This window comes from Aminiphilus circumscriptus DSM 16581 (genome assembly GCF_000526375.1).
Taxonomy (GTDB): Bacteria; Synergistota; Synergistia; order Synergistales; family Aminiphilaceae; genus Aminiphilus; species Aminiphilus circumscriptus.
Genome location: NZ_JAFY01000002.1, coordinates 230,687 through 346,029 on the forward strand (window position 1 = coordinate 230,687; position 115,343 = coordinate 346,029).

Annotated in this window: 91 protein-coding genes, 9 pseudogenes and 1 riboswitch (2 of these 101 running past the window's edge); of the genes and pseudogenes, 41 read left to right on the top strand and 59 right to left on the bottom strand. The window is 62.3% G+C overall.

Going from position 1 to position 115,343, the window contains the following annotated elements; all coding sequences use genetic code 11:
* Positions 1–1,050: the 3' portion of an IS256 family transposase gene (locus tag K349_RS0101650; protein ID WP_420834450.1), read on the top strand. It extends 111 nt beyond the left edge of the window; the window shows 1,050 of its 1,161 coding nt (coding positions 112–1,161); its start codon lies off the left edge, out of view; its stop codon occupies positions 1,048–1,050.
* A gap of 212 nt (positions 1,051–1,262) precedes the next feature.
* Here the strand turns inward: K349_RS0101650 and K349_RS0101660 are convergent, their stop codons facing one another.
* The 7 genes and pseudogenes from K349_RS0101660 to K349_RS20025 all read right to left on the bottom strand — a co-directional run.
* The gene (locus K349_RS0101660) at positions 1,263–1,853 is read right to left on the bottom strand and encodes an indolepyruvate oxidoreductase subunit beta (protein ID WP_026368162.1); all 591 of its coding nucleotides are present in this window, start codon (positions 1,851–1,853) and stop codon (positions 1,263–1,265) included.
* The gene (gene iorA, locus K349_RS0101665) at positions 1,850–3,640 is read right to left on the bottom strand and encodes an indolepyruvate ferredoxin oxidoreductase subunit alpha (RefSeq protein WP_026368163.1); all 1,791 of its coding nucleotides are present in this window, start codon (positions 3,638–3,640) and stop codon (positions 1,850–1,852) included. The genes K349_RS0101660 and iorA overlap by 4 nt, the downstream gene beginning before the upstream one ends.
* A 172-nt stretch (positions 3,641–3,812) precedes the next feature.
* Positions 3,813–4,643 carry an arsenite methyltransferase gene (gene arsM, locus K349_RS0101670; protein WP_026368164.1) on the bottom strand — a complete coding sequence of 277 codons (831 nt, stop codon included), beginning with the start codon at positions 4,641–4,643 and terminating at the stop codon, positions 3,813–3,815.
* 191 nt (positions 4,644–4,834) lie between these two features.
* Positions 4,835–5,284, bottom strand: coding sequence for a MarR family winged helix-turn-helix transcriptional regulator (locus K349_RS0101675; protein ID WP_026368165.1), 450 nt, complete (start codon positions 5,282–5,284; stop codon positions 4,835–4,837).
* A gap of 787 nt (positions 5,285–6,071) precedes the next feature.
* The gene (locus K349_RS0101685; RefSeq protein WP_026368166.1) at positions 6,072–6,794 is read right to left on the bottom strand and encodes a ParA family protein; all 723 of its coding nucleotides are present in this window, start codon (positions 6,792–6,794) and stop codon (positions 6,072–6,074) included.
* A 126-nt stretch (positions 6,795–6,920) separates the two neighbouring features.
* On the bottom strand, positions 6,921–7,280 hold the full coding sequence (locus K349_RS0101690; protein WP_026368167.1) for a t-RNA-binding domain-containing protein: 360 nt from the start codon (positions 7,278–7,280) through the stop codon (positions 6,921–6,923).
* Between the two features lie 148 nt (positions 7,281–7,428).
* Positions 7,429–7,745, bottom strand: a pseudogene (locus K349_RS20025) (zinc ribbon domain-containing protein); the annotation flags it as partial.
* A gap of 344 nt (positions 7,746–8,089) precedes the next feature.
* Here K349_RS20025 and K349_RS0101695 point away from each other — a divergent pair.
* Positions 8,090–9,097: a threonine ammonia-lyase gene (locus K349_RS0101695; RefSeq protein ID WP_051464225.1), complete on the top strand. Its 1,008-nt coding sequence runs from the start codon at positions 8,090–8,092 to the stop codon at positions 9,095–9,097.
* A gap of 245 nt (positions 9,098–9,342) precedes the next feature.
* A complete protein-coding gene (locus K349_RS0101700) occupies positions 9,343–10,461 on the top strand; it encodes an aminotransferase class I/II-fold pyridoxal phosphate-dependent enzyme (RefSeq protein ID WP_026368169.1) in 1,119 nt (372 codons plus the stop codon).
* Between the two features lie 258 nt (positions 10,462–10,719).
* Here the strand turns inward: K349_RS0101700 and K349_RS0101705 are convergent, their stop codons facing one another.
* From K349_RS0101705 to K349_RS0101745, 9 genes are all read right to left on the bottom strand, one after another.
* Entirely contained in the window at positions 10,720–11,952 is a 1,233-nt protein-coding gene (locus K349_RS0101705) for an NADP-dependent isocitrate dehydrogenase (protein ID WP_026368170.1), read from the bottom strand.
* On the bottom strand, positions 11,949–13,892 hold the full coding sequence (locus tag K349_RS0101710; protein WP_026368171.1) for an aconitate hydratase: 1,944 nt from the start codon (positions 13,890–13,892) through the stop codon (positions 11,949–11,951). The genes K349_RS0101705 and K349_RS0101710 overlap by 4 nt, the downstream gene beginning before the upstream one ends.
* Before the next feature lie 15 nt (positions 13,893–13,907).
* Positions 13,908–15,059 carry a PrpF domain-containing protein gene (locus K349_RS0101715; protein WP_026368172.1) on the bottom strand — a complete coding sequence of 384 codons (1,152 nt, stop codon included), beginning with the start codon at positions 15,057–15,059 and terminating at the stop codon, positions 13,908–13,910.
* On the bottom strand, positions 15,047–16,204 hold the full coding sequence (locus K349_RS0101720; protein WP_026368173.1) for a 2-methylaconitate cis-trans isomerase PrpF family protein: 1,158 nt from the start codon (positions 16,202–16,204) through the stop codon (positions 15,047–15,049). The genes K349_RS0101715 and K349_RS0101720 overlap by 13 nt, the downstream gene beginning before the upstream one ends.
* Before the next feature lie 9 nt (positions 16,205–16,213).
* A complete protein-coding gene (locus K349_RS0101725; RefSeq protein ID WP_026368174.1) occupies positions 16,214–17,491 on the bottom strand; it encodes a nickel-dependent lactate racemase family protein in 1,278 nt (425 codons plus the stop codon).
* A gap of 37 nt (positions 17,492–17,528) precedes the next feature.
* Positions 17,529–18,881 carry an MmgE/PrpD family protein gene (locus K349_RS0101730; protein WP_026368175.1) on the bottom strand — a complete coding sequence of 451 codons (1,353 nt, stop codon included), beginning with the start codon at positions 18,879–18,881 and terminating at the stop codon, positions 17,529–17,531.
* 37 nt (positions 18,882–18,918) lie between these two features.
* Positions 18,919–20,424 carry a tripartite tricarboxylate transporter permease gene (locus K349_RS0101735; protein WP_026368176.1) on the bottom strand — a complete coding sequence of 502 codons (1,506 nt, stop codon included), beginning with the start codon at positions 20,422–20,424 and terminating at the stop codon, positions 18,919–18,921.
* Between the two features lie 21 nt (positions 20,425–20,445).
* On the bottom strand, positions 20,446–20,943 hold the full coding sequence (locus K349_RS0101740) for a tripartite tricarboxylate transporter TctB family protein (protein ID WP_211240310.1): 498 nt from the start codon (positions 20,941–20,943) through the stop codon (positions 20,446–20,448).
* A gap of 131 nt (positions 20,944–21,074) precedes the next feature.
* Complete coding sequence (locus K349_RS0101745) at positions 21,075–22,043, bottom strand: tripartite tricarboxylate transporter substrate binding protein (protein WP_026368178.1); 969 nt, start codon at positions 22,041–22,043, stop codon at positions 21,075–21,077.
* 538 nt (positions 22,044–22,581) lie between these two features.
* Here K349_RS0101745 and K349_RS0101750 point away from each other — a divergent pair.
* Positions 22,582–23,298 (top strand): GntR family transcriptional regulator, encoded by a 717-nt coding sequence (locus K349_RS0101750; protein WP_026368179.1) that lies wholly within the window; start codon positions 22,582–22,584, stop codon positions 23,296–23,298.
* A gap of 94 nt (positions 23,299–23,392) precedes the next feature.
* Here K349_RS0101750 and K349_RS0101755 read toward each other — a convergent pair whose 3' ends face one another.
* From K349_RS0101755 to K349_RS16040, 7 genes are all read right to left on the bottom strand, one after another.
* Positions 23,393–24,838 (bottom strand): purple acid phosphatase family protein, encoded by a 1,446-nt coding sequence (locus K349_RS0101755; protein WP_026368180.1) that lies wholly within the window; start codon positions 24,836–24,838, stop codon positions 23,393–23,395.
* Between the two features lie 224 nt (positions 24,839–25,062).
* Positions 25,063–28,293 (bottom strand): carbamoyl-phosphate synthase large subunit, encoded by a 3,231-nt coding sequence (gene carB, locus K349_RS0101760; RefSeq protein ID WP_026368181.1) that lies wholly within the window; start codon positions 28,291–28,293, stop codon positions 25,063–25,065.
* Positions 28,283–29,344, bottom strand: a complete 1,062-nt coding sequence (locus K349_RS0101765; protein ID WP_026368182.1) for a carbamoyl phosphate synthase small subunit — start codon at positions 29,342–29,344, stop codon at positions 28,283–28,285. Before K349_RS0101765 ends, carB begins: the two co-directional genes overlap by 11 nt.
* Before the next feature lie 397 nt (positions 29,345–29,741).
* Positions 29,742–30,617, bottom strand: a complete 876-nt coding sequence (locus tag K349_RS0101775; protein ID WP_245588010.1) for a metal ABC transporter permease — start codon at positions 30,615–30,617, stop codon at positions 29,742–29,744.
* Complete coding sequence (locus tag K349_RS0101780; RefSeq protein WP_026368184.1) at positions 30,562–31,410, bottom strand: metal ABC transporter ATP-binding protein; 849 nt, start codon at positions 31,408–31,410, stop codon at positions 30,562–30,564. The genes K349_RS0101775 and K349_RS0101780 overlap by 56 nt, the downstream gene beginning before the upstream one ends.
* The gene (locus K349_RS0101785; RefSeq protein ID WP_026368185.1) at positions 31,401–32,477 is read right to left on the bottom strand and encodes a metal ABC transporter solute-binding protein, Zn/Mn family; all 1,077 of its coding nucleotides are present in this window, start codon (positions 32,475–32,477) and stop codon (positions 31,401–31,403) included. Before K349_RS0101785 ends, K349_RS0101780 begins: the two co-directional genes overlap by 10 nt.
* A 235-nt stretch (positions 32,478–32,712) precedes the next feature.
* On the bottom strand, positions 32,713–33,261 hold the full coding sequence (locus tag K349_RS16040) for a Fur family transcriptional regulator (protein ID WP_026368186.1): 549 nt from the start codon (positions 33,259–33,261) through the stop codon (positions 32,713–32,715).
* Between the two features lie 202 nt (positions 33,262–33,463).
* Here K349_RS16040 and K349_RS16045 point away from each other — a divergent pair, with 202 nt between their 5' ends.
* The 4 genes from K349_RS16045 (at position 33,464) to K349_RS0101810 (ending at position 39,396) form a co-directional block, all read left to right on the top strand.
* Positions 33,464–34,294 carry a GntR family transcriptional regulator gene (locus tag K349_RS16045; RefSeq protein WP_026368187.1) on the top strand — a complete coding sequence of 277 codons (831 nt, stop codon included), beginning with the start codon at positions 33,464–33,466 and terminating at the stop codon, positions 34,292–34,294.
* Positions 34,287–35,732, top strand: a complete 1,446-nt coding sequence (locus tag K349_RS0101800; RefSeq protein WP_026368188.1) for an FAD-binding oxidoreductase — start codon at positions 34,287–34,289, stop codon at positions 35,730–35,732. The genes K349_RS16045 and K349_RS0101800 overlap by 8 nt, the downstream gene beginning before the upstream one ends.
* A 507-nt stretch (positions 35,733–36,239) precedes the next feature.
* Entirely contained in the window at positions 36,240–37,463 is a 1,224-nt protein-coding gene (locus tag K349_RS0101805; RefSeq protein WP_169731286.1) for an aminotransferase-like domain-containing protein, read from the top strand.
* A gap of 178 nt (positions 37,464–37,641) precedes the next feature.
* The gene (locus K349_RS0101810) at positions 37,642–39,396 is read left to right on the top strand and encodes a glutamine--tRNA ligase/YqeY domain fusion protein (RefSeq protein ID WP_245587988.1); all 1,755 of its coding nucleotides are present in this window, start codon (positions 37,642–37,644) and stop codon (positions 39,394–39,396) included.
* Positions 39,397–39,593: 197 nt separating this feature from the next.
* Here K349_RS0101810 and feoB read toward each other — a convergent pair whose 3' ends face one another.
* The 11 genes from feoB to larA form a co-directional block, all read right to left on the bottom strand.
* Entirely contained in the window at positions 39,594–41,642 is a 2,049-nt protein-coding gene (gene feoB / locus K349_RS0101815) for a ferrous iron transport protein B (protein WP_026368191.1), read from the bottom strand.
* A gap of 5 nt (positions 41,643–41,647) precedes the next feature.
* Positions 41,648–41,935, bottom strand: a complete 288-nt coding sequence (locus tag K349_RS0101820; protein WP_026368192.1) for a FeoA family protein — start codon at positions 41,933–41,935, stop codon at positions 41,648–41,650.
* A gap of 317 nt (positions 41,936–42,252) precedes the next feature.
* Positions 42,253–42,492, bottom strand: coding sequence for a FeoA family protein (locus tag K349_RS0101825; protein ID WP_026368193.1), 240 nt, complete (start codon positions 42,490–42,492; stop codon positions 42,253–42,255).
* The gene (locus tag K349_RS0101830) at positions 42,480–43,190 is read right to left on the bottom strand and encodes a metal-dependent transcriptional regulator (protein ID WP_026368194.1); all 711 of its coding nucleotides are present in this window, start codon (positions 43,188–43,190) and stop codon (positions 42,480–42,482) included. The genes K349_RS0101825 and K349_RS0101830 overlap by 13 nt, the downstream gene beginning before the upstream one ends.
* Before the next feature lie 89 nt (positions 43,191–43,279).
* The gene (locus K349_RS0101835; protein WP_026368195.1) at positions 43,280–43,885 is read right to left on the bottom strand and encodes a tRNA-specific adenosine deaminase; all 606 of its coding nucleotides are present in this window, start codon (positions 43,883–43,885) and stop codon (positions 43,280–43,282) included.
* A gap of 224 nt (positions 43,886–44,109) precedes the next feature.
* The gene (locus K349_RS0101840; RefSeq protein WP_026368196.1) at positions 44,110–44,475 is read right to left on the bottom strand and encodes an SHOCT domain-containing protein; all 366 of its coding nucleotides are present in this window, start codon (positions 44,473–44,475) and stop codon (positions 44,110–44,112) included.
* 195 nt (positions 44,476–44,670) lie between these two features.
* A complete protein-coding gene (locus tag K349_RS0101845) occupies positions 44,671–46,581 on the bottom strand; it encodes a hypothetical protein (RefSeq protein WP_026368197.1) in 1,911 nt (636 codons plus the stop codon).
* A 132-nt stretch (positions 46,582–46,713) separates the two neighbouring features.
* Positions 46,714–48,156, bottom strand: coding sequence for a hypothetical protein (locus K349_RS0101850; RefSeq protein ID WP_026368198.1), 1,443 nt, complete (start codon positions 48,154–48,156; stop codon positions 46,714–46,716).
* Between the two features lie 70 nt (positions 48,157–48,226).
* Positions 48,227–51,418, bottom strand: coding sequence for a CHAT domain-containing protein (locus K349_RS0101855; RefSeq protein ID WP_026368199.1), 3,192 nt, complete (start codon positions 51,416–51,418; stop codon positions 48,227–48,229).
* Between the two features lie 225 nt (positions 51,419–51,643).
* Positions 51,644–52,075: an SYNERG-CTERM sorting domain-containing protein gene (locus tag K349_RS0101865; protein WP_026368200.1), complete on the bottom strand. Its 432-nt coding sequence runs from the start codon at positions 52,073–52,075 to the stop codon at positions 51,644–51,646.
* A gap of 238 nt (positions 52,076–52,313) precedes the next feature.
* The gene (larA, locus tag K349_RS0101875; protein WP_051464228.1) at positions 52,314–53,657 is read right to left on the bottom strand and encodes a nickel-dependent lactate racemase; all 1,344 of its coding nucleotides are present in this window, start codon (positions 53,655–53,657) and stop codon (positions 52,314–52,316) included.
* Positions 53,658–53,911: 254 nt separating this feature from the next.
* On the opposite strand from larA, the pseudogene K349_RS20030 reads away from it, so the two are divergent.
* Positions 53,912–54,142: pseudogene (locus K349_RS20030) on the top strand (IS3 family transposase); the annotation flags it as partial.
* A 163-nt stretch (positions 54,143–54,305) separates the two neighbouring features.
* On the opposite strand, the gene K349_RS0101885 reads toward K349_RS20030, so the two are convergent.
* The 3 genes from K349_RS0101885 to K349_RS0101895 form a co-directional block, all read right to left on the bottom strand.
* Positions 54,306–55,088 carry an HTH domain-containing protein gene (locus tag K349_RS0101885; RefSeq protein ID WP_084460126.1) on the bottom strand — a complete coding sequence of 261 codons (783 nt, stop codon included), beginning with the start codon at positions 55,086–55,088 and terminating at the stop codon, positions 54,306–54,308.
* A 351-nt stretch (positions 55,089–55,439) separates the two neighbouring features.
* The gene (locus K349_RS0101890) at positions 55,440–56,342 is read right to left on the bottom strand and encodes a DMT family transporter (protein WP_026368203.1); all 903 of its coding nucleotides are present in this window, start codon (positions 56,340–56,342) and stop codon (positions 55,440–55,442) included.
* 79 nt (positions 56,343–56,421) lie between these two features.
* On the bottom strand, positions 56,422–56,958 hold the full coding sequence (locus K349_RS0101895) for a GNAT family N-acetyltransferase (protein ID WP_026368204.1): 537 nt from the start codon (positions 56,956–56,958) through the stop codon (positions 56,422–56,424).
* Between the two features lie 158 nt (positions 56,959–57,116).
* On the opposite strand from K349_RS0101895, the gene K349_RS0101900 reads away from it, so the two are divergent.
* The 5 genes and pseudogenes from K349_RS0101900 (at position 57,117) to K349_RS20205 (ending at position 62,307) form a co-directional block, all read left to right on the top strand.
* Positions 57,117–57,977, top strand: coding sequence for an isocitrate lyase/PEP mutase family protein (locus K349_RS0101900; protein WP_026368205.1), 861 nt, complete (start codon positions 57,117–57,119; stop codon positions 57,975–57,977).
* Between the two features lie 206 nt (positions 57,978–58,183).
* Entirely contained in the window at positions 58,184–59,170 is a 987-nt protein-coding gene (locus K349_RS0101905; protein ID WP_157367243.1) for a TRAP transporter substrate-binding protein, read from the top strand.
* Between the two features lie 56 nt (positions 59,171–59,226).
* Positions 59,227–59,802, top strand: a complete 576-nt coding sequence (locus tag K349_RS17645; protein WP_169731287.1) for a TRAP transporter small permease — start codon at positions 59,227–59,229, stop codon at positions 59,800–59,802.
* Positions 59,799–61,085 (top strand): annotated as a pseudogene (locus K349_RS18420) (TRAP transporter large permease); the annotation flags it as partial. The gene K349_RS17645 and the pseudogene K349_RS18420, both read left to right, overlap by 4 nt.
* 280 nt (positions 61,086–61,365) lie before the next feature.
* A complete protein-coding gene (locus K349_RS20205; RefSeq protein WP_034264481.1) occupies positions 61,366–62,307 on the top strand; it encodes a DMT family transporter in 942 nt (313 codons plus the stop codon).
* 221 nt (positions 62,308–62,528) lie between these two features.
* Here K349_RS20205 and K349_RS0101925 read toward each other — a convergent pair whose 3' ends face one another.
* Positions 62,529–63,668 (bottom strand): hypothetical protein, encoded by a 1,140-nt coding sequence (locus K349_RS0101925; RefSeq protein WP_157367245.1) that lies wholly within the window; start codon positions 63,666–63,668, stop codon positions 62,529–62,531.
* A 330-nt stretch (positions 63,669–63,998) separates the two neighbouring features.
* On the opposite strand from K349_RS0101925, the gene K349_RS0101930 reads away from it, so the two are divergent.
* The 4 genes from K349_RS0101930 to K349_RS0101945 are packed head-to-tail and all read left to right on the top strand — an operon-like array spanning position 63,999 to position 67,949.
* Positions 63,999–64,628: a precorrin-8X methylmutase gene (locus K349_RS0101930; protein ID WP_026368211.1), complete on the top strand. Its 630-nt coding sequence runs from the start codon at positions 63,999–64,001 to the stop codon at positions 64,626–64,628.
* A gap of 25 nt (positions 64,629–64,653) precedes the next feature.
* Positions 64,654–65,943, top strand: a complete 1,290-nt coding sequence (cbiD, locus tag K349_RS16070; protein ID WP_026368212.1) for a cobalt-precorrin-5B (C(1))-methyltransferase CbiD — start codon at positions 64,654–64,656, stop codon at positions 65,941–65,943.
* 7 nt (positions 65,944–65,950) lie between these two features.
* Complete coding sequence (locus K349_RS0101940; RefSeq protein WP_026368213.1) at positions 65,951–67,444, top strand: SH3 domain-containing protein; 1,494 nt, start codon at positions 65,951–65,953, stop codon at positions 67,442–67,444.
* 1 nt (position 67,445) lies between these two features.
* Positions 67,446–67,949: a DNA-deoxyinosine glycosylase gene (locus tag K349_RS0101945; RefSeq protein WP_026368214.1), complete on the top strand. Its 504-nt coding sequence runs from the start codon at positions 67,446–67,448 to the stop codon at positions 67,947–67,949.
* Positions 67,950–68,010: 61 nt separating this feature from the next.
* Here the strand turns inward: K349_RS0101945 and K349_RS0101950 are convergent, their stop codons facing one another.
* A complete protein-coding gene (locus K349_RS0101950) occupies positions 68,011–68,277 on the bottom strand; it encodes a hypothetical protein (RefSeq protein WP_026368215.1) in 267 nt (88 codons plus the stop codon).
* A 215-nt stretch (positions 68,278–68,492) separates the two neighbouring features.
* Here K349_RS0101950 and K349_RS0101955 point away from each other — a divergent pair, with 215 nt between their 5' ends.
* The 4 genes and pseudogenes from K349_RS0101955 (at position 68,493) to K349_RS0101970 (ending at position 70,609) form a co-directional block, all read left to right on the top strand.
* Positions 68,493–68,678: a helix-turn-helix domain-containing protein gene (locus tag K349_RS0101955; RefSeq protein WP_026368216.1), complete on the top strand. Its 186-nt coding sequence runs from the start codon at positions 68,493–68,495 to the stop codon at positions 68,676–68,678.
* Positions 68,678–69,400, top strand: a pseudogene (locus K349_RS16075) (integron integrase); the annotation flags it as partial. The gene K349_RS0101955 and the pseudogene K349_RS16075, both read left to right, overlap by 1 nt.
* A 31-nt stretch (positions 69,401–69,431) precedes the next feature.
* Positions 69,432–69,731 carry a tyrosine-type recombinase/integrase gene (locus tag K349_RS20210; protein ID WP_476726743.1) on the top strand — a complete coding sequence of 100 codons (300 nt, stop codon included), beginning with the start codon at positions 69,432–69,434 and terminating at the stop codon, positions 69,729–69,731.
* Between the two features lie 188 nt (positions 69,732–69,919).
* The gene (locus K349_RS0101970; RefSeq protein WP_026368219.1) at positions 69,920–70,609 is read left to right on the top strand and encodes an HNH endonuclease; all 690 of its coding nucleotides are present in this window, start codon (positions 69,920–69,922) and stop codon (positions 70,607–70,609) included.
* A 303-nt stretch (positions 70,610–70,912) separates the two neighbouring features.
* Here the strand turns inward: K349_RS0101970 and K349_RS17660 are convergent, their stop codons facing one another.
* On the bottom strand, positions 70,913–71,437 hold the full coding sequence (locus K349_RS17660; protein ID WP_051464168.1) for an IS5/IS1182 family transposase: 525 nt from the start codon (positions 71,435–71,437) through the stop codon (positions 70,913–70,915).
* Positions 71,438–71,901: 464 nt separating this feature from the next.
* Between K349_RS17660 and K349_RS0101985 the strand changes: the two genes are divergently transcribed.
* On the top strand, positions 71,902–73,005 hold the full coding sequence (locus K349_RS0101985; RefSeq protein WP_026368220.1) for an EVE domain-containing protein: 1,104 nt from the start codon (positions 71,902–71,904) through the stop codon (positions 73,003–73,005).
* Between the two features lie 246 nt (positions 73,006–73,251).
* Positions 73,252–74,420 (top strand): IS3 family transposase gene (locus K349_RS18430; protein WP_476726740.1). Its coding sequence is split into 2 segments (ribosomal slippage): positions 73,252–73,525 and positions 73,525–74,420, totalling 1,170 coding nucleotides; the frame shifts between segments, so codons are not numbered across the junction.
* A 5-nt stretch (positions 74,421–74,425) separates the two neighbouring features.
* Here K349_RS18430 and K349_RS19425 read toward each other — a convergent pair.
* The 9 genes and pseudogenes from K349_RS19425 to K349_RS0102035 all read right to left on the bottom strand — a co-directional run.
* A pseudogene (locus K349_RS19425) lies at positions 74,426–75,271 on the bottom strand (phage minor head protein); the annotation flags it as partial.
* A 30-nt stretch (positions 75,272–75,301) separates the two neighbouring features.
* Entirely contained in the window at positions 75,302–75,868 is a 567-nt protein-coding gene (locus K349_RS19430; RefSeq protein ID WP_211240313.1) for a hypothetical protein, read from the bottom strand.
* Between the two features lie 83 nt (positions 75,869–75,951).
* A pseudogene (locus tag K349_RS19565) lies at positions 75,952–76,125 on the bottom strand (transposase); the annotation flags it as partial.
* Between the two features lie 396 nt (positions 76,126–76,521).
* The gene (locus K349_RS19000; RefSeq protein ID WP_157367247.1) at positions 76,522–76,674 is read right to left on the bottom strand and encodes a hypothetical protein; all 153 of its coding nucleotides are present in this window, start codon (positions 76,672–76,674) and stop codon (positions 76,522–76,524) included.
* 68 nt (positions 76,675–76,742) lie between these two features.
* The gene (locus K349_RS0102015) at positions 76,743–77,735 is read right to left on the bottom strand and encodes an NrpR regulatory domain-containing protein (RefSeq protein ID WP_026368221.1); all 993 of its coding nucleotides are present in this window, start codon (positions 77,733–77,735) and stop codon (positions 76,743–76,745) included.
* Between the two features lie 99 nt (positions 77,736–77,834).
* Positions 77,835–79,232 (bottom strand): YfcC family protein, encoded by a 1,398-nt coding sequence (locus K349_RS0102020; protein ID WP_026368222.1) that lies wholly within the window; start codon positions 79,230–79,232, stop codon positions 77,835–77,837.
* Positions 79,233–79,350: 118 nt separating this feature from the next.
* The gene (locus K349_RS0102025) at positions 79,351–79,683 is read right to left on the bottom strand and encodes a DUF4387 domain-containing protein (RefSeq protein ID WP_026368223.1); all 333 of its coding nucleotides are present in this window, start codon (positions 79,681–79,683) and stop codon (positions 79,351–79,353) included.
* Positions 79,680–81,095: an acyclic terpene utilization AtuA family protein gene (locus K349_RS0102030; RefSeq protein WP_026368224.1), complete on the bottom strand. Its 1,416-nt coding sequence runs from the start codon at positions 81,093–81,095 to the stop codon at positions 79,680–79,682. Before K349_RS0102030 ends, K349_RS0102025 begins: the two co-directional genes overlap by 4 nt.
* An 84-nt stretch (positions 81,096–81,179) precedes the next feature.
* Positions 81,180–81,851: pseudogene (locus K349_RS0102035) on the bottom strand (gamma-glutamyl-gamma-aminobutyrate hydrolase family protein); the annotation flags it as partial.
* Between the two features lie 484 nt (positions 81,852–82,335).
* A riboswitch (cobalamin riboswitch) is annotated at positions 82,336–82,501 on the top strand.
* Between the two features lie 189 nt (positions 82,502–82,690).
* Between K349_RS0102035 and cbiE the strand changes: the two are divergent.
* From cbiE to K349_RS20035, 17 genes and pseudogenes are all read left to right on the top strand, one after another.
* Positions 82,691–84,292 carry a precorrin-6y C5,15-methyltransferase (decarboxylating) subunit CbiE gene (gene cbiE, locus K349_RS17670; RefSeq protein ID WP_157367248.1) on the top strand — a complete coding sequence of 534 codons (1,602 nt, stop codon included), beginning with the start codon at positions 82,691–82,693 and terminating at the stop codon, positions 84,290–84,292.
* Complete coding sequence (cobM, locus tag K349_RS0102045) at positions 84,289–85,104, top strand: precorrin-4 C(11)-methyltransferase (protein WP_026368227.1); 816 nt, start codon at positions 84,289–84,291, stop codon at positions 85,102–85,104. The genes cbiE and cobM overlap by 4 nt, the downstream gene beginning before the upstream one ends.
* Positions 85,101–86,942: a cobalamin biosynthesis protein gene (locus K349_RS0102050; RefSeq protein WP_026368228.1), complete on the top strand. Its 1,842-nt coding sequence runs from the start codon at positions 85,101–85,103 to the stop codon at positions 86,940–86,942. The genes cobM and K349_RS0102050 overlap by 4 nt, the downstream gene beginning before the upstream one ends.
* The gene (locus K349_RS0102055) at positions 86,939–87,811 is read left to right on the top strand and encodes a precorrin-6A/cobalt-precorrin-6A reductase (RefSeq protein ID WP_026368229.1); all 873 of its coding nucleotides are present in this window, start codon (positions 86,939–86,941) and stop codon (positions 87,809–87,811) included. The genes K349_RS0102050 and K349_RS0102055 overlap by 4 nt, the downstream gene beginning before the upstream one ends.
* Entirely contained in the window at positions 87,808–88,527 is a 720-nt protein-coding gene (locus tag K349_RS0102060; RefSeq protein ID WP_026368230.1) for a precorrin-2 C(20)-methyltransferase, read from the top strand. Before K349_RS0102055 ends, K349_RS0102060 begins: the two co-directional genes overlap by 4 nt.
* Complete coding sequence (locus K349_RS0102065; protein WP_026368231.1) at positions 88,524–89,516, top strand: hypothetical protein; 993 nt, start codon at positions 88,524–88,526, stop codon at positions 89,514–89,516. The genes K349_RS0102060 and K349_RS0102065 overlap by 4 nt, the downstream gene beginning before the upstream one ends.
* Before the next feature lie 6 nt (positions 89,517–89,522).
* Positions 89,523–90,851: a glutamyl-tRNA reductase gene (locus K349_RS19005; RefSeq protein ID WP_026368232.1), complete on the top strand. Its 1,329-nt coding sequence runs from the start codon at positions 89,523–89,525 to the stop codon at positions 90,849–90,851.
* Positions 90,848–92,491, top strand: coding sequence for a hydroxymethylbilane synthase (gene hemC / locus K349_RS18450; RefSeq protein WP_026368233.1), 1,644 nt, complete (start codon positions 90,848–90,850; stop codon positions 92,489–92,491). The genes K349_RS19005 and hemC overlap by 4 nt, the downstream gene beginning before the upstream one ends.
* A gap of 43 nt (positions 92,492–92,534) precedes the next feature.
* Positions 92,535–94,190: a uroporphyrinogen-III C-methyltransferase gene (cobA, locus tag K349_RS0102080; RefSeq protein ID WP_026368234.1), complete on the top strand. Its 1,656-nt coding sequence runs from the start codon at positions 92,535–92,537 to the stop codon at positions 94,188–94,190.
* On the top strand, positions 94,187–95,755 hold the full coding sequence (locus K349_RS0102085) for a cobyric acid synthase (RefSeq protein WP_026368235.1): 1,569 nt from the start codon (positions 94,187–94,189) through the stop codon (positions 95,753–95,755). The genes cobA and K349_RS0102085 overlap by 4 nt, the downstream gene beginning before the upstream one ends.
* 159 nt (positions 95,756–95,914) lie before the next feature.
* On the top strand, positions 95,915–97,216 hold the full coding sequence (gene hemL, locus K349_RS0102090; protein ID WP_026368236.1) for a glutamate-1-semialdehyde 2,1-aminomutase: 1,302 nt from the start codon (positions 95,915–95,917) through the stop codon (positions 97,214–97,216).
* A 116-nt stretch (positions 97,217–97,332) separates the two neighbouring features.
* Entirely contained in the window at positions 97,333–97,479 is a 147-nt protein-coding gene (locus K349_RS18455; RefSeq protein ID WP_084460131.1) for a helix-turn-helix domain-containing protein, read from the top strand.
* Positions 97,480–97,836: 357 nt separating this feature from the next.
* Entirely contained in the window at positions 97,837–98,814 is a 978-nt protein-coding gene (gene hemB / locus K349_RS0102100) for a porphobilinogen synthase (protein ID WP_026368237.1), read from the top strand.
* A 220-nt stretch (positions 98,815–99,034) separates the two neighbouring features.
* Positions 99,035–99,637 carry a PocR ligand-binding domain-containing protein gene (locus K349_RS17680; protein ID WP_157367249.1) on the top strand — a complete coding sequence of 201 codons (603 nt, stop codon included), beginning with the start codon at positions 99,035–99,037 and terminating at the stop codon, positions 99,635–99,637.
* Positions 99,638–99,651: 14 nt separating this feature from the next.
* A complete protein-coding gene (locus K349_RS0102110) occupies positions 99,652–100,569 on the top strand; it encodes a sensor domain-containing diguanylate cyclase (protein WP_026368239.1) in 918 nt (305 codons plus the stop codon).
* A gap of 32 nt (positions 100,570–100,601) precedes the next feature.
* The gene (locus K349_RS0102115; protein ID WP_026368240.1) at positions 100,602–101,090 is read left to right on the top strand and encodes a NanQ anomerase/TabA/YiaL family protein; all 489 of its coding nucleotides are present in this window, start codon (positions 100,602–100,604) and stop codon (positions 101,088–101,090) included.
* Between the two features lie 222 nt (positions 101,091–101,312).
* A pseudogene (locus K349_RS20035) lies at positions 101,313–101,436 on the top strand (IS256 family transposase); the annotation flags it as partial.
* Here the strand turns inward: K349_RS20035 and K349_RS0102120 are convergent.
* The 10 genes and pseudogenes from K349_RS0102120 to K349_RS0102180 all read right to left on the bottom strand — a co-directional run.
* Complete coding sequence (locus tag K349_RS0102120; protein ID WP_084460133.1) at positions 101,437–102,573, bottom strand: pyridoxal phosphate-dependent aminotransferase; 1,137 nt, start codon at positions 102,571–102,573, stop codon at positions 101,437–101,439.
* Entirely contained in the window at positions 102,570–103,502 is a 933-nt protein-coding gene (cbiB, locus tag K349_RS0102125) for an adenosylcobinamide-phosphate synthase CbiB (protein ID WP_026368242.1), read from the bottom strand. Before cbiB ends, K349_RS0102120 begins: the two co-directional genes overlap by 4 nt.
* Complete coding sequence (locus tag K349_RS19570; protein ID WP_026368243.1) at positions 103,492–104,913, bottom strand: cobyrinic acid a,c-diamide synthase CobB; 1,422 nt, start codon at positions 104,911–104,913, stop codon at positions 103,492–103,494. The genes cbiB and K349_RS19570 overlap by 11 nt, the downstream gene beginning before the upstream one ends.
* A 2,725-nt stretch (positions 104,914–107,638) precedes the next feature.
* Positions 107,639–108,331: pseudogene (locus K349_RS19575) on the bottom strand (AAA family ATPase); the annotation flags it as partial.
* On the bottom strand, positions 108,214–109,590 hold the full coding sequence (locus K349_RS16110; RefSeq protein WP_026368245.1) for a metallophosphoesterase family protein: 1,377 nt from the start codon (positions 109,588–109,590) through the stop codon (positions 108,214–108,216). The gene K349_RS16110 and the pseudogene K349_RS19575, both read right to left, overlap by 118 nt.
* Before the next feature lie 256 nt (positions 109,591–109,846).
* A complete protein-coding gene (locus K349_RS0102150; RefSeq protein ID WP_026368246.1) occupies positions 109,847–110,434 on the bottom strand; it encodes a hypothetical protein in 588 nt (195 codons plus the stop codon).
* Positions 110,435–111,016: 582 nt separating this feature from the next.
* Entirely contained in the window at positions 111,017–112,879 is a 1,863-nt protein-coding gene (locus K349_RS0102165; RefSeq protein WP_026368247.1) for a choline/carnitine O-acyltransferase, read from the bottom strand.
* Positions 112,880–112,897: 18 nt separating this feature from the next.
* Positions 112,898–113,749, bottom strand: a complete 852-nt coding sequence (locus K349_RS0102170; RefSeq protein ID WP_026368248.1) for an ABC transporter permease — start codon at positions 113,747–113,749, stop codon at positions 112,898–112,900.
* A 9-nt stretch (positions 113,750–113,758) separates the two neighbouring features.
* Complete coding sequence (locus K349_RS0102175; RefSeq protein WP_026368249.1) at positions 113,759–114,694, bottom strand: ATP-binding cassette domain-containing protein; 936 nt, start codon at positions 114,692–114,694, stop codon at positions 113,759–113,761.
* Positions 114,694–115,343 carry the 3' portion of an ABC transporter substrate-binding protein gene (locus K349_RS0102180; protein ID WP_245587989.1) on the bottom strand. It continues 343 nt past the right edge of the window, so only the last 650 of its 993 coding nucleotides appear in the window; the start codon falls outside the window, past its right edge; the stop codon is at positions 114,694–114,696. The genes K349_RS0102175 and K349_RS0102180 overlap by 1 nt, the downstream gene beginning before the upstream one ends.

Consider the following 115,343-nt stretch of genomic DNA (forward strand, 5'->3'; position numbering starts at 1 on the left):
GAGCGCAACACAGAACGTACGGGTTATCGGTCAGGCTACTATACCCGAAGTCTGGTCACGCGAATCGGCAAGCTGGAACTGCGGATTCCCAGAGACCGCAACGGAGAATTCTCCACGGCACTGTTCGAGCGTTATCAGCGCAGTGAGAAGGCATTGGTGGCGGCTCTGGCGGAAATGTATGTGCAGGGCGTGTCCACGCGCAAAGTGACGGCGATCACCGAGGAATTGTGCGGACATCGTTTTTCCGCGAGCAGCATCAGCGCCATCAACAAAGGTCTCGATGAAGCCCTGTCTCGTTTTGCGAACCGTCCCCTTGACGAAGAGTACCCGTATTTGATTCTGGATGCTCGCTACGAGAAAGTTCGCGAGAACGGAGTTATCCGTTCCCAGGCGGTACAGATCGCCATCGGAATCAACCGGGAGGGGCAGCGGCAGATCTTGGCGGTGGAATTGGCTCCCCGTGAAACGGCAAGCAGTTGGAAAGAGTTTCTTCTCGGGCTCAAGCTACGGGGTTTGCGCGGTGTCGAATTCGTGGTATCCGACGACCACGCAGGACTTCGTTCGGCCATCGGAGAGACCCTGCTCGAAGCATCTTGGCAGCGTTGCTACGTCCATTTTCTGCGGAATGCTCTGGATCATCTGCCCCGTAAGGCCGATGACGATTGTCTCCAGGAACTCCGCTGGATCTACGACCGCCGGGACATTATGGAGGCCCACCGGGATCTGACGTCCTGGATCACCAAATGGCAGAGGAAATATCCGAAGCTTGTTGACTGGGTGGAGGAGAACATAGAGGAGACGCTGACCTTCTACCGGCTTCCCAGAGCACATCACAAGCATCTGAAGTCAACCAACATGCTGGAACGGCTCAACGAAGAGATCAAGAGAAGGACCCGGGTCGTCCGTATCTTCCCAAACACCGATGCATGTCAGCGCCTGATACGGGCACTTTGCGTCGAAACCCACGAGGCGTGGCTGGAGTCCAGTCGCTACCTCAACATGGACCTGTTGATCGAACACAAAAAGGCACTCTTGGAAAAGTGTGGCTAATCGCCGCAGACGGCCGCCAAACACCATGAAAACCTTTTTGCACAACTTGACGCACACAACTGAAAAATGTCTCCGAAGGAGCCGGAAAAGAGCGGAGACACCATCCTTTTCCCGCTTCGGAACGTTATCGTGGCGTATATCCCCAAAACCGCACGGGCGGAGGCACCGCTTCTCTCTTCCTCCCGCTCCGGAACTCCTCTCCGGGAAAAACGCTAGCGCATCGCCAGGGCTGCGCCGCGCTCGAAGGCCAGCAGGTTTACGTCCCTGGCCTTCGGCGGCACGAAGCGCGCCACCAGGTCCTTCCATGCCGCGCCTTCAAGACCGAGAAGGCTCACGAGCGCCCCGAGGAGAACCATGTTCTGCGATCTCGGGCTTCCCAGCTCGTTCGCCACCTTCGCCGCCTCGATGACCCGAAGGTTCTCCACCACGGCGGACAGGCTCTCCACGACGTTTTCCGGATAGGTGGCTTCTCCGGTGAGGACCGGGACGGGATAGATCTCCCTCGGGTCCAGCACGAGAATGCCGCCCTTCCGAAGCCAGGGAAACCACCGGAGCGCCTCCGCCTTTTCGAAGGCAACAAGGAGATCCGCCTCGCCGGGGCCGATGTTGGGAGCGTAGATCTTGCGTCCGTACTTGATCTGGGTGGAGACGCTGCCGCCGCGCTGGGCCATGCCGTGGATCTCGGACATTTTCACGTCGTATCCCAGGTCCACGAGCCCCTGGCTGAGGATCTTCGACGTGAGAATCGTTCCCTGACCGCCCACACCCACGAGAAGAATGTTCCGCTCTTCCCTGCCGCTCATCGCGCGCTCCCTCCCTTCCGGATCGCCCCGAAGGGGCACACCTGCATGCAGAGGCCGCATCCCGTGCAGAGCACGGGATCGTCGATGACGATCCGCCCCTCCTTGGAGGCGATGGCGGGGCAACCGATCTTGAGACATTGCCGGCACTGGCGGCACAATTCCTGATCGACCTCGCACCACTGCCCCTCGAAGGATTTGGCCACGTCCTTGAGAAGCACGCAGGGACGGCGCGACACGATGACGAAGGGTCCCTGGGCGGCGATGGCCTCGTCCATGGCCGCTCCCGTCGCCGCAAGATCCAGGGGATCCACCACGCGGATCCGCTCTTCCGGAAGTCCCGTGGCCTTGACGAGCGCCACCACATCCACGGGAACCACCTCGTTGCCCATGAGGTCCCGGGCCGTCCCCGGCGTTTCCTGGTGCCCCGTCATGGCGGTGATGCGGTTGTCGAGGATGCAACAGCAGACGTTGGCCCCCAGGTGCACCGCGTCCACAAGGCCCGGAATACCCGAGTGAAAGAAGGTGGAATCCCCCAGGATGGCAAAGACTTTTCTCGCGTCGCCGCGTTGGGCGAGGGCTCTCGAAAAGCCGATGGCGGAGGAGAAGGAGGACCCCATGCAGATGGAATAGTCGAACCCCTCCAGGGGCGGATTGACCCCAAGGCCGTAACAACCGATGTCCCCGACGCCCACCACGGATTTTTTCCGTCTGCCCAGGGCCGCATAGAAGCCGCGATGGGGACAGCCCGCGCAGAGCACGGGCGGGCGGGGCGGGGCGACGGGAAGCGCGGGGGCATCTTCTTTTTGCCCGGCCGGAGACGGCTGGGGCAGAAAGGCGGCGCGGAGAATGCCCGCGTCGAGTTCGCCGCAGAGGGGGACCAGTTCCTTGCCGATGCAGTCGAATCCGAGGAGTCGGACCTTCGTCTCCAGGTAGGGTTCTCCCTCCTCGATGACGTAAAGCCGCGACACCGAGCGGGCGAAGGTGCGGATCAGCTTCGACGGCAGGGGGAAGGTGAGCCCCAGCTTGAGATAGCTCGCTCCGTCACCGAAAACCTCCCGGGCATGCTGGTAGGCGATGCCGCTGGTGATGATCCCCACTTCCCGGGAGGCGCCCCATTCGATGCGGTTGAGAGGCGACGTGTTCGCGTATTCCTCCAGGGCGAGGAGTTTTTCCTCCACAAGGCGATGCCGCACCCGGGCCACGGTGGGCAGCAGGGCGAACTTGCCCGTATTGCGCACGTAGGGCTTCATCGCCGGATCCCGGGGAACTCCGGGCACGACGAGGCTCTTGGAATGGCACACCCGGGTGGTCATGCGGAAGAGCACCGGCGTGTCGAAGGCCTCGCTCAGGTCGAAGGCGGCACGGATGTACGTGCGGCACTCTTCGCTGTCCGAGGGTTCCACCATGGCCACCTTGGCCAGGGGCGCGTAGAGGCGATTGTCCTGTTCGTTCTGGGAGCTGTGGCATCCGGGATCGTCGGCGCTCACCACCACGAGCCCTCCGTTCACCCCCGCGTATCCCATGGAGAGCAGCGGGTCCGCCGCCACGTTGAGCCCCACGTGCTTCATGGCCGCCAGCGCCCGGGCGCCGCCGATGCTCGCCCCCAGGGCGATCTCCAGAGCCACCTTTTCGTTGCTTCCCCACTGGCACCACACGTTTTCGTACCGGGCCAGGTTCTCCAGAATCTCCGTGCTCGGCGTCCCCGGATAGGCCGCCGCAACGGCGCATCCCGCTTCAAAGGCGCCTCTCGCCACCGCCTCGTCGCCGCTCAACAGAACAGGCTTCATGATGCCCTCCTCTCCTCCCTTCCGAACAGGCACGCCGCGGCACCGTTTCGCTCCTGCCCCGCGGCTCCATACGCACGTGCAAAGGGATGCACCACCGGCACAAAAAAGCCGGCCCTGCGCAACTGGTCTTACCAGTTAGACAGGACCAGCCTACAAAAAACCGCGAGGCGTGTCAAGACGGCGCTCCACCCGTTCCTTTTCGCGCCGTCACGAGAGCGCTTCCGGCAGCGCCGTCCACCATGGGGAGTTCCTCCGGGGAGAGGTCCGGAAACAGCTCCCGGGCCTCCTCGGGCGAGAAGGAATAGACCTTCGTGACCCGCACGTCCCCGTCGTCGAATCCGGCGCGGCGAATTTTGCGCTCGAACTCCTCCGCGGAAAGCGCCCCGGCGATGCACCCCGTCCAGGCGGCGACACTCCGGTGCACCGCCGGAGGAAGAGCGCGGAGAAGCACCACGTCGGAGATGGCGACGCGCCCGCCTCTCCGGAGCACCCGGAACACTTCGGCCAGCACGCGGTCCTTGTCCGGGGAAAGGTTCACCACGCAGTTGGAAATCACCAGATCGACGCTCTCGTCGGGGAGCGGAATCTCCTCCATATGCCCCTTCAGAAAGGTGACGTTCTCCAGCCCGGCTCTGCGTCGGTTCCGCTCCGCCTCGGAGAGCATCTCCTCCGTCATGTCCAGGCCGTACACCCGCCCCGTCGGTCCCACCTTGACCGCCGCGAGCAGCACATCCAGCCCCGCCCCGCTCCCCAGATCGAGCACGGTCTCCCCGGGCCGCAGCGACGCAATGGCCGTGGGATTGCCGCATCCGAAGGTGGGAATCTCCATGTTCTGCAACAGGTCGGGCAGATCCTCCGGAAAATAGTTTCCTCCGGTGATGGCGTCGCACCCGCCTCCGGAACCGGTGCCGCAGCCGCTCCTTCCGCCGCAGCACGCATGCCCGCTTCTGGCCGAAATGGCCGCCGCATATTTCTTTCGCACGTCCTCCCGGATGTCGCTCATCGTCGCACGTCGCCTCCTCGAATGGTCTTCCCTATTTCAGCGTTCCGGCATTCCGGCGCTCCCGCATGCGCACAGATTGCCGCAATGCCGACGCCCTCCGTTCCTCTGGCCGTTCTTTGTGCGCAGGACGAAACGTTTTTCCCGAGAGGGTAACAGGGAGACGGAGGTGTCCGCCACGCACGAAGGAAGAGCTACCTGCATTCTCGGGAAGCGGCGTTTTCCAGCGACGCCGCCAGCAGCTCCAATCCGGAGAAGACCTTTTGCCGCTCCGCCTCCGCGAGGGTGCGGAGAGCCGAACCGAGCCACTCGTCCATGTTCCGCTCCACGCCACCCACCAGCGCCTCGCCTTGCCGGGAGAGCGAAAGCGTCACATACCGGCGATCCTCCGGCGACGCCTCCCGCACAAGCAATCCATCGTTCACCAGCCCATCCACCAGGCGGCTCACGGTGCTGCGATCCAGCAACAGCCGTTCCGCCAGCTCGGACAGGGATAACCCCGGAGAACCCGCAACTTCCAGCAGTGCATGACACTGGGCGAGGCTCACGCCACAACACCGGGCCTCCTCGCGATCCAGCACGCCCAGAAGACGCAGGAGCTGCCGCAGATCCCTCCGAAGTCGTCGCACATCCTCTCCGCTCATGTCGTCCCCCCTTTTCGCCACATGGACGATACTCCCTGCGCTCCCGCAAGCTGTGCACCACACTCTTTTCGTGTTTCATCTATTGTAAAATGCAACTATTGTTTTTGCAATATGACTCATTCCAAAAACCGAGGACGCTCGTTTGAGCCGAGGGCGTTTTTGCCGCACCGAAAGGAACTGTCGAAAGAGGACACCCAAAGAACATTTACGGAAGAGGCGAGGCAAGAGGAGGAGGGAGGGAAGGGGAACAGAGAGGAAAGCAAAGACGAAACAAAGCCCCGCAAAGAAAAAAGGAATCTCTGAATAAGGCTGCGTCAGCCCCGCAGGGCGCCTCGCAGAGCCTGACGCGACCCGAGTCAAGGAAAAGCGAAAGGTCTTTCTTCAGAGCTTCCAAAAAAAAAGAAGAGCATGAGGCGAAACGGAAAAGGGCCGCAAAGGACGTCACCCTCTGTAAAATGGAGTGAATTTCCGCGTCAAACGCAACAAAGACCGCGAACCAATGGAGAGCACACCCCGAGAAAAAACAGAGAGGGCCATGGCGAGTCTTTCGCGGCGATAGCGTCACTCCAACCGCCCGCTCGCGGCGAGGATCCTTCGGCGTCCGCTTGTTACGGCATTCCTGCCGCGACGACCCAGGGCATCCCGCAACAACCGGTTGCAACAGGTCGCCTTTCAGGTCGTCCGTCCGGTTTTGAGGACGCGGCCTGACCGTTTCTTTTGCAACTGTTTTTTCGTTTGGTCGAGGAGGCGCAGGGACGACACGCTCCCTGCAGCCGTTTGCCCGAAATCACTTCCCGAGGATCCGGGCCGCCACGGCGCGGTATTCCTCCCGGCGGTCCCTGTGCACTCCCGTCCACCAGGGGCGCCGCTGCTCCACGTTCTCCACGACGCGGTTCGCCCGGGGCAGCACGCCCAAAACGCCGTACCGCTCCTGCACGGTCTCGGTGAGTTCCCGGTGGGTGGTGATGCGTCGGTCGTACAGGGTCACCACCACGTCAAAGCGGTTTTCAAGCTCCGGCTTCGTGGCGGCGACGAAGGAGGCCACCGCTTCGATGCCCGAGAGGGCGAAGGAGCTGGGATTCACGGGAACGAGAACCCGGTCTGCGGCGAGAAGTGCCGCCTGAGCCCAGCGCGAGAGGGAGGGAGGCGTGTCCACGAGGATCAGGTCGTGCTCCTTCCGCACAAGGGCGACGGCCTCGCTCAGGGCTTTGAGGCGGAACTCCCGCTCGTAGAGTTTGCCCGTGGAGACGATGAGAGCAAGGCGCCCGTCACCGTCCCACCAGGAGGGCACGACGGCGCGTTCCACGGTTCCGGCGGGAAACTGGAGCACATCCGCCACCGTGGCGGACACCTTTTCCACGGCGCCGAGCGCGGCGGACATGTTTCCCTGGGGATCCATGTCCACGCAGAGCACCCGCTTTCCCGAGCGAGCCGCTTCCTCGGCCAAAATGGCCGCCAGCACGGTTTTTCCCACCCCACCCTTGTTGTTGACGACGACCAGAACGCTCACGTCGCTTCTCCCCTCCTTCTGTCACTCCGACGAGCACCGTTCCCGTCTCGGGGATTTCTGTCGGCATGCCGCTTCACATTCGCTCCATTGTATCGCACAAGAGCCTGGGACACGCTCGCCCGAGCGTCAGAAAAGCTTGCCGCCGATCTTCGCCTCCACCGCGGGAGTGATGAAGGTGGCCTCGCCGCTCTCCGCCTTGGGGTACTGCACTCCCAGGATGAGCACCTCCGACAGGGTCTCCCCCACTCTGCGGGGCTCGAAGTTGAGCACCCCCAGAACAAGTTTCCCCTTCAGCTCCTCCGGCGCATGCTGGGTGAAACGTCCCACGCTGGTGCGCACCCCGAACTTGCCGAAATCGACGGTGAGTTTGTAAGCCCTCTTCGGCGACGAGGGCTCCTCCTCCACGGTCACCACTCGTCCGAGGCGTATTTCCAGAAGGTCGAAGGTGGATTCCTTGTCCACCCGGGGTTTCGTCTGCTCCGGCATGTGGCACGCTCCTTTCCGGTGGTCCCGACAGTTTCGACAGTTCCGACAGTTCCGGCGCTTTTTTCGCCCTGTTCGACCAGTCGCTCTTTTTCCAGCGCTTCAGCTCGGGCATGACCTGCGTCATGAGGGAACGGGGCTGCACCTCGGGCACGATGCCATGCCCGTTCATGATGGTCACGCATTTGTCGATCATCTGCTCCATCGAAATGTCCGGTTCGGTGAAAACCCCACCCGCATAGCACCAACAACAGTAGTCGTCGATGCGGAACCCGACGCGGCGGTACCGAAATCCTCAGGCTTCTCCAGCGGCATGCCACAACGCTGGCAGAACGGCCCGTTGGACATTGCCTCGCTCATGACAGATCCCTCCTTCGGAATGACCGGATGCAACAGGCGCTGCATTTTCTGCATTGTAGCAGAGGAAGGAGTCCCGTCCAGAGCCACGCTCTTCACTCGTAAAGGCATGCCTTCGCGTTTCTCCGAAAAATGGAGGTACGAAACGATGTTTTTTCGCTACAATAAAACCATTCGAAGAAAAGCGTTCATTTTTGAGTTCTGCACCGGTTTGTTCAAGAGAGCTCGTCCGGACTTTTCGTCCCTGGAGCTACCAAAGCGGGCACCAGAGGACGACAACGGTTTCTGCAGCACGGAATGCACACTTCCGGAACAAGAAGAGACACCCGAACCTTCTCCTGGTTTCCAAAGGAACTTGCGCGGAAGACGGGCGGAGGAAGAGCGAGAACAGACGCAAGAGGACGGAAAAAGACCGGAACCGCGGAACGCGAGTTGGAAAGGAGCGCGAACAGAGAATGGAGAACGGAAACGGATCGAGAGGAATCGCCGCGAAAGTCGTTCCCGACATGACGGAGGTGCTGCGGGCATGGCGCAGCCTTCAAGGAAAGGTGCACACCACTCCCTTTGAGCACTCTCCTTTTCTGAGCGATCGCTCCGGGGCAGAGGTCTTCGTCAAATGGGAAAATCTCCAGCGCTGCCGCTCTTTCAAGATACGGGGCGCGCTGAACCGGATGATGAACCTCACGGCTTCGGAGCGCGCCGCGGGAGTCGTCACCGCGTCGAGCGGCAACCATGCCCAGGGCGTGGCCACGGCGGCCCGGATGCTTGGGGTGCAGGCCCTGATCTACGTACCCGAGACCTGCCCGGAGGTGAAACAGGAGGCCATCCGCCGCATCGGCGGCGACTTCGTGACGCTCCGGCGTTTCGGCCGCCTTTACGACGACACCGAGGCGGAGGCGCTGCGGGTCTGTCGGGAGGAAGAGCGGATCTTCGTCTCCGCCTACGAGGACCGCTACGTGGTGGCCGGGCAGGGAACGGTGGGCGTGGAGATGTTCCTCGCCGAACCGGACCTGGAGGACATCGTCTGTCCTCTCAGCGGCGGCGGGCTTCTCGGCGGCATCACCGTCGCGGCGGGAGCGCTCGCACCGAAAGCCCGCCTCTGGGGTGCCCATGCAGCGGCCAATCCCTCGTGGGCCGAGGCGTTCCGTGCGGGCAAGGTGGTTCCCGTGGAGGAGCTGGACTCTCTGGCGGACGCCCTCGGCGGCGCGGCGTCGAAGCATCTCTTTCCCTTTCTGCGGGAACGCCTGGCAGGTCTCGATGCTGTTTCGGAGCGGGAGATCGGGGAGGCCATCGCCTTTGTCCACCGAACGCACCACCAGGTGATCGAGGGCGGCGCCGCCACGTCGGTGGCGGCACTCCTCTCGGGGCGCCTTCCTCTCGAAGGACGCAAGGTGGGAGTGGTCGTCTCCGGTGGCAACATCGACGAAGGACGTCTGCTCCGTCTTCTCTGCCCGGGCGCGTAGACTCCCTCGCCCGGAACACACAACACAAAAACTGAAAAAATCGCTTGACGCTCCCGGAGAGAACCCACCGAAACAAGAGGGTGTTTTCTCCATGCACCATTCGGAAACTGGAGAAAGCCTGTTTCGGATTCGGCTTTCAGGCAGAAGACACGCATCGCACCAAAAGGGCCAAAACGCGGAACGGCTCGGGGAAATGCCGCCGCGCCCGCGGCGGAAAATGGTTTCTTTCAAGGGAGGAATGCCCCATGTACATCGCCGAGTTCGGTGTGGAAGAGTGGATGAACACTTACGAGACCAGGGCGCGCCACAATGTGGCGGAAACCTGCGTGGAATCGCTCACGGTGAAGGAACTGCTGACGCTGGTGGGAAATCGGGAGGAGCACCTTGCCGCGCTGGAGCGGACCCATCTCACCTACGGGGATATTCCGGGATCGGAGCGGCTTCGGGGAGCCATCTCCTCCCTCTATCGGAGCAGGACCGCCGAGGACGTGCTCGTCACCGGCGGCGGCATCGCCGCGAACTTCCTCGCCCTCTGGAGCCTCACGGAGCCGGGGGACCACGTGGTGGCCCTGCTCCCCACCTATCAGCAGCTCTACTCGCTTCCCGAGTCCTTCGGCGCACAGGTTACCCGCCTCTTTGCCCGGGCGGAGAACTCCTTTCTGCCCGACCTCGACGCCCTGCGGAAGGCCGTCTCGGACAAAACGAAACTGATCGTGCTGAACTACCCCAACAACCCCACGGGCGCGAAGCTCGACGAAGCCCTGATGAAGGAGATCGTTGCCATCGCGGACCGTTGCGGCGCATGGATTCTCTGCGATGAAATCTACCGGGGACTCGAACACGACGCCCCCTACGGCACCCCTTCCTTCGTCGATCTCTACGACCGGGCCATCAGCACGGGAAGCGTCTCCAAGGTCTATTCTCTCGCGGGGCTCCGCACGGGGTGGCTCACGGGTCCCAGGGACTTTCTCCGAACCTGTTTCCAGCACAGGGATTACACCACCATTTCCTGCGGCCGTCTCGACGACTACCTCGCGACGCTGGCGCTGGAGCACCGTGCGGTCATCCTGGAGCGCAACCTTCCCCTGGTGCGCACCAACGCGGCACTCCTCGCCGACTGGGTCGCCGCGGAACCCCGCGTCTCCTGCCTGCCGCCGAAGGCGGGAACCACCGCCCTGCTCCGGCTGGACATCCCCGTGTCCTCCGAGGAATTCTGCCGTCGTCTCCTGGAGGAGGCGGGGGCGCTCCTCGTTCCCGGAGAGTGCTTCGAGATCCCGTACACCGCGCGCATCGGCTTCGCCCCGAAGACGGAGACGCTCCGGGACGGCGTGGGCGCCCTCTCGGGCTTCCTGAAGCGGCTCTGAGCGGCATTGGACGCTCAGACGATCCGGTCGAAGGGGCGCAGGCGCCACACGGCGGACGGATACCGTGCGGAGCGCGGCAGACAACCCCGGCGTCTCTCGGCCGAAGCCGGAACAACAGCCGGGCTTCCTCCGTAAAAAGCGACGTACCTACAGACGACAAGGGGATGCCCGAAAGCACCCCCTTGTCCGGCACAGGGAAGGATGGTTTCAACGTCGTCCTGCGTACCCTTCCTTATCGATACAGCGGCATCCGATGCGTCAGCGACAGCTTCGACCCGCTTCCCCGCTTTTCTCGAGCCGGAGCCGGATTTCACGGAGGAACTCCTCGGATCCGACGATTTTCTTGGAGGGATGCGTGCTCAGAATCCCCAGATCCCTGGTCATCACACCTTCCTCTATGGTCCGGAGGGAACTCCTCTCCAGGCGATCCGCGAACGCCGCGAGATCGGCCAGTCCATCCAGTTCACCCCGCTTGCGAAGGGCTCCCGTCCAGGCAAACAGCGTCGCCATGGGATTGGTTGAGGTGGGATTGCCCTTCAGGTGCTCGTAGTAGTGGCGCGTCACGGTTCCGTGCGCCGCTTCGTATTCGTATTTCCCGTCGGGGGAGACGAGCACCGAGCTCATCATGGCAAGACTCCCGAAAGCGGAGGCAACCATGTCGGACATGACATCGCCGTCGTAGTTCTTGCATGCCCAGATGAACCCGCCCTCGGAGCGGACGGCCCGCGCGACAGCGTCATCGATGAGCGTGTAGAAATATTCGATCCGGCTCGCCTCGAACTTTTCCCTGTACTCACTCTCGAAAATCTCCGCGAAGATGTCCTTGAAACGGTGATCGTATTTCTTGGAGATCGTGTCCTTCGTGGAAAACCAGAGATCCTGCCTCATGTCCAGGGCAAAACGGAAGCAGGCCCTGGCGAAATTGGCGATGGATTCGTCCAGGTTGTGCATGCCGAGAAGCACGCCCGAGCCTTCGAAATCATGGACGACGAGCCGTGTCTCTCCACCTTTCCCGTCGGTGAAGACCAGCTCGGCCCGCCCCTTGCCGGGGATATACATCTCCACGTCCCTGTAGATGTCGCCGTAGGCGTGCCGGGCGAGAGTGATCGGCTTCTTCCAGGTTCTCACGAAGGGTTCGATGCAGTCGACCAGGATGGGAACGCGGAAGACCGTGCCGTCCAGGATCGCACGGATCGTGCCGTTGGGGCTCTTCCACATCTCCTTCAACTTGTATTCCTCGACGCGCTGCGCGTTGGGCGTAACGGTGGCACACTTCACCGCAACCCCGAGTCTCCGCGTGGCATGCGCGGCGGCAACAGTCACCTCGTCGTTCGTCTCGTTCCGATGTTCCAGCCCGAGGTCATAGTATTCAGTCCTGAGGTCCACGTATGGTTCGATCAGCGTCTGTTTAAGCATTTTCCAGATGATCCGGGTCATTTCGTCCCCGTCCATCTCCACCAGCGGTGTCGTCATTCGGATCTTCGTCGTCATTTGAATCGCTCCCGTTCCCTCAGACAGATTCTTGCGTGGTTCAGCGCACCACCCGCCTGCAGCAGCTCTTTTTCCAGCGGCAAGAGCGGGAGACGAATCCTGTACATCTCGTTCCGCGTTTCGTTCCGGACCAAAAGAACCCCCGCCTCCACGGCGGCGTACAATCCCTCCGCGGAGAGGAAATCTCCCTGTTTGATCCGGTCGTAGTCACCCTCTTCGTCGAAGACCAGAGGGGCGATGCCCATGTTGATCAGGTTCTTGCGGTGGATTCTCGCGTAGGACTTAGCGAGAACCGCCTTGACCCCCAGATGCCGGGGCGCGAGAGCCGCGTGCTCCCGGCTCGATCCCTGACCGTAGTTACATCCCCCCACGATGAGCCCGCCCCCGGCAGCCACGGCCCGGTCGTAAAAGGTCTCGTCCACCGTGGCGAAGCAGAACCTGGAAATGGCGGGAACATTGGAGCGGTAGGGCATGACCTTCGCTCCGGCGGGCATGATGTGATCCGTGGTGATGTTGTCTCCCACCTTCAGGAGAACCTCTCCCCTCACGGTCTCCGCAAGGGGAGGGAAGGGAGGCAGCGACCTGATGTTCGGGCCGCGGCGGATCTCGATCCCCGATCCGTCCACTGGCGGCACCAGAATCATCCGGTCGTCGATGTGGAACCGGGACGGAACCGGGACGGAGATGGGGTTCCCGAGCGTCCTCGGATCGGTGAGCCTGCCCGTGAGCGCCGAGGCGGCGGCGGTCTCCACGCTCGCGAGAAACACCTTCGCGTCCTTCGTTCCGCTCCGGCCCTCGAAATTACGGTTGCTCGTGCGGAGCGACGTACCCCCCGAGCAGGGGGACTGGCCGATGCCGATGCACGGACCGCAGGCACTCTCCAGAATGCGCGCCCCCGCCGCGATGAGATCCGCCAGTGCGCCGCTCTGGGCGATCATGTGCAGAACCTGACGACTTCCGGGGGCCACCACGAGGCTGGTGTTCTCCGCCACGAGCTTTCCCTTCAGGATCGCCGCGGCACGGGACAGGTCCACGTAAGACGAGTTGGTGCAGCTGCCAATGAAAACCTGGTTCAGAGACAGTCCCGCCGCTTCGCGCACGGGAACAACGTTGTCGGGAAAATGAGGGAGCGCCACGAGAGGTTCGAGCGTCGAAAGATCGATTTCCAGGACCTCGTCGTACATCGCATCATCGTCCGCCTGGAGGGGAACGAAGGCATCGCCGCGCCCCTGGGCCTCCAAAAATTCCCTCGTGCGCCCGTCGCTGGGAAAGACGGAGCTGGTCGCCCCAAGTTCCGCCCCCATGTTCGTGATGGTCCCCCGTTCCGGAACGGAAAGACACGCCACGCCGGGACCGCCGTATTCGATGATTTTCCCCACGCCGCCGCTGCAGGTGAGACGACGCAGGACTTCGAGAATCACATCCTTCGCCGCCACCCAGGGAGGGAGCGATCCCTTCAGTTCAACCCTGGTGACCCGCGGCATGGAGAACGTGAAGGGACGCCCCGCCATGGCAAGGGCGAGATCCACACCACCCACAGCGATGGCGAGCATGCCCATGCCTCCCGCAGTGGGTGTGTGGCTGTCCGTTCCCAGAAGAAACTTCCCCGGGGCGGCGAAGCGCTCCAAATGCACCTGGTGGCAGATACCGTTCCCCGCCCGGGAGAAGTGCACGCCAAACCTGGCCGCCACATCCTGCAGGTAGAGATGGTCGTCCGCGTTCTCGAATCCCACCTGCAGCGTCTGGTGATCCGCATAGCTCACGGCAAGGCCCACCTGAACCCTGGGTATTCCGATGGCCTCGAACTGAATGAAAGCCATGGTACCGGCGGAATCGGGGTTGAGTGTCTGGTCCACCTTCAGGGAAAGTTCCTCTCCCGGCGCCAAGGAACCTTCGACAAAATGAGACCGAACGAGTTTTTCAACAATGCTGTAGCCCATCGGCAGCAACTCCCCTCATGCGACCGTTTTTTCCGGGATGCAGAGATCTCCCGCAAGGATGCGCCTCGCGGTTCTGTCCATACCCACAAAGGCTACGTTTTTTCCGTCCGCGGTCAGTCCCACTCGGATTTCGGCGATGCCCCCGGGATGCCCCAGACGGAAGAGTCTTTCCTCCGCGCCGCAGTTTCCGCGGGCTGTCCGGAAGGGGACCGTTCCCTCAAGGAGACACGCGGCGGCAAGACAATAGAGGGCGCTGGCGGCAAAGGTCCGGTGAACGCGCCCCAGTGACAGCATTCTCGCCAGGACATCGATATCCTCTGCGCGGATGCGCTCGCCCGATTCGGCCACATAGTCCCGAGGGGGTGCCACCAACGCAATCTTCGGCACGGCAGGGGTCGTTTTCCGGGCTTCCTCGGGAGATTTCGCCCACCCGAGCGACACCGCCGCCTGATCCCTGATGCTGTTGAGCGTCTCCAGAAGTTCCTCCCTCGAAGAGAGGAGCGCGTTTGCTTCGGTCCCGTCGAGACCGAACGCATCGGCCTCGACGAAGACGATGGGGTTGACGATGTCCGCCAGGGTGATCTCAAAGACGTCTTCCCCGACCCGAAGGTGTGTGCGCGTTCCCAAGGGAAAGGAAGAGCCCGTCTTTCCTCCTCCGGGGTTCAGGATACTGATGCGGATCCTTGCGCCGGGACGGACGAGTCCGGACATCAGGAACGAGCCGTCCGCCCTTGCTTTTCCGTTCTCCAGGGGCACATGGATGCGGAGCGTCCTGTCGATGTTCGTGTCGTACACGACGACCTCCACGCTCTCCTGTCCTGGCGAGACGGGAACGAGTCCTTCGTCCACGGCAAAGGCTCCTGCGGCGCTCATGAGATTGCCACAGGTCCCTGCCGTGTCGGCAACGGGCACTCCGATACCCACCTGGACGAAGGTGTAGTTCGCGTGCACGCCCTCCTTCGCGGAGGGAGCCATGACGACACACTTGCTGGTATGTGAGGTCCCCGCGCCGAGACCGTCCACCTGGGAGGGATTCCAGCAATCCACCGCGTGAAGAAAGATCCGTCGCCGCTCCTCCGGATCCGTCGGAAGATCCTTCCCGTGAAAGAAGACGCCCCGGCTCGTGCCGCCCCGGTACACGACACAGGGAACGGTCATCTGAGGCATGGTTCTCCGCCTCCTTTTCCGTCCTCCGGAACATAGACGTGACCGTCCATCAGCCTTCGAGCGCTCCGCTCCACGCCGATCTTCGCGATGCGTCCGTTTTCCTCGGTGATATGAAGATTCATGGCACCGTAGGGCTGCCCAAGGCGCAGAACCTTTTGGGATCCCTCGGGAAAAGTTCCCAAAAGCTCGTTCACCACCGTCCCCGGGATCACCGCCGCCGCTGCGGTGCAGACGGCTCCGGAAACCATATAGGCCCTGTGCATCTTCTGCATCGAGGCGGCGCGGCCCAGAAAATCGACCTCGTCGGCCTCCACGATCTTTCCCTCCGCCGTCCGGTAGGCGGCGGAGCGGGCGAAGAAACCGATCTTCGGCACGTCCGGCGCGGTCAGCATGGACGTCATCCCCGTGTGCTCGGCGATTCGCCCGCAAAGGACCTTCCGCACTGTTTCGAGGGTCTCCAGAATCTCCGGCCTCGCCTCGATCTCCCCGGGCAGCTCGTCACCCCGCAGGCCGAGATTTTCCGCGAGGAGAAACACCATGGGCAGTCCCGCATCGACTACGGACACATCGAAGACCCGCCCGTCGGGGAGAATCACCCTCTCGCGAACCTGTCCAGTGGGCAGCATCGATCCTGTGATCCCCCCCACGGGGTCGCAGAACTCCACCACGATGCGCGACCCCGGAAAGGGAACTCCGGGAATGCGAAAATCCCCCTCGCAGACGGGACGCCCCTCCGTCACCGGAACGGTCACGTGGATGCACTGCCGCACGTTCAGCGAGTAGAGGCGCACGGTCGTCGCCGGAGCACGGCTTCTCACCAGCCCCTCTTCGAGGGCGAACAGCCCCGCCGCGGAGGCCAGGTTGCCGCAGGTTCCGTTCCAGGCGACCTCGGGCCGATCCAGCAGGACTTGCCCCAGATCGTAGTCGAGATCCGCGTCCTCCCTCTCCGAGCGGGAGAGAACCGCCACCTTGCTCGTCAGCGAGTTCGCACCGCCGAGCCCGTCTATCTGCCTCAGGTCGGGACTGCCCATGAGACGCAGGAGAACGCGGTCCCGTTCATCTCCCGCTGGAGGAAGGTCCTCCGCGCGAAAGACAACGCCCTTGCTCGTTCCGCCCCGAAACAGGGCGCAGGGAATCTTTCTCATGGCTGCTCCTCACTCCTCGTGAATGACCGGGATGATGTCCGACGCGTAGGGAATCACGAGAAACATCGCATCCTCTCCGTAATGCGCCAGGGCATCTTGGATTCCTTCCTCTAGCGACGCATAGGAGAGCATGAACATGCGCTCCGCCTCGTCCTTCGGCACCTTGCTGCACGCCAGCCCGAGACGGTGCTTGAGAAGAGCCCTGGCGTACATGTAGGCCTTCGCGGTGGACTCCGCAGTGAACCCCTCCCGGGTGTACTTCTCCACGAGCTCCTCCGGGTGGTTCGCCTCCTGGAGAAGTTTGCCGAACTTGCCCGCCCCGTCCGGCGCCTCCGCACAGAGAATGATCTGTCCTCCGGGACGGCAGGCGAGCTCGGCGCAGGAACAGGCTTTCTGCGACTGGTGCAGGTCGAAGTCCCTCGGATACCCTCCAGGGCTCACGATGACCACGTCAGCCCTGGAGGGAAGGTCCACCTCCCAGATGGAACGGCAGATCTCCACGCCCACTTTGTGGGCCTCGGCGAGATCCCCCGCCACGGTGGCGACCATCTCCCTCTCCACGTTGTCCACCGTGTTGACGATGAAATCGATACCCACCATCCGTGCTGCGTCGAGAGCATGTTCGTGGAAGGGATTCCCCGAGATCCACCCCATGGAGGGATCCTTCGGCCGAATGGGAAACGAATGGTGTGTCCGCAGACACGCGAGCCCGGAAATGCCGGGAACGACGCTCTTCCGTCCGCCGGAGAACCCCGCGGAATGATGCGGCGTAATGAGCCCTGTGGTGATCTTCACCTCTGCGGCAGCAAATTCCCTGTTGATCTGCACGGTCACACCGCCGGGTGTCTTACCGAGCGTGACGAGCGTCTCCTCGTCCCCGGCGCGATGGTGCACGATGCGGAAACGTTCCACCACTGCGTCGCCGAACATGGAACGCAGTTCTTCGTCGGTATTCACCCGGTGAATGCCGTAGGCCACGACGAGGAAGATATTCCCGTCCTCCAGGCCCACCTCGTTCAGCTCCCGGGCGATTTCCTCCACCAGGAGACCTCCGGGATAGGGGCGGGTGATATCGTTGACGACGATTCCGGCAGTTCTTTTTCCCCGGGCGATTTCCCGAAGCGTCCCGGAGCCTATGGGATTCCGCAGGGCACGCCGCACTTCCTCCCGTTCGTCCGGCACGCCGGGAACACTTTTCGGTTTTGCGACGGCAACGAGGTTGGGAACGAGAGCCTTCACATGCCCCTTTCCCACAGGAACGACGACTTCGGTGCACTCTCTTCTCACGGACGACACCTCCTGTTCCGGCGATCCTTCGTAGCCGTTAGATGGTCGGAACGCTTTTCAGCGCCTCCAGTTTTCTCAGATCCTGAAGCAGCGCTTCCGCCCTGATGTCGCCGAGGACGGGACCGACGAGACCGCGGAATTTCGCGTCGATCTGCGAGGGCGTCATGGGGTTCGCAACGCTCCCCGAGGCGTCCAGCACGACTTTCTCGAAGCGGGTTCCGTCGTCGAGATTCACTTCGAGAGAACAACCCCACTTCTCGGGATACCGCGAGGTAAACTCCGGACTCTCCGCATAATCCACCCTTTCGGAAAGTGCCCGGACCTTCGGGTCTCGAATGCGATCCATGGAAAACTGTTTCTGCCCCGCCGAGCCGTCCAGGTAAGCAACGGCCACGCCGAAACGCATGCAGAACTTGGCCTCGCTCACGTTCTTCGGATATAAAATGGTGCCGCACTGCTTGACACCCACTTCGTAGGATTTGATCCGGATTCTCTCGATCCGGTCGGCCATCTCCGGACACTCCGCCCGGACCTGCAGGATCGCGTCGAGGGCGGGATGCATGCTGCGACAGCAGGAATAGGGTTTCCTGTCCACCTTCAGGATCTCGAAGAGTTCCCCGAGATTCCGGGACACTTCATCGAGGGAATAGGAGCCGGAAGTGGCGGGAAACAATCCTCCGTCCTCCGCGTCGAGGATGTGTTCCGGGCCGGTCATGCCCGCCTTTGCGAGAAAGGCCGCCACGACGCCGTTCTCCGCCGCACGTCCCGTGTGCATCTTCTTCGACGTGGAGCCGTCGGCGAGAAAGGCCCAGAGTCCCGAAGACTGTGTTCCCGCCATGCCGAAGGCATAAAGAGTCCTCTCCACGTCCAGCCCGAGCAGTTTCGCCGCCGCCGCCGCGGCACCGAACGTCCCCGCCGTGCCAGACACGTGCCATCCCCGAAGGCGATGGTCCGCTACCCCAAATCCCTTTCCTATCCGTGCCATGGTCTCGTATCCGGCAACCACAGCTTCGAGCACCCGCGCTCCCGATGCTCCGGTCACCTCGGCGACGGACCAAACCGCGGGAAGCACCACGGCACCAATGTGGGTTTTCGATTTCGTGTGTACGTCGTCCAGCTCCAGAGCGTGTCCCATGAGCCCGTTGAGAAACGCCGCCTGAAAGAGCGACGTGACCTTTCCGCTTCCCCAAACGGAGGCGTTCGCGTCGGCGCGTCCCGAAAGAGTCAAAAACGTTTCGAGAACGGACGGGACTTCCTCATAAGTCACTCCGCCCACGGCGGCGCCGATGGAATCGATGGCACAGACTTTCGCGGCATCGACGACTTCGACGGGGAGATCCTCGATGCGAAGAGCACTGACATACGTTGCAAGTTCGGCCAACTGATGCATGGACACGGTTCTTCCCTCCTCGCTTTTTGTGCGGTTCTTATGCAGCGGCCTGTCGGTTGCCGCGCAGAATTCTTCTGATGACCGGCAGGGCCAGGAACACCGCACAGGCCAAGAGAAGCCCCGCCGTGATGGGACGCGAGAGCATGGCCCAGTAGTCTCCTCCGGCGATCATGACACCCCGGCGCAGATTGTTCTCGCAGATGTCGCCCAGGACGAGCCCGAGGGTGAGAGCCGCCGGCGAATAGTGGAATTCCGCCATCAGGTATCCTCCGAGTCCCGCGACGACCATGGTCAGCACGTCCGTGAGATTGTTCTGGGTGGCGAAACTGCCCACGGAGGCGAAGAGGATGATCAGGGGGCCGAGAAAGTGGTAGGGGATATCCATGAGCTTGGCGAAGGCAAGGGCGACGCCGAATGCGACGAAGATCATGAGGATGTTCGTGACGACCATGGAGACGAACACGCCGGAAAGGTAAACGGGTTGCGTCTTCAGAAGCATGGGCCCCACCTGCACGCCCTGGAGCATCAGGGCGGCCACCATCACCGCCGCCGCGTTGCCTCCAGGAATTCCGAGGGACAGGAGGGGCACCATGGACCCCCCCGTTGCGGCGTTGTTAGAGGTCTCGCTGGCGGAAAGGCCGTGAAGCGATCCCTTGCCGAATTCCTCCGGATGTTTGGTAAACTTCATCTCCATGCTGTAGCCGAGGAAAGAGGAAATCGTGGCCCCCGCTCCCGGAAGGATACCGACAATGGTTCCCAGGATGGAGCAGCGAAGCATGGTCATCTTGAGATCCCACCATTCCCGGAGAGACAGCCATTTTCTCGATCTCTTGAAATCGATGATTTTGTCGGACTTGATTCGCGTCGGGCGGATTACCTGCTTGAGCACTTCCGACACGGCGAACATACCGATCATGACGGGAATCATGGGAATACCGCCAAGCAGGTAGGAGAATCCGAAGGTCAGACGAGGGACGCCTTCCACGGGATCCATGGCCATGGTAGCGATGAAGAGTCCCAGCAGCCCGGAGATGAGCGTCTTGACCATGCGATCCTCGTCCATGCTGGTGAGAACACTCAGGCCGAGGCACGCCACGGCGAAGAGCTCGGAGGGGCCGAAACGGAGCCCCAGCTCGGAAAGCTGGCGGGATACCAAAAGCATTGCCAGCGCCGACACAATGCCCCCCACTGCGGAGGAGACCAGTACAACGAGCATGGCCCGCCCGCTTTCACCCCTGACCGCCAGGGGGTAGCCGTCAAAGGTTGTCACTGCGCTGGCGGGTGTGCCAGGAATCTTGAAGAGAATGGCCGGAATGCCACCCCCCGTGATGGCCGCGCAGTAGACTGCGGAGAGGAAGGCGATGGAACCCACCGGATCGAGCTTGAACGTGAAGGGAACCATGAGGGCGACGGCCATGCTGGCGCTGACCCCGGGAAGGGCCCCGAAGATCACGCCGAGGAGGTTGCCGATGAGGATGAAGAACAGTGTCAACGGCGTGAAGACGACATCGATGCCGAGACGGAGAAGATCGAACGTATCCATATCTCTTGCCCCTTTCGTGCTCTAGAACAGGCCTTCCAGAAAGATGCTGAACTCCCGGAACACGCCCGTGCCCCGGGGCAGCAGCACCTGAAGGAGGATCTGGAAGATGACGTAGATGGCGACGGAGCTGCAGAGGGCACCCAGAACGAGGTGGGAGATCTTTCTCAGTCCGATCAGTGCGGAAAAGGCCATGACGAAAAGAAAGGTGCTCGGAAGAAAGCCGAGATACTCCAGAATGATCGAGTAGGCCACGAGAATCACGAATGCGACGATGAACCTGGGAGGAAACAGTTCTCTCCATCTCTTTGCTTCGGCGCCGGCGCTCTTCTTCGATTCCCGCAACAACTTGACGATATTGATCGACAACGCGATCACGAGACCGATCAGAATCAGGCGAGGCCAGTCCGCGGCACTCATGATGCCCGGCATGGACGACGGAGGTGTCGTCGCCCCGACGAACCAGTAACAGAAGATGGAGAACGCCAGGATTGCAACGTTCAGGATCAGCTCCACACTCACAAGACCGCCCCCTCCGAAAAACTCTCCCTGCCTCCATGCGGCAGGGAGAGTCCGTTTCATTTCCAGAAAAATCCTCGAATTCTCCCAGGCCCGGTAATTGCTTCCGAAGACCGGTCGTTTCAGTGTCTCACCTACAGTCCCAACTCCTTGAAGGCGTTGCTGAAGAAAGCGATGTCCTCTTCCCATTTCTTCTGGAGCTCCGCAGACCCCATCCAGCCGGGGCGCTGGTCGAGCATCCGGTCCTTCATCCATTTCTGGAAGCTTTCGCTCTCGTAGGCCTTCTTAACAGCCTCCTCGAGTTTCGCGACGATCTCAGGGGGCGTTCCCTTTATCGTGGCAAGACCGCGCCAGGGGCCGATCGTGATATTGATACCTTTCTCGTAGGACGTGGGCGTGTCGGGGAATGCCGCGAGCCTCTGGTCCGTGGCGACGAGCAGAGCGTTCATCTCGCCGGCCTTCACGAGCTCGATGCTGTTCGCCGGATCATCGTTGGCGAGATCCACATGACCTCCCAGCAGGGCGGATTTCGCCTCGGCGCCGCCGCCGAAGGGAACGAAATTCAGCTCGATCCCCGCAGCCTTGGCGATCATCTTCATGGACACCGCATCGATACCCTTGGGGCTCAATCCCGCTACCGTGACCTTGCCGGGGTTCGCCTTCGCGAATTCCACCATTTCATCCCACGTCTTGAACCGCCCCTTGGCACCTGCCGTGACGAGCACCGAATCCTGAACGAGACGTGCTACGGGAACAAAATTCTTTGTCAGGGAAATCGAAGAAAGATTCTGGATTTCCGCAAGAATGTGGGTCGGCGTGTGACAGAACAGGGTGTACCCATCCGCAGGCTGCTTGGCCGCAAATTCCATTCCCTTGAGACCGCCGCTCCCCTCGGCGTTGATGACCACCACGGGAACACCCAGGACTTTCTCTAGCTCCGGAGCGAGGGCTCTCATGGTCGTGTCCGTCCCACTACCCGGACCAAAGGGCACGACAATATCGATCCCTCTCGCTGGAAATTCCTTCGCTTCTCCCACCAAAGGAAGAAACACCAACATGAACAATGCCAACAGAACCGCAACTCCCCCGAACAACCGCTTCATAAATGCACTCCTCCTTCGCCTTGGCGTTTGTGTCGAGCCAATCTCGACACATACACGCTTTCCGAAAAAAAACAGCATTCGCTTCGCCACCACCCTTACCCCTTGTGCCAAAATCGAACATCATGTATCTTAGATCTAAGATACCGGACATTATAGACAACTCCTTCTCTCGTGTAAAGAGGCAGCGGATAGGGATACATTTCACTATTGATTCGTCCTTCTTCTTTTGTTATTCTGAAAATCTATTCTCCAAAAGCACAACAGGGGCCACCGCCTGCCCGCGACACATGCCAACTTGACATTGGAGACAAATTTCCTGAAAAATCATTTCTTGTTTTATAAAAACCTAAACGCAACTATCTGTATTAACTAAAATTATTAATATTAAAAATTTCCGCTGATTGTACTTTGCACCAACCAACTTTCACGGGAACAGCGCATCATAACGACCTGTCAACAACTTCTTTCTACAATGAACAAGAAATACCAGCGCTTAACCGAACTGCCTGTTATGCATAAAAGAGCGGGAGTGAAGCCGATGGAGGCCTTTCTGAAGAACACCGTTCCGGTCATGGAATTCAAACCTTTTCGGGAAACTATTTACGAGTACCTGCGTCAACAGATCTTGAGTGGGAACCTTCGGGCGGGAATTCTCTTCTCCGACGGAGAAATCGCGGAACTGTTCAAGACAAGCCGAACACCGGTCCGGGAGGCGGTTCAGAAACTCGAGGCGGAGGGACTCGTGGAGCGCCTTCCCATGAAGGGGAACATCGTCAAGGGACTTTCACCCGTGGAAATCGCCCACATCTATTCGATCCGCAAAGCGCTCGAATTACTGGCAATCCGTTACGCAACGCTCCGCATAACTCCCGAGGAGCTTGACACAATGAAAACAATCCTCGATGGCGTGGATACACTCCTCGCGCTCGAGGATACGGACAATCTGGCGGAAAAACTTCTGCAACCCGCCGGAGAGTTCAACAACGTTCTCTTCAACGCCTGTCGCGTACCAAAGCTAATTCAGATGATCTGGCAGCACAGGGAACTGCTCGATCGATATCGGACCATGCGAATCGTCATCTCGAAGCAGCTTGGAGAGCGTTTTGTCACCCGACGCAGGGTGTACAGAGCCTTTCTGGAAAAGGACATGGAAAAGGCCGTGGCAGCATGGGAAGAACACCTTGAGACATCCTTCCATATTTGGCTTGAGTCCTCCGGTCTTGACGCGGAAAAAGCACGAGGGGAATATCTCTAGCTCCGCGACGTCAGGACAGACGAAGGGCCTCCCCGTACGGGGAGGCCCTTCGTCTGTCCTGACGTCTTCGAGACGACAAGCATTCTTCCTTTCGTCATTTCAACGGAGCGATCACGAAGGAGTCGAACACCTCGCCCACCTTGACTGCTCCGTCTCCATCCTCGCTGGCCCGAACAGCCTCCGCGGACATGCCTTCGGAAGTGACGGAAACCACCAGAACGGAACGATGCTGATTCTGCTCCACGATGGGGGCGTTTCCGCTGAAATGGAGGGGATCGTCCTCGCCTCTGTAGTTGTTGCCGATCGTGGCGGCCTCGATGTAGTTGACGCCGTTGATGAGGTAGCGCTCGTAGACGTGGGAATGACCGAAGTTCACGGCGTTGACGCCGTATTTTTCGTACAGGGGACGCAGTACGTTCCAACAGTGGTCACCAAGGGGATACATGGCCACGTCGGGGCTTACGGGGTAGATCACCGGGCGGGACATGGGCACCCATACTTCCGCACCCCGGTTCAGCATGTGCCAGTGCTGCACGACCCAGGTGAAACGACTCGTCTTGTTCTTCAAGTCCTCCTCCAGCCACCGGACCTGCGGGCTTTCAGGTGAGATATCGTCGAAGAGGATCCAGCCGGGCGCTTCAAAACCGCTCCAGGGGTGCCAGCGGAAGAGGGACAGAGAGACGATGTGGAGATCGCCGTAGTCCGCGGAGTACCAGTGCGTTCCGCCCTGTCCGTGCTCCTGGTCCGGATAGAGCGGGCGAAAAAGCTGCATGTAGATGGAGAGCGTCTTCTTCGACGAATCCTGGGCAAGCTGCTTGTCGGTCCAGATGCGCTGGTCGTCCGCCTCGTGGTTGCCCGGACAAGGGAAGATAGGTATGTACTGGAGCAGCTTCGCTCCGTTCGCCGTCTGCTGCATGGCGGTGAACCACTCTCTCCCTTTTTCCTCGGGAGCGATGAAACTCCCCTCCACGGGAAACCACTCTGCGGCCTTCCAGGGAGTGTTCTGGAAATCTCCGGCATAGAGGATGAAATCCGCGTTCTGCCTGCCCGCCATGCTCACCGTCTCGAGAATCTGTTTCTTCTGCTGCAGGTCGGAAAGCAGGATGAACCTGAAGGGGCTCCCTCCCGCAACGGGTGCCGTTCTGAAGGAGTAGACGGGGCCTTCCGTTGTCTTTCCTCCCTCTACGACCACGGTCCGGTAGCGGTATTCCGTTCCCGGCTTCAGCCCCTTGAGCGTCGCGATGCGCTGAAAGACCTTGAGTTCAGGATTCTTTTCCGGCTCCGGATCATACCCGTCGGGTTTTGCGGACGTGCGCAACCCCTTCACTTCATAGACTCTCGCCTCCGCTTTTCGCCCAAGGGTCTCCGTCTCTCCGAATTCAACCCACGCGCCCTCGCCCGCCTCGGCGAGAAGCCAGCACACGTTCATCTCCGTCGAGGGAGTCAGGGAGACGAGATAGGGTTCCGTGTAGGCTCTCGCCGCAAAAGCCGGCAACCCGCTGCCGACGACGAAAAGCAACGCCAGAAAAAACTTTCGCATGGTCGTGCCTCCTTGTAGTGAACTGGAATGACACGAGCATACGCCGGAGAACTCAAGGACATGTGCCGATTTCCTTTCATTTGAGTCACATGAGAAAAACGAAAGTATTTACTCAGCAAAAGACAGACGTTTCCGCCGACACTCTTTCGCAAATGTGTCGCCCCGACCGCATCTTTCTCTCCACCACACAAGAGCGCCGAATTTTCGCGAACGTTCCGGTTCAGCTATTTCCCTCCGCCCCAGGAGGCCTTGGCGTAACACTGCAACGCCAGAAGGACCGCCGAGGCGGTCTCCAGGGAGTGGAAGCAGGGAAGCCCCTCCTCGATGGCGGCGCGACGGATGGCCATGCCGTCCTTGACCATGCCCACCCGGAGGCCAGGAACGTTGACGAGGAGCTGCCACCGCTTGCGGCGGATCTCCGCGAGCAGCGCCTCGCCCTTGGGAACGGTCTCCACGGGAAGCCCCCACCGCGCCAGGTGCGCCGCGGTGCCCGGCGTGGCCTCCACGGTCCATCCCTGAGCCAGAAGAGTCGTGGCAAGGGCGCAGACATCGCCCTTGCGGTCGTCCCGCACGGAGAGAAGCGCCCGCCCCGGGGCGTCGAGGGCAATTCCCGCGCCCCGGAGTCCCTCCCAGAGCGCCTCCGCCACGGTGTCCGCCACGCCGAGGGCCTCACCCGTGGACTGCATGCGCGGCCCAAGCCGGGCGTCCACCCCTGGAAGCTTCTCCGTCGAAAAAACCGGCACCTTCACGCCGTAGGGACCTCTGTAGACAAACAATCCCAACTGCGGCACCATGTCCACGAGGCGCTCGCCGAGGGCGATGCGCACCGCGAGGTCCACCAGGGGAATTCCCGTGAGCTTGCAGACGATGGGCACGGTGCGGCTGGCCCTTGGATTGGCCTCGATGACCGTGAGCGCCCCGTCGTGGAGGACGAACTGCACGTTCAGAAGCCCCCTCACGCCGAGGGCGCCTCCGAGCTTGCGTACCACGTCGAGAATCTCCCGGCGGTGGCGCTCCGTGAGGGAAAGGTCGGGAAAGATCGCCAGGGAATCGCCGGAGTGAATTCCCGCGGGATCGAGATGTTCGAAGACGCCGGGCACGAGCACGTCCTCCCCGTCGCAGAGGGCGTCCACCTCGAATTCCTTTCCCGGCAGAAAGCGATCCAGCAGCACGTTCTGCCCCTCTCCCACGGCGAAGGCTTCCTCAAGAACCTCCAGGAGCTCCTCCTCGCCGGTGACCACCCGCATGGCCACACCGCCGAGAACGAAGCTGGGGCGCACCATGAGAGGATAGCCGAGCTTGCGCGCCTGCTTCACCGCGTCCTCCACGTTCCGCGCCGCGCCGCCCTCCGGCTGCGAGATGCCGAGGCGAGCCACGAGGGCGGAAAAGCGCCCCCGGTCCTCCGCAGCATCCACCGCGTCCTGTCCCGTTCCGAGGAGGCGCACTCCCCGGGCGGCGAGTTGCTGTCCGAGCCCCAGGGAGGTCTGTCCGCCGAACCCCGAGAAGATGCCGAAGACGTTTTCCCGGCGGAGCACCGCGAGAACGTCCTCCTCCGCAAGGGGCTCCACGTAGAGAGCATCGGAGATGTCGAAATCGGTGCTCACCGTCTCGGGGTTGTTGTTCACCATGATCGACCGCACACCCCGCCGCCGCAAAGCCTCCACGGCCTTGACGCAGCAGTAGTCGAACTCCACCCCCTGGGCGATGCGGATCGGACCGGAGCCGAGCACTGCCACGGCAGGGGCGCCCGCCGCAGGGCATTCCTCGCCCGCGGCACCCCAGACGCCGTAGAAATAGCCCGACCCGGCGGGCACTTCCCCGGCGCAGCCATCCACCTCGCGGAACCCCGGCGCGAGGCCGAGCGCCTCCCGGGCGGCCTCCACCTCCGCCACAGTGCGCTCCACCACTGCGGCAATGGCCTTGTCGGAGAAGCCCAACACTTTGGCCACCTTGAGCGCTTCCGCCGAAAGCCCCTCCCTGCGGAGGCGCTCCTCCGCGGCGACGATCCGGGCCATCTCCGACACGAACCAGGGGGCGATCCAGGAACGGCGGGCGATCTCCTCCGCGCTCACTCCCCGGCGCAGCAGCGTGAAGATGGCCTCGATGCGCCGGTGTGTGGGAGCGAGCACGGCTCTCCAGAGATCCTCCTCCTTCAGATCCGCAAGGCGGGGATCGAAGAGCGGCTCCGTACCGGTGGAACGGTAGGCCTTGAGCAGTGCCTGGGGAAAGGAAAGTCCGAGGGCGAGAACCTCCCCCGTGGCCTTCATCCGGGTTCCCAGCACGGGATCCGCCTGGGGAAACGCGTCGAAGGGCCACCGGGGCAACTTCACCGCCACATAGTCCAGAGCAGGCTCGGAAAGAGCGCTGCCGACGCCGGTGACGGGATTGGGCATCTCCGTGAGGGTACGCCCAAGGGCAATTTTGGCGGCGATGCGTGCGATGGGATATCCCGTGGCCTTGCTTGCCAGGGCGCTGGAACGGCTGGCCCTGGGGTTTACCTCGATGACGGCGTAATCATCCCCGTCCGGAGAGACCGCGAGCTGCACGTTGCAGGCCCCTCGCACGTCCAGAGCCTCCACGATGCGGAGCGACGCGGAGCGGAGGCGCTGCCACTGGCAGTCCGTGAGCGTGAGCACCGGCGAGACCACCACGGAATCTCCCGTGTGGACGCCCATGGGATCCACGTTCTCCATGCTGCACACGCAGAGGGCGTTGCCGGAAGCGTCCCGGACCACCTCCGCCTCGATCTCCCGCCACCCCTCCAGGTAGCGCTCCACCAGGACGCGCCTCACCGGAGAGGCCCGAAGTCCCGCCTCGACGCAGGCATCAAGTTCCGCGGCGGAGCGGGCCACGCCGCTCCCCGTGCCGCCCAGGGTGAAATCGGGTCGCACGATGAGTGGAAAAGGAGTCGTCGCGGCAAAGACTCTCGCGGCGGCGACATCGGCAACGCAGACACTCGCCACCACGGGCTCCCCGATGTCGAGCATGGTCTGCCGGAAGGCCTCGCGTCCCTCGGCGCGGGCAACGGTTTCCACGGGCGTGCCCAGAACGCGGGTACCGTAGCGCTCCCAGATGCCCCGCTCCGCGCAGGTGACGCAGAGGTTCAGCGCCGTCTGTCCTCCAAGGGTCGCCACCACCCCGTCGGGGCGGTGCACCTGGAGAATCTCCTCCACCACGTCGGGCAGGAGCGGCTTGAGATAGACCACGTCCGCCACGTCCGGATCGGTCTGAATGGTGGCGGGATTGCTGTTCAGGAGGATCACCGTGCACCCTTCCTCCTTGAGCGCCCGGCAGGCCTGGCTGCCCGAGTAGTCGAACTCGGCGGCCTGACCGATGCGGATCGGCCCCGATCCCAGAACGAGAATCTTTCGAGCGCCGGAGGAACGATCCACCACCGGAGACGGTGCTGCGGCGGTGGATCCGGAGCGCGTTCCGAAATCGAGCTCACGCGTCATGGGAGGCCTCCTTGGCGAGATGCTGCAGAAAGGAATCGAAGAGAAACGCCGTGTCCCGGGGACCGGGACACGCCTCGGGGTGGAACTGCACCCCCCAGGCGGGGACGTTCCTGGAGGCAATGCCCTCCACCGTGCCGTCCCCCAGGTGACGGAAGGTGGCGAAAAGGCCCGCCCCGTCGAGGGTCTCCTCCACCACGGCGTAGCCGTGATTCTGACTCGTCACGTACCCGCGGCGGCTCTCCAGGTGCAGCACGGGCTGGTTGGTTCCCCGATGCCCGTAGGGGAGCTTCGCCGTGCGGGCACCGCAGGCCTGGGCGAGAAGCTGCGTGCCCAGGCAGATGCCGAAGAGCGGCACCTTGCCGAGGAGGCGCGTCACCACGGCGGTCTCCTTCCGGAGCACCGCGGGATCCCCCGGGCCGTTGCTCAGCACCACTCCGGCGGGGTTCCAGGCAAGAATCTCCTCCGCGGTGGTCGAGGCGGGAACGCGAATCACCCGGCACCCATGATTCTCGAGGCTCCGGAGGATGTTCCGTTTCACCCCGTAGTCCACGAGGACCACCGTAGGGCCGTCTCCTCCTGTGGCGCTCGTTTCGGAACAGGTCACCGTCCGGACCAGCGAATCCGGAAGGACCTGGAGACGTGGCGCCTCCGGATCCCGGGCCAAACGCCCCATAAGGGTCCCCCGCTCCCGAAGGCGTAACACGAGGTTACGGCAGTCCACTCCCGTCACGAGAGGCACGTTCCATTCGGCAAGCCACTCTCCGAGCTGGCGAACCCCCGGAAGCGGTGTGGACTCCAATCCCTGCACCACCGCCGCGGAAACCCATGGGCGGATTCCCTCAAGGGCATCCGCGTCCACCCCGTAGATCCCCTGGGACGGAAAGGTGAAGACCAGCATCTGTCCGCAATAGGAAGGATCCGAAAGAGACTGGGCATATCCTCCCATGGACGTGGAAAAGACAACTTCCCCGTCCAGCGCCGCCTTCAGGCCGAAGGGCGCGTTTCCGCGCCACCGTGTCCCGTCGGCGAGCGTAAGCCATACCGTTTCCATGCGCCGCACACCTCCATCAGGGCAGAAAAAATGGGGCCGAAACGGCCCCACGGAGCGTACCTCATCCGAGCAACGGAACAGAAAGAACAAGAATCCCTCGCCGGCTACGCATCCGAAAGGAGGCCGTCTGTTGCCACGACCTCACATCTGCGCTCCTTTGCGAAGAAATTCTTGTTCCTTGAATACATCAAAAGCACCTCCGGTTTCTTTCGGCGGACATTATACACAAGGAAACAAACTATGTACAGGGGTGAAAAAAGGCGGCACCCTCTTCGCGATGCCGGTCATCGACGCGCCGGAGAGAACGCGTATCGACGAGAGCAGAGGGTGCCGCGCCGCACGGAACGGGCGGAAATTTCCGAAACGGCGACACAGAAAGCCCTGTGCCGCCGGCGGTTTACCGTCGGAAAAGCCTGCCTCCGGTGTACGCCAGGGCGAAGAAGACGAAGTTCACCATCACGATGGACGCTCCCGCCGGGGCATCGAAGAGATAGGCCGCGAAGATTCCCAGGATCACCGAGGCGACCCCCACGAGAGTAGAAAGCATCAGAGCACTGCGAAATCCCCGGGCGACCTGAAGGGCCGTCACGGCGGGGAAGATGATGAGGCTCGACACCAGAAGCGTTCCCACCACCTTGATCCCGAGGACCACCGTGAAGGCCGTGAGCACCAGCAAAACGCTTTCCACCCGATCCGGACGAATCCCCACGACACGGGCATATTCCGCGTCGAAGGTCACCGCGAGCAGGTCGTGATAGAAGAACACCGCCGCCAGAACGACAACCAGGGAGAGCAGCGATGCGCCCCACACTTCCGCGCTCGTCACGGCAAGGATGTCCCCGAAAAGATAGCTGAAGAGGTCCACGTTGAATCCCCGTCCCATGCTCGCGAGGAAGACGCCCGCGGCCATTCCCGTGGCGGAGACCATGCCCACCGCCGCGTCGCCGAAGACGGCCCGCTCCGAGAGCTTGCGGATCAGAAGGGACGCCACTGCCGCGACGGGCATGGTCACGTAGAGGGGATACACTCCGAGGAGGAGCGCAAGCCCGATGGAGGCGAAGGCCGAGTGGGCCAGGCCGTCGCCGATCATGGAAAAACGCCGCAGAATCAGGAACACGCCGAGAAAGGCGCAGGAAAAGGCCACCACGCTCCCCGCGAGAAGCGCCCGCTGAACGAAGGTGTACTGCAGCGCCTGGACGATCTGGGCGAAAGGTCCGTCAAGCATGGGATTCGTGATGGTGGTGCTGCCTACAAACCAGGTGCTGGAAGGCACCTCCAAGATAGCGGGCCGCTTCCTCGGAGCCGCAGAAATCGCCGAAGGCGCCGAAGAAGACGACCTTGCGGTCCAGATAGAGAATCTTCGAGGCGTACTTCCCGATGGTGGCGCTGTCGTGGCTCACCAGGAGCACCGAGGTGCCGAGCTGCCGGTTCAGACGCTCCACGGTCTGGTAGAACTGTTCCCGTCCGTCGGGGTCCAGGGCGGTGACCGGCTCGTCCAGCACGAGCAGCTCCGGCTCGGAGACGAGAGCGCGGGCCAGAAACACGCGCTGGCGCTGTCCCCCCGAGAGGCGCCCGATGAAGCGCGACCGCAGCGACGACACCCCCACCAGCGCGAGCGCCCGATCCACCGCCTCCTCGTCAGCCTTGGAAAGCCGTTTCGGAAACGTTTTCCGCGCCAAGAGTCCCATGGAGACCACCTCGGCCACCGTGGCGGGGAAACGCTGCAGCGGAAGAGTCGTCATCTGGGGAAGGTAGCCGACGCGGTCCCACCGGGAAAACCCGGACAGGGACTCCCCGAAGAGCCGCACATCACCTTCCGCAAGCTCCACGAGGCCGAGGATCGCCTTGATCAGCGTGGTCTTCCCCGAGCCGTTCGGTCCCACGATGCCCACATACTCCCCGGAAGCAACGTCGAAACACACCCGTTCCAGAACGGTGCTCGTCTGGTAGAGCACCGTCAGGTCACGAACGGAGAGCAGCGGCGAAGAGTCGTCGGAACGGAAATGCCGCGGGAACTCGGCCTTTGCGGAGACCCCGGCGGTCGCCTGCTGGGCTGTCACCGGCATGCCAGTCCTTCCCGAAGCCGGGCCAGGTTGTCCCGCATGATCTGGAGATAGGTGAGCCCCTGCTCACGCTCTTCCCGGGAAAGGTTGTGGGCGCCGTGGAGCAGGAGAAGCCGCGCCCCCGTCTCCGAGGCGATGGCCCGCGCGACCTTCGGATCGATGAGTTCCTCGTGGTAGATCACGGAGGCGCCGGTGCGTTTCATGGTCTCCACCAGCTCCGCCACGGCCCGGGGGGACGGCTCCGCATCGGGGGCGAAGCTCGGATAGGGGGACACGTGTTCGAGCCCGTAGCGACGGGCAAAATAGCCGAAGGCGAAATGGCCGCCGTAGATGATGGTCCTTCGCTCGCAAGCGGAAAGTCCTTCGGTGATCTCTCTGTCGAGGGCCGCAAGCTCCTTCGCATAGCTCTCGGCGTTGTTGCGGTAGCTCTCGGCTCCCGCGGGGTCTTTTGCGGCGAAAGCCTCGGCGATGGTGCGCACCATGATCCGGGCAAGAACGGGATCGAGCCAGATATGGGGGTCCTTGCCATGATGGAGATGATGGTGGTCGGAGGCACCCCCGGCGTGCGCATCCGCGCTCGCTTTCTGGTCGTGCCCGTGGTGCTCCTCCGGCGACGCCGCCGCGTGGCCGGAGGATTCGGCCTCGCCGAAGTGGACATGCTCGTCATGCTCGTCCTCCTCGGCGAGTTCGATGCCGCGGCTCGTGTCCACCACGAGGAGCGCCGGGCTGTCCACGCCCTTCACAAGGTTCTCCGCCCAGGGTTCCATCAATTCCCCCGTATAGAGGAAGATCTCCGCGTTCCCAAGGCGGATCATGTCACCGGGGCGAGGCGCGTAGGTATGCGCCTCCACGCCGGGAGGCAGAAGGAGCGACACCTCGACACGGTCGCCGCCCACCTGACGGGCGAAGTCGTAGAGAGGGAAGATCGTGGCCGTCACCTTGAGTTTCGCCGCCTCCGCGGCGACCGCCCCGGAGGAAAAAGCCGTTCCGGCGACCAGCGCCAAAAGACCCGCCGCCAGAACCGAAAACACATACCCCCTCCACTGCCGTTTTTTCTTCGAGCTTTCCATGTGCTCCTCCTTTTTACACCGCGTATTCCCGCGTAGAGGAAACAGCCTTGATGTTCCCGGAGAACCCGGTCTGGCACGTACCGCTTTCTCCCCGGAAAGACCGATTCCGGAACTCCGCAGGCGCCTTCTCCGACGTAAAACGTCTTCGTTTTTTGATGCGCCTCCCCGATATCACACCCGACCACCGGAGAAATGTGCTCTTTTCCGGCGAGAGCGGCCTTGTAAAATGTACGCGCTACGAGGCCTCCGAGGCATTGTTCCCGCTTTCGGGCTCTTCCCCGGCTCTCCCCCTGCACGCCCTCTTCTCCGCCTGCGACGAAGTGTTCCTCCCCCCCACGGCACAGACGGGGCAAAGACCGTACACTTCGACATGATGTCCCTCGATGACATAGCCGGTCTGGGCGGCGAGGAGTTTTTCAAGCACGTCCAGGCCACAGGCCTCGAACGATTCCGCCCTGCCGCAGGAACGACACACCAGAGCGTGCACATGCCCGGAGGACCATCGCACGTACCGATGCTCTCCGTCGGAGCCGTGCACACACTTGATAAGATTTCTCTTTTCCAGAAGCGCAACCGCACGATAGACCGTGGCCTGACCGATGCCATCCTTCGAGAGGGAGGCCACGATCTCCGCCATGGAAAGCCCTCGAGGTGATGCGGAAAGAAGCTCAACGAGAGCAATGCGTGGCGCAGTGGCCTTCAGGCCGTTCGTGTCGAGGAGATGTCTCGTCTCCTCGCCGGTCGTCTTTTGGATGTGTCCGTACGGCTCCACTGTGTTCGTCATGAATGATATTTTTTCTCATTTTAGAATGCTTGTCAAGACTTTCGCTCCGGCGGACACGCGGCAAGATCCGCGGCGACACCTTTCTTTTGCGCTCTTCCTTGGGAGCGAACGTTCTCCCGGCCTTCACCGCGATACGGGCATCGTTGACGACGATAGAGTATTCAGCGTATACTGCGCATACTTTCATTCCGGAGGCCGATCCATGACGAAACTTGTGCAGCATGTGACCGCAGCGGACCTGGTCTACAGGGAGATCCTCCTGAGAATTACCACTCAGGTCCTCACTGCGGGAGAGCGGCTTCCGGAAGCATCCCTGGCCGCAGAAACGGGCGTGAGCAGGACACCGGTTCGAGAAGCATTGCGTCGCCTGGCACAGGAGGGCGTGGTGGTTCTCGTCCCCGGGGGCGGAGCGTGCCTTGCCGCCCCTTCGTTGAAGGAAATGGCGGACACGATGGAGGTCCGTGTTCACCTGGAACGGCTGGTGATCCGCAAGCTCTCCGGCACCATCACGCCCCTGCAGATCTGCCGTCTCGAAGAAACCATCCAGGAACAGCGTGCCGCCGACCTGGACATTTCCTCCCTCATTCGGCAAGATTGCCTCTTTCATCATCTTTTGGCCGAATCGACGCACAATGAAGCCCTGACGGACTCTCTCGACGCGCTTCTGGCACGAAGCATGGCCTTCCGGATTCTTTTCGCGGGGCGGGAGGACTACGATAACCATCTCATCCTCGAAGAACACACACGCATTCTCGACGCATTGAAACGACGCGACACCGAGCTCGCGGAAAAATATCTCGAATTTCACCTGGATCTGGCCCTCGCCGAGCTCTCCCGTTCCGGCGAATCCACAGGAACGCCTCCGCAAAAGGTCTCTCACGCCGCACAGCGAAGAGGAGCGGATGAAAATCCGGCACATGCGCCCTTTGTGGAGAAGGATCCGGTCTCGCCGAAAAAGCGGCGTTCGTCCCGTTCCACCCCCGCCGGAAAACGCTTCGGAAACCGTGACAAGGAGGCACATTTCCATGGCTGATTTTGCCTATTCTCCCGTCACGCCGGAGGTGGTGGAAGAACTCCGCGCGCTCCTCTCGCCGGGACAAGTGACCACCGACGAGGAGAAGCGGGCCGCCTACTCCCGCGACGAGGTGGCGTCCTGCGCCTGGGACAGACCCTACCTCGCGGAGGTGCTCGTCTTTCCCGAGCGCACCGCTCAGGTGTCGGCGGTGTTGCGCTTCGCCGACGAACGGCGCATTTCCGTCACACCCCGGGGCGCCGGAACAGGGCTCTCCGGCGGGGCCGTTCCCGTCTTCGGGGGCATCGTGCTCTCCCTGGAGCGGATGAACGCCATTCTGGAGGTGGACGTGGACAACCTGTGCATCACCGTGGAGCCCGGGGTGGTCACCTCGGAGATCACCCGCGCCGCGGCGGCGGCGGGACTCCTCTACGCGGGGGACCCCTGCAGCGGCGACGCCTCCTTCATCGGCGGAAACATCGCCGAGAACGCCGGGGGAAACAAGGTCATCAAGTACGGTTCCACGGGGGCAAGTGTCCTGGGCCTAGAAGTGGTCCTCGCCGACGGCTCCGTCACCTGGTTCGGCGGCAAGCAGCGCAAGGACGTGACGGGCTACGACTTCGTGAGGCTCCTGGTGGGCTCCGAGGGAACCCTCGGCGTGGTGACGAAGGCCATCCTGAAACTGGTTCCGCTTCCGGAACGGGTCGTGGACCTTCTGGTTCCCTTTCCCGACGCCGCCTCCGCCGTGGCCGTCGTGCCCCGCATCATGCGGGAAGGAGGCATTCTCCCCTCGTCCGTGGAGTTCATGGACGCTCTTTCGGTCCAACTTGCCGAACGTTTTCTGAACCGTCCGGTTCCGCATTCCGACCGGGCGGGAGCCTATCTCCTCATCCAGATCGAGGGCAACGACCGGGACGCCCTCGCCGACGACTACGAGCGCATCGGCCGGTTCTGCCTGGAGCACGGCGCGCTGGAGGTCTTTGTGGCGGACAACCGGACCATGCGGGACAGGCTCTGGAAGGTCCGGAAGAACCTCACCGAGGCGGCGTGGGCCTTCTTTCCCCCGGAGTACGCCGACGAGGACATCGTGGTCCCCACCAGCGCCATTCCGGAGTTTCTCGACCGTCTCGGGGAGATCTGCGCACGCCACGGCACGGTGTCGCAGACCATGGGACACGTGGGGGACGGCAATCTCCACGCCACCATCTTCTTTTCCGGAGGCACGCCTCCGGACTGGAAACAGCGCCTTGCGGCGCTCCAACGGGAACTCTACCCCATCGTGAAGGCCCTGGGAGGAACGCTCACGGGAGAGCACGGCGTGGGGCTCAAGCGGCGGGAGGACGTGTCCCTCTTTCTCGACGAGGCACAGATGGCGCTCATCCGACGGGTCAAGCTGGCTTTTGACCCGAACAACATCCTCAATCCCGGAAAGATCGTTCCGTGGACGAGTCCACCGTGATCCGGCGAAGGATACAAACCCACCGTCTTCGCGCCGAAACGGAACGGGCAGGCGCGTTCGCCCACACCGCCCGGAGTGTCGTCTCCGGCTATTCCGTGGAAACGATGAAACGAGAGGTGTGCCGCCGGCATAGTCCGAAGAGGACCGATCTTGCCCACCAACTCGGCGGTCATACGTTCGCTCATGGCCCGACCGACGAGCATACGCGAGAAGAGGTCGACGACAACAGCGAGGGCTATCCCTCATCGGTTCGAAGACACGAATGTCACCCACCCGTTTCCGGCGGGGTTCCGAAGCGGCAACGTCCTGCATCAAGAAGAAACGTTCCACAAAGGGAGAGGCAACTATGGCAGATTTTGCGCATGTTCCCATTACACACGATGGGCACGGAGGCCGATGCCGGGGACGCGTCGTAAGAAACCGACTGGATGCCCCGAAGGAAAGCCGAAGCGCACCCCGGGACAAACGCGATCCTGCGAAAAACTTGTCGGAAAGGCGGTTCGCATCATGTCCGTAAACTGGAACGCCCGCTTCAGCACCATGGCCAGGGAAAGGCTCGATTCCTCTTTCATCGCCGAGATGATCAAGCTCGTCGTGGAGAACCAGGCCATTTCCTTCACTGCGGGAGAGCCCTCGACGGAACTCTTTCCGCTGGAGGGCCTCGCCGCCTCCGCCCGGAACGCCTTCCGCAATCCGGACCTGTTCAGCTACTATCCCTTTGACGAGGGACTGCTCGGATTGCGGGAATGGATCGTCGGGTGGATGCGCGCCGACGGTCTTCTTCCGGAGTGGGTCTCCGCGAAAAACGTCTTTCTCACCAACGGTTCCCAGGAGGGCATCAACCTCGTCACGGAAGCCCTGATCGACGAGGGGGACCTGATCGCCCTGGAGGACCCGACCTATCCGGAGGCCTTTCTGAACTTCGCGAGACAGGGTGCCCGTTTCGTCTCCGCCGCCGTGGACAAGGAGGGGATTCTGCCCGACTCTCTCGAAAAGGTGCTCCGGGAAAACCGCGTCAAATTCCTCTACACCATCGTCTCCTTCCAGAACCCCCGGGGCTGCACCGCTCCGACGGAACGGCGCCGCCAGGTTCTGGAACTCTGCAGAAAATTCGACGTGGTCATTCTGGAGGACGACCCCTATCATTATCTCCGCTTCGAGGGAGACGTCCCCGAAAGCTATCTCCGCCTCGCCGGTGACGACGCCCGGGTGCTCTACCTGGGGAGCTTCTCCAAGATCGTCGCTCCGGGCCTGCGCTGCGGATGGGTGGTGGCTCCCCCGGAAATCATGTCCACCTTGAACCATCTCCGGGTCTCCAACGTCATCGGGCTTCCCGCCTTTTCGCAGTACATTCTCTTCGATTTCCTGAAAGATCTGGATCTGGCACCCTATTTCGAACACCTCCAGAAGGCTTACAGGACCCGGAGGGATGCCCTCGTGGCCGCCCTCGAACGGCACGTGGTTCCCCTGGGGCTCTCCTTCGACATTCCCGAGGGAGGCTTTTTTCTCTGGGGGCGCATTCCCGGACTGAACGACATGGTCCGTTTCGCCCGCTTCGCCGTGGAGACGGAGAAGATCGGCATCATTCCAGGGACGATCTTCTTTCCCACAAAAGGCAAGGGGCTCGACACGATCCGCTTCTCCTTCGCCAAGGTCACCCCCGAAATAGCCGAGGAGGGCGCGCTCCGTCTCGCCCGGGCACTGCGCACGTTCACTCCGGGCGAGGCGTGATGCACCGTTTTCTCCCTTCCTCCCCGGGAAAAGCATCTCCGGAAGGGAAAGCACATTGTTCTTTCGTCCCGGTCGTGCAAAAATAGGCGACATACACAAAGAAAGCGAAACGGTGGGGGGTGCCCTCTTTCGAGGTGGCCTACCACTCGCGACACGAACGATTCCCCGGCGAAGGAGTGTGAAACGGAGGCGCGGCGCGTCCTCCGAAATTGCCATGGATGTGAGAGACGCAGAAAGACGCACGGACGGCCTGTTTGACGCAGGCGTCTCCAGGGAGCCGAACTTCCTGGAGCGCATCATCGCCGATGACCTTTCCTCCGGAAGAGTGACGAAGGTCATCACCCGCTTTCCTCCGGAACCGAACGGACACCTGCACATCGGCCACGCCAAATCCATCTGTCTCAACTTCGGCCTGGCGGAACGGTTCGGCGGAGAGTGCAATCTCCGTTTCGACGACACGAACCCCACGAAGGAAGAGACGGAATACGTGGAGGCCATCAAACGCGACGTGGCGTGGCTCGGGGCGTCCTGGGCGAAGCTCACCTACGCGTCGGACTACTTCGCCCGGTTCTACGAATGGGCTCTGGAGCTGGTCCGGGCTGGCAAGGCCTACGTGGACTTCCAGACTCCCGAGGAGATCCGGAAAAACCGGGGCACCCTCACGGAACCGGGCACGGATTCGCCCGACAGGAACACCTCCGTGGAGGAGAACCTGGCGCTCTTCGAGAAGATGCGCCGGGGAGATTTCGCCGACGGCGAGTGCGTTCTCCGGGCGAAGATCGACATGGCCCATCCGAATCTGAACATGCGCGATCCCGTGCTCTACCGAATTCTCCACGTGGCGCACCACCGCACGGGAGACGACTGGTGCATCTACCCCATGTACGACTTCGCCCACGGCTACGAGGACGCCATCGAGGGCGTGACCCACTCCATCTGCACCCTGGAGTTCGAGGATCATCGTCCCCTCTACGACTGGCTTCTGGACAACGTTTCCGTGCCGTCGCGGCCGCACCAGTACGAGTTCGCCCGTCTGAACCTCACCTACACGGTGATGAGCAAACGCCACCTTCTGGAACTGGTCACCACCGGGCTCGTGCGCGGCTGGGACGACCCGCGCCTCCCCACCATCAGCGGCCTGCGCCGCCGTGGCTACACGCCCTCGGCGATCCGCCGTTTCTGCGCCCTGGTCGGCGTGGCCAAGGCGAACAGCATGGTGGAGGCGGAGTACCTGGAGTCGATCCTCCGGGACGAGTTGAACGCCACGGCGCAGCGCGTCATGGTGGTGCTTCGCCCCCTCAAGATGGTGCTCACCAACTACCCCGAGGATCAGGTGGAGGAATTCGAGGCGGAGAACAACCCCGAGGATCCCTCCGCGGGACGTCGCACCGTTCCCTTCTGCCGGGAACTCTGGATCGAGAGGGACGACTTCGAGGAAGTTCCCCCAAAGGGGTTCTTCCGCCTTTCCCCGGGCAAGGAGGTGCGGCTCAAGCACGCCTATCTCGTCACCTGCCGGGACGTGATCAAGGATGCGGAGGGAAACGTGACGGAGCTGCACTGCACCTACGATCCCGCCACTCGGGGAGGTGACGCGCCGGACGGCCGCAAAGTCAAGGGGACACTCCACTGGGTCTCGGCGCGCCATGCCGTTCCTCTGGAGGTGCGCCTCTACGACCGTCTCTTCACGAGAAAGGACATGTCGAATTTGGAGGAAGGGAAGAGCTTCAGGGATTATCTCAATCCGGATTCTCTCGTGGTTTGCCGTTCCTTCGGAGAACCGCTTCTGAAGAACGCCGACCCGGAGGCGCGCTTCCAGTTTCTCCGCCAGGGTTATTTCTGCGTCGATCCCGATTCGACGCCGGAATGTCCGGTCTTCAACCGCACCGTCTCCCTCAAGGACTCCTGGGCGAAGGAAGTGCGCAAGAGGAGCTGACGCACGTCGGAGGTGCGTCGCAGGTCCGAACGGCAACGCCTGCTTGTCGTGGCGACGGCTCCCTTCGGGGAGATCCCGCCTCCGCGTCGTGAGAAACAAAAGGTTCTCGCGCCACACACAAAGGCCCCCCTTTCAGAGGGGGGCCTTTGCTTTCGTCGTTCTTCCGTCTTCCTTCGCGCCCTGTCTGTGCCGCCACGCTATCCCAACCCCAGGAGTCGCCCTCCCTGATAGACCAGGACCGCCGCGCCGTAGGCGAGAAGCGTCGTGTAGAGGACCAGGAATCCCGTCCACTTCCAGCTGTTGGTCTCCCGCTTGAAGGCGGCGATGACCGCCACACAGGGGATGTAGAGCAGGGTCATCACCAGAAACGCGTAGGCCGCGAGAGGCGTGAAGAACTGGGGCAGCACGGCGGCGATCCCCTCCTCGCCCACGCCGAGGAGCGTGCCGAAGGCGCCCACCACGACCTCCTTGGCGAGAAGACCGAAGACCAGGGCCACACCGGCCTGCCACGAACCGAAACCGGCAGGCTCCAGCAAGGGGGCCACGGCGGATCCCAGGCGCCCCACAAGACTTTCCTGAGAGGCATATTCCACGCCAAGGGGCAGGTTCGCCCCGGCCCAGACGAGGATCACCGCGGCGAAGATGAAGGTTCCCGCCTTCTTCAGGAACATGGCTCCCCGCTCCCAGGCGGAACGGAACACACCCCTCAGGGTGGGCAGGTGGTAGGGAGGCAGCTCCATCACCAGGTGGGAGCTTTCTCCCTTGAACAGGGTGCTCCCCAGGATTTTCGCCGCCGCGACCGCCACGAGGATTCCCAGCACGTAGAGGGAGAAGATGGCCAGCGGCGCCCGCTCGCCGAAGAAGACCCCCGCGAAGAGAACGTACACGGGAAGGCGGGCGGAACAGCTCATGAAGGGAAGCACCAGGAGGGTGATCATCCGGTCCCGGGGACGGTCCAGAATGCGCGTGGACATGATGGAGGGCACGTTGCAGCCGAATCCAAGGAGCATGGGGATGAAGCTCTTGCCGTGCAGTCCGAGAAAGTGCATGATCCGGTCCATCACGAAGGCTCCCCGGGCCATGTACCCCGAATCCTCCAGCGCGGCGATGAAGACGAAGAGGAGGAAAATGTGGGGAAAGAAGACCACCACGGAGCCCACACCGCCCACCACGCCGTCCATCACGAAGGATTGAAGCAGCGGAGGCGCACCCATGGACGCGAGCACGCCTCCCAGCCACTCTCCGAGGGAGCCGATGGCTCCGTCCAGGAAATCCGCCGTGGGGTCGCCCAGGAGATACGTGAGGGTGAACACCAGCCAGGTGATCCCCAGGAAGAGGGGAAGCCCGAGAAGGCGGTGCGTGACGACGCGGTCGATGCGGTCCGAGAGGGAAAGCCGTTCCGCGATGGAAAGATCCCGCCGCACCGCTTCGGCGGCCACACCGGAGAGGAATCCCCAGCGGCGCTCGATCACCGCGGTCTGAAGATCGTAGCCCAGCTCCTTTTCGAGGCGGTCGCTCTCGCCCTGAAGAACCTCCTCGAATTCCGGAGCATGCAGGTTTTTCGCCAGGGCGCTCAAGAAGAGCGTGTCCCCCTCGGCGAGTTTCACCGCCGCAAGCCTCGGTGACGCGCCGGGAAACGTGATCCCCAGGCCCGACAGGGCCTCTTCGAGACGCCGAAGAACGCGCTCCACCCGCTCTCCGTAGGGAACGACGAAATCCCTGCGCCCCTCCCCGAAGGAACCCTCGCCGCGCAGAGCCGCGAGACGGGCGGCGACGCGGGTCTTGAGTCCCTCCACTCCCTCGCCGGAGGTGGCCACCGTGGGAACCACCGGAACACCGAGCAACCGCTCCAGAGCGGTCACATCCACCTGGATTCCCCGGGAGTTCGCGGCGTCCACCATGTTGAGGGCCACCACGGCGGGCTGTCCCATTTCGAGGAGCTGCACCACCAGATAGAGACTGCGCTCCAGGTTCGACGCGTCCACCACCACCACCGCCACGTCGGGACGGTCGCGGAGAATGAACTCCGCCGCGATCTGCTCGTCCACGGAGGCGGCGCCGAGGCTGTAGATGCCGGGCAGATCGACGATGGTGAGTTCCTCGCCGCCGACGCGCATGAGCCCTTCCTTGCGCTCCACCGTCACGCCGGGCCAGTTGCCGACGGAGGCCCGGGAACCGGTCAACCGGTTGAAGAGACTCGTTTTTCCCGTGTTCGGATTGCCCGCCAGGGCGATCACCGCACCCACGGCGTTCACCTCCCCCCGCAACCGGCGCAGCAGGAACACCCGCCTCCGGCGATCCGGACCAGCACGACCTTCGCCTCGTCGAGGCGGAGACTCAGCTCGTACCCGCGGAACCACACCGCGACGGGATCCGCGAGAGGCGCCTTCCGCTCCACCCGAAGGGTCGTTCCCGGAACGATCCCCATATCGAGAACACGCTTTCGGAGCGCTCCCTCACCCTCAACCTTGATGACGACACAGGACTTTCCGGGCTCCACCGTGTCGAGAGACTGCGGAGCCTGACACTGCTCACTCATTGCCGTTCCTCCCTGCGTTTGTACGATATTTTCGAGACTCCAGAAAAGTTAGAGTGAACAAACCTCTTTCGGAGTACGAACATACTTTCAGCGTGGACACATCCACCCTTTTCCTCCGGCGACCTGGCCCAGCATCACTCGGACAGACACATATTTGTTAGATCAAACAAACTCTCGTCATTTTCTGAAAAAGAGTGTCCCCCCTCAGGGAAAGCACTCTCTTTGTTCCTCAAGGCTTTGCTCGTCCCGAAAACTTCGGAGCGCCCTTCCTTCCGGCGCCGGAAAGGCGCATCGTCCCGGGAATGCGCGTTCAGACGTCAGACCGCCGCGCTTTCAGGCACCTCCTGCACGAAAATCCGTCCGCACATACCCTCTCCGAGGGCGTAGCGCGCATCGCCCACGCCGAGAAGAATGCTTCCTCCGGCATTGCGCACCACCCTGACCCTCGCCCCGGGCACCACACCGATTTCGGCGAGGCGGCGGCAGAACCTCTCGCCTCCCGCAAGACGCACGATCTCCACCGCGGAACCTTCACGAACGCATTCTACCGGACACATGGCGCACATCCTTCCTTCTCACCGGACTCCTCGCGACAAGGACAGACCCACACGGTGGTGGCCTCGTCCCGGCGAAGCGAGATGTCCGTTCCGTGAACCCGCACATGAAGAGGATCTCCAAGCGGCGCCGTTCCCAGATACTCCACCAGGGACCCCGGAACGAGCCCCATTTCGAGAAGACGCTTTCGCAGCAATCCGCCCGCGGTGACCCTCGCCACGATCCCCTTTCCGTTCTCGGGAATCATCACGAGAGGGCGGGGGAGGCGACACGTATCCTGCGTGGCGGCGAGGAGCTCCTCCACCCAGGAAAGTCCCTGCCGTCTGGCCTGAAAGACAAAATCCGCGAAGGCGAGGAGGCGCATCTCCGATTCCTCGTCCACCGCGTGCTCCAGGGCACAGGCCATGTCCACGGCCTTCTCCTTCTCGATGCCGAGGATCTCGGCGAAGAGAAACGAGAGATGCTCGTGGCGCCGGTAAATGCGAAGCGCCCTTTCCCGACCGGCCTCGGTGAGATGGAGTGCGCCGTAGGGCTCGTGTTCCAGCAGGCAGGCGGCGACGAGCCGCCGCACCGCCGAGACCACCGTGGCCTTGGTGACGCCGAGGCGCGACGCAAGCTCCGTCACCGTGGCCTTTCGTCCTTCGATTTCGAGGGAGAAAATTTCTTCCATGTAGTCCTCGATGCGGGCCGATATGGACATGTTCCGCCCCCCTGTTAGAGGCTTCTAACTGAAAACATCTTATGTTATGCCCCCATCTTCAGGTCTGTCAAGAGCGGGACGACGGAGACTCACTTTCGGGCGATGACGGAACTCCGCTCCTTCGTCGCCTGGTAGATCTCCGAGAGCTCCAGATAGACGGCCCGGAGTCGCTCGAAACGGGCCTGCGCCTCCCCGGGATTCGCCAGAGAGGGAATCATCTCCTCCAGGGAAAACAATTCGAGGAAGGAACTCTTCCGTCGAGGACTCGGGCAGCCGAAGATTTCCTCCAGGATCCGCAGATCGTGAGGGATTTGAAAGTCCTCTCTGGTGCGCTCGTAGCCGAACAGAAAGTAGACCTTGGGAAAGCCCGACCATGCGAGCGCGGAGAGACACATGGAACAGGGCTCGTGGGTGGAGAGGAAGAGACATTCCGCGGGACCCGGCCGCGGCACGGAAGGACGCTCTGCCGGAGAGGGGGCGAAGAATTCCTTGATGGTCCACACCTCTCCGTGCCAGAGAGGGCATTCCGCCTCATGGTTCGTTCCCGCGAGAACCAGGGAGAGATCGTCCGCCCGGAGCACCGCCGCGCCGAAGACCTTGTGCCCCTGACGCACACCGTCCCGCGTGAGGGGCACGATATCCTTCTCGACGACGTCGAGCATGCGCCAAAAAAGAGTGGAAGTGTTCCTTTCCATTCCGTTTCCTCCTCGCTTCGTTGGACTCTCTTTCATGCCGAACCATCCGTCCGGATCTCCTCCGCCGGGAACACTCTCCGGCCGCCGGAGACGGGACGAAACCCCTGCAACAACCCATCCCCTACTGGAAACAGCTCGGAACGACCAGGCGAAAGGCGCGCACACGATGACCGAAGGCGCCTTCCTTCATTCCGCACGCGGCGTCGAATCTTTTTCCGGAGATCTCAGGATTCCCGGCGGAGATTTTGCAGTATCGGTTCCTTCAGAAGGTCCTCCTCGTGCAGATCTCCGTTGGCATAGCGTTTGAGACAGAAAAGCGCTTCCTCCCGAGACGCGTCATCGAGGGAAAGCATGGCGGCGCTGTACGAGGCGACGCGCCGCCGCATTTCCTCGTATTCCCCAGACGTGAGAAACCCCTTGGCACGGCGTTTGTTGAGAATCGTATAGGGGTCCAGATCGAAGACCATGTCCCTTTCGCGGCAACGACGCAGCCATCGGAAACCAAGAAGCGACACCGCTCCCAGAAGCACTCCCGAAGCAATCCACGTGAGAGGACTGAACAACAACGGCGAGGCGAAAAAACGTTCCAAGACGATTCCTCCTTACACGCCCTCCTCCGAAACAATCCCTCGAAGGGAACACGCTTTGTCTCCGGAAATGCCGGAGCATGGTCCATGTCCATTCCGCGTCGTGCTTTTTTCAGACATTGCTTCCCCGAAAAAATGCCGCTTCGCGGCTTTCGATTGTGTATTGCGTATTGCACCATCGCGTCCCCATCGAAAGAACTACGGAAGAAGAGTGCTCCTGCGGTACTCTCCGCCGGAAAGGGACGGATCCCGATTCGGATCGTAGTCGGCCTTGTCCGTGTAGACCACGGAACCAGCCTTGTTCCGCCACCGGAAGTGCCACTGGTTCGATCCGGTCTCCGCCTCTCCCGAGAAGGGATTGCGGTATGTCGCCTGCCCGGAGAGGGAGAGAAACATGTCGTCCACCAGGCTCTCCCCAGCCCTCCGTCTCACTTCCGCCAACGCTCGTTCGAGTTCCCGGAGTTCGGCCTTCCTCTCCCCGAGAAGCTCTCCCCGCTCGATCCATCGCTTCACCTCTCCGGAGACCCACGCGGGAGACATGCGCAGCGAATCCGCCACCACCCCGAACAGAGGCGCCCAGCGCGCCTCCTCTCCCTCGGGAAAGCGGACCGTCAGGGTGAAGCGATCACACCATTGGCCCGACGAAAGGGGGCCGCGATTCTCCAGGACTGTGGCGAGCTTTTCCCGGTAGCGGACGCCCTCTTCGTCGTAGGTTACGGTGAGGAGCGTCGCCTCATAGCGAAAATCCAGGGGAACGGGAAGACAGGGCAGAAGATGTTTCTCAAAGAAGAGCCGGAACGACGCGGCCAGTGCAGGCAGCGCGCGCTCCTCCACGACCTGCAGGTTCGTCGCACCGGGGCGCAGTTCGGGGAAAAGCGTCTGCAGGAGAAAATCCCCCGGCGCGACATAGGGAAAGACCGTCATGCCGTGATAGGTAGACCCGGGAGGCAGCGCGCCTTCCACGGGCGCGACGCGCATGTCCACATAGAGCGTCGGCGAGACCCAGTGCATCTCCGCCGTCCCCGAAGCATCGCTCCGAACGGCAAAATCCAGTTCTTCCTCCAAAAGCCGGGAGAGCCCCTCCTGAGGAACAAGGCTCTTCCGCGCCACACCTCCAACGACGCTCCACCCCTCGGGAAGAAGGAGAGAAAACGCCTTCTCCGTCCGGTCCGTGTAGGGCTCGAAGAGGCGGCGGTCTTCCTTGCCGGAGACGTTCGGAGCATCCTTCGAGAGAGGACTCGCCGGAGGAGCGGCATCATGTGCGCCGGCGGGGCTCGTCTGCCGCACGAACAGGTAGGTGTGCCCTTCGTCGTCCTGGATCTCCAGAGAATCCCCCACGATCCGGCACCCGAGGCGGAAGGGGTCCTCGCCGTCGGGGCGAATGTGGAGCACGCCTTTCTCGAAGGTGTACTGCCCTCTGGTCTGTTCGGTTCCCGAGGCGCTTCGCAGCTCGTGCCGATAGGTTCCGTCGGCGAGGAGTTCCAGTTCGATATCCATTCCTTCGTCCCGGTAGAGCCACCTTCCGGACGCGGGAGAGCGATCCGGCTTCTTGACTTCCGGCGGCGAGGGCGGCGTGATGCCGCGTCCGACGCCGGAGAGAAAGAGCACCCCCGCACCGGAGGCGAGCCGGAGGTCCGGCGAAGCAGGGGAAACCGTCACCGGAGAGGTGCTTTCAGGCGGAGCCTCCGCCGATGCGGCGGTGCGGAAGACCAGCACGAAGGGAGCACACACGTCCGCCTCGTCGGCGGCACTTCGGAATCCACGCCTCCCCTGGCTGTTCACCCCCAGCGCATAGGTCGTCCCCGGAAGAAGGCGCACGGGCAGCACGCACACGGAGACCCCTTCGGCGGCCCCCGACGGATCCCTCTCGAAACGCGGATCGCCGAGCAGTTCGGGAAACGTTCCGGCGCTCTCCGAGACGAGGGACCAACTGTTCCGCTTCACGGGAGCGCTGAACCGGATGCGGATCTCCCGCAGTTCCGGGGACACATTTCCCGACCCGGAGGGAGGGTCCGTCCCGATCACCATCAACCCGTTTCCGCGGGAACACCCCGGAACACACATGCCCAAAAGCACCGACAGGAACACCAACACTATTCCGCGTTTCACGAAATCACCTCCGAACCGCGACAGAGGACATCCTCCGGCGCGGGCATTCCTTCTGCGGCACAGGCCGACGAGCACACCCGCCCCGCCTCGAAACCGCAGGCGACGAGGGAAGACCATTGCAACCGAGGTGGCCTACCGGAACGAGAACCCCTTGATGAACGGCAGGAGCCACTCCTGGGCCTTTCCGTATTCCGCCGCGGGAAGCGTGACCACGAGGAGCGCCCCGCTTGCGGCAAAACGGACGACCACCGTCGCCCGGGAAACCCCCGCGGCATCCGGCGACGAGTAGAGAAAGACCTGGGCCTGCCGCCCCCGGGCCTGCACCACGGAACTGCCGTGGGCGCGTTTGCCCTCGGCGATCTTCGCCCTGACCTCTTCCGCCGCCGCCTCGTCCTTCACGGCAAAGAGCTGGAGTTCCTCGCCTCCGGGAAGACGATAGAGCGCACCGCCTTCGATGGGGCGCACGACCACCGCTCCCGAAGGAAGCGGCGCGGCGAAGAGCCCTGCCGGATCGGAATGCACGAGGGGGGCTCCCGCCGGAGAGGAAGCCGCGACGGTCTCCCGGCGCACGCTCGCCAGAATCCGGTCGAAAGCGGGAAGAAGTGCGTCGAAGTCCGAGACGGCGGCGTCGAAGAGAAACCCGTACCCTTCCGTTTCCGTCACCACCGTGTAAAAAAGCCCTTTCAGCTGTGCGGGGTTGCCCTCCACGGTGAAAAGAAACTCCAGCCGCAGCGCCTCCAGCCCCGCAAGAGAGGTCCTTTTGAGATCCAGGCGCCGGTAGCTCTTGAAACTGTCCTGCCCTTCCGACTCGACCGCCTGGAAATAGGCGTCGAGGGGAACGGGGGAGGGAAATTCCTCCCGGTAGAACAGAAATTCCGCCCGGGCTCCGCTGCCCTCGCGAAGGACAAAGTAGGCGTTTGCGGATGGATCGGAGGGCGGCACGGCACTCCATTCCCGGGGAACCTCGAAGGCCAGCGCTCCCTCCCGGACGACCGCCGGGGAAGCCGGCCCGACCTGGAGAGCCTGGTCCCCCGTGCTTTCCGCACCGGGGGACGCCGCCGGAGAAGAAACGGGACCTCCGGAGGTGGTGATGCGCACGCCCCGGAGGAACTCGGCAAAGCGGTCACGCACTCTCCCGAAATCCTCCGGCAGCGTGGAGAACTCGAAGACGTACCAGGAGGATTCCAGGCGAAGATAGGACATCTCCCGCTGGAGGGTTCCGTCGGAAGTCTTCTCCACCACCTGATGCACGATGGAAGGATATCCCGCAAGGGTGCCGTCGCTGTTTTTCAGCAGCGTGGTGCTTTCATCGTAGCGGGCCTTGTTGCGGAGATAGTCCGCGAATCCCTCCGCCTCCTCGGGGGAGCCGAAATCGATGCGCCGGAGACGGAGGAGCACCACCGCCCGGTCCTTGTCGTCCCGAAGTTCGCACAGGGCCACCTCGTCCCGGGTCGGCTCCAGGGCATTCCATCCCGGAGGGAGAGTGATGTCGATGTCCGCACCCTCTGCAACACCGATGGAAACGGCCAGGCAGCACGCCAGCAGGAACAACGACAGCAGTTTTCTTCCGTCCATGATCACGCCTCCTTCGTGCCGGGGGCCCCCTTCGCCCCGGGAATACGTCTCCCTTTCCTTCCGTCGTTTTTTACCGCTCCTCCCCCAAAAGAACGAAGGGAGCCCAGAATGCGGGGTGCGGCAGGCGCTCCAGAAGCGTCACCTGGGCCTTCCGAAGCGCCTGGGATTTGGTGTCCCCGGAAAGCCAGTTTTTGTAGAAGAGCACGAAGAGATCCTTCGTGGACGCATCGAAGACGCTCCAGAGACTCGCGAGCAGGGACGATGTTCCCGCGTGGAAGAAGGAGCGGGAAAATCCGATGAGTCCCTCGGCATGACTCAGTTGCCCCAAACCGGTCTCGCAGGCGCTCAGGACGACGCAGCCAGCGTTGAGCGGCAGGCGGAAGACTTCCGATGCCCGCAGCTCCCCGTCGTCTTCGCCGTCGGCGGCGAGGTAGATCGTGCTGTTCAAGGGGCGCCTTCCATCGGCCATGGCATGGGTGGACAGATGCACCACGTCGAAACCGGCGGCTTTTGCGAAAAGGCGCGTTTCCGTCGCATCGGCGCCGAAGAAGATTTCCGAGGCGGAAAAGAGGGGTGCCACCTCGAGGACCTCCTGCTCCGCGAAGGGAAGCGGCGCAAGAGAGCCGTCGGAAAAGACGGGATTGCCGAAGCCGAGAAAGCGCAACGGTCTCGACCTCGTCGCCTCCGCGCTTCTCCGGGCGGCGAGCAGCGTGTAGATGCCGAGGGAAGGCGCGTAGGAAAGAGCCGCCCGCTGCAGGAGATAGTCCGTTCCCGTCCAGAACGTCTGGAAGGGAATGGCGGCGAGAATGCCCTGGGGGATCACCACCACGTGCGGCGCCGTGTACAGAACGTTCTCCAGGGGTGCCACGAGGCCCAGATAGAGGCGGGAAAGCTCGAGAAAAGGGGGCTCCGCCTCGGGAGTCCGCAGAGAGGGCAGCGCGGCGTTCACCGCGTTCTCCACGGCCTGCCGCGAAAGAAGGGGCAGCAGCACGCACCGCACTCCGTCCCGGGTGACGAGGAACGCGAGAGTCCGTGACGGCAGCAGGTGATAGCTCACCACGAGCACATCCGAAGGAAGGAGACGCCGCATTTCCGCCACTGACGGAGGTGCGGGAGCGGAGAGGGCGGCCAGCTCCGGAGACGCGAGGGCCACCCGGCTTCGCAGGGAGGCGAGCTTCTCCCGGAGTTCCGCGGCCTTGCGCTCGATCCGCTCCAGCGCGAGCCGCCTTTCCTCGTCGGGAGTTCCTTCGGAGAGGAGGGCGCTCTTTTTCGCGGCAAGGCGCTCCAGTTCGCCCTCAAGGGCGGCGAGGGCCTCATAGAGCTCCCGGTCCGTCTCCCGGAGTTCCACCTGTCCCCCTCCCGCCACGTCAAGGAACGACCTTGCCTTCATGCGTTCCGACACGGAAAGGGCTTCCTCCAGCTCCCCCCGTTCGACGAGAAGGTCCACGAGAAGATCGTAGGCGTCGTAGCGGTGCTCCAAAAAGGCGACGCGCTGTTCCACCGAGGCGAAGCGGGCCCGGATCGTCTCCAGAAGATCCACCGCCTCCCGAAGCGGCCCGAGAGCCGCCTCGCCGTCCCCCAGGGCCACCCTGGCCCGGGCGAGCCCGTGCAGGGCGGCGAAGGCGAGCGGCGCATCCTCCACCCGCCTCGCCAGAACGAGGGCCTCTTCGAAGCAGGTCTCGCTCTCGACGAAACGCCCCTGCCGGAGACGAACAACGCCGCGATTGGATGTCACCAGAGCGAGGCCCGCGACGTCATTCACCTCCGCGTAGTCCTCGGCGGCCACGTCCAAAGCGCGTTCCGCAAGCTCCCAATCCTCCGCAACAATGCCCAGATTCGCCATGTTCACCATGAGATCCGTCGCTTCCCGTTCCATTCCCAGGGCGTGATAGCCGTCGAGGGCTCTGCCGAAATGCGCCTTCGCCTCTTCGAGCTGTCCTCCCCTGCGGGCCAGAATCCCGAGATTGACCAGGATCCCCGCCTCGGCGCGGCGGTCCCCCCGCTCCTGCGCGAGTTCAAGGGCACGGCGGAAGGCGCGCTCCGCCTCCTGCTCCTCTCCGGTGGCAAGCGCGAGCGTTCCCGCGTTCACGTATACTCCCACATCCTCCGGAATCGCGGGAGACATCTGAAAATGCAGCGCCCGGTCAAGTTCCTCCTTGGCCCGACCGTACTCGCCCCGGGACAGGAAAAAGACCGCCAGATTGTTCCACACCCAGAGACGCTGCGACGAAAGGCCCAGAGAGACCGCGAGCGCCTCGCAGCGCTCCAGATCGGCCAGGGATTCCTCCGCTTCGAAGGCGTAGCGGTCCAGAAACTCCGCCCGGTTGAGCCGCACAACGAACTCGAGCCAGGGAGAGGGAACGTCGAGGGCAATCTCGAGGGCGACACGAAAACGCTCCCGCGTCCGGGCCGGATCCTCCACACCCATGGAGAGACGAGCCAGATGGTTCGCCGCGAGCCCCGCAATCTCCGGATTTCCCGGCATCTCCTCCGAGGCGCTCCGGGAGGCGTCTCGTTCCAGCAAAGCCATGCCGCGCCTGAACGCCTCCTGCCACAGCCTCTCCGCCTCGGCGTGGCGCCCCTCGCGGTAGGCCGCAACGCCTCCGGAAAGGGCGGCGAGCGCCTTGCCGTAGTCGCTTCCGGTCCGCTCCGCCAGGGCACGAAGCTCCTCCAGCGTCGCCGAGGCATCGTCCCAGCGGGAAACTCCCTGAAAGGCGCGGATCACGCCGTCCAGCATGCGGATTTCCTGCACCGTCCGAAGGGAACGCAACGTTTCCGGCATCTCTTCCGGAATCCTTCCGGAGGAGCGAAGCAGCTCCCGGGCACGCTCCGCCAGGGCCAGCGCCTTCTCGTCGTCGCCGCGCCGGGAGGCGATGTAGCCGACGGCGAGAGCGTACTCCACCCTTTCCGCCGGCCAGGCCATTGCGGAGGTCACGAGGAGAAACCCTCCGGCCTCGTCGAGGGCTTCATCGTACCGCCCCCGATAGACGAGGTCGAGCACTCGGTCACGCAGCGCCGCGAGACGCATCGCGGTGACGTGCACATTTCGGACCTGGGCGTCGAGGGAGAGCAGCTCCGTCCGGGCGAACCCCTCCGAGGGAAACGCGGCAAAGAGGATCGCAAGAAAGGCGAAACAAAAGAAGAAGGGGAAAAGGAGAAAGAAGAACCTGGAAACACGTTTCGACACCGAACACAACAAGAAGGGGAAACGCATGTGAGAACAAAAAGAGCGGGAACAAGGCGCCGTTCTGGTTCTTCTCACGAGAAATCGCCTCCCCTCCGCTTCGGAGAGCGTTCCGCCTCCCGAAGCGACCGTATGTCCCTCTGAGCGCAGTTCTTCTGAAATGGATTATATCTCAGAGCGACTCCGATCGCCCCTTCCGTCCGGCTCCTCCGGCTCCGAAAGCGCGAAGAATCCGGCCGCCCGGGCCGGATTCTTCGCAAAAGGAGCGTCCGTCACTGCGTTTTCTCCGAGGCCTTCAAGAGGTCATCCCTTGCGTCGGAACAGGAAAAACGCCGGAACAAGAAGGGCGATGGCCGGAAGCGTCCCGCCTCCCGCGTTGCAGCCGCCGCCCGATCCACCCGCCCCTTCCGTGGGGGAGGGAGATGCGGAGGGGGACGGCGTGGGAGAACCCGAGATCGTCGGTGTGGGCACCGCGTTGACCGTGACGACAAGGGTTCTTGAATCCACGGATTGCGACGTGCTCCGGGCGGTCACCCGCACCGTGTAGGTGCCGGCGGTGGAAAAGGTGTGCTCCTTCGTCGCCGAAAGCGCATTCGTCACCGTCTCCTCCGTCGTTCCGTCGCCGAAGTTCCACTGATACTTCCACATGGTGCCGTTCGTGACTTCCGCCTTGCAGGTGAAGGTAACCTTCAGCGGTGCGGTCCCTTCGGTCTTGTCCGCCGTGAATTCGGTCACACGGACCGTACAGGTCGGTCACCCTCCCGCGACGGCAGGCTCGGAAAACAGAAAAACCCCGGTGAAACACAATGCACAGAGCAGAAAAAGGGTTGCACTCATTCGCTTCATATCCCTGAACATCCTCCTTCGACATCTGTTGTCCGGAGAGACGGTTGCTGTGAAAAACCGCTCTTCTCCGGAATCAGCTTCACGGAATGTGTTCCTCCTCCTATTGTGCCCTATCTTCACGTGGCGATCAAGCCACGAAGGTTCCCTCCGTAGGTCGCTCGGTTGTTCCGGCGGGTTCCACGATGACCGCCACGCCGTCGGGAAGCACCAGAACGGGAGCGGCGACACCCATGCGCGCCTCCGCTCGGGCCATGGCCTCTTCGAGCGTGGCCGCGGGAATCAACCCGAGCGTCCGGGCGTCGGCGAAGTTCTTCTCCTCCGTGACGAGCACCACGGCATGACGGGAGAGAACCCGGGCCAGCACCTGGGATTCCCACTGATCGGGAAGCGTCTCGTCCCGCTTTCGTGCCCCGATCCGGGCGAGGACGTCCTCCGGCCCGGAGGCGTTCCGGAACTCTCCCACGAAGCGCTCGCCTCCGTTGCCGTCGCGGCACTCCGCGCACATGACGATCACACCTCCGGGAATGCAGGCCGCCTCGCCTCCCGTCATGCCCTTCACGGCCTGGTAGATGTTCTGATCCAGCGGATAGCCCCCGTTGGACGTGACCACCACGGGCGCGGGAGCGGCCGTCACGCTCGCGAGATCGCGCAGGAAGGCACACCCCGCACTGTGCGCCTTCACCCGATGTCCCGCGAAGGCGGCGACCACATGATGGTCCCGGTCGAGCACCACGTTGAGGACGAAGGCGAGGCGTGCCGCCTCGCCCGCGAAGAGCATGTCCGTCTGAAGGGGATTGCCTTCCAGGATGCCCGTCCTCGCCTTCGGATGGCCGATGAACTCCGCGCAATGGTTTCCCAACACGCAGGAACGGCTTGCGATTCCGGGGAGCACGCTCTTGCATCCCCCGGAGAATCCCGCGAAGAAGTGGGGTTCGATGAACCCCTCCGCGACAAGAAGATCCGCCTCCGCGGCGATGCGGTTGATCTCGCAGGGACCTCCCGAGGGAAGACGCCCGATGGAGACCATCTCCTCCTCCACCGTGGCCTCGTGCATCACCACGCGCACGCGCCGGAGCGTCTCCTCGCCAAAACGGGCGACCTGCTCCTCCCGCGTCATGGGGCGATGCGTCCCCGTTGCGATGAGGAGCGCGATCTCCCCGTCGCCGCAGCCGGACCCCCTCCGGAGTTCCTCCAGAAGCGGCGGCAGGGTGACGCGGCTCGGCAGGGGGCGCGTGTGATCGCTGGTGATCACCACGATACGCTTTTTTCCCCGGGCGAGTTCCGCGACCCGAGACGACCCGACGGGAGCCTCAAGGGCGCGGCGGACCAGTTCGCCTCCGGCGGCCTCGGGTCGGAGGTCGTTCACCCGGGAGCGGAGAACCCCGGCGATTCGTTCCTCGGGAAGGATCAGGTCCAGGGAGGACGATCCATAGGGAATGGGAATGCGTGCGAAAGGTTTTCCGGATTCCATGAGCACCCGCCTCTTTCCCCGTCGTTCGGAAAACAGTTTTTCCCCCGTCTTGAGAAGCAAACCCCCCTACGCACACGATGCCGAAGCAAGTTTCCCGCTTCCCCGAAGCACCTGCGGCACTCTTCGACGCTGTCCGCTCCGGCGGGCACTCCGCCCGGATTTGCGCGGTAAGCCGCCGTTCCGTCCTTTTGTCCGGCCCTTCTCTCTGCAGCAAGTATAAAACCATGTCATTGTACGTCAACGGCAAAACAGATCGGGTTCTGGAGGTTTCAACCAGTGGCTACTACGCCTGGCTGAAACGACCGGATTCTCCCCGGAATCAAGAGGAAAAACGGCTCGAACTCGAAATCATAGCGGCTCATAAAAGAACGGAAGAAACCTACAGTCCAGAACGTCTGCAGAAAGAGCTTGCCTGCCACGGCGTTCACATTGGAGTTCACCGGATCAAACGGATTCGCAGGAAACTGGGGCTTCGCTGCAAACAGTAGGCTGCTTATAGGCTGCTTAAATGTTTTGGTGTCCGCTATTGACGACCGACCCCACCCCGCACCACAGACCGAACACCGGCAACAAACGCACTCCTTTTCAGGAGAGCGACAAGCACCGGATATGACGCGGTGAACGTTGGGTACACCGCCTTGCTCGGCTTTATAGTTTATTAAGTGCTGCATCCACCGTTTGCTTGACGAGCTTTTTCTTAATCTCCGGATCGGGCTTCTGAATGAATTCAACTGCAGCGAGATCGTCACCTCTCTTGCGGTTTTGTCTCGGTTCCAACGCTTCGATGAGCAGGGCTTCGAGTGCCGGTATGACGCTTGTGCCAGCGAACGAATCCGGCAGTGCACCGAGCTTCCCCTCATCAGAAACTGGTAATAGTCCAAACCATGAGAAGCGATCCCATCGCGAGGAAAGTCGATCGAGGGTGTGCTCGTAAAGTCGCCTCCCAAGCGGTCGCTCTGTGGCTCTACCAACGTAAATCACCTCTCTACCGTCATAGAGGAGGTAAATGCCAATCTGCTTCGAAAAATCGACCGCTTCCGCCCCGATCTGCTGCATTCCCAGGATTTGCGGGCTGGCGCTCCACTCGATAGCTTCGCGACTCCAGAACATCCCGAACGAGCTTACGACCGCATATTGTTCTTCCTCCGCCTCATCCTCCGTTGAAACGATCGTTGGCGCATCAGGTGAAATGCCAGCCTTCGCCTTCCACACGTAAAGCCCGCGCCCGATTTTTTGCCAAGGGCATGCGCCGCCCTCTTTTTTGATGGCGGTAGTTAAATGTGCACTGACAGTCGCCGCAGGCGTCGCACCTAGTTCGGTTCGCAACTCCGCCCCAATAATTTTGTCGGTAAGCTCCTTGTAGTGCATTGCTCCGGAGGCTCCGCTGAGGACCTTTTCAATTGCTTTACGCCATGTGAGTTGCTTCGTCACGTTTTAGGCTCCTCTCCATGTATAAGGTAAACCACGGTGGTCTTCACGTCCCTGTGGCCAGGGAGTTCCTAAACCGTTCGAATTTTAAACCATTTTCAAGCAAATGAGTAGCGAAGAAATGCCAAAAGCGTGACAGATCGCTTGCTTTATTAGAAGAATTTTAAATAAAATAGAGCAAGTGTGAGCCTCTTGTCAAGCCCAGGCTTTGATTCTGTGACAGATGACGGACCAGGGATACGTCCACTCCAAAATCCGTCCTTTTCACGCTCTTTGGGGGTCTTCCTCTCGTCCGTTGACAATGCGGGGATACTGCCGCCGCACGCCACGGGGCGTGCCTTCCATCCTTTTGCGTCAAAAGGACATGGCAGCGACGCCGGAAACGACGAGGCCGATACCGCCGAGAAGGCGTGGAGTCAGGCGCTCACGGAGCAGCAGCGCTCCGAAGAGAGCGGAGAGGAAAGGTCGTATGGAAACGATGTTCGTGGCGACCACGGCAGAGATGGCCGTGAGGCTTCCCGTGAAGAGCAGGTTGCCTACGGTGAGGCTCAGTGCTCCGGCGGCCACAGTCCAGAGCACGGCGGAGGCGGGCGCTCCCCGCAATCCGGAGGGCGCGGCGGAACCTGCGCCGAAACGCCTCTCCCGAAGGAGGAACACGAGCCAGGAAACGCCGGTCACTCCCAGGGCCCGCCACCATTCGATCTCTGCCACGGGAAGAACGTTTGCCGACACTTTGCAGGAGACGAGACCCGCAAGCCAGCAGACCATGGCCGCGAAGGCGAAGAACATTCCCGTCCGATTGCGCAGCGCCTCCGTTCCGTCCTCCCGGGGCGCCACAAGGTAGAGCCCGCCGCCGATGAGCGCCGCCGCGAAGAGAAGGGAGAGATGGAAGGATTCGCCGAGAAAGAGGCACGACACCGGGACGGCGAGCAGCGGATAGGCGGAGGTCACCGCAGAGGTCACCGCCACTCCGAGGCGGTTCAGGGCCGCGAAGAAGAAGGCGTCTCCCACGACGAGCCACACCACCCCCCCGGCGATGATGGCAAAAAGCTGCTCTCCCGAGGGAGGGGACAGAAGCGCCCGCGCCCCCTCCGTCATGGCGAGATACAGTCCCGCCGTGGCCAGATAGCCGATGCAGCGCACCGCATTGATGCCCAACACGGAAAAATGCTCCCCGCTCCGCCGATAGAGCACGGGCGTAAAGGCCCAGATCACCGTAGCGCCCAATGCCAGCATCCATCCCAGAAATTCCTGCATGATCGTTGCCCGCCCTTCGTCTGTACGGAAAGAAACTCCTGCGGCGCTCTTTTCGGCAGGAACGTTTAGGTTTCCGCCTCTATGCGTCGCCGGAGAGATCCTCCGGAGTGATGTCCATGTAGATCACGTCGAAAAACTGCCGCTCCCGTTTCAGGGCCCGCCGGCGGCGGCCCATCTCGCGGAAGCCCACTCTTTTGTAGGATTCGATGGCCCGGGCGTTGAAAGAATACACCCGGAGCAGCACGTTTTCGAAGTTGAGGTAGTCGAATCCGTACCGGAGCAAAAGGGTCATCGCCTCGCGGCCGTACCCTCTGGACCAGTACGCCTTGTCCCCGATGAAAATACCCAATTCCGCCGTGCCGTTCAGACGGTCCGTGTCAAAGAAGCCGCAGACGCCGATCATGGCCTCCGTGGCGAGATCGACGATAGCGTAGTTGTGCTCCCTGCCGATCTTCTCCAGAGCCTCCCGTTCCGCATCGAGGCCGATGACCGCGGAAACCCTGGAAAGGTTCCGCACCACCTCGAGATCGTTGAGCCAGGCCGTACACTGTTCCGCGTCCTCCACAGAAAGAGGCGACAGGTAGCACTTGTTTCCCACCAGTTTGCGGAAATGCATGGTTTTCTCCTTTCATTTATTTTTTTGGAGCCTTCCCAAAAACCGGAAACGCTCCCCCGTAAAAACCGCCCCGCAGGAAGAATCTAACGGGAAAACACGATGGCATGCTCTTATAACGTATCGAAAATCCTGTGCCCCGGAAAGAAGGCGACTTGCGCGTGCGAAAGACAACCCTGTTCCGCACTCTGGTGGAGGGACCGGAAATCCTGGTGCTTCCAGGCGCCCATGACAGTCTCACCGCCCGGGTGATCGAAAAATGCGGCTTCAAGGCCCTTACCGCGGGGGGCTACAGTTTCTCCGCCTCCCTCCTCGGAAAGCCCGACATCGGGCTCCTCACCATGACGGAGATGGTACATCAGTACCGGAATCTTGTGAACGCCGTGGACATCCCTGTTTTCGCCGACGCGGACACGGGGTACGGAGACGTGCACAACGTGATGCGCGCCGTGCGTAAATACGAGGCAGCCGGCGTGGCAGGGCTCTTCATCGAGGATCAGGTTTTTCCGAAACGTTGCGGCCACATGGCCGGCAAAGCGGTCATTCCCCTGGAGGAGATGGTGGCGGAAATCAAGGCGGCCATCGCGGCGCGACAGGACCCGGATCTCGTCATCACGGCCCGCACGAACGCACTGGCGGTGCACGGTTTCGACGACGCCATCCGGAGAGGAAAAGCCTACGCCGAGGCGGGAGCGGACATGATTTTCGTCGAGGCGGTAACTTCGGAGGAACAGATGCGGACCGTGAATCGGGAGATCCTCAAGCCGACCCTGGCGAACATGATCGAGGGAGGAAAGACTCCCCTGAAAACGCCGCAGGAACTCCAGAACCTGGGCTACGCCGTGGTGGTCCATCCCTGCTCTCTCACCTATGCCGTCGCCGGGGCGGCGATGCGCTGCATGACCGAACTCGCGACCCACGGCACCACCGCGGGCTGCCGGGAGGACATGATGGATTTCGACGAGTTCTTCCGCTTCATCGGCGCACCGGAGATCCGGGAGCGGGAAAAACGCTTCTTCTGACGCCCCGGCGGAGGCGTGTTTCCGCAAAGGGCTCCCCGACCCTGGGCGGCCCTATCTTCTCAAGCAGCCGATCGGAGGTGGAAAATTTCTGAAATGCGCTTTTCACGACGGCGGTGTTCCTCCGAAAAGACGAAGGCAACCCCTTCGCCGGAGGAAACCGGACAGACACGGCAGAACAGCCGGACGCTCCCGGAGGTGTTGTTCAAATGAAGGCACGGCATGTTTCGCTTCTTCTCGCGGTTGCGCTCTTTTCCCTCGTCCTCGTCTCCGGCTCCTTCGCCGCGGAGATCGAACTCAATCTGGGACACGCCGCATCGGTCTCCCACCATTACCACACCTCGTCGGAACTCTTCGCGAAACTCGTGGAGGAGGGAACGGGCGGCAAGGTGAAGATCAACATCTTCCCCGCCAACCAGCTCGGCTCCCTTCCGGACATGACCGAGTCGGTCCGGCTCGGCACGCAGGACATGGTCCTCACCGCCGCCCCCATCATCGGCAACATCATCCCCGAATTCGAGGCGCTGTATCTTCCGTACCTCTTCCGGGACTACGCCCACGTGACCGCCTTTGACGGCAGCGATGCGGCGAAGAAGCTGGAGGACATCCTCCAGGAGCACGGCATGGTGCTTCTGGGATGGTGGGAGAACGGCTTCCGGGTCATCACGAACAACCACAAGCCCATCGTCACCCCCGCCGACATGGCGGGCATGAAGCTCCGCATCGGCGAATCCAAGATGGCCGTCAACACCTTCACCCTCCTGAACGTGAATCCCACGCCCATCACCATGAGCGAACTCTTCACCGCGCTCCAGCTCGGCACGGTGGACGGCCAGGAGAATCCCACCGGAAGAGCACTGAGCGGCAAATACTACGAAGTGCAGAAGTATCTCTCCCTCACGCGCCACCAGCATGTCTACGAGCCGCTGGTGATGAACAAGGCGAAGTTCGACTCCCTGGCCCCGGAAATCCGGGCGGCCCTGCTCGACGCGGGGAAGAAAGTGGCGGAGATCGACCGGAAGAGCGTCTCCGAGACCGAGGCGGGCGAGATCGAGGAACTGAAGGCGAAGGGCATGGAGATCAACGAGGTGGATCTTCCCGCCTTTCAGGAGGCCATGCGTCCGCTCTACGACCAGTACGAAAAGGAGCGGGGCGAAAAGTGGGCCGAACTGGTGCGGATGATCCAGAACCTGTAGCCGCTGTGGTCCTCATGTCCGGCTCACTCCAGCCCTCACACGCACCCGGAACATCCGTGCCGCCTTTCCAGTGGCTGCGCCAATTGCAGGCCCTGCTGAACAGGACGACCCGTCTCCTTTTGGTGGCCCTCGTGGCGACCATGTTCCTCGTGCTGCTCCTCCAGATCGTGTCCCGTTTCGTCCTTTTCTTTCCCATCCCCTGGTCCCAGGAGCTGCTGCAGTATCTCAACATCTGGATGGTCTTCCTCGGGGCTTCCCTCGCGGTGGCCGAGGGAGCCCACATTCGGATCGACCTGGTCCGGACGGCGATTCCCCGGGCCTGGGGACGCGGGCTCACCCTTCTCGCCCATGGCGTGAGCCTGCTTCTCGTGAGTGTCGTGGCATGGCAGTCGGGGATTCTGATGACGAAGACGATGCACCAGAGCATCGGTTCCTTTCCCGTTCCCATGGGGTGGTTCTACCTGAGCGTTCTTCTCGGGTGTTCTCTCATGGGCCTCAACTACGCGGTGCGCATCCTCCTCGTTCTCGCGGGCGTTTCCGCGGAGGGCGACAGCGGAAGCGCACACGGTCACGCCGCGCCGCCCTGTCCCGCAGCCGACGGGCCCGACCACTCCCCGGGAGGCGCCTCATGAGCGGCCTCCTCTTCGCCTCCTTCGCCGCGCTGCTCTGTCTCTCCGTTCCCATCGCACTCTCCCTGGTGGGCGCCTCTCTTCTGAGCCTCGCCCTGAAGACGCCCATTCCCCTCTTCATCGTTCCTCAGCGCATGGTGGGGGGGATCAATTCCTTTCCCCTCCTGGCCCTGATCTTCTTCATTCTCGCGGGGAACATCATGACCGAGGGAGGAGTCTCGAAAAAGCTGGTGACGTTCGCAAATCTCTTCGTGGGCAAGGTCGCGGGCGGATTGGCCATCGTCTCCACGCTGGCGGCGATGTTCTTCGGCGCCATTTCAGGCTCCTCCGCCGCGACCACCGCCGCCATCGGGGCCATCATGATCCCCCACATGAAGGACGCGGGATACCGCCCCTCCTTTTCCGCGGCGCTCATCGCCAGCTCTGGCCTGCCGGGCCTTCTCATTCCTCCCTGCGGCACCATGATTCTCTACGCCATCATCACCGACGTGTCGATCCTCAAGCGCTTCGTGGGAGGTATTGTTCCGGGGATTTTTCTCGGCATCTCCCTCATGGCCGTGGAGTACGGAATCTCGAAAAAACGGGGATACCGCACGGAAACCGCCGCCCAGAAGGCGGTGGACACAACGGAACCGGAGAGCGCCGCCGCGCCACCGGACAAAGGGAAGGCGTTCCGGGACAGCCTTTTCGCCCTCCTTTCGCCGGTGATCATCCTCGGTGGAATCTACTCCGGCATCTTCACGCCCACGGAAGCCGCGGGCATCGCGGTTCTCTACGGCCTGCTGGTGGGGCGCTTAGTCTACCGGGAGCTTTCCTGGAGCCGCATCGCCTCGGCCTGCTATAAATCCGCTTTGAGCGGCGCGGTGGTCATGTTCCTCATCGCCGCCGCCTCCATTTTCGCCTGGCTCCTGGCCACGAACCAGATTCCCCAGAAGTTCGTGAGCATGGTCACGTCCTTCTCCAGGGACCCCAAAACGGTGCTCCTGCTCATCAACATCACGCTGCTCATCGCCGGCACCTTCCTGGATAACGTGGCGGCCATCACGCTCCTTACGCCCATCCTCTACCCCCTGATCGTCTCCCTGGGAATCGATCCGGTCTTCTTCGGCGTGCTCATGATCACCAACCTTGCCATCGGGCAGGTGACCCCTCCGGTGGGCATGAATCTCTTCGTGGCGGCCAACATCTCCGGTGTTCCCGTGGAGCACATCGCCCGGGAGGCGATTCCCTTCGTGCTCGTCCTCGTGGCGGACCTGATGGTGCTCACCTACGTTCCGGAACGCATCACCTTTTTGCCGAACCTGCTTCTCAAAGGACATCCGGGGTGCCTTTCGGCTTCCCCGGCCCTTTCCGTCGCGAAACCTTCCACCAGGGAGGTTTCGCGCTTTTTTCCTCGCGGTGAGACATTGGATGCACTAAATCGAAGTTGGGAGTATAATGCGCCGGGACTGTACCGACGAGGAGATCCTACCCGGAAGCGCGCCTTCCGTCGCGATGCGTCTTTCGTCCGATACGTCGCACTTTCCACAGGGAAACGCCATCTTTCGAAAGAAGGTTCGAACATCCATGACACTCACGGGTCTTCTCCTCTGCGCCGGTACGGCTATCTGCTGGGCCTCGTCGCCGCTCCTCCTCCGGGAAGGCATGAAGAGCTTCTCCTACCAGGAAATCAACGCCGTGCGTTCCCTCGGCTTTCTCGGCGGATCCATCGTGGTCCTCCTGGCGCTTCTGGGCACGTCCGCAACCTTCCCCACCTCGCCCTTCCTCCTGAGCGTCGTGCTCTGCAACGTCCTTCTCGGCAACATCCTCGGCGATGTGGCCTATTTCGCCGCCATCAAGAGCATCGGTGTGAGCCGCGCCGTGGCCATCTCCAGTGCCTATCCCCTTGTGGTGACCGCCGTTTCCTGGCTGTGGCTCGGCGAGCACATCACGCTCCATGTCCTGGCGGGAACAGTGTGCATTGTCCTCGGCCTCGTCTTTCTGCGCATGGAAGGACACGACAGAGAACGACCACAGGCCGCCACAAAGGGGTTTCTGCTCTCCATCCTGGCCGCTCTCTGCTGGGGCATCGGCATCCCCATCTCCAAGTGGCTCATCTCTTCCGCCGGCATGGACCCCGCGACCTTCAACTTCCTCCGGGCCCTGACGCTCGTCCCGCTCACCTGGGGGATCTGGCTCGCCTCCGCGAAGGGACGCCGGGAGGCGAAAAACTTCTTCTCCCGGCGCGATGAAACCAGCAGGGTGGACAACGCGGTTTCCGCGGGGAAAACCCTTGCCCTGCGGCGTCTCAGCGTCGTTCTGGCAGGGGTTGTAGGGCTTTCTCTGGGAGGCGTGCTCTTCACGCTCTCGCTGCGGACAGCACCGGTGTCGCTGGTGACACCCATCACCGCCACGAGCCCGTTTCTGACGGCCCTCTTTTCCTTCTTCGTCCTGCGGGAGCCCACCCGGGCCGTGCAGTGGGCGGGCATCGCCTTCATCGTGGGAGGATCCGCCACCATCGGCATGTGAGCCCATGCAGGAACTCTGCTCAAGCACACGAAACTCCTCGCCATGCCGCACACACTTCAGAACTCGTCTTTTCCGGAGAGACCTACTTCATCGACAAATCCGCATCCGGCGTCGTCTCTGCCTTGCCGCACATGTGAACAGACGCATGGCCTATGATTACGCAGCATCGCCCCCGCCGCCCCGAGCGGGCAATGGCACAGGTGCATCGTTTTTTCACCCCTCTAGGGGGCTTTCATTGAGGAGTCCATCCGGACAGCCCGAAGTACAGGATCGAGACGCCCCCAAGTCGTGAAGACGGTCACCGCCAGGTGGAGTTCGCTGCCGTCAGAAGCGATGAAGAGCCGGGCCGAGAGGGGCATGGATGAGGCGTGCTCCGTCCCGGGCCGGAGTGGGTAGAGCAGACCTGTGAACCTTCTCCCCCGCTTGTCCAGGGTGAGGCGAAAAGGATTGTCCCCCCTGGTTGCTGCCGTCAGGGAGCCGTATCCCGACACCTGGACGAACAAGTCCAGATCCTTCTCCGTGCGGAGAAGCACCCCGTCGGGAGCATCGAAACGCCACCGCCCTTCGGCGAGGCGCTGCAGTTCCCGCAGGCTCTCCGGATGGTACGTGGTCGGGTCGAAGCGCTCGTCCAGCACATACCGGGCGAGGGCGCTCCCCCCGAAGAGCAAAAGCAGCACCGCCACGAAGCCGAACAGGGCGAGCCTGGACGGGGCTTCCGGGACAAGCCCGCACGATTCCGCTCGAACGAAGAGGGAACGCCCCGCCTCCAATGTGGTCTTTCCTTCATGTCCATCGTCACCGCCGCTGTCGTTTTCGCACTCCCCATCCCCTCCATCGTCATTTTCTCCGGAAAGGACTTCCTTTTCCGCGCCGCTCTTTTCGTCGGGGAAGAGACCGACACCTGTGGAGACAAGGAAAAGAAAGGCGAAGAGCGCCGCGTCGAGGAGGTTGAAGAAGATCCACCAGCCTCCCGTGAGTGTTCCGCTGTAGGCCCGAAGCACGACACCCCCGGTCTGTCCCATGGAGAAGAAGGGCTCCCGTAGAAGGCCGTCCGCGATCTCAAAGATCCAGTAGAAGGGAGAATCCGCCGGAGTGGCGTGCACCGCTCCGGCCACGAGAAGCTGCACCCACCCGTAGACCAGGGCTCCCGCGAAGGCAAGCCACAGACGCTGTCCAAAAGCCCATAACCGGAGCGGATCGCCCCGCCCCAGACGCCCTGCGCCGTATCCGGCGATGCCCCCCGCGAGCATTCCCGCAAGCCCCGGCAGCGCGCAGACATCGGCCCGAAAGATGCCGAGCACGGCACCACAGATCGCACAAAACGTCATGGCTGGCATAAAGCGGAACACTGTCCACCTCACTCCGGACATCTCCTCCATCTCCGGCACGACGCCTCTCCCCTCTCCGCGTCTCTCGCATTTCCGACCCGCCCGGGAGTTCCCACGGATCTGCCCATGTCTTTACCTCTTCCAAGCAGCATTTTAGCACAGTTCCTCCTGTCCTTCGGAATCCTTCGGAGAAGTGTTCGGGAAACCCTGAATAAAGGCCTTTCGATTTCCCTTGACTCGGGTCGCATCAGGCTCTGCGAGGCGCCCTCGTAGCCTTATTCAGAGATTCCTTCGGGTATAATGAACGTCATCCCTGCAACCGAGAGTGAACACGGGACATACCTTTCTCCGAGGAGGCAGCCCATGACTTTTTCCTACGAACAGAAACCTCAGGCAATCGAGGACGCCAGCTTCGCCATGATCCAAACGGTTCTGGCGAGCTACGCCGTTCCGGAAGCACTGCTTCCGGTGGTGATCCGCGTGGTCCACGCGGGGGCGGATTTTTCTCTCGCCTCCCTTGTGACCGTGGGAGGAACGACCGTGCCGGACCTTGCGGCGCGTCTGCACCGGGGGGGACGGCTCTTCTGCGACGTCTCCATGCTCGCTGCGGGCATCTCCAGGAAAATCACCGCCGCCTGCGGACTCGATCCCTTCGCCTCGGTACACGACGAGAGCGTCGCCGAAAAGGCCGCCGCCAAGGGCATCACCCGGGCCATGGCTGCGGTGGACATGGCCGTGGCCCAAGGGGTGCGCCTCTTTGCTTTCGGCAACGCCCCCACGGCGCTCTTCCGCCTGCTCGAACACGCCCGGGAGGGCGCACCGGTGGACGCGGTGATCGGCATGCCCGTGGGATTCGTGGGAGCCGCGGACAGCAAGGAGGCCCTTCTGGCCTCGGGGCTGCCCTGTCTGACCCTCCGTGGCCCCCGGGGCGGCTCCAACCTCTGCGCGGCGGCGCTCAACGCCCTGCTCCGTCTGGACGCTCCGGCGTCCTGAAGAGCGAAACGTCCGGAGCAGGGACATGGAGGAGAGACAGGGGAAAAATCTCCGCTACGGATTCACCACCGGCACGGCGGCCACGGCGGCGGCTCTTGCCGCCGTGCGCTGGCTCCTCGGGAGGCCCTGTCGTACCGTGACGGTGGAGCTGCCGGAGGGACGCCGTCTTCCTCTTCCCGTGGCGGGAGTGCACTCCCTGGAAAAGGGGAACGGCGAAGGCGCCGAAGCCTGGGTGATCAAGGACGGCGGCGATGACCCGGACGTCACCTCCGGGCTCGCCATCGTCGCCTCGGTGCAGCTGCTCGACGAAGAGCGCATCGAGATCCGCGGCGGCGAGGGCGTGGGCGTCGTGACGAAGAAGGGCCTTCCCGTGCCGGTAGGGGAACCGGCCATCAATCCGGGACCGCGGGCGATGTTGGTGCGGAATCTCGCCGCCGAACTCGGACCGGGGCGCGGCGCGGTGGTGACCGTCTCCGTTCCCGAGGGGCGCGCCGTGGCGGCCCGGACTTACAATCCGCGCCTCGGCGTGGAGGGGGGCATCTCCATTCTCGGCACCCGGGGCATCGTGGTGCCCATGAGCGAGGAGGCCCTTGTGGCGACCATCTTCACCGAGTTGGACGTGCTCGCCGCATCGGGGCGCACCGCCTGCTGCCTTGTCCCCGGAAACTACGGCGAGGCCACGGCCCGCAAACTTGGGGTCCCCGCGGAGGCCCTGGTGAAGACGAGCAACTTCCTGGGCTATTCCCTGGAGAAACTCTCCCACATGGGCGAGGAGGGGAAGGGCGGACGCATCGACCATCTGCTGCTGGTGGGACAGGTGGGAAAACTCCTCAAGGTGGCGGGAGGATCGCTCCACACATCGAGCCGCTACAGCGACGGGCGTCTGGAGACGCTGGCCTCCTGCGCCGTCCTCGCCGGGGCGTCCCGGGAGGAGGTGGCGGCGATCCTCGAGGCGAACACCGCCGACGAGGCGGTGAACGCCCTTTTGGAAAAACCCTGGGCGGCGGAGACACTCGACCGGGTAGGCAGACGGATCGTGGCGGTGCTGCAGCGCTCCTGCAAAACCCTGCGCTGTATCGGCGTGGTGCTCTTTATCCTGCCGGACCGGATCGTGCACACCTCCGGCGAGGTGGCACATCTTCTCGCGACTTTGAGACAGAACGTTTCCTCCGAACCTCCTCCGGAGGAACCGGACGGAAGAGTTCCATGCGCCGGCGAAACGGCGGCGAAAAAGACGACGAAACCCGCAGACGATGCGAGAAGGCCATGCGCAACGGAGACGGACGAGAACACCGAAGAAGAGACGAAAGGATGACCCGGCCATGACGAGGACCCGATCCGCCGCTCTTTCCGGTACCTTTCGAGATTCCGGCGCCCGCCATGTTCGGCGTGCACGGGTTCAATACTCACGAGGCGACATATCCGGCGCGCACATTCCGGACGTCTCCGGCGGCTCCGGCACGGCGCGGGCAACCGCCCTGCGCCTCCTCGTTCTCTGTGTCCTCACCCTCCTGTGCTTCGGAACGGATGCAGTATCGGCCAAGGAATTTCCGGAGATCCTCGATCTGCACCGCCTTCCCCAGGAGCCGCTCCTCTATCTCTCCGGAGATCCCGCGACACCTTTCGTGGACGAGGAGGTCCAGAAAGAGAAGGCGCAGGCGTTCCTCGAAAAGCACTTCGCGCCGTGGAAACGCACCGCACCGGCCCACACGGTGGAAGACCTCCTCTGGCCCTTCAAGGCCTACGGAAATCGCGAGGGGTTCGGCGAAAACCTGCGCCTCCGCTCTCCAAACTGGGTGGCCGCCATGCGGACGAATGTCCGGGAGGAGGCCTTCGGAAGCCTTAACCGTCCCGCCGTGGCGCTCCAGGAGACATCGCTCCGCCTCTTCCCCACGGACAAGCCCTTTTTTCTCGATTCCGACATGGCCGGCGAGGGCTATCCCTTCGACTACCTCCAGAATTCGGCGGTGAAGCCCGGCGAGGCGCTCTTCGTCTCCCACGCCTCCGCCGACGGCGCCTGGTTCTTCTGCGAGACCGCCTACGCCGCTGGATGGGTGGACGCGCGGCATCTGGCCTTCGTGGACGCGGCCTTCATGGAACGCTGGCAGCGCGGCCCCTGGCTCGTGGTGTGCCGCAACACCGTCCCCGTGGCACTGTTTCAGCCCGACGACGAGCCCGGAACGTTCCGTTTCACCGCCCCCCTGGGGACACTGCTTCCCGTCGCGGGAGATCCGTTGCTCGGTGCCTTCCGCTTCGTGAACATTCCTGTGCGGAACGAAAACGGAATGGCCGCCATCCATCGGGGGGTGCTTCCCGAAGGAGCGGCGGCGCCCTGGCCCCTTTCCTTCACAGGATGGAACGCGGCGCGCCTCGCCGGAGAGATCATGGGGGAACCCTACGGTTGGGGAGGGCTGCTTCAGAACAGGGACTGTTCCGCCACGACAAGGGATCTGCTGGCCCCCTTCGGCGTATGGCTTCCCCGCAACTCCGCGGCCCAGGCGAAGAGCGGCACGCGGTTTCCCCTGGAGGGGCTTCCCGTGGCGGAAAAGAAGGCGCGCCTCCTCGCGGAGGGACTCCCTTTCCGGACGCTGGTGGCACTTCGGGGGCACATCATGCTCTACATCGGCTCCTGGAGAGGTGAACCGGTGGTCCTCCACACCACCTGGGGCGTGCGGACCCTGAAGGACGGCAGAGAAGGGCGACACGTCATCGGCAAAACGGTGATCACCACCCTCACCCCCGGCGCGGAACTTCCGGACCTGCATCCGTCGGGAACCATCGGCGAGCGGATCACGGGGTTCACGGTGCTCTTCTGACATGACGCTTCTTCGAGGCTTTCCTCCCATCGCCCGGAGCGACGCGACCCGTCTTGTCCTGGGCAGCATGCCCAGCGAGACATCCCTGGCGAAGGGCGAGTATTACGGCCATCCGCGCAACGCCTTCTGGCCGATTCTCGGAGCTCTGCTCGGTTTCGATCCCGGCGCGCCCTACGCCGAGCGTTGCGAGGCCCTTCACCGAGCCCGCATCGCCCTCTGGGACGTCCTCGCCTGCTGCGAACGGCCGGGAAGCCTCGATGCGGACATCGTGGCATCCTCCATCGTTCCCAACGACTTCGGCACCTTCTTCGCGGCCCATCCGCAGATCCGCGTCCTCTATTTCAACGGAAGCACCGCGGAAAACGCCTTCCGCCGCCACGTGCGTCCTCGTCTCCCAGAGCCGCTGAGGGCGCTCCCAACGCTGAGGCTCCCCTCCACCAGCCCGGCCCACGCGGGCCGCTCCTTCGAGGCAAAACGCGCCGCCTGGTCGTGTCTTGTGGAATAATCTTTCCGCAGCTGTTATCGACGCAAAAAAGTTGTGTGCATCACGTTGCGCAAAAAGGTTTTCATGGTGTTTGGCGGCCGTCTGCGGCGGATTCCACCCCCTCCGGCGTGTGTTTCCATATCCAGTCGACAAGCTTCTGCTTCGAGCCAATGTAGTTGGTGATGTATTTCGGCCGCTGTTCCGGCGACGGCTCCTCGGCAGCCGCCTCGCCCTGGGCCTCGAGCGCCTCGAAGTCCAGGTCAAGGGCGGCATCCGTTTCGAGGAGGAACGCCAGCCGGTCACTCGGTTGGGAAAAGCTCCATTCGGTTCTCCGGTCATGTCGCGACAAACCCGGTTGATGCCGGTGGGCGGTCGGCCCGTGCCCGGGGTGAACCCCGAAATCAGGCAGAGAGCCCTGTCGCTTGGATACCTACCGGAGACCGTCGAAAAGTGTCGGAGGGGGAATCACCTCGGGGGCTGTAAAAACCAAAATTGGGGTTTGACCAAGCCACCCTGCTTGCAGTATGTTACTTGATGGACGAGTGGACATGCTTGAAAGGGTGAATGATGCAGACCAAGTGGCTGACAGTCATTAAAGCGGCGGAATACCTGAAAATGGGTATCTATAAGCTGGCCCAAGAAGGCAAACTGCCGACGCACAAGGTCGGGCGGCAAGGGCGGTTCGATGCGAAGGAACTCGATAGGTGGCTCAAGTCCGGCAAACTGGCTTCCCGAGAGGAGCGCAGATGATGGCTTCAGGTGTTCACGCAAGCCTCACGGATTCTCCAGTGAGAGGGAATGAATCCCTTCCATCCCTTGGGGATAGGCAGGTTGGTTGCGCCCGCCGACCCAAGCTGCTTGACCAGTTGCGCGAATCCTTGAGGTCGCGCCATTACAGTCCGCGTACGGAGCAGACCTATTGCCATTGGGTCAGACGCTACATCCACTTTCACAACATCCGCCACCCCGCCGAAATGGCCGAACCGGAAATCAACGCCTTCCTGACGCATCTGGCTACGAAGGAAAAGGTAAGCGCCTCCACTCAGAACCAGGCGCTTTCCGCGCTGCTTTTCCTTTATCGTCACGTCCTCGGTCGTGAAGTGGGCGACCTGGGCGAAGTCATCCGCGCCCGCAAACCCAAACGCCTGCCTGTGGTCATGACCCGCGATGAAGTGAAAGCCGTGCTGACGAACCTGACCGGCGATAAGTGGCTCATGGCCTCGCTGATGTACGGCGCGGGACTGCGACTGATGGAATGTTTGCGTCTGCGCGTGCAGGACATCGATTTCTCCAGAAACGAAATCCTCGTCCGCGACGGCAAGGGGGCGAAAGACCGTATCACTATGCTGCCCGAGTCGCTCAAAGCCCAGCTGCAACAGCACCTCAAAACCGTCAAGGCAATCCACGAGCGCGACCTGGCCGACGGTTGGGGTCGCGTTCACCTGCCAGACGCCCTCGACCGTAAATACCCCCAACGCTCCCAAGGAGTGGCGCTGGCAATGGATCTTTCCGCAGGAGAACCGCTGGAAAAACCCAAAGACGGGCGAAGAGGGACGCCATCACGTTCACGAATCGATCATCCAGAAGGCGGTCAACGGCGCGGTGAAAAGGGTCGGCTTGGCCAAACGGGCCACCTGCCACACATTCCGTCATTCCTTCGCCACGCAACTCCTGGAATCGGGCTACGACATCAGGACAGTTCAGGAACTTCTCGGTCACAAGGACGTCAAGACTACGATGATTTACACCCATGTCCTGAACCGGGGCGGCAAGGGCGTTAAAAGTCCGGTGGACGATTTGTAGAGGAGGAGCGAAGGTGTCTTATATAAAAGCCATATATCCCCCCGTGTTCAGTGCAGAACATGGCCTAATCTTCTGCAAATGCAGGTGTTACGAGAGAATTGCAGGCGGGGTGTTATACCGCGATGTCGCGACCCAAAGGTGCTATGAAGAAACCATATAAACATTGTTAGGCAGGAAGAATCAGGCTCATGGCTAACGAAATCATATCTTACCTTGAAATGTGCCGCCGTGAAGGTGTCACCCTGCAGCGCGGGATGAACTTCGGCCTCGGTGGCAATCATTCGGTGATATTAATGTCGCTCCGACCCAACGCCCCTTACGAAGATGAGGTCCAGGACGGGGGCACAGTCCTGATTTACGAGGGCCATGATGAACCTCGGAGTACTCGTGTACCTGACCCGAAGCGAGTTGACCAGCCTGAGCGTAGCCATACTAACACACTCACCCAGAATGGCCTGTTCTACCGTGCGGCACAGGAAGCGAAAGCTGGTCAGCGTCCGCCGGAACGCGTTCGGGTGTATGAGAAGCTGCGACAGGGCATCTGGTCTTACAATGGTATCTTCCATCTTGTTGATGCGTGGCGACAGGTCAGTAATGGACGCCAAGTGTTCAAATTCAAGCTCGTAGCGGTGGAGGATGAGGAGGACCTGAATGTGCCGGCTCGATCCGAGGCAGCACGCCGGCGTGTTATTCCCACACATGTCAAGCTGGAGGTCTGGAAGCGGGACGGTGGACGATGCGTCGTCTGTGGGGCAACCGATGAGCTTCACTTTGATCACATCGTTCCCTACTCGAAAGGAGGCACATCCCTGGTAGCTCAAAATATTCAGTTGCTTTGCGCTCGCCACAACATGGAGAAGCGCGACCGAATACAATGACGTCTGCCTAACAACAACCGGTTGCAGCGGACGGCGATCCGCCGCCGCTGAACCCAACCGTAACGTGCCTTCACTTTTTAGGAAACCCTGAACAAGCTTCTCGCAAAATGTTCACAGCGGGAGGAAAAGAGGAAATGCCCCGCAAAGACCACATTTCCCGCACCTCTGGTAGCAGAGAGGAGGAATTATCTCCGTCTTCCGACCCTTTTTAACCCCCCTGTGGACAGGAGAAAACCTCTCGCCATGTAGAGATTGCACAGAGCGAAGAGCACGTACACGACATCTGGTATTTTTGGCAAGACCCTACACGTGCACCTTGGAAAATCCGAAGACGCCTGTGACGACGGAGAAGACCTGTTCAACCCGCGAACGGACTTTTGAAAGAAGACGGTTTTTCTCTTTCTCTTCTTCGGTGAGTTTTTTGTGCTTCGTGGCTCTCTTTTGGGTATAATCCACGGCGCGCGGGGCTTTCGTCCGGATCTCTTCGGTTTTGCCCATGTAGGCCGATCCATGCAGGAGTTCACCGATTCGGGTGGAGTCGTGCACGTTCGCCCCTTGGTGACGAGGCTCGCGGACCTGTTTGCTTTCCTTGTCCACGCCGACATGGACTTTCATACCGAAGTAGCACTGGTTGCCCTTCTTCGTGGAGTGCATCTCCGGATCGTGTTTCTTCTCCAGGGTTTTCGCCTGCGAGGGAGCGTGGATGATTGTGGCGGGCGCGTCGGTTCCCTCGGAGAGTTTTAAGCCCCGGGAGGCGAGAGAAAGATTTCCCGCCTCGAAGGGACTCTTGCGAGCTTGTGGGTTTCCAGAAGATGGCGGAACGTGCAAATCGTGCGTCCGGAACGGGTTCGTTGCGCAAGATCGATACGGGCGAAGCGCCGCATGGACTCCACGTCACACGAGGGCTTCTTCCACACCCCTGTCGCTCAAGGCCCGAACTCGTTCTGGAGAAAGTGGAGCCGCAAGCATTTTCCAGCCCTATGGGAGGACGTCCCTTTCCCTCTTTCGGATAGAAGGGTTCGAGAAGAGCGCAAAGCTCTTTCCAAGGGACTCTCTGTTCCATTTCGGCGAGAAAGAGTTCCCGTTTTGTGGGTTTTCGGTCTTTCTCGAACGAAATGGCGCTCGCGAAAGTTTTCTGTCGCTTTCTCGTACCTCAGCCCCCTGGAAAGAAGGTCGCACCGGAGGGAACATGGTGGCTTTGGGATTCATTTTACGGTCTCAAGGGAAAAACGGCGACATCCGCGAGTTTTTCAGAGATTCCATGAGCATTACCTCAGAATTGGAGGGATTTCATGCGTTATTATATCAGCTTGTTTTCACCTGAAACATTTCAAAAGTTTCTAGAATCATCAAAAGACATCTCCGGTTTTAGAAAGAAGCAGGAGAATGCAGCTAAGCATATAAAAAAAGGAGACATCCTTGTTTGTTATATGACCAGGATTTCACGTTTTTTTGCACTTTTTGAAGTAATAGAGAATTATTTCATTGATGATAAACCGATATTTGTGGATTCAGATGATCCATATGTTGTTAGGTTTAAGATAAAGCCAATTGTCTTACTGGATATCAATCATTCCGTTCCAATTTTTGATGAAAAACTTTGGGATAAATTATCTTTTACTAAAAAACGATCATGGACTGCAATGGTTCGCTCAAGCCTAAGAGAAATTGATGAAGAAGATGGGAAGATAATTGAATCGGTTTTGAAAGAACAAGAAAAGATAAAGAGGATATACAAACTTGATGAAAAAGAAGAAAAAAAGCTAAAACAGAAACAGCATAGAGTAAAATCAAACGAAAGCATTATAAATGTCTCAGTCCCTGAGGATGACGAAGAATCTTATAAAGAGGCACACACTCCCTTTACGACGGAGATAAGAGAATCAATAAAAATACAAGCAGAGATTGCTAGAATTGGAACGATGATGAATTTTAAAATATGGGTTCCAAAGAGTGACATCCAAAAAATCAGAGGTTACTTAAAAAACTTCGATCTCAACATAATAGATGAACTACCATTAAACTACGATGATACAACACTAAAGACAATTGAAAATATTGACGTATTATGGCTAAAGGGAAGATCAATTGTAAGGGCTTTTGAAGTTGAACATACGACTTCAATTTATTCGGGGATCCTTAGAATGGCAGACTTAATGGCATTACAACCAAATCTAGATATCAAAGCACATATAGTAGCTCCAGAGGAAAGGAAAGAGAAAGTTTTTCAAGAAATTACACGTCCGGTTTTTTCATTACTTGATGGTAAACCATTGTCTGAAAGATGTTCTTTTATTTCCTATGATTCTGTTCTTGAATTGTCAAAAGAGAGGCAACTGCAATACATGAATGATATGGTATTAGAACAATACGAAGAATATGGCGTTGAAGACTGATGTAATATACGGTACAGATCCATAGAACAACCGCTTCAACTTGATTCGGCGCCCTGAAGCCTGGTCCTACGGACGTACACTTTTCATACAGGCGCCTCGCAAGTTAAGCAAATGTAACGTGCCTTCACTTTTTACTTCTCGGCTGCTTCGAGAGCTTCCTTACTTGGCCTTTTCCGCCAGTTCCTTGAGGTACGTTGAAAATATCGGACACCAAAGTTACTATCCAACCAAAACGGAGGTGTCTGAATGGCAAAGAACGCAACGAACGGTCGCTATTCGAAAGAATTTCGGCATGAAGCCGTCAACATGATCATTGAAGGCGGCTTGACAGCATATGAAGCATCGCGTCAACTCTCCCTGCCCAAGTCGACCCTGGAAAACTGGGTGAGAGCGTACAAGGCCGGAAAACTTTCCGATATTGGCGGCGAGCGGCGGCCTCTCACTCAGGTTGAGGAGGAGCTTGAGCGCGTCAAACGAGAGCTTGCTCAAGTAAAACAGGAGCGCGATATCTTAAAAAAAGCCGCCGCGTACTTTGCCCGGGAGTCGCTGTCCGGTACGCGGTAATCAGGCGGTTTCGATCGAAGTATCCGGTTCCTCGGCTATGTCGGGTTCTGGAGGTTTCAACCAGTGGCTACTACGCCTGGCTGAAACGACCGGATTCTCTCCGGAATCAAGAGGAAAAACGGCTCGAACTCGAAATCATAGCGGCTCATAAAAGAACGGAAGAAACCTACGGTCCGGAACGTCTGCAGAAAGAGCTTGCCTGCCACGGCGTTCACATTGGAGTTCACCGGATCAAACGGATTCGCAGGAAACTGGGGCTTCGCTGCAAACAGGTCAAAAAGTTCAAGGCAACCACAAACGCAAACCACAAGCTGCCGGTTGCCACAAATCTTTTAGAACAAAACTTTGTCACGGAGGCCCCGAATCAAGTCTGGGTAACGGATATCACTTACATCCCCACAGCCGAGGGCTGGTTATATCTTGCCGGTCACAAGGATCTTTTTACCGGAGAGATTGTGGGCTACGCCATGGGAGAACGCATGACAAAGAATCTGGTCACCCAGTCCCTGTTTCGCGCTGTCGCTGCCAAGAGGCCTGCGGCTGGTTTGATTCATCATTCCGACCGTGGCAGTCAGTACTGCGCCGCGGGCTACCGAAAACTCCTTGACCAGTTCAAAATGCGGGCATCGATGAGCCGCCGTGGGAACTGCTATGACAACGCGCCCATTGAGAGTTTCTGGGGTGTGCTGAAAAACGAACTCGTTCATCATTGCCGTTACGAAACCCGGCAGGAAGCTATACGGCAGATCACGACGTACATCGAAATCTTTTACAATCGGCAGCGACGGCAGAAGAGACTTGGTTATCTCTCCCCTGCCGCCTATGAGAAACAATTTTTCAAAGAGCAGTAGGCTGCTTACATATTTTGGTGTCCGCTATTGACGACCGACCCCACCTCACCGGCCGCCTTTCCCAGCGCCTTGACAAGCTGCTGCTTGTTTTTGAGCGGGCCGATGTGGTGCTTCTTCTTGGCGTCGATCAGGGCCGCGCCTTGGAGCGTTTTGTGATCGACGCCGGGTTCCAACTCGTCGAGCAGGTCGATGATGTCCTGCGTGGTCATGTTGAGGGAGACTCCCTTGGCCTTGGCCATCTCTTGGAGTTCGACCACGGTGAGGTTATGCAGTCCGCCGCTCGGCGGAATCCTCTTGAGCTGGTCCGCCAGTTGCTGCGCATGCTTGAGGGATGCCTGCTTCTGGGCGAGAAGTTGAACCAGGTCGTCCTTGGTGCGGAGCAGGCCGATCTTGTGTTCCTTGAGCTTGGCGTCGAGCGCGGCTCCGGCGAGTCTGGAGTGGTCCACGCCCGGCTCCGCCGCGTCGAGCAGATGGATGAAGTCGGCTTTGGTCCGGGCGATGGAGACGCCGTTCTGCTTGGCCAGGATCTGGAGTTGCTTCACACTCAGAGTGTTCAGGTCGGCGATCTGTCCGCCTTCGAAGGCTGCCTTGAGCTTCGCGTCTTCCGTCGCCTTGGCCTTCGCCTGCTCTTCGATGGTCTGGGGCGGGATGATGCACGCGGCGGGTTCAGCCGCGGCTTTGGCCCCCAGCTCTCCTCCGCAGATCACCAGGGGCCATGCGACCACACTCGTGCAGCGACAGTTGGGATGGGCCGGTTGCTGGGGAAAGCGGTTCGTGTCGAAGACCTTGCCGTCCAGCGGCCCGCAGACCGGGCAGACCCGCTCGTCCTCCATGGTCATCCATTCGAGCTTCCGGACTCCGACGTGGTCGTGGAACTTGAGTCACCCCTGGTTATGGGCGCGCAGGACCTCCGTGCGGGCGATCACCTCCATGCGGTACTGGGCCTTGGTGAACACCTTGGAACCGGCGTAGCGGAAGGACTCCGGGTCTTTCACCACTCGCCCGAGGTCGCGGACGATGTCCTCGACGCCCTTGCCGGTGGCGACGCCGCCCATCACGACACGCTTGATGCCGTCGACCAGCTCGCGGTTGACGTCGCTGGCCAGGACCAGGTTGTAGTTCGTCATGAAATCGATGGCATCGGTGTCCACCAGGGTGAACACTCGGGTGGCGAGTTTGTCGATACCCTCCGGGGTCAAGTCACGGTAAAAGGGAAGCTGGGCCGCGGCGAATTCGTCGATGCCGCGGTAGACGCCTTGGCGGAAGGATGTTTTGGCCGTTTTCCGGAAAAGCAGCGTCTGTTCCCGGTGCAGGCGGCTCGTGGTCTCCTGGATGTCGGATTGAAGTTTCTTGAGGCCTTCGAGGGCGGCAAATTTGTTGTCAGGGAGGGAACCGAGGCTCTTGTAGCGCAGGACGGCGCGGCGCACCTCATCTTCGGCGGCGAGCATCGCGGTCAGTTCGGCGACCGTTTGCTCCGTATAGAGATTGCGGGCGCGGATGCTCTTTTCCGTGGCCCGGCAGATGGCTTCGGTTTGAGAGAGTGAATCCGGAGCATTCTCTCCAGCCCTATGGGAGGACGTCCCCTTCCCTCTTTCGGATAGAATGGTTCGAGACGAGCGCAAAGCTCTTTCGCAGGGGCTCTCTGTTCCATTTCGGCGAGAAAGAGTTCCCGTTTGGTGGGTTTTCGGTCTTTCTCGAACGAAATGGCGCTCGCGAAAGTTTTCTGTCGCTTTCTCGTACCTCAGCCCCCTGGAAAGAAGGTCGCACCGGAGGAACATGGTGGCTTTGGGATTCATTTTACGGTCTCAAGGAAAAAACGGCGACATCCGCACGGAGTTTTTCAGAGATTCCTTAAGACATCGGATGCTTGCCTGACCGTAATCTTCCTCTCAAGCAACTGCTCTATAACGAAATCTCTGAATAAGGCTACGTCAGCCCGCAGGGCGCCTCGCAGAGCCTGATGCGACCCGAGTCAAGGAAAAGCCAAAGGTCTTTATTCAGAGCTTCCATAACATATACCCGCCTTGATTCCTTCTGGCTCAAGAAAAGGTCATCCTTTCTCATGGGGACATTTTCTCTGTCCCCTTATAGGGTGACAATATCACTGTCCGGGAACACCCATCCGCAGATCCGCGTCGTCTATTTCAACGGAAGCACCGCGGAAAACGCCTTCCGCCGCCACGTGCATCCTCGTCTCCCAAAGCCGCTGAGGGCGCTCCCAACGCTGCGACTCCCCTCCACCAGCCCAGCCCACGCAGGCCGCTCCTTCGAGGCAAAACGCGCCGCCTAGTCGTGTCTTGTGGAATAATCTTTCCGCAGCTGTTATCGACGCAAAAACGTTTCAGGAGGCGCCATGTTTTCCAGCGGATAGAGTCCGCTCGCGATGGAAAGCTCTTCCGTCAAACCCTTTTCCACAAGGGGTGCGACATAGTTCGCGCCTCCGTGGACGAGACAAATTCCTCTGTTGCGGGCTGAAACAACCGGAGCGTACTCCGAAGGCAAAGTGCTTCCCATGGAGACGACTCCTGAAATGCCGATACGTTCGAGCAAGTCCACCACATGACGGGCCTGATTGTAGAGGAAAGCCGGAAAGATTTTGATTCCCGTAGTCACATATCCCGTTCCTCGGGTTGCCGCTTCATAGACAGAGGTGTACCGCCCCCGGATGAGTAGCTCCCCTGGGCTCAAGGTGCTTCCGGATGCGGAAAGAAGCTCTACAAATCCCTCTGGAGCGCCTTCTCGGATTTGAAAAAGTCCCGTAGCGCTGCTTTCGCAGAAAATACCGGCACGACGAAACAGCACGTCGTAGTTTCGTGATGAAAGACAGAGCAGTCCTCGCGAACCAAACGGAACCTCCGTATGCCAAAGGCGGGTTCCGGAGGAGAGAATGTCGAGAAGAGGCGAAATGATCAAGGAAGAGCCCGCGAGATGCGAGAGGAGCTCCAGCGCTTGAGAGAGGTGTTTTTCCGGAAGAAGAACCATGTTGACGATGGCGTTTCCTTTTCCTTGCGTCGGATCGATCGTAGCTTCGCAGAGGAGACGTTCCACCTCGAGGGAGGGCGCACCAAACCGTTCTTGAAGGAGAATGCGCCGGGCTACTTCGACTCCTTTTTGCGTGAGAAGAGCGCCTTTGCGCCCGTTTTTTTTGAGAAGCCCTTCTTTCTCGAGAGATGTAAGGTGATATCGGACAGTTCTCGTATCGACGTTCACGCCGCGCATGCGCAACGCTTCCCCCAGCTCTGTCGATGTCTTCTCCCCTTCCTCAAAATAGAGCAGGGAAAAGATTTCTCGCAACGTACCGGAGAGCTCCTCCATCGCCACACTCCTCCTCACAACAAAGAGCGGGGGCGACGTGCGCTTCCCCGCCGAGTCAAATCAAAAGACAACACTCGAAACCGTCAGGACGGGACGTATCTAAAAAGGACCATATCCTATCCAAGCGGCCACGGCAACAAGGACACCGCCAGCCACAGTCAAAAGAAGCGTGAGTTTGGCAATGTGCCGAACCCATCTGTCATAAGGAATGTCCGCAAAGGCAAGATAGTAGATCATGGCGGGATAAAACATGTTTGTGATGCCGTCACCGAACTGAAACGCCAAGACAGCGGTCTGGCGCGTGACTCCTACGAGATCCGAAAGAGGAGTCATGATGGGCATTGTCGCCGCAGCTTGTCCGCTTCCAGAACCGATGAAGAAATTGATCCCCGATTGAACGAGAAACATGACGACCCCAGCACCTACGCTCCCCACATGCGCGAGCGGCATGGCAAATCCGTACACGACGGTGTCCAAAACCTTGCCGTTTTCGAGAATGACCACGATGGCACGAGCGAATCCGATGATCAGAGCACCGTATGTAACGCCCTTGGCACCGTTGACGAACTCTCGAAAAAGCTGCGTTGGGTTCATTCGCGCAAGAATTCCCGCGAGAAGCCCAACACCCAGAAAAAGGGCAGAAATTTCGGTGGTATACCATTCATATTTGATGACACCCCATATCTGTATGCCTATGCCGCTCAAAAGGAGAAGAAGGATGAGCTTACGCACCAGCGTCAGTTCCTGCATGGAATAATCCAGATCGTACTTGGCCATTTCCCCTTCTTCTTCTTTGTATCCCCAAAGAATGCTCTTCGAAGGATCGCCCTTGCAGGATCTGGCGTATCGGAGAATAAACCACGCGGCGATAACGAAGAACACGAGGAAACAGACCACGCGGTATCCGATTCCAGAGTACAGGGGCACTTCCGCGATGCTTTGGGCTACACCGATGGTGAAGGGGTTCATGATAGCACCAGCAAAACCGACCCACGCGGCGGTGCGGACGAGATGAAATCCCACAACGCGATCATAGCCGAGAGCGAGGGCCATGGCCACACCAAGAGGAATGAGGGGGATCGTCTCCTCCGCAAAGCCGAAAAAGGCACCCAAAAGAGCAAAAACCAACATAATACAGACCAGGAGTGGCGTATCCTTTCCCTGCATGAATTTTACCGCGGCGATGATTCCCGCATCGAGTGCCCCTGTGGCGCGAATGATCTGAATTGCTCCAGCGATGAGAAACACGAAGGCGATGATGCCAGCGCTCTGGCGGAATCCCGTGGGAATCGCCTGAAGCATCTTGAAGGGATTCACCGGTTGTGATTCCACAATCGCATACGAAGCGGGATCAACAACGGTTTTGCCGCTGTGAGGATCTTTGACGCGCTGATATTCTCCGGCGGGAAGGGTCCATGTGGCAAGGGTAGCCAAAAGAATGAGCAGGGAAATAATAAAATATCCGTGCGGATTCTTGATCCATTCCGGAAAACGCATGCGATAACCTCCTTTTTTCAGGAAGATGCATCAAAAAGGAACGAGAAAACCTCCAAGAACCACGATTTCCTGTGAGAAAAGAGTGTTCCTGAAACCACCGCTTCGGCGGAGAGTCCACTCACTCCACTTCATCCTTCCAGGGAACCTCAATCTGCAGCAGCGGCGCATATTGCTGACATCCAAAGAGATCTGTCTCTCCGAGACCTCCGCTCGGCACAAGCCGGCGAATGGTGAATTTCACAGCCTTCGCCGGATCGAAATAGACATGATCCGTGATCCTTTCCTCACAAATACGGAAGAGTTCGGCGATGCGCTTCTTTTCCAAAACACCCGTGGCGCAAACATGTTTATACGCATGATCGTCTGGAAAGATCACGTCGAAAGTGATCTTATCGACTCCTGCGTTTTTGCTGCGAACCGTCTTGGCGATCGAGGCAAGGGGCTTCTTCATAGCCGTTTCTCTCCTTCCAAAACTCCTTTCCGCACCTGAGCGGAAAAGACCGGGAACAGCTCAAGGGGATCCTCGACAGGAACAACATGATTGAGCGTCCACGAATAGACCGGCGGCGCAGGAAGGACTTCGTCAAAAAGAAACGCCACAGAACCCGCCGTTCCCTTGACTTCGGGAAGACGAGCGTAAAAAAGTTGCCGCGTTCCGATAAGCGCCACTTCCTCTGCAAGAGACGCATCGGAGGCGACTCCTTCGACGACGACGCACACCTCATGAGGAACTGCATCAAGACAGGACTCGAGATCTTTCAAGATCGCATCTCGGCCGTAGACATGGTATTCCAGGTGATACGCTTCTTCAGGTAAGCGCTCTCGGACCTGCTGTCGCGCCCAGGCAATCATGTCGTCCACGTGGGCGATGGAATAGGGATCCCGAATGCCAGCAATGCCGATGAAACGCTCACCGACCTTGCCCGCTCCCTCAAGTTTCACCCGAACGCCCTTTTCATCGGGACGAAAGATGGAACCGGTTATTTTGCACGTCTTTTCCTCCACTTGTTCGTACCGGCAGGTGCGCATGTCCAAAACGCCTCCCGCCACGTGCTCGAAAAAAGGATTGGCCCGCTCATACATGGCGTGTCCCGCTACGGAGGCCACGGTACATCTCTGCTGGGGATGCATCGCCGTAACGTAGACCGCGTCGTCCATGATCGTTCCAAGGACGGACTCTTTGCCTGCGTAAGGCTCCGCACAAAAGGAGGCGCATTCCAACACTTTTCCGAGATAATAGGCGAGATCCGGAGAACATCCTTCGTGCAGGGCCGCAGCAGCAAAAATCGCACAATCGCTGGAGCGCCCTCCAATAATGACATCCGCTCCCGCCTCGAGGGCCTTCCGAAAAGGGTGTACCCCCGCAACGGCCACAATACGCGTTGTCCTCTCCAGCTCCTCAAGCGACAGCGGAGGCCGTCCGTCGAGCCCTTCGACAACCACCCCCCGCTCCATCATGGTTCGGAGTAACTCTTTTTCCACGTCCGAATAGAACCAGGCAATGCGAAAGGGAGGCACATCGTGCTCCGCCGCCATTTCGGCGATCATCTTCACGTAGAGATCGACACGACTCCGTGTTCCCGTGTCCCCGGCGGAGCCAATGATCATGGGAACACCTTGTCTCCGCGATGCGAGGAACATGAGCTCCAAATCATGCCTTTGCCATGCTACGGGACTTACCGAGACATCTCTGCCGAGCGCCGCTGGACCGATATCGTCGCTTCCCGAATCACAGCAGTAATAATCAGGACGCGCTTCAACCCCGAGAAAAAAGCTTTCTTCCTTCGTGGGAGCAAAACCGAGATGACCGTTCGGACACAGAATACGCACGCTCTTTTTTTTCTTCATGATCCGCCTGTTCACTCCCCTCTCTCCTCAATCGGAGAGTTCTTCCATGCCTAACAAGTCCACGTCGCTCCATCGCCCTTTTTCGTCATCATCCCTTTCTCAACACCTCCTCTTCTGCGCCGCTCTGGCAGCATCGACAAAGGCGCGCAGGAGCGCCTCCGCCCTCGCGTCCTTGCCCTGAAACAACTCCTCTGGATGAAATTGAACACCTAGAAAAAAGGCTCCTTCTGTGCTCTCGATTCCCTCGCAGACATCGTCTTCAGCGGAACAGGAAAGAACGAATCCCTGGGGAATCCTTTCCACCGCCTGCAAATGAAAGCTGTTGACGAACCATGGCTCGGAACCGACAATCCGCGCAAAAAGGCTTTCCTCAACAGGGTGAATGGAATGACTTCCCTCCATTCCCGGACACTTCTGGGAATGACCAGAAACGAGGGAGGTGCGCAAGGAACCGCCGAAACTCTCCACCATCATCTGAAAGCCGCGACAAATACCAAGACAAGGCAACCCTTCTTCCCTGGCGTAGCGCAAGAGCTCTCTTTCCCAGAGGTAGCGGCGTGGTTGTTGCTCTTCGAGAGACGGCAGAGGCGAGCCGGGAGGACGACGCGCATCGCCACCTCCGCTGAAGAGAAGGCCGTCAAGGTTCTTTCGCAGCACCGCGCCAATTTTTCGGAAGTTGTTTTCCGAAAAAACGGGCGGAAGGAGCACCGGACACGCACCGCACTCCTCCAGGGCTCTCACGTAGGGCTCTCCAACATAAATATAGCTATTGCAAGGATTTAAATGTCCCCATGTCTCAAGGCTCCACGCACAGGTAACGCCAACCAGAGGCCGCATAAACTCCCCCCTTTTTCGGAAATCAATTTCCGTTATTAGAAATCACTTTTGGCCTGTTGTCAAGAGGGCACTTGACCTGATGTTGTCTTGACGCTTCGACAACGAGGCGCGGGGAGGAACCTCCTCGGACAAAACCATCGGAGGATCCCATTTCTCGTGGTGCGCGTCTTCTGAACATGCGCGGTTCCCTTTCCGCTCTCTTCGGCGGAATCATGTAAAAAGAGAGAACAGCTTTCCCCAAGCCAAGACATTCAAAGAGGTCTTGCAAAAATCTCTCAGGACTGATCTGCAAGCAAATCCACAAGCGCACAAAAAAACCAAACTCCTCCGAAGGATTCTCCGAATGGATCAGAGGTATAATTGACAGGACGTCAAGATGCACACCTGTGGACATCTTTTTTCGCGTCGGCAGGTGTGCCCATAGTTCGGCAGAACAGGTGACGGGAAACCGGTAGCATGCCGGTGCGGCCCTCGCCACTGTAACCGGGACGAAACCGCGCACATCCCACTGGAGTTAAGCTCTGGGAAGGGGCGGAAGTAGGACGAACGGAAGCCAGGAGACCGATCTGTTCTGGAAGGGGAGCATCCGCGCGGGCGGCAGGCTGCCTCGGCCGGTTTCATTGGAAAACCTGCGGAGGAGGGCGCGGAGATCTCGCCCTCCTCTTTCGTCTTCTGTGGCTTCGGAGAAACGGCGACGGAAGAGAGGAATTCAGTTCAGTCCACAAAGCGGAGCACGGAACATTTCGCACGTTGAGGAAAGCGTGGAGAAGGCCATGAACAACATTTTCTGCATCGGCATGGGACCCGGAGGCGCCGAACAGGTGACCCGGGCGGCACTGCAAACGGCGGCGTCCGTACCGTTCCTTCTCGGAGACGCCCGTTTTCTCGCCCTCGTTGCGGCAGGCTCCTCCGTAACGCCGCAACACCTGGAGGAGTTGCCCCGGGGAACCGAGGCGACGTTGCGGCGTGTGGCGGAACTTCTCGAAAAAGGCCCCGTGGGCGTTCTGGTGAGCGGTGACACGGGGTTCTACAGTCTCGCCTCTTCTCTGGTGCGCCGGTTCGGTCCGGAAAAGGTCCGGCTCGTTCCGGGCATTTCCAGCATGCAGCTTCTGGCGGCACGACGCGGCCGCTCCTGGGTGAATGTCCCCACCCTCTCCCTGCACGGACGGACACTCGAAAATCCGGAGGAGATTCGCCCATCCACGGGAGAACACCTCTCCGGGGAGACATCCTCGGGGCCGAGGACCACCGGAGGCGCGCTCGCCGCTCTCCAAGGCGAGGCGGTGGTCCTTTTGGGCGGATGGGAGCGGGTTCCGGCACAGCTCCGGGAGCTGGCGGACCTTCTCGGTCCGGAGCGCAAAGGCGCGCTCGCCTGGGATCTAGGGCTGCCGGAGGAATCCATCACGGAGGGAACGCTCGCGGAGCTGGCAACCATGGAGCCTCGGGGACGCCTGCCTCTTCTCTGGCTCGACCCCCCCGAGGGCGAGCAGCCCCGCAGGGATTGCCAGCGGAAAGGACACCTTCCGGAAGACGACGCCGGGGCGGGGGAAAACGAATGTGGAGAACCTCCGTTGTTACGTCCCCCCCTTCCGGAAGACGACGCAGAAGCCGGGGGAAAACCCCTCCCACCGGGCGTCCTCTCCGATTCCTGGTTTTTCCGGGACGAGAGAATCCCCCTCACGAAAGCCCCCGTCCGCGCCGCCCTTCTCGGTCTGCTTCACCCTCTCCGGGGATGTCGGGTTCTCGAAATCGGAACGGGAACGGGAGGCATGACGGTGGAGCTTGCCCGCGCCGCGGGACCGGAGGGAATGGTGCTCTCGGTGGAACCGAAGCAAGAGGCGCTTGCTCTCGCGGCGCGGAACTGTCTCCGGGCGGGCATTGCCGTGGAGATGAGGACGCGACACGGAGCAACCACCTCTTCTCCGAAGGAAGACGCCGTCACTGCGACGGCATCCATGACCGGTTCCACAGAATTTGCGACGCAGGACTCGTTCCGCCGCGACGCAGCAGAGGGCGGAGAACGTGCGGGACGGACGCCCCCGGGGAGAGTGTGTTTTTTCCGGGGGAATGCACCGGAGGCACTGGCGGGACTTCGGTGCGCGGACGCGGTCTTCGTGGGCGGCCACGGCGACGCCCTTCCGGAGGTGCTCGCCGCCTGCTGGAAACTGCTCCGTTCCGGAGGACGCCTGGCGGCGACGTTCATTCTTCTCGACGCCGCCCTGACGGCACTGCACACACTGGAGGATCTGGGGGGCTCGCCGGGTTTCTGGCAGCTCACCGCAGGATACGGCAAGCCCCTGGCGGGATCGTGGATGCTGACGGGGCAAAACCCGGTCTTTCTCGTCTGGGGAGACAAGGAGGCGGAACAGGCATGAACCGAGAACACTCGGACGGGGAACACGCAACGCCGTTCCAGGCGGAGGTGACCATCGTCGGCGCCGGTCCCGGAGATCCGGAACTGCTCACGCTGAAGGGAAAGCGCCTCCTCGAAACGGCGGACCTCGTGGTCTACGCGGGAAGTCTCGTGGCTCCCGCGCTGCTGGCGTTCTGCAACCCTTCCTGCGAGAGGGTGGATTCGGCCCCCCTCGACCTGGAGGAACAGGTGGAACTCATGAGCAGGGCCGCGCTGGCGGGGCGGCGCGTGGTGCGCCTCCACACCGGAGATCCCAGCCTTTACGGGGCCACGGCGGAGCAGATCCGGGCACTGGAGGCCCGAGGCGTGGTCGTGACCATCGTCCCCGGCGTGTCGAGTCTTCAGGCCGCAGCGGCGCGCCTCGGCGTGGAATACACCGTGCCCGGGGGCACCCAGACGGTGATCTGCACCCGAGCGGCGGGGCGCACGCCCGTTCCGGCCTCGGAAGCCCTGGAGCGGCTCGCCGCATCGCAAAGCACCCTGGTGATCTTCCTCAGCGCCGGACAGGCGGATCAGGTCGCCAATGCGCTTCTTCGGGGCGGTTACGCACCGGACACGCCCAGCGCCTGCGTCTACCGCGCCACCTGGCCGGACGAGAGAATTCTCCGGACCCGCCTCGACGAACTGGCCCGACGCATGGACGAGGCGGGCATCGCGAATCACGCGCTCCTCGTGATCGGGAGCTGCCTCGACCCCGGAGAGGCGAAGAGTCTCCTCTACGACGGAAGCTTCTCCCACGGCTTCCGGAATGCGGAAAGATCCCCGCTGTCATGAGCGCACTTCCCGCCATCCTGATTCTCTCCTCCCGGGGAGAGGAAACGGCACGGCGCCTCGCCTCCACCCTGGGCGGCGATGTCCTCTCTCCCGCCCCGGGGGAACTGAAGACCCTCCTGACCTCCCTCTGGGAGCGGCCGAGGACGGCCCTTTCGGGCATCATCGGGGTCGGCGCCGCCGCCATCTATCTGCGCGCCGCCGGACCGCTCCTGCGGGACAAGGCCTCGGACCCGCCTCTCGTCTGCGTCTCCGAGGACGGGCACATGGTGGTCCCTCTCACGGGGGGACATCTGGGCGGCGGATTCGACCTGGCCCGCTCCTGCGCAAAGGCCCTGGATGCCACGCTCGCGGCCACCTGCTCCAGCGACCGGGCGGGGCTCACCGCGCCGGACCTGCTCTGCCGGAGATGGGGCTTCGTCCTGGAGGGCAAGGAACATCTTCCTGCGGTGAACGGAGCACTCCTCGACGAGGGCATCCTTCCGCTCCGGGCGGACCCGGAGTTTCTCCGGCTTCCCTTTCCACCCTGCTACCGGGTCGAGCCCGCGGAAGAAAAGGACGGAGAGACCGCACCCGGAGAGGACGCACCCCACCCGAAGGTTCTCGTCTCCTTCCGAAACGCTCCCCTTCCTCCGGGCGCGGTGCGACTGGTCCCTCCCTGCATCGTCGCGGGGGTGGGCTGCCGAAAGGGCGTCGCCGCGGAGGATGTGGTGGAGGCCCTCCGGGCGTCCTTCCGGGAAGGAGGATACACCCTTTCAGCCCTGGCGGAATGCCGCACCATTCCGGAAAAGGAGTTCGAGCCTGGACTCGTGGAGGCGGCGAACCTGCTCGGCGTCCCCCTTCGGATTTGCTCTCGGGAAGAACTGCTGGCACTTCCCGGCCCTTTCACCCCCTCCGTGGCGGAACGCCATCTGGATCTCCCCGGCGTAGCCGAACCCTGCGCCGCCACGGCGGGTCCTCTTCTCGCGCCGCGGACGAGTTCCCGGGGCGTGACGGTGGCGCTGTCCCTGCGCCCGCTCCGCTTTCAGGGTCGGGTGGACGTGGTGGGAACCGGACCGGGGGACGCACGCTTTCTCACCGCCGAGGCACGGGCGGCCATCGAAGGCGCGGAGGTTCTCGTGGGGTACGCCCTCTACATCGACCAGATTCCCGAGGCGTGGCGACGGAACAAATGGGTGAAACGCTTCTCCATGGGAGAAGAGGAGGAACGGGTCCGTCTGGCCCTGAACCTGGCGGAACGGGGATACGCCGTGGCGCTTCTCTCCGGAGGCGATCCGGTGCTCTTCGGCATGGCGGGACTGACCCATTCCCTGGCGGCGGAGACCTCCGTGCCAGTCCGGGTCATCCCGGGCATCTCGGCCATACAGGCCGCGGGAGCGCTCCTCGGAGCGCCCTACACGAACGGTCTCACCTGCATCTCCCTCTCGGATTATCTCCAACCCTGGGAGGAGGTGCTGCAGGCGCTGCGCGGCGCCGCCCTGGGAGGGCTCACGGTGGCACTCTACAATCCCGTGCGGCGCGACCTGGAGACCAAGCTCGCCGCGGTGCGGGAGATCTTCGCATCCCTGGAGGGGCCGGTCCTGCTCGTGCGGGACGTGGGCAGGCCCGAGGAGTCTTTCCGAGCGATTCCTCTGGAGGCGCTTTCCCCGGCGGAGGTGGACATGCGGACCCTTGTGGTGCTTCCCGGGCGGAACGTCCTCTGGAATGGCACGCGCCTTCTGGACCGCCGGGGATACCGGAGTGAGAGAGGACGGAACGAGAGCACGGAACGTGTTCGGGAGGACGAAGCGGTCGTGCGGTCGCGACAGGAATCGCCCTCCGAAGAAGGTGCCGCCCCGTGAGGCTCCTCGTTCTCGGCGGCACCTCCGCGGCGCGCCGCGTGGCGGAACACCTTCTCGCACTGGGGCATGCCGTGACCGTCTCGGTAACGCGCACCTGGGGGCTCGAGACGGTTCCTCCCGGCGCGGAGGCGCTTCTGGGCGCCCGGGACCGGGCCGAATGGACGGAACTGCTCTCCCGGAAGAAACCGCACGGGGAAGAGGGGGACGTGGAAGGCATCGTGGACTGCTCGCACCCCTTCGCGACGGCGGCCACGGAGGAACTCGCCGCCGCCGCGGTGGCGCAGGGGATTCCCTTCGTCGTCTTCGAGCGGACCATGTGCTCTGCGGAGGAGAGCGAGGAGAGGGAACTCTTTCCGCCACGTTTTCTTCTCCGGGCGGACTCGCCCGAGGAGGGATGCGCCCTTCTCTGGGGAGTGACGCGCCCCGGGGAATGCCTTTTCCTCGCGGTAGGGGTGAAGCTGCTTCCCCGCATCGTTCCGCTCCTCCGGAAGGAGAACCGGCGCGTGGTCGCCCGGGTGCTTCCCACGGAGGAAAGTCTTTGCGCGGCCCGCAGAGCCGGTCTTGAGCCGAGGGAGATCGTCGCCCTCTGGGGAGCGGGAAGCGTGCATCTGAACGAGGCGCTTCTCCTCGAGACCGGAGCGGCGTGCATGTTCTCCAAGGATTCCGGCGAGGAGGGCGGTCTGCACAACAAGATCGAGGCCTGCCGCAACCTCGGCTTGCCCCTGGTGCTCTTGAACCGCCCCAAGGCGGAGACGAAGGGGGCTCCCTCGGTCTCGTCCCTTGAGGAGCTTGAGACGGTGCTGGCATCGTGGGAGGAGAAAAAACTCGGGAACACTTCCGAAAAAAAGCGAAAAGGAGCGATCTCATGATTCTGTACGGCATCGGCGTCGGTCCGGGAGATCCGGAACTGGTGACGCTCAAGGCATTGCGACTTCTCGAAGAGGCGGATCTGGTCCTCGTTCCCGTCTCGCGGCAGGGACGGGCGAGCGTCGCAGGAGACATCGTCACCGCCGCCTGGGCAGAGCGGAGCACGCCCCTGCCCGAGCTGGTGCCTCTGGTCTTCCCCATGGTCCGGGACGAGGAGGAGCGGCGGCGCCTTCTGGAGGAACAGCTCCGGATGCTTCGCCCCCGCTGGGAAGGCGCACGTGCCGCGGCGCTTCCCGTCCTCGGCGACGCGGCCCTCTACGCCACGGTGGCCTGGCTCTTCGAGGCCTGGCGCCCCCTCGCGCCGGAGCTGGAACTTCGGCTGGTCCCGGGCATTTCCGCCCACTCCTTCGCGGCCTGCGCCCTCTCGTCCTTCCTGGCCCTCGCGGAGGAGCGGCTCGCGGTGGTTCCCTGCACCGCAGGAGCCGACGAGGTGCGGCGCATTCTGGAAGCCGCCGACACAGCGGCACTCTACAAGCCCTCGGCCCTGGGGAAGGACCTCGCCCGGACGGTCTCCGCCGCGGGACCTTGGAAACACATGGTGCGCATCGAGCGGGGAGGACTGCCGGAGGAGCGCATTCTTCAGGGGGAGGAGGCCATCTCCCCCTGCTCGGAATATCTCTCCCTGGTGCTGCTCTGGAGGGAGCGTGCTTCCGTGTGACATCCCTTTCCGTGGACTGGGGAGCCCTGCTGCGAGGTGAGTTGCTTCTCACGGCGAACGTCGCCCTGGGACTGGCCCTCGGTGAGACGATCCTGCACTTTCAGGTGGCGGACCGTCTCTTCAGGAGAATGCTTCCCCGCCTTTCCCGCTGGGGCCTTTCTCCAGATCTGGGGGCAGCGCTGGCGGTGAGCCTCGGCTCCTCCCGGGCGGGAGCGGCCATGATCGCGGCAGCGTTCCGGGAGGGGCGACTCGCTCGGAGGGACACCGTGCTCGGCACGTTGCTTCTGGCTTTTCCGGGCTATCTGCGGCGTTGGGTGACGAGTTTCGCCGTGGCGGCGGGTCTCGCGGGAATAGCGGGAGCCATCTATTCCACAGTACTTCTTCTCCGGAGCGCCATCCGTTTCGTCCTCGTGCTGCTGCTGCTCCGGCGGGGGAAAAAGCCCTTGGAGGCGATGGCAGCGGAGACGGCGCACGGCGAGGCTAAGGCGACGACCCCGGAGACGGGAGAATCCGCGCTCCTGAACGAAAGGAAGAGCCGCTTCGTCAGCGCCGGGGAACGCCGAAGAATGCTGCTGCGTCTCCTGGGACGGACGCTTCCCTGGGCGTGGAGTTTCTATGCCCTGGCCTTCGTGCTCGTGCCCTATCTGGACGCGTTTCTTCTGGAGCACGTGCACCTGCTCCCTCTTCTGCCTCCGGCGGGATGGACCGTGGTGGCGGGCAGCCTGGCCCAGAACAACGTGGCCCTCGCCGCCGCCAAGGCAAGCCTCGCCACGGAAACGCTCACGACGGCGGAGGCGGTGCTGGCCCTTCTGGTGGGAAACGTCCTGGGCTCCTTCTCCCGGACGGCCCGGCAAAACGTGGGCTACTGGCTCGGGCTCTTTCCGCGGGACCTGGTGCGCTCCCTCCTGGTGTGGCACACGGGAACGCAGGTTCCGCTCATGCTCCTCTCCCTTGTGGGAGCGGCGATTCCTGTTCTTCTGGCGAGGTGAGGCACAATGAGTTCTCTCCACTGTCTTGTCCTGGATTACCGCGACGCCTCCGCCGAGAGGCGAGCCGCCGCGTGGAGCATCTGGAGCCGCATGAACGGCGACGAACCCGTTCTTCCGCGGCTGCAGCACCTTTCCTTTCCCTGTGGCGACGATCCGGAGGAAGAAGCCCGTAACGGAGACGCCCGCGCTGCCACCGCAGACGAGGCCTCGGACGACGGGACGGACGGGATACCGGAGATCGACGGCTCCGCTGTCCGGGAGTGCTTCCGCCTGCGCACCTGCAACCGGGCGGAAATGTACCTGGTACTCCCCTCGGGCGGGCGACCACCCCGGGAACTGCTCGTCCCCGGCGTGCGGCATCTTGAGGACGAAGAGGCGGTGCGGCACCTTCTTCGTCTTCTCCTGGGGTTGGAAAGTCTCGCCATCGGAGAGGAGCACATCGTGGCCCAGTTCCGGGAATGTTACGAGGGGAACGACAAACGGCGCTGTGGCCGCATGCTCCACCGCCTTTTCCAGCGGGCGCTCCACCTGGCGGGGACCTTGCGCTCCTGCTGGTCCCCCGGAAGGGCGCCATCCATCCCCTACCTTATGCTGCAGCGTTTCAAGGAACATCCCCGCTGGCCCCGGGTGCGCGCCCTCGTGGTGGGCACCGGCGCCATGGGAGAGGAGACGGCGCGGCTTCTCCGGGCATGCCGGATTGAGGTCCGTCTCGTCAACCGCACGCTTCGCAAAGGCGAGGAAGTGGCGGAACGGCTCGGCCTTCCGCTGCTTTCCTGGGAGAACTGGCGCGAGGCGGCAAAAGACGTGGACGGCCTTTTTCTCTGCACCGACGCACCGGAACCGCTCTGGCGGGGGAGCGAAACGGAAACGCTCGGCGCCGGAAAGAAACAGAGTCCGGAGGAGTGCCGCCGGAAAGAGCCCCTTTCTCTTCCCTGGGTTCTCGACCTCGGAGGAATTCCCCAGTCCTCTCCGGAAAGCGGGGCGATTCGCATCACCGTGGACGACCTTCGGGAGTGCGCCGAACGTCTGCTCGAAACCCACCGCAAGGGACTCCGCCGCCTGGAGCAGGAGGCGGACATCACCGCTCGGGCGCTCTGGGAGGAACTCTCGGGAATCTACGGCGACACCTACCGGCGCCTGGCCCTGGCGCGGGCGAAACAGGTGGTTCGGGACCGGGTGGAACGGACGGCGAAGAAGACCGGCGCCGATCCGGAGATCCTGGAGGCGATGGCCTGGAGCGTCGTGAAGGGAGTGCTCCACCCCCTTCTTTCGAACCGGACGTCCCACACAAACAGGGTCTGGCGCCTCCTGGCGGAAACGGAGCGACGCTCGTGACAGGGCGCGCCTTCTCGCTCCTCGCGTCGGTGAACACGCGGAGACAGCGCGTCCTCGTGGTCGGGGGCGGCAGCGTGGGCACCCGGAAGATCGCCACGCTTCTCGGCGCGGAATGCGAGGTCGTCCTCGTCTCCCCCGAGGCGACACCGGAACTGCGGGCACTCGCCGAAGCGGGACGAATCCAGTGGCTTCGCCGCACGGTTCTCCCCGAAGATTTCGCCGCCGTCCGACTCGTTCTTCTGGCCCTTCCCCTCGGAACGGAGGCGGATGGGGCGAGCACTTCGCTCGAACAGGCCCTCGCCTGGGCACGGAAAGCGGGATGTCTCGTGAACTGCGCCGCCTGCGCCGACGAGGGAGACTGGGCACTGGTGGCCCAATTTCGGCACGGCCCCTGCTTCATCGGAATCGGCACGGGAGGCGACGATCCCTGCGAGGCGGCGCGGCTCAAACGGCGCCTTCTCGCCTGCCTCGATGCGGAGACGACCCGGACATTCGGCGCAAACGAACCGGCGGAGGAGGCGACGCATTCCGACGGTTCGCAGCGATGTGCGCTCTCCTCCCGCGTCGGAAACTGGATTCTCGAGACGCCCCGTTCCGAGCATTGCGACAATGCGGGACGCCACTCCGGAAGCGGCGCGCAACCGCTGGTGCTTCTCTCCCGTGGGAGTCTTCTCGCCCTGCGCCAGGCGGAACTGGCCGCGGCGGCCCTCGCCACCCGGGGAGCCCTGGCGGAGGTGCGCACCGTGACCTCCCACGGCGACCGGGACCAGAAGACGCCCCTCTCCGCCTTCGGCGGCTTCGGAGCCTTCGTGAAAGCCCTGGAGGAGGCCCTCCTCGCGGGGGAGGGAGACGGCGCGGTGCACAGTCTCAAGGACGTGCCCTCGAAGCTCGGAGGGGACGAACGCCGGGGAACGAGGCTCATCCTCGCCGGAGTACTTCCCCGGGAATCCGCCCGGGATATTCTGCTCACCCTCGATGGACTGCCCCTCGAAGCGCTTCCGCCCGGAGCGAAGGTGGGCACGTCGAGCCTGCGCCGTCGGGCGCAGCTCCTTTTCCTCCGCCCGGATCTGGAGGTCGTCCCCTTTCGGGGCAACGTGGAAACCCGTCTGCGCAAGCTCCGGGAGGGAGAGGTGGCGGCAACGATCCTCGCCGAGGCGGGACTTTCCCGCCTCGAGAACACCCCGGGCGGAAGGGGAGACAGCATGCTTTCCGCGCCCGACCGGGAGCTGCTGCGCCGGGGAAGCACTCCCCTTCCGTTCCTTGCCGCTCCGGGACAGGGAGCCGTCGCCGTGGAGACCTGCGCGGGAACGCCCCTGGAGCAGCTCCTGCGAGATCTGGACCACCTCCCCACCCGGCTGGCGGTGACGGCCGAACGGGCTTTTCTTGCGGAATTCTCCTGCGGCTGCGTGCTCCCCCTGGGTGTGCACGGTCTCTGGGAGAGCGGTGTGCTGCATCTGCGGGCGGAACTGCTCGACGGAGGCGGAAAGGCCCGGGAAACAGCGGAGCTGGAAACTGCGGTCGCCTCCCTCGCCGAAGCCGAAGAGGCGGGGAAACGCCTCTGGAAAAACATGGCCGAAAACCCCCTGGCCCGCCGTCTCGTTGCAGCGGCAAAACGAACCCCTTCTGTATATGTCCCGTGAGACCTCCGGGCAGGAAGAACCATCCGGGAAAGGAGAGGAGATCATGACCGTCCATCTCGTCGGCGCAGGGTGCGGCACTCCCTCGTGGCTTACGCTCCGCGGAGCGGAACTCCTCCGCACCGCCGAGGCGGTCGTCTACGACCGCCTGATCCATCCGGACCTGCTCCAGCTCTGCCCCAAGGGATGCGAGTATCACCCCGTGGGCAAGCGCGAGAGCGACCACACCCTTCCGCAGAAGAAGATCAACGCCCTTCTGGTGGAGCTGGGGAAACGCCTTGCCTCGGTGGTACGCCTCAAGGGAGGAGATCCTTTCGTCTTCGGACGGGGTGGCGAGGAGGCCCTCGCCCTGGAAGAAGCGGGGCTTTCCTGGGACGCGGTTCCGGGCATCACCGCCGCTCTCGGCGGGTGCGCCGCGGCGGGGCTTCCGCCGACCCACCGGGGCCTTTCCGGCGCGGTGACCCTCGCCACGGGGCGCCTCGGCGACGGAGGCGCCGAGACGACGCCGGACAACGGAACAAATTCCGGAGATCCGCGCCGGAACTTCCTTCGGGAACTCGGCGCCGTTCCCGGAACGCTCTGTCTCTACATGAGCGCCTCCTCCTTCGCCGAGGCGGCGCCGTTCCTCGAAGCGGGCGGAGTGACACCGGACACGCCCGGGGCATGCGTGACCTGGGGAGGCTGGGGAAGGGCGACGCTCCGCTCGGGAACCTTCGGAGAACTCATCGAGGCCTCCCGGCGGAACGCGCTGCGAAGCCCGAGCGTGCTCGTTCTGGGGAGAACCGCCGGCGTGGCGCTCCACCCTCTCCGTGGTCCTCTCGCGGGGCTCCAGGTGGCGGTGTGCCGTCCCGCTCCCGAATCCTGGAACACCGCACGGCGCCTGGAACAGCTCGGCGCCGACGCCTACAGCGTTCCCCTCCTCGAACTGGAGGAACGCCCCCTCCAAGGCGCGGCGGACCTTCTCGCCCGGGCGGACTGGATCGTCTGCACGAGCCCCCGGGGCGCGGCGCAGATCAAACGCTGCGCTTCGGACCTGCGCCGCCTTCGAGGCCGCCTCGCCGCCATCGGCGAGGGCACCGCGAGGGCCCTCGCCCTGGAGGGACTGCCCCCGGACGTCACGGCGGAGGAACCCACGTCGGAGGGACTGGCCCGGCTTTTGCGCTCCCTGATCCGCCCCGGCGAGCGGGTGGCCTTCGTCCGAAATGAACGGGCCTCGTCACTGCCCGAGGAGGCCGTCCGGCAAGCGGGAGGCGTTCCTTTCGAGCTTGCCGCCTACCGCATGATCCCCAACCCTCTGCCGGGGGAGGAACTCTACCGGGAGCTGTGGCGCCAGGCACCGCTCCACGCGGTGGTCTTCGGCAGCGCCGCCCTCGCCGAGGCGTGGTGGGACCGCTTCGGCGGTCTTCCTCCCGGCGCCGTTCCCGTCGCCTGGGGAGAAACGTGCGCACGTCGAATCCGGGAGCTGCTGGAGACCCAGAGGGAAGGAGGACGTGACGTGGCGGTGCTCGAATCACCGGACCTCCCGGGGCTGGAGCGAGTGCTGCGCCGTCTGAACGCCCTTCTCTCGGACCTGCGCCTCGAACAGGCCGCGGCGGATGTCGGAAAAAGCGACGAGGAAACACCGAAAAGAAAAGGCCCTCGCCGAAAGACGGAACGAAACGACACCGCACCGCGCCGTACGCGGAAGGGGAACCCCTCGTGAGCACCGCACGGGCAAAGGGACTCATGGTCTGCGGCACCACCAGCGACGCGGGAAAGAGCCTTCTGGTCACCGCTCTCTGCCGCCACTTCTTCCGAAAGGGCATACGAGTCGCGCCCTTCAAGGCCCAGAACATGGCCCTCAACGCCTACACCGCCCCGGGAGGAGGCGAAATGGGCGTCGCCCAGGCCCTCCAGGCCGAGGCCTGCGGCCTGGAGCCGGACGTGCGCTTCAATCCGGTACTCCTCAAACCTCAGGGAGACAGCACGAGCCAGGTGGTGCTTTTGGGACGCCCCGCCGCCACGCTTTCCGCCCGGGACTATCACGGCAGGAACGGAAAAGGCTACGCGGCCACCGCCTGGGAGACCGCCCGCGATGCCCTGGCGGCCCTCCGGGAGGAGTACGACCTGCTGCTCCTGGAGGGCGCGGGAAGCCCCGCGGAGATGAACATCTACGCCGCGGACTTCACGAACCTCCGGACCGCCCGGGAGGCGGAGGCGCCGGTCCTCCTCGTGGGGGACATCGAACGGGGTGGCGTGCTCGCCTCGCTGGTGGGCACCCTCGCGGTGCTCCCCGAGAAGGACGCCGCACTGATCAAAGCCTTTGCGGTCAACAAGTTCCGGGGAGATTCGAGCCTCTTCGACGAAGGGTGCCGTTTTCTCGAAGCGCGCACGGGGCGCCCCGTTCTGGGAGTGCTTCCCTACGCGACCCATCTCCGCCTTCCCGCGGAGGATTCCCTGGGATTGCGCTCCTTCGGCGACGGCCCCCTGCGCATTGTGGTGATCAAGCTTCCCCGCATCGCCAACTTCACCGACTTCGACGCCCTGGAGCACGACGGCTGCCGGGTGGTCTTCGCCGACGCACCGGGGGATCTCGATGGTGCGGACTGCATCGTTCTGCCGGGGACGAAAGCCACCATGGCAGACCTTCGCTGGCTTCGGCAGCGAGGCCTCGCCACGGCTCTCCGGGATGCCGCCGACCGGGGCATTCCTCTCTGGGGCATCTGCGGGGGCTACCAGATGCTGGGAGAGCGCATCGACGACCCGGGGGGCGTGGAGGGATCGGGACCAGAGAGCATGGAGGGGCTCGGCCTGCTGCCGGTGCGCACCTTCTTCGAGGGAACCAAGATCGCCGCCCCCGCCCGAGCGGTGGTGAACGACTGGGCCCCGGGACCGTGGGAAGCCCTTCGGGACCGGGAGATCTCGGGCTACGAGATCCACATGGGACGCACGATCCCCGTTGCGGCGGCGTCTTTCGGCGATGGCACGCCCCTGCTCACCCTCATCGCCCGGGGAGGCCGCGAGATCCTGGAGGCGGACGGCGCGGCTCGGCCTGATGGGACGGTCTTCGGCTGCTATCTCCACGGTCTGGCGGACGACCCGCTCTTCCGGCGGGCCTTCGTCAACTGGCTGCGGCGGCGCAAGGGGCTCGCCCCTCTCGGCGGAACCGGAGAAACGGCGCCCTCGGGGCGGGAACTCCGGGACAGAAGCTACGACGCCTGGGCGGATTTCGTGGCAGCCCATCTGGATATGACGCGCCTGGAGGAGCTGATCGCCCGGGGGCTCTGAGCGCAGGAAAAGGACTCCCGAAATCGAAAGAAAACGCCGACGAGGAAGGGACGCCGCGCTGCGGCGGAAGTCTATCGGGAGCCTGCCCCGCCTCTGTTGCGTTTGCATTGACAATCCAAGGCCAAAAAGCAAAACGATCCGTCGAAGGGGGAATCCGAAATGGAACGGAAACGGAAGACGAATGCGGAGTGCTTCGCCGCTGCACGGGAGGTGCTGGTGGGAGGCGTGAACAGTCCCGTCCGGGCCTGGAAATCCGTGGGAGGAACGCCACGCTTCTTCCTGCGGGGAGCGGGGGCAATGTTGGAGGACGTGGAGGGCAACGTCTATACCGACTATGTGTGCAGCTGGGGCCCTCTCATCCTCGGCCACGCCCACCCGGAAGTGGTGGCGGCGGTGGTGCGAGCCGCCGCGGATTCGCCCTCCTTCGGCGCTCCCTCGCCGCTGGAGATCGAGCTTGCCCTGAAGGTGCGGGCACGCTTTCCCTCCATGGAGCTGATCCGCTTCGTCAACTCCGGTACGGAGGCGACCATGACGGCCCTCCGGGTCGCCCGGGGGTTCACGGGGCGGAAACTCGCGGTGAAGTTCTCCGGCTGCTACCACGGCCACGCCGACGCCTTTCTCGTCGCCGCCGGAAGCGGCGCTCTCACCCTGGGCTGCCCGGACAGTCCGGGCATTCCCGAGGACGTGGCGTCCTGCACGATAGTCCTTCCCTACAACGACATCGACGCGGTGAAACGCTGCTTTGTCGAGCACGCAAAGGACATCGCCGCGGTCATCGTAGAACCCTGGGCGGGCAATATGGGCCTCGTGCCGCCCCGGGAGGGGTTCCTCGAATCCCTGCGGGAGATCACGGCCACGTCCGGAAGCCTGCTTGTCTTCGACGAGGTGATCACGGGATTCCGCGTTCCCGAGGGGGGCGTACAGCAACGCCTCTCTCTCGTTCCCGACCTGACCTGCCTCGGCAAGATCATCGGCGGCGGGCTGCCCGTGGGGGCCTTCGGCGGACGCCGGGAGATCATGGAAAAACTCGCCCCGGTCGGCCCGGTCTACCAGGCGGGGACCCTCGCGGGCAATCCCCTCGCCATGGCGGCGGGCATCGCCACCCTCTCGGTGCTCGAACGCCCCGAGACGTACCGAGTGCTTGAAGCAAGGGCGTCCCGTTTTGCCGCGGGGCTCGCGGACGCCGCGAAGGCGGCGCACTTTCCCCTTGTGGTAACGCGACTCGGCTCCGTGCTGGGCATGTTCTTCGCCTCCGCGGTTCCCGCCACCCTCGACGAGGTGAAGCGCACCCGGGGAGACCTGTACCCTGCGTTCTTCGCCGCCATGGTCGAGGCGGGACACCTCTTCGCCCCCTCCGCCTTCGAGGCGCTCTTCGTCTCCACCGCCCACGATGAGGCGATCCTCGACGAGACCCTCGCCGCGGCGGAGCGCATTTTCCGGGAGCTCGCGAAGAAGATGTGACCAGCTCCGAAACAAGGGCTAAGGGACAGTCCCCGGAGAAAAAACAGGGGGGTCCACGGCAAGGACTTCGCTAAGATGGAGTCGCCACAACAGCCAGCTAGCGGGAGAAACCGGCCATGAGCCACCACCATCTTACCAGAGACGAGCGCGAGATCATCGTCATCGGCCTGCGAATCGGAGTATCCCCGCAGGCAATCGCTTCCCGGATCGGGCGTTCCAGGAGCGTCATCCGCCGGGAGATTCCGCGCAGGCGGCGCCCGTGACTATGAGAAGCAGGGCTTCGAGCCCCCTGGCGAAAGCGGTTCTATGGATTCTTGATGGGGCGTCTGCCGCGGCATCGCCGTGGACAACGGCAAAGAGTTCGCCCGACATGCCCGGATGAGTAAGGAAAGGACTTCCGGAGCGTGAGCCGGGAGGAGGTGGATCAGTACGTGTCGCTCCTCGACAACAGGCCACGAAAGCACCTCGGATGGCCTATTCCTGCGGAGGCCTGTCGGGAGCTGGCTCCATCTCCGTTGCGTTTGACGTGACAATCCAAGGAGAGATACCATACCATAGGATACCGGATTTCAAGAGAGGTTCGTCTCTTTCCATGGCTTTTTTCGAAGGAGGTCCTGTTCATGACCGCAGGTTTTCCCGCTCTCCGGATGCGGCGGCTCCGCTCCCATCCGGCACTTCGGGACATGCTCGCAGAAACCATTCTGGAACCCCGCCATTTGGTGCTCCCCCTCTTCGTCGTCCCCGGCGAGGGCGTGGAGGAACCAATTCCATCCATGGAGAACGTGAACCACTGGAGCGTCGACCGACTTTCCCGCATCGTGCAACCCGCTCTCGATGCGGGCGTCAAGGCCTTCATCCTCTTCGGCCTTCCGACCTACAAGGACGCCCTCGGCACCAGCGCCGCCGAAGCGGACCAGCCCACCCAGAGGGCCTGCTCGTTCTTGCGGGAGCGTTTTCCCCAGGCGTACTGCATCACCGACGTCTGTCTCTGCCAGTACACGGACCACGGTCATTGCGGCCACCTCACTCCCGAGGGCGAGGTGGACAACGACTCCTCCCTGGAGCAGCTCGCCCGGGCTGCGGTGAGCCACGCCAGAGCGGGGGCGCACATGGTGGCCCCCTCGGACATGATGGACGGACGAGTGGGGAGGATTCGGGCCGCCCTGGACGAGGCGGGGTTCTCCGAAACGGCCATCATGAGCTACGCGGCGAAGATGAGTTCCGCCTTCTACGGTCCCTTCCGGGACGCGGCGGAAAGCGCCCCCAGATCCGGCGACCGCAAGAGCTACCAGATGCCTCCGGGCAACACCCGAGAAGCGCTTCGAGAAGCGCTTCTCGACGAGGACGAGGGAGCGGACCTGCTCATGGTCAAACCGGCTCTCACCTGCCTCGACATCCTGGCCCGCCTTCGGGAAAAGACGCTTCTCCCTCTGGCGTGCTACCTGGTGAGCGGCGAGTACATGATGCTCCGGAGCGCCATCGCCCGAGGGCTTCTCGACGAGGGGACAGCACTTCTCGAAGCGCATCGGGCATGCCGCCGGGCGGGCGCGGACCTGATCATCACCTACGAGGCGCTCAACCTGGCCCGAAGGCTCTAGGTCCAACGGACCTTCTCGGCCCGTACCGAAAAAACGCTCCTTCCGGAGAAAGAACGACCCATTCTTCAAGGCGTTCGCCCAGGGAGTGGAGATTCTGAGTGTTCCCGCAAACAAGAGCTTTGGACGGATCGGCGTTTCCCCGCCGCCGTGGCGGAAACTGCGGAAAAGACAGTGCGACACCGGACAGCAACACCAAAGCGCCTCGAAAGGAGTCTTCGCCGTGGATCACTCTTTTTCGGACGTGGTGAATGTCCCGCTCTGCTCGGAAATGCTCCGGCATTTTTACACCGCCTCGGGAATTCCCTGTGCCTTTTGCGGGAAGGACGGCTCTCCCCTGGCCTCGGCGGGAGGGCAGACGCTCTGTCATCATTTCCACCGGACACATCCGGAGTACCGGAAATACTGCGAGGCGAGCTGGGAAGAAATTGGCAGAGCAATCGAGAACGGTGACGAGGAATATCTCCACCGTTGCCAAAATGGTCTCATGGATGGCGCCGTTCCGATCCGTGTCGAGGGCGATCTCCTCGGCTACGTCGTCATCGGACAGTTTTTCCTCGTTCCTCCGGACGAAACGACGTTTCTCGACAGAGCGCGGGCGAACAATCTCGACGAGGCGGCCTACACGGAAGCTCTCCGAACCGTCCCCATCGTCTCCAGAGAACGGGCCGACGCGGCGTTGCGGCATTTTCACATCCTGGCGAACCTGATCGCGGAGGCGGGAGTCCATCGGCGGCAGATGGCCTTTCTCAACGCCTCCCTCCAGAACACGCCTCCCTCCAGAACGCGAACGCCCTCCTCAGAACCCAGATCACGGAGCGGGTAAAGGCCGAGGAGGCATTGCGACGCAGTGAAGAACGCGGACAGTTCGCCCTGGAGGGCTCCGATTTGGGCGTGTGGGACTGGAATCTTCTCACCAACGACGTGTATTTCTCTCCCCGCTGGCTCGAAATGTTGGGGTACGGCCCGGGAGAACTCCGGGAACGTTTCTCCGAATGGTACGACCGGGTTCATCCCGAGGACCGGGAACACGCCGTCAAGGAAACACAACGGCATATTCGCGGGGAGACTCCTTTCTACGAAGCCAGACATCGGCTGCGCTGCAAGGACGGGAGCTACAAGTGGATTCTCTCGAGAGGCAAAGTCATGTCACGAAACGCGGAGGGAAAACCCCTGCGCATCGTGGGAACCCACAGGGACATCACCGAACAGGTCCAGGTGGAGGAGAGCCTCCGTCACGCGGGCACCCACGATCCCCTCACCGGGCTTCCCAACAGAACGCTCTTCAACGACCATCTCCTTCTCGCCATGGCGCAGGCGCGCCGGAACAAAACCGTCGTCGCCGTCATCTTCCTGGATCTGGACGATTTCAAGGAGATCAACGACGCTCTCGGGCACGATGTGGGGGACCTGCTCCTCAAGGCCGTGTCGAAACGCCTCAAGAAGGAAGTCCGCGAGGTCGATACGGTGGCTCGCATGGGAGGAGACGAATTCACCCTCATCCTCCCCGGACTGCACGACAGAAAGGACGCGGAGCAGGTCGCCGAGAGGATCCGCGAAGCCGTCGCACGTCCCTATTCGCTCGGAGACAGAGTTCTGGAGGTGAGCGCCAGCCTCGGCGTCAGCCTCTACCCCCTGGACGGGAGAGATGTCCGAACCCTGATGAAGCGGGCGGACATGGCCATGTACCGAGCGAAGAACGACGGACGGAATCTCTGGCGCTTCTGGGAGGAGAACACGGAAACATCCCCGGAATAAAGACACCGGAACGACCCGAAGGAGGCCTTTGTATGCTCTGCGGAAGTCTGCGTTTTCGAAGGATGGACGAAGCCGTTCTGCCCGGACCTGTCGTCCGGGCGCTCGCTTTTCTGGCGACAACGGATTTTTCAGGCCTGCAGCCGGGACGCATCGAACTGGAGGAGGGGCTCTACGCCATCCTCGCCGAGGAGGAGACCGGTCCCGTTTCGGAGGGTGAATGGGAGGCACACCGGCGGTACGTGGACGTGCAATGCGTTCTCGAAGGAGAAGAGAGCATCGGCTGGGCTCTTGACGAGGAGCGCCCTCTCCGCAGGAACGCCCTTGCCGAGGAGGACTGTCTCTATTTCGAGCCTCCGGAAAACCCCTCGTGGCTCCACCTGTCTCCAGGCCATTATGCGGTCTTCTTTCCACGGGACCTCCACTGCCCGCTGCGGCATCCCGGTTCGCCCCGGGTGCGAAAAGTGGTGGTGAAGATCGACATCGCTCTTTTTCCTCTGGAGGCGACGGATATCCCGCAGTAGGATTATGCTCTAAGGAAGCTCTGAATAAAGACCTTTCGCTTTCCCTTGACTCGGGTCGCATCAGGCTCTGCGAGGCACCCTGCGGGGCTGACGCAGCCTTATTCAGAGATTCCCTAAAGAGTGTGCGAAAAGTGATTGCGGAAGGAAATTCAAAGCAAGAAGGTCATGATGTAGGGTGTCTGCTGCGCACAAACAACCCGAGCCCTTGGGAGGCGATACACCATGACCGGAAAGAAGCATAGCAGTCCTTTCGCTGGAATGAAAAGCTCCTTTCGGGAACGAAACGAACGCCATGAAGGTCCTGATGACGGAAGTACGGCAAGAAATCCTTGACGGGGAAATGACGTCATCCCCGGCGGCGCTCTCCTTCAAAAACCTCGTCGAGGGCCGCGCAAAGACGCCGATTTTCCTCGCGGCGCCGCACGGCGAGCCGCACGTAGTCGTCTCCGAGCCCCGGAAAACTCGTACAGGTGCGCAGAAGAATGCGGAAGGGAAGCAGGCGGCGCTGCACCTCGCTTCCCGAAAGCACGACCTGTCCCGCGTCGTTCCGGGGAAGGCGGACCAGGAGGAAATTCGCCGCGCCGGAAAACACGAAAAATCCGCGCTTGGCAAGCTCCGCGGAAAGGAAGGCGCGCTCCGAGGCGATTCGTTTTCGCGTGCGGGCGAGCCAGGCGTCCCCCTTTTCCATGCAGGCGAGGGCGAAGGCTTCGCCCACGGCGTTGACGGGCCAGGACTGCTGAAAGGCCCGCACCGCCGCGACCGCGCGCCGTCCGCCGAGAAGATAGCCCACCCGCAGGCCCGGTACGGCGAAATCTTTCGTGAAAGCCCGCAAGAGCAGCACTTCCTCCGGCCAGGCGTCCCTCCGGGACGCCGCCAGGGTGGCAAGAGGCGGCCAGGAGAGATGCAGAAAGCACTCGTCCAGGAGGAGCCGGGCCCCTTTGGTGGTGCAGGCCTTGAGAACGCACTCCGTCTCCTCTTCGCTCCAGCCCCGTCCCGTTGGATTGTTGGGCTGGCAGAGCACCACCAGGTCCCCGGGGCGCACCCGCTCCGCCAGTTCGTCGGCGCGATAGGCGAATTCGTCCTCCGGGACCAGCGGATGGCCTGCAACGGGAACGCCCGCCAGCGATGCCGCCGCGGCATATTCCCCGAAGGTGGGAAGGGGGAGCAGCAGCCGCTTCGGGCGGAAGGCGAGAACGAGCGGAAGCAGCAGGTCACTCGCGCCGTTCCCGACGGCGACGCCTTCCTCGCCGGGACCGTGTCCGCTCCAGGAGGCGAGCGTCCTTCGAAGATGCCTCGACTCCTGATCGGGATAGACCTGCACGTGCCCAAGGGCCTTTCGGGCGGCCCGAAGGGCGAAGGCGGGAGGACCGTAGGGGTTGATGTTTGCGGAGAAATCGAGCCATCCGTAGGGGTCGTCGTGCTCGTGGATCCGCCCGCCGTGCACGTGGCCCGAAGCGACCCAGGAGGAATTCATTCCGGTCATTCCAAAAGCACCGCGAGAAAGAGCGCCGACAGGGCGGCACAGGCGTAGGCATTCCAGTAGAGGGCGAATCCCCGCTCGAGGTCCGTCCGGTTCGGAGGAGGCCCCTCTCCGAGAAAGGGTTTGTCCACCCATTGCCCGAAATAGGGGGTGGGACCGCCGAGGGAAATCCCCAGCGCCCCCGCGAAGGCTGCCATGGGCCAGCCGCTGTTGGGGCTGGAGAGAAGCGGCGCGAACGTCCGGGCCGTGTGGAGCGTCCGGGAGAACGAACCGCCCACGCCGGGGCTGGCGACAGCGACGAGCAAGGCCGCGCAGCGGGAAGGGAGCAGGTTCAGCAGGTCGTCGAAGCGGGCCGCGGCCCATCCGAATTCCCTGTAGGTTGGGGTCTTGTACCCCACCATGGCGTCCAGGGTGTTGGCGGTCCGGTGAAGCCAGGCGCCGAGAGGTCCTCCGAGGGCTCCGTAGAGAAGAGGGGCGCAGAGAGCGTCGCCGAAGTTCTCCGAGAGGGTTTCAAGCGCCCCCGAGACGACCTTCCGCTCGTCCAAGGGGTCCGTGTCACGGCTCACGAGGAGCGAAAGAGCCTTTCGCGCACCCGCGAGATCGCCCTCGGCGAGACGCTGCGCCACACCGCGCACCTCCCGGGCAAGACAGGTGCCCCCCAGAGCGAAGTAGAGCATGCCCCCCTCCAGAAGCCATCCCGCTGGAAGCATGCGTGCCGCGGTCACGGCGATGCCGAGCGGAAGAAGGGTTCCCGCGAGGGCGAGGAGGAGAAAGAGCACTCCCTGAAGGCGCGCCGGCAGGGGCAACCTGCGGCAGAGCGGTTCCAGACGTTCCGCCCCAAGCCCGAGGAGGCGCACGGGATGCCATTCCGTCCTCGGATCTCCCAGAAAGAGATCCAGCGCGATCGCCACACAAAGCGATTTAACGAACATTGGCATTCCTCCAGTTTCGGCAGGTGTCGACGAAACGAACCGCCGCCCCGGGACAGCCCCAGAAATGCAGGTGCACGTAGGAGGCGAGCAGGTTCGGCCGCACATACCCCTCGTTCCAGCAGACCTCCGGACGGGACGCCCTTCGGACCAGATAGGCCGTTGGGGTCTCGCCGGCGCTCTCGGAATAGTGGAACTCGTGCCCCCGAAGCACCTCCCCTCTGGAGGCCAGCAGTGTCTCCGTCTCCAGGCGTGCCTCCACGTAGCCGAAACGGCGCAGTCGTCCCGTCATGGTCACGGAGAGATCGAGAAGTCCCGCGAGCTCGGCCCGCTCGTCGTTCCGTCCCGTGATCTCCCGGGCGAGATACATCATGCCGCCGCATTCCGCGTAGACGGGAAGCCCCAAAGCCCTCCGACGCCGCAGGTCCGCGAGGTAGCTTTCGTTTCCGGCGAGTTCCCCGAGAAATTCCTCGGGATAGCCGCCTCCGAGATACAGCCCGTCGATCTCCTCGGGAAGCGCCGCATCGGCGGCGGGGCTCGTCTCCAGGAGTTCCGCCCCGAGCTCCTCCAGCAGCTCCAGCCCGTCCCTGTAATAGAACGTGAAAACCTTGTCCCGTGCGACGGCGATACACACGCGTTTCCGCGGTGCTGCCTCGAGAACGCGGGCGACCTCGGAGGGAAAGGCGGCGTCCGCCGGAACGGAGGGGGCCTTCGCCAGCGCCGTGAGGCGCTCCAGGGAAACGCCCTCGTCGATGGCATCGGCAAGGCGCTCCAGTTGCAGGGAGAGTTCGCTTCGCTCCGCCGCGGGAATCAGTCCAAGATGCCGCGAGGGGAAATGCGCCTCCGGAACGTGGCGGATCGAACCGAGTACGGGAAGTCCCGCGAAGCGTTCCACTGCCTCGGAGATCAGGGTTCTCCGCTCGCCTTCGCGCAGGCCGCAGAGAATCACGCCGACGACGGAAGGAGGCGGAACGCGATGTCCGTCCTCCGCGGTGGAGAGCGTGGCGAAACCCAGGGCCATCGCGGCGAGGCTCGTCGCGCCTTTCGTGGCGTCGAGGAGGAGCACCACCGGCAGGGACAGCGCCCTCGCGAGAGAGGCCGTGGAATTGCGTCCCTCGGAGCCGATGCCGTCATAAAGTCCCATGACGCCCTCGACGACGGCGACGTCCGCACCGCCGCATCCTCGGGCGTAGAGAAAGGGAAGCGTCGCCGGAGACGTGAGAAAGCCGTCGAGATTCCGACACTCCCGCCCTGCGGCAAGGGTATGGTAGGAGGGGTCGATGAAATCGGGTCCGGCCTTGAAGGGCTGGACACGCACTCCGCGCCGCGCCAGAGCGCGGCAGAGTCCTGCCGTGAACGTCGTCTTGCCCACACCGCTCTCCGGAGCGGCGATGACGATGCCCGGCGCCGTCATGCCCGTCCCTCCTCGGAAAGACAGGGCGTCCATTCCGGAAACGGAAGGGGCGTCTCGCGGATCTCCCCCGGGAGAGGGTGAAACAGCTCACGCGAAGGGGAGTTGCCCCAAGCGTCTTTTCTCCGTCGAAGCGGCTTTCTTCGCAACGGCTCGCTCTTTCGGCCAAAAGGGTCGCGAAGATCTCCCGGGTGGCGTTGTGACAGGAAAAGAGGAGAACCTGATGCTCCCGGGCGATCTCCAGAAGCACCTTCGCGGCCCCCAGGCGACGCTCCTCGTCGAAACGCACGAGGAGATCGTCCAAGATCAGCGGAAGAGGTTCCGCCCGGAGACCGAACTGGCGGGCCATGCCAAGGCGCAGGGCCAGGTAGGTCTGGTCCGCGAGGCCGGAACTCCAGGCATCCTCTCCCCTGCGCGCCCCGGTGGCGTATTCCTCCAGCTCTACCGCGCCTCCCGCGGAGGTATCCCGAAGACGCAGGGCGTACCGGTTTCCCGTGAGCGTCCTCAGGAACCGGTCCGCATCGCGGATGACACCGGGCTGACGCTCCCGCTCGTGAATGCTCCGGGCTTCGTCGAGGCTGCGGCGACACAACACGATGGAAAGCCACTCCTTGACCGCCTCTCGGAGGGACGTGGCGAGAGCCTGTCGCTCCTGGCGAAGTCGGGAGCTGTTCTCGTCGTGGGCCAGGCGCTGCAATTCCGCGGCAACTTCCCCCGCACGGCGGTGCGCCCCTGCACAGGATTCCTCCAGTTCGGCCACCCGGCGCTCCAGAAGATCCCGCTCCTGCTCCAGGTCCAGAGGAAGTGCCGCCATCTCGTCCTCCAGGGAGGCAAGGGCGTCGAGGGAACCGCCCAGGGAGACCAGCACCTTCTCGTGCTCTTCCACCAGCCGTTCCAGCTCCAGGCGACGGGCCGTCTCAGCGGCGCAGGCTCGGAACGACTCCTCGTCGGTCGCACCCGCGAGGGCGAAGAGGCGGGCCTGTTCGTTCCGTTTTCCCTCAAGGCGTTCCTCGCAGACGCAAAGAGCCGCACGTTCCTCCGCCAGGCGCTCCCGAAGCGCATCGAGTTCTCTTGAGGCCTCCCGGACCTCGTCGAAGGTGCGCACAAGGAGATCCAGAGAGGACACGTCCGGTTTTTCAGGCACGGGAAGCCCACAGGCACGGAGACATGCGGCAAGTCGATTCCGGAGCGCCTCCAGGTCCGCCCGAACCGCCGTCAGGGTGGTCTTTGCCTCGGCGATACGCGTCGTCTCCCCCCGGCAGGAGTCGGCTTTGGCGACGAACTCGGGAAATCCCCCCGGTTCGAGGCGAGGCTCGAACCCCCGTTCGCGCAACCATTCCCGCCAACGCCATTCTCCGTCCTCGAGAAGCTTTCCCGCCGCGTGAACTTCCTCGTCGGCCTTGCGCATGCGCAAGAGCGCCCGCTCGTAGGCACCCTGAGCATCCTCCAGGGCAGCCCTGGCGGCACGGTAGTTCGCGAGGAGGGTTTCCTCCTCCTCCACAAGCAGGACCAGCGCTTCGAGACGTTCCGCATCGTCCGGCGAAGGAAGGCCGCTTCCGTCGGCCACGGCGCAAATCTGCTCCCGGATTCCCTCGGCGAGCACCTCCTGCTCCGATGCGTAGGCCTCCGCCTCCGCCACTTCCGCGCGCTTGCGTTCCGTCTGGGTTTTCCATTTGCGCTGCAGTTCTTCGTCGGCGCCGCCCTGGCGTCTCGCCAGAACGTAGAAGAGCGGCGCCAGGACGAACCCCACCACGGCGAGGACGATCACCATGGGATCGCGCTTGAGGAACCAGAGGAACGCCAGAGCGAAGGCGCCCACGAGAAGCGACACGGGAGCCCAGAGGGAGAAGAGGGCATACCGTCCCGGCGTGTCCTGTTCGAGATTCGCCAGTTCCACCCGGAGGCGGTCCCGGTTTTCCCGGGCAAGACGCACCGCCTCGTCGAGCCGATCCCGCCTGCTGCAGAAGACCCGGAGCCGCGAGAGAGCCTCCTTGCGCTCCCCGAGCAACTCCTCGTCGAGATCCTCCGGAAGGGGCACGTCGGCGAGACGCTCCCGTTTTCCCTCGAGCACCGCCTCGGCCTCCTCCACATTCTCCCGGGATGCCCGAAAATTCTGTTCCGCAAGGCGGCGCCGTTCCCGTGCATCCCGGAGAGCCGCGTCGAAACGCTGCGCTTCCTGGATGGCGGGAAGGGAGAGGTCCACCCGGAAGAGGCGTGCATCGGTCCATCCGTCCCCGAGTTCCGCCAGATGCTCCGCGTGGCGCTTTTCGTCCTTGCGGATCTCCACCTCCAAACGCGTCTCCGAGGCGAGGAGTTCCTGAAAGCGCCCGCGTTCTCCCCGGAGTGCCTCCACTGCCTCCCGGTGCTCCAGAAGAACCCAGGGATACCGGTCCTGCAGCAGCGTCTCCCGCTCCTCGAGCCGGGAGACCCGCTCACGGCCCTCCCGGCAGGAAGCCTGCAGGGCGTCCGCTTCCTGAACAAGAACGTCGTACCGTTCAATCCCCCGCTCCGGAAAAGATCTCCCGCCCCGGATCTGCGCCAGTTTCTCCAGGGCCAGCTTCCGCTCCGTCCAGGGGCGCCGGATCTTCTCCAGGAGAAGAATTCTGGAAAGCCGTCTCCGGGCGTCTTCGGCCTCCCCGGTCTCCCGCGCCACCTGCTGCCGCAGTCGTTCCTCCTCGTCCCGAAGGTCCCAGAAACGCCCCTCCTGCTCCGCCAGCCCATGAAGCTCCTCCTCCACGTCCCTGAGGGATTCGAGCAGCTCGTTCACCCTGCCGCCGGTCCCTTTGCCGCGGCCAAAGCGGTAGAACTCCCGCTGTTTCTCGGCGAGACGCTCCATGAGATCGGGAAGGCTGGCGACCCCGAGCCCCGCACCGGCGGCGAAAAGCCTCCCCTGCACCGTCTCATCCCGAAGAATCCGCGTTCCCTGAAGATCGGAAAGGCCCATGGCGAAGATGCTCTCGTAGCATCCTTGGTTCAGATGCCCCAGGAGAACGGACACGTTTCCCCCGGCGTCACCGTTGAGAAGCACCTTTCGGTCGTGCATTTCGAGGAGGTAGTCGCTGCCGTCCCGGGTGGAAAAGGCGAGCCGTCCCTGGCGGATCCGCCCGCGGACCGGTTCGTAGAGATTGCGCGAGGCCCTTCGGTCGGGAACGCCGAAGAGAGCGTAGCGGAAGAAATGCAGCAGTGTCGTCTTGCCGCTCTCGTTTTCTCCCACGAAAAGAACGAGATCTCCTTCGAGGGGATCCACCCCCTGATCGTGGAGAATGCCGAAATCGGAGACGAAGAAGCGGGTGAAGCGCATGCTCAGGCCTCCTCCCGAAGCAGTCCGTCCAAAAGCATCGCCTCGGAGGCGCCGAAGATCTCCCGGATCTCCCCGGAAGAAAGAGAGGTGAGGATGTTCCGGATTTCTCGCCGCTCCCATCCCCGGGATTCCGGGTCCTCGGAAAGGAGACGCGTGAGCAGGGAGACATCCGGGCAGGCACGCATGTTTTCCAGAGAGCGCAGCACGTCCCCCACGAAATGATCGCCTCCGCGCAACTCCTCCACCGCGACGCAGGGAGCGGTTCGATCCTCCGGAGGAAGAAGCCAGACGCAATCGTCCCGCTCCACCTCACCGGCGTTGCAATGCACCGCAAATTCCTCGCCGAGATTCTTGCGGAGAAGCGCTCCGTGCAGAGCGGTCCGCCCCTCGAAGCGAACCTGAAGGAGGGCCATCCGCCCCTCCGCGTCCGCACGAACCGACTCCTTGAGTTCCGAAAGAGCACCGAGAAGCCGTTCCTCCGTCTCCACGGAAGAAAGATTGAGCGTGTGCCGGTATCGACGCACCGCGTCCACGGGGATGAACTCGCACCGCACGTGCCGGGAACCCGGGGTCAGGGTCACCGCAAAACACCCCCTGGGGCCGGTCTCGCCGCGCCTGCGGCTTTGAAACGTTCCCGGATAGGCCACGAAAGGCTCTCTTTCACGGAGGATTTCCCGTTCGTGCACGTGCCCGAGAGCCCAATAATCCATGCCGGCGGCACAGAGGTCGTCAAGGGAGCAGGGAGCGTAGTTCTCGTGTCCCGCCCGGCCTCCCACGTTGGCGTGCAGGAGGCCGATGCGGAAAACGCCCTCGCCGGCGCTCTCCGGTTCCTGGGCGGCTGCGCGGAACTCCTCCACCACGTTGCGCGTCACGTCCCTCCGGGGATAGCTGAAGCCGTAGACCCGGGCCACGACGCGCCCCTCGCGGAGAATGGGAAGACTCGTGACCTTCGGGCCGAAACGGTGCACCGAGGGGGGGAGGTCCAGCCGAGCCTCCCACCCGGAAAGCGGATCGTGGTTGCCGTGCACCAGATAAGAGGCGATACCTCCCGCAGAAAGGCGCTGCACTTGCTTGCGGAAATCGAGCTGCGACGCGAGGGTCCGGTCCTCGCTGTCGAACACGTCACCGGCAAAGAGCACGAAGTCAACCCGACGCTCCAGCGCGATTGTCACCAGATTCGCAAGAGCCTCGGAAGGAGCGTTCCGCAAGCGTTCCGCCAGTCGCTCCGACGCATTGCGCTCCCGGCCCCTTTCGGAAATCGCAGGACCATTTCCGGGGCTACCCAGGTGAAGATCTGCACAATGGATGAAGGTCACGGACCGAAACGAGGACCCCGCCTCGCACGTCGCTGGTGCATCGGGATCGGATTCCCAGGGCATGACTCCATTCACCTTCCTTCTCGTTTCCGTTCCTCCCGACAGAGCGCTCGGAAGACATACCGAAAACGGACACGGTGGAAACGGTCCGGCACCGCCGCTTTCACGGAAAAGGAGCACTCTGCGTACACAGCATATCATGAGGCGTTCTTTCTGTATGCCCGATGTTCTCACGTTACGAAAAGAGCGCCGCAAAAGGACGGCTTAAGCTCCTTTCACGACGCTCCAAACGAACACCTGACGAGGCACAAAAGACGGTTCAGGAGAGGGACTTGAGAAGCTCCTCCGCGGCCTTGTGCAGGTCCCCGATCTTTCCGTCCTCCCAGAACGTCCCCTGGATCAGGGGAAGACGTCTTTCGAGAAGATCCTTCGCCTTGTCCTTCTCGTTCGCCACCGCATAGGCCCGGGCGAGACAGAAGAGCGCATAGGCCTCGGCACTCGCCTGGGCATCGCGTTTCACGTAGGTTCGAAGGAAAGGATTCTCGGGATTCTTGCGCCCCGCGTCGTCCACCCATGCGACAGTGAGCGTCTTGAAGGACTTTCCAAGGGCGTTCACGGCGTGTTTCACGTACAGCACGTCGCCTTTTTTCGACCCGTGCTCCAGAATCGCCGCGAAGGAGGCCGTGCTGTAGGAAACGCCGAGCCCTTCCTCGATCTCCTCCGACGCCGACGGCAACGCCACGAGATCGATGAGCAGCCGCTTGCCCATCTCGTAGTTGCCGCCAAGAAGATACGACACGCCGGCATAGTACGAATATTTGACCTTTTCCTCCGGGCTGCATCCCGCCCGGGCGAAAAAGCTCGCCGCCTCGGCGTACTGCTTGTTTTCGAAGGTCTCCCACGCCACGCGCGGGTCAACGACTCCTCAGGTGGCCGCCCAAGACGTCGCCGTCAACACGAGAAACATCACCGTCAGAAGCAACGTAAGCCCAACCCTTTGATTTCTCCGTTCCATTTCCGCACCTCCGCAGAAGACATTCCGCTCTCGGATTTTTCCTCGCACTCCGCGACAGAAATACGCGCCGTCGCCTGAAAAAGAGATGTGCCACCGGGGCAACCGTCGCCGTTGCCGCCTCGTGAGAGCGACGCAAGTATAGTGACTTCTTTTGAGGAGTGCAACGAAAATTTGCGGATCTGTGACAAAACAGGGGCAGCATCATCCCTAAGGAACCTCTGAAAAACGCCACACCGACCTCAAAAAAACGCGATGCGATCAAAATCGTGCGCGCGAGAGAGAGAAACCTTTTAATCAGGGCTTCCCTAAAACGGGACAGGAAAAATGTCATTTGTTGTCATTCTCCACGGATGATGAGGCGCGATGTTTTCTTGAGCCTGAAGAAAGCAAAAGAAAGCGAAAAAACGTCGATTCCGGACAAGAAGGTAGTGAAAGAGGGGATGACGGCGGCGGAAGGGAGCGGTCCCGGCACGATCACGCGCCGGGACCGCTTTCCGCCTCGAGAAAGCCGAGCAGATCCTCCAGCGCCTCGTGAAGCGTCTCCTGAAGCGACGGAAGAGAGGTGCGGTCGTGCCGCCACCCCGAGAGGAAAAGGTGAAAGCGGTCGGCATAGGAAAGATAGCGGAAACCGTAGCCGTCCTCCACGACGGGTCCGAATCCGGCGAGGCGGAGCCCATCCGCCGCGGTGGTGCTGGTGGAGAAGGTGTTGCGGCTCAGGGTACGCCACCCGAGGTCGTCGTAAAGGGCGGGGCGTTCCAGGGATTCGGCGGCGGCGATCCGAAGCAGACCCCAGAGATGGCGGTCCACGCCAAACCCGGCCTTGCAGAGCCCAACCCGCTCCACGTGACACGCGGCGGCCTTTCGCAGAAGGAGGGCACATGTTCCCGCCTGGCTCTTTGCGGCGATCCGGGCGTTTCGCACCGCTGCGGCGTTGACGAAGGCAACCGACGCGGACGTTACGGGGCGCATGGCCTCGGTACGGCCATGGAGAAACCGACGGGTCATCACTGCCTGATAGGTGGTGCGGCAGACGCCGAAAAGCCGCCGCTGGGCGAGCTGGAGCGCCAGCTGCACGAAGGCGTCGGAACTCACTCCCGCCCGCTTGATCCGATCCTTGCCAAAGGCATCGAAGGACCAGGCCCGGACACACACGCTTCGGGAATGTTCCTCCACGACACGGAGAGCACGATGGACTTCTCCGAGAAGCTCCTCGTCAAAGGCGAAGCGGAGTTCCCGCAATGCGGGACGGATGCCGCCGGAAGCCCCTTCCCGGCGGGGTGCCTCCGTCGCGAGATGTGCCGCGAGACGGACCATGACGGATCCGTCCGTTCCGGCATGCTCCATGACGATCCCCGCGCCGCCGTCTGGAAAGACCACGAACTGCACGGACTTGTCGTACCAGCGGTTCGCCGTCTCCCCGGCGAGAAGAGCCGCGCCGAGGCCGGAAAAGTCTTCCGGCACCGCCTCGTCGCAGCAGATCGCGAAGAGAGCCGTCTCGACGCTTTCGAGGAGTTCCTCGTTGCCCGGAATCGCCGCGAGACGCCGCCGCAAGGCGGCCCATCGTTCCCGGGGAAGAGCGGTGAACACTCCGACGGGGAAGGTCGCCGGAGTGGAACGACACCGTTCGTCGATGTCCCGGAAGGTCGCCGCCAGTTCGTCCGAACCACAGTAAGAGCGCGACGAAGCGCATGGGAGATCCATCCGAAAAAGACGCCCCCGGCGAAGCACCACCACGTGTTCCGCCGTTTTCCCGTTCCCGTCGGCGGCGAAACGGAGCACGTCCCTTGAAGCACAGGGAACACGGGTGGTCCCGAAGACCCGCCGGAACTGGGCCATGCAGAGCGGCTCTCCCCGCTCCATATCCGGAGGAAGCGATTCCTCCAGGATTTTTCTCCGAAAGGCGAGCGCACCGAGGACGAGGGAGGCCGCCCGGGAAGACCACTCCTTCTCCCGTTCCTCCAGGGCGTAGAACACCGAGGAGTGAATCACCAGGGAGTCCCGAAAGGAGAGATACATGTCCTCCCAGAAGGGTTCCAGCCAGTTGGGGACATCCGGTCGGGACGCCCTCTCCACGAGGCGGCGCTGCAGCTCGCGGCCAGGACCCGTCGCCCCCGCGAACGCCTCCGTCGCCTCCGTGGTGATGGCGAAGGCCCGGTCGTCCAGAAGAGGGCGTATCCATTCGAGATAGCGGCGGCACGTGTCGCCCAGGTCCGGAACGGGAAGGCGGGGCAGTTTTTCCTGAAAGGCAAAGATCCCCTCCGGGACTTCCACGCATTCCTTCCGCGGCGACGCGAGCACGGGCTCGTGCATGCCATGCCCCTCTTCGTTTCGTTCCATTGTCGGCCCTCCTTTCGGCTAGCGCGTCGGAGGCTCCCAGCGCCTGGCGAGGCTCTGGGTAATGCGGTCGATGACGATGGCGAGGAGCACCACGCTGGACCCTGCCTCGAAACCACGCCCCACGTCAATGCGGTTGATGGCGAGGAGCACCTCCTGCCCGAGACCGCGGGCGCCGATCATGGAGGCCACCACGACCATGGCGAGGGCCATCATGGTGGTTTGGTTCACACCGGCGAGAATGGAAGGCATGGCCAGGGGAATGCGCACCTCCCGGAGAAGCTGCCACCGGGTGGCTCCGTAGGCGAGGGCGGCCTCTTCAACCGCCTTGGGAACCTGACGAAGCCCGAGTTCGGTGAGGCGGATCACCGGAGGAAGAGAGTAGATAAGCGTTGCGAGCACCGCCGGAACCTTGCCGAGGCCGAAGAGCATCATGGCGGGAATGAGGTAGACGAAACTAGGCATGGTCTGCATGGCATCCAGAAGAGGCCGAAGGACGAGCGAGGCCCCCCGGCGCTCCGCCATGAGCACCCCCACGGGGACCCCCAGGATCAGGGCAAGGAACACCGCCGTGATGACCACCGAGAGCGTCTCCATGGCCATGGACCAGAGACCGAACATACCGATGGGAAAAAGAAGAAGACCGAGGAAGGCCCCCGCGAGAGGACGCCGGGTGGCATAGACGCCCAAAAGCGCCACAGCAAGGAGTACCGACCACCAGGGAAGCCAGATGAGAAAACGGTTCACCTTGAGCAGCAGGGAAAGGATGCCCGCCGACACGGCGTCGAAGAAGGCCGCGTGATCCACCACAAGCCAGTCGATGAAGGAGTTCACCGCAGGCGCAATGTGATATTCGAGAGTTTTCGGAAACACGGGTCCCTCCTATCCGGCGCGGTGTTCCGCCATGCGGCGCTCCGCCCGGGCAACCTGCTCCCGCTCGTCCTGAACGAAGCGGGCCACGTAGTCGTCGGCGGGGTCGGCGATGATGTCGTCGGGGGAGCCGATCTGGACAATGCTCCCCTTGCGCATGACCGCCATGCGGTCCCCCAGGCGCAGCGCCTCGGAGAGGTCGTGGGTGACGAAGAAGATGGTCTTCCGGAGCGTCCTCTGGAGGCGGATCAGCTCGTCCTGGAGTTCTCTGCGAATGAGGGGATCAAGACCGCTGAAAGGTTCGTCCATGAAAAGGATGGGAGAATCCATGACGAGAGCCCTGGCGATGCCCACGCGCTGGCGCATGCCCCCCGACAGGGAGGCGGGATAGGCTCTTCCCCATCCTTCGAGCCCGACTCGGGAGAGGATCTCCTTTGCTTTGTCCGTTCGGGCCGTTGCCTCCTCTCCTCGGAGCTTCAGGCCGAAGGAGGCGTTTTCCAGAACCGTCCGGTGCGGCAGGAGACCGTAGTGCTGAAAGACCATGGCCACCTCCGTCCTGCGGAAATGCACCAACTCCTGGGGCGTCATGGCCGTCACATTCCGCCCGTTCACGGAGATGTTTCCCGCCGTGGGTTCCACCAGGCGCATGAGACAGCGGATGAGAGTGGATTTTCCGCTGCCGGAGAGCCCCATGACAATAAAGGTCTCCCCCGGCTCCACGGAGAACGCCGCATCTCGAACGGCCACCACGACCCGTCGTTCCTTCTCCAAAGCCTCCAGCGCCTCGGGATTCTCCACAATCCCCGGAGGCAGCACGTCGCCCTTCTGCCTGGAATAGATCTTCCAGAGCCCCCGAACTTCGATGGCGGCGGAAGAGAGAGGCGGCGCGTGCGCCGCCTCTCTCTGTTCCGGACCGAGATCGGCGGAGAGTGCGTAATGGAAAGCCACTAGGGAAGCGCCTCCAGAGCGGCCCGTACCTTCCCCGCAATCTCCGGGGCCAGCCACGCTGCCCAGACCGCCTCGTACTCCTTCAGGAACCACTCCGCCGCCCGCTCCACCGTGGCACCGGACTCGAACATGAAGGCCAGCACCTTGTTGTTCTGCTCCAGCGTGGTCTCGTAGACCTCCAGAAAACGCCGCACCTCCGGATGGGCCTCGGCGAATTTCGCGTTCATGAGAATGAGCACTCTCGCCTTGGGAAAGGCACAGCCGTAGTCCTTTCCCTCTCCCCAGCGGGATTCGTCGTAGGGCGGTTCCTCCAGAAGTGTCATGTCGTACTTGCCGAGAACCCACGTAGGCTCCCAGTAGTAGGCCAGAATGGGACGTCCCCGGTCATAGGCGGTCTTGATGGCCGTGGAAAGGGCCGTCTCGGAGCCGGGCGCGAAGGATTCGAAGGTTTCCTCCAGACCGTAGGTCCTGAGCTTCACGTTGTTGATGGTATGCACCATCCATCCCGTGGGCCCATTGTAGAAACGCCCCTTCTTAGGGTTCTCCGGATCCTTGAAGAGTTCCCAGTACTTGGGCAAGTCCGCCACGGACTTCAGGTCCGGCGCGACGGGAGCAATGCCCCGGGCCGCGTCGCCCTTGATCATGTACG

Excerpts from the sequence above, each read along its gene's own strand:
- K349_RS0101660 (WP_026368162.1), bottom strand. The coding sequence starts at position 1,853 with ATGAGCGGCAGGGAAGAGCGGAACATTCTTCTCGTGGGTGTGGGCGGT.
- iorA (WP_026368163.1), bottom strand. The coding sequence starts at position 3,640 with ATGAAGCCTGTTCTGTTGAGCGGCGACGAGGCGGTGGCGAGAGGCGCC.
- arsM (WP_026368164.1), bottom strand. The coding sequence starts at position 4,643 with ATGAGCGACATCCGGGAGGACGTGCGAAAGAAATATGCGGCGGCCATT.
- K349_RS0101675 (WP_026368165.1), bottom strand. The coding sequence starts at position 5,284 with ATGAGCGGAGAGGATGTGCGACGACTTCGGAGGGATCTGCGGCAGCTC.
- K349_RS0101690 (WP_026368167.1), bottom strand. The coding sequence starts at position 7,280 with ATGCCGGAGCAGACGAAACCCCGGGTGGACAAGGAATCCACCTTCGAC.
- K349_RS0101695 (WP_051464225.1), top strand. The coding sequence starts at position 8,090 with ATGGAGAACGGAAACGGATCGAGAGGAATCGCCGCGAAAGTCGTTCCC.
- K349_RS0101700 (WP_026368169.1), top strand. The coding sequence starts at position 9,343 with ATGTACATCGCCGAGTTCGGTGTGGAAGAGTGGATGAACACTTACGAG.
- K349_RS0101705 (WP_026368170.1), bottom strand. The coding sequence starts at position 11,952 with ATGACGACGAAGATCCGAATGACGACACCGCTGGTGGAGATGGACGGG.
- K349_RS0101710 (WP_026368171.1), bottom strand. The coding sequence starts at position 13,892 with ATGGGCTACAGCATTGTTGAAAAACTCGTTCGGTCTCATTTTGTCGAA.
- K349_RS0101715 (WP_026368172.1), bottom strand. The coding sequence starts at position 15,059 with ATGCCTCAGATGACCGTTCCCTGTGTCGTGTACCGGGGCGGCACGAGC.
- K349_RS0101720 (WP_026368173.1), bottom strand. The coding sequence starts at position 16,204 with ATGAGAAAGATTCCCTGCGCCCTGTTTCGGGGCGGAACGAGCAAGGGC.
- K349_RS0101730 (WP_026368175.1), bottom strand. The coding sequence starts at position 18,881 with ATGCATCAGTTGGCCGAACTTGCAACGTATGTCAGTGCTCTTCGCATC.
- K349_RS0101735 (WP_026368176.1), bottom strand. The coding sequence starts at position 20,424 with ATGGATACGTTCGATCTTCTCCGTCTCGGCATCGATGTCGTCTTCACG.
- K349_RS0101745 (WP_026368178.1), bottom strand. The coding sequence starts at position 22,043 with ATGAAGCGGTTGTTCGGGGGAGTTGCGGTTCTGTTGGCATTGTTCATG.
- K349_RS0101750 (WP_026368179.1), top strand. The coding sequence starts at position 22,582 with ATGGAGGCCTTTCTGAAGAACACCGTTCCGGTCATGGAATTCAAACCT.
- K349_RS0101755 (WP_026368180.1), bottom strand. The coding sequence starts at position 24,838 with ATGCGAAAGTTTTTTCTGGCGTTGCTTTTCGTCGTCGGCAGCGGGTTG.
- carB (WP_026368181.1), bottom strand. The coding sequence starts at position 28,293 with ATGACGCGTGAGCTCGATTTCGGAACGCGCTCCGGATCCACCGCCGCA.
- K349_RS0101765 (WP_026368182.1), bottom strand. The coding sequence starts at position 29,344 with ATGGAAACGGTATGGCTTACGCTCGCCGACGGGACACGGTGGCGCGGA.
- K349_RS0101780 (WP_026368184.1), bottom strand. The coding sequence starts at position 31,410 with ATGCCGGTGACAGCCCAGCAGGCGACCGCCGGGGTCTCCGCAAAGGCC.
- K349_RS0101785 (WP_026368185.1), bottom strand. The coding sequence starts at position 32,477 with ATGGAAAGCTCGAAGAAAAAACGGCAGTGGAGGGGGTATGTGTTTTCG.
- K349_RS16040 (WP_026368186.1), bottom strand. The coding sequence starts at position 33,261 with ATGACGAACACAGTGGAGCCGTACGGACACATCCAAAAGACGACCGGC.
- K349_RS16045 (WP_026368187.1), top strand. The coding sequence starts at position 33,464 with ATGACGAAACTTGTGCAGCATGTGACCGCAGCGGACCTGGTCTACAGG.
- K349_RS0101800 (WP_026368188.1), top strand. The coding sequence starts at position 34,287 with ATGGCTGATTTTGCCTATTCTCCCGTCACGCCGGAGGTGGTGGAAGAA.
- K349_RS0101805 (WP_169731286.1), top strand. The coding sequence starts at position 36,240 with ATGTCCGTAAACTGGAACGCCCGCTTCAGCACCATGGCCAGGGAAAGG.
- K349_RS0101820 (WP_026368192.1), bottom strand. The coding sequence starts at position 41,935 with ATGAGTGAGCAGTGTCAGGCTCCGCAGTCTCTCGACACGGTGGAGCCC.
- K349_RS0101825 (WP_026368193.1), bottom strand. The coding sequence starts at position 42,492 with ATGTGTCCGGTAGAATGCGTTCGTGAAGGTTCCGCGGTGGAGATCGTG.
- K349_RS0101830 (WP_026368194.1), bottom strand. The coding sequence starts at position 43,190 with ATGTCCATATCGGCCCGCATCGAGGACTACATGGAAGAAATTTTCTCC.
- K349_RS0101835 (WP_026368195.1), bottom strand. The coding sequence starts at position 43,885 with ATGGAAAGGAACACTTCCACTCTTTTTTGGCGCATGCTCGACGTCGTC.
- K349_RS0101850 (WP_026368198.1), bottom strand. The coding sequence starts at position 48,156 with ATGGACGGAAGAAAACTGCTGTCGTTGTTCCTGCTGGCGTGCTGCCTG.
- larA (WP_051464228.1), bottom strand. The coding sequence starts at position 53,657 with ATGGAATCCGGAAAACCTTTCGCACGCATTCCCATTCCCTATGGATCG.
- K349_RS0101890 (WP_026368203.1), bottom strand. The coding sequence starts at position 56,342 with ATGCAGGAATTTCTGGGATGGATGCTGGCATTGGGCGCTACGGTGATC.
- K349_RS0101895 (WP_026368204.1), bottom strand. The coding sequence starts at position 56,958 with ATGCATTTCCGCAAACTGGTGGGAAACAAGTGCTACCTGTCGCCTCTT.
- K349_RS0101905 (WP_157367243.1), top strand. The coding sequence starts at position 58,184 with ATGAAGGCACGGCATGTTTCGCTTCTTCTCGCGGTTGCGCTCTTTTCC.
- K349_RS20205 (WP_034264481.1), top strand. The coding sequence starts at position 61,366 with ATGACACTCACGGGTCTTCTCCTCTGCGCCGGTACGGCTATCTGCTGG.
- K349_RS0101930 (WP_026368211.1), top strand. The coding sequence starts at position 63,999 with ATGACTTTTTCCTACGAACAGAAACCTCAGGCAATCGAGGACGCCAGC.
- cbiD (WP_026368212.1), top strand. The coding sequence starts at position 64,654 with ATGGAGGAGAGACAGGGGAAAAATCTCCGCTACGGATTCACCACCGGC.
- K349_RS0101940 (WP_026368213.1), top strand. The coding sequence starts at position 65,951 with ATGACGAGGACCCGATCCGCCGCTCTTTCCGGTACCTTTCGAGATTCC.
- K349_RS0101945 (WP_026368214.1), top strand. The coding sequence starts at position 67,446 with ATGACGCTTCTTCGAGGCTTTCCTCCCATCGCCCGGAGCGACGCGACC.
- K349_RS0101955 (WP_026368216.1), top strand. The coding sequence starts at position 68,493 with ATGATGCAGACCAAGTGGCTGACAGTCATTAAAGCGGCGGAATACCTG.
- K349_RS0101970 (WP_026368219.1), top strand. The coding sequence starts at position 69,920 with ATGGCTAACGAAATCATATCTTACCTTGAAATGTGCCGCCGTGAAGGT.
- K349_RS0101985 (WP_026368220.1), top strand. The coding sequence starts at position 71,902 with ATGCGTTATTATATCAGCTTGTTTTCACCTGAAACATTTCAAAAGTTT.
- K349_RS19430 (WP_211240313.1), bottom strand. The coding sequence starts at position 75,868 with ATGCTCGCCGCCGAAGATGAGGTGCGCCGCGCCGTCCTGCGCTACAAG.
- K349_RS0102015 (WP_026368221.1), bottom strand. The coding sequence starts at position 77,735 with ATGGAGGAGCTCTCCGGTACGTTGCGAGAAATCTTTTCCCTGCTCTAT.
- K349_RS0102020 (WP_026368222.1), bottom strand. The coding sequence starts at position 79,232 with ATGCGTTTTCCGGAATGGATCAAGAATCCGCACGGATATTTTATTATT.
- K349_RS0102025 (WP_026368223.1), bottom strand. The coding sequence starts at position 79,683 with ATGAAGAAGCCCCTTGCCTCGATCGCCAAGACGGTTCGCAGCAAAAAC.
- cbiE (WP_157367248.1), top strand. The coding sequence starts at position 82,691 with ATGAACAACATTTTCTGCATCGGCATGGGACCCGGAGGCGCCGAACAG.
- cobM (WP_026368227.1), top strand. The coding sequence starts at position 84,289 with ATGAACCGAGAACACTCGGACGGGGAACACGCAACGCCGTTCCAGGCG.
- K349_RS0102050 (WP_026368228.1), top strand. The coding sequence starts at position 85,101 with ATGAGCGCACTTCCCGCCATCCTGATTCTCTCCTCCCGGGGAGAGGAA.
- K349_RS0102060 (WP_026368230.1), top strand. The coding sequence starts at position 87,808 with ATGATTCTGTACGGCATCGGCGTCGGTCCGGGAGATCCGGAACTGGTG.
- K349_RS19005 (WP_026368232.1), top strand. The coding sequence starts at position 89,523 with ATGAGTTCTCTCCACTGTCTTGTCCTGGATTACCGCGACGCCTCCGCC.
- cobA (WP_026368234.1), top strand. The coding sequence starts at position 92,535 with ATGACCGTCCATCTCGTCGGCGCAGGGTGCGGCACTCCCTCGTGGCTT.
- hemL (WP_026368236.1), top strand. The coding sequence starts at position 95,915 with ATGGAACGGAAACGGAAGACGAATGCGGAGTGCTTCGCCGCTGCACGG.
- K349_RS18455 (WP_084460131.1), top strand. The coding sequence starts at position 97,333 with ATGAGCCACCACCATCTTACCAGAGACGAGCGCGAGATCATCGTCATC.
- hemB (WP_026368237.1), top strand. The coding sequence starts at position 97,837 with ATGACCGCAGGTTTTCCCGCTCTCCGGATGCGGCGGCTCCGCTCCCAT.
- K349_RS0102115 (WP_026368240.1), top strand. The coding sequence starts at position 100,602 with ATGCTCTGCGGAAGTCTGCGTTTTCGAAGGATGGACGAAGCCGTTCTG.
- K349_RS0102120 (WP_084460133.1), bottom strand. The coding sequence starts at position 102,573 with ATGACCGGAATGAATTCCTCCTGGGTCGCTTCGGGCCACGTGCACGGC.
- cbiB (WP_026368242.1), bottom strand. The coding sequence starts at position 103,502 with ATGTTCGTTAAATCGCTTTGTGTGGCGATCGCGCTGGATCTCTTTCTG.
- K349_RS19570 (WP_026368243.1), bottom strand. The coding sequence starts at position 104,913 with ATGACGGCGCCGGGCATCGTCATCGCCGCTCCGGAGAGCGGTGTGGGC.
- K349_RS16110 (WP_026368245.1), bottom strand. The coding sequence starts at position 109,590 with ATGCCCTGGGAATCCGATCCCGATGCACCAGCGACGTGCGAGGCGGGG.
- K349_RS0102165 (WP_026368247.1), bottom strand. The coding sequence starts at position 112,879 with ATGGAACGAAACGAAGAGGGGCATGGCATGCACGAGCCCGTGCTCGCG.